This is a genomic window from Streptomyces sp. NPDC001393 (assembly GCF_053597455.1).
The window spans coordinates 57672-173014 of sequence record NZ_JBSFIH010000010.1 but is presented as its reverse complement, the minus strand read 5'-3'; the positions used below and the strand labels follow the sequence as shown (position 1 = coordinate 173014).

Sequence of the window (115343 nt, the reverse complement as noted above, 5' to 3'; positions counted from 1 at the left end):
ACGCGGATGTGGTGCAGTCCGTGGATCGTCCCAAGCTCGTCACGGCTCTGTCGAAGGAGGCCGTGCGGGCGGGGCGCGAGGTGGGGTGTCTCGTCCAGGTCGCCCTGGACGCCGGGGTGAGCGGCCGGGGCGAGCGCGGAGGCGTGGCTCCGGGCGGAATCGAAGAGTTGGCCGACCTCATCGGCGAGGCTCCGGGGCTGCGGCTCGGGGGTCTGATGACCGTCGCCCCGCTCACCGGCCAGTACGCGGGACGCGAACAGGCCGCGTTTGAACGCCTCATGGATTTGTCGACTGACCTGCGCCGGGCCCATCCGGCTGCAACCATGGTGTCGGCAGGGATGAGTGCGGACCTCGAACAGGCCGTGGCCGCCGGGGCGACACATGTGCGCGTCGGCACTGCGGTACTCGGAGTCCGCCCCAGGCTCGGGTAACGTCGCCAAGAAGTCGGACCACAGCAGAAAATATGGTCAGTGCCTGTGAAGGCGGGCGCAACGACCTCGTGGATCGCGGGCACTTGGCAGTCGTCAGCCGATCCACCACAGAGCGGAGGACTCAGAGCATGGCCGGCGCGATGCGCAAGATGGCGGTCTACCTCGGCCTCGTGGAGGACGATGGGTACGACGGCCGCGGATTCGACCCCGACGACGACTTCGAGCCCGAGTTGGACCCGGAACCCGAACGGGATCACCGACGGCACGAATCTTCACACCAACCGCACAGTGCACATCAGTCCCAAAGGGACGAAGAGGTGCGAATCGTGCAACCGCCCGCGCCGCGCGAGCCGGTGGCCCGTTCGACTGCTCTCGCCGCGGAATCCGGACGTCCGGCGCGGATCGCGCCCGTGGCATCCATCACACAAGAACGTCAGTCCCTCGAGAAGAACGCACCGGTGATCATGCCCAAGGTTGTGTCCGAGCGAGAGCCTTACCGGATCACCACGCTTCACCCCCGGACCTACAACGAGGCCCGTACCATCGGGGAACACTTCCGTGAGGGCACCCCGGTGATCATGAATCTGACTGAGATGGATGACACAGACGCGAAGCGACTTGTCGACTTTGCGGCCGGTTTGGTGTTTGGTCTTCACGGCAGCATCGAGCGGGTGACGCAGAAGGTGTTCCTGTTGTCTCCTGCTAACGTCGATGTCACGGCGGAGGACAAGGCCCGCATCGCAGAGGGCGGGTTCTTCAACCAGAGCTGAGACGCACAACCGGATCGAAGTTCGGAAGAGCTCGCAAGAGCATGGAGCAGGGGAGAGGGAAGCGCAGGCCATGAGCGTGTTCATCACGGTGGTCCACACCGCGCTGCTGGCGTTTCTCGTCGTGCTCATCTTCCGGCTGGTCATGGACTACGTGTTCCAGTTCGCCCGCTCGTGGCAACCCGGCAAGGCGATGGTGGTCGTACTGGAGGCCACCTACACTGTCACCGATCCACCGCTGAAGCTTCTGCGGCGGTTCATCCCGCCGCTGCGTCTCGGGGGCGTGGCGCTCGACCTGTCCTTCTTCGTACTGATGATCATCGTCTACATCCTCCTGTCCATCACGGGGAGCTTCGGAGGATGAGGATGGACGATACGGTCTTGCCGACTGCCGATGACTACGTTGAGGTGAAGAGATGCCGTTGACCCCCGAGGACGTGCGGAACAAGCAGTTCACGACCGTCCGCCTCCGAGAAGGCTATGACGAGGACGAGGTCGATGCCTTCCTCGACGAGGTCGAAGCCGAACTGACCCGTCTGCTCCGCGAGAACGAGGACCTGCGCGCCAAGCTGGCCGCGGCGACCCGTGCGGCCGCGCAGAACCAGCAGAACATGCGCAAGGGCCCGCCGGAGCAGGACCAGCAGCCGCACCCGCAGCAGCAGGGCATGCGAGGTCCCGGTGCGCCGGTACCCGCCGGCATATCGGGCCCGCCGCAGCAGCAGATGGGCGGCCCCATGGGTGGCCCGCCCCAGCTGCCGAGCGGCGCCCCGCAGCTGCCCGCCGGCCCCGGCGGTCAGGGCGGCCCGCAGGGTCCCGGCCCGATGGGCCAGGGTCCGATGGGCCAGGGTCCGATGGGTCAGGGCCCGATGGGCGGCCAGCCGCCCATGCAGCAGATGGGCGGCCCGATGGGCGGCCCCATGGGTGGCCCGATGGGCGGCCCCGGTCAGGGCCCCGGTGGCGACAGCGCCGCCCGCGTCCTCTCGCTGGCCCAGCAGACCGCCGACCAGGCGATCGCCGAGGCCCGCTCCGAGGCCAACAAGATCGTCGGCGAGGCCCGCAGCCGCGCCGAGGGTCTGGAGCGTGACGCCCGTGCCAAGGCCGACGCCCTGGAGCGGGACGCGCAGGAGAAGCACCGCGTCGCGATGGGCTCCCTGGAGTCCGCCCGCGCCACGCTGGAGCGCAAGGTCGAGGACCTGCGCGGCTTCGAGCGCGAGTACCGCACGCGCCTGAAGTCGTACCTCGAGTCCCAGCTGCGCCAGCTGGAGACCCAGGCCGACGACTCCCTGGCCCCGCCGCGCACCCCGGCCACTGCGTCGCTGCCGCCGTCCCCGGCGCCCTCCATGGCTCCGGCCGGCGCGAGCGCCCCGTCCTACGGCGGCAACCAGACGATGGGCGGCAACCCCGGCCCGTCCGCCCCGTCCTACGGCGGCCAGCAGCAGATGACCCCGGCCATGACCCAGCCCATGGCTCCGGTCCGCCCGCAGGGCCCGTCCCCGATGGGCCAGGCACCCTCGCCGATGCGTGGGTTCCTGATCGACGAGGACGACAACTGAGCACCGGGCACTAGTACGACAACGGCGTCGGCAGCGCTCAACAGGGCGGGCCCCTTGGACTTCGGTCCTGGGGGCCCGCCCTTTTTACGCGGGTTGCATCACTCGGCTGTGCACGAAGGGCCCGGCCTCCTCAGTGGAGACCGGGCCCTTCGCGAACCGCTCGGCGCTTACGCCTTGCGCAGCCGGAACGTGAGAGACAGTCCCTCGTCGGTGAACGGCTCACCGAAGCTGTCGTCGGCCTCGCCCTGCTGGAAGTCCGTCGACAGAACCTCTTCGGCGATCAGCTCGGAGTGCTCGGTGAGCGCCGCGACGACTGCGGCATCCGTCGAGGTCCACCGCAGCGCGATCCGGTCGGCCACGTCCAACCCGCTGTTCTTGCGGGCCTCCTGGATCAGCCGGATCGCGTCACGGGCGAGGCCCGCCTGCCGCAGCTCCTCGGTGATCTCCAGGTCGAGCGCCACTGTGGCACCGGAGTCGGAGGCCACCGACCAGCCCTCGCGCGGGGTCTCGGTGATGATCACCTCGTCGGGAGCGAGGGTCACTGTCTCGCCGTCGACCTCCACCGACGCCGTGCCCTCACGCAGTGCGAGGGACAGCGCGGCCGCGTCGGCGGCGGCGATCGCCCGGGCCACGTCCTGCACCCGCTTGCCGAATCGCTTGCCCAGCGCCCGGAAGTTGGCCTTGGCAGTGGTGTCCACAAGGGAGCCGCCCACCTCGGACAGGGATGCCAGCGAGGTGACGTTCAGTTCCTCGGTGATCTGCGTGTGCAGTTCGGGGTCCAGGGACTCGAAGCCGGTCGCCGCGATCAGCGCGCGGGACAGCGGCTGACGCGTCTTGACGCCCGACTCCGCGCGCGTGGCCCGGCCCAGCTCCACCAGCCGGCGGACCAGGACCATCTGCTTCGACAGCTCCGGGTCGATGGAGGACAGGTCCGCCTCGGGCCAGGCGGCCAGGTGCACGGACTCCGGCGCGCCCGGGGTCACCGGCACGACCAGGTCCTGCCACACCCGCTCGGTGATGAACGGGGTGATCGGCGCCATCAGCTTGGTGACCGTCTCCAGCACCTCGTGCAGCGTGCGCAGCGCGGCCCTGTCGCCCTGCCAGAACCGGCGCCGCGAACGGCGGACGTACCAGTTGGACAGGTCGTCGACGAACGCGGACAGCAGCTTGCCGGCGCGCTGGGTGTCGTACGCCTCCAGGGACTGCGTCACCTGGTCGGTGAGCGCGTGCAGCTCGGAGAGCAGCCAGCGGTCCAGCAGCGGGCGCTCGGCCGGGGCAGGGTCGGCGGCGCCGGGCGCCCAGTTCGACGTACGGGCGTACAGCGCCTGGAAGGCGACCGTGTTCCAGTACGTGAGGAGGGTCTTGCGGACGACCTCCTGGATGGTGCCGTGGCCGACCCGGCGGGCCGCCCACGGGGAGCCGCCGGCCGCCATGAACCAGCGCACCGCGTCCGCGCCGTGCTGGTCCATGAGCGGGATCGGCTGCAGGATGTTGCCCAGGTGCTTGGACATCTTGCGGCCGTCCTCGGCCAGAATGTGGCCCAGGCAGACGACGTTCTCGTACGACGACTTGTCGAAGACCAGCGTGCCGACGGCCATCAGCGTGTAGAACCAGCCGCGGGTCTGGTCGATCGCCTCGGAGATGAACTGCGCCGGGTAGCGGCTCTCGAACAGCTCCTTGTTCTTGTACGGGTAGCCCCACTGCGCGAACGGCATCGAACCCGAGTCGTACCAGGCGTCGATGACCTCCGGCACGCGCGTGGCCGTCGCCGCGCAGCCCTCGTGCGGGCAGGCGAAGGTGACCTCGTCGATGTACGGGCGGTGCGGGTCCAGGTTCGACTGGTCGGTGCCGGTCAGCTCGGTCAGCTCCGCGCGGGAGCCGACGCAGGTGAGGTGGTCGTCCTCACAGCGCCAGATCGGCAGCGGGGTGCCCCAGTAGCGGTTGCGGGACAGCGCCCAGTCGATGTTGTTGTTCAGCCAGTCGCCGTACCGGCCGTGCTTGACCGTCTCCGGGAACCAGTTGGTCTTCTCGTTCTCCTGGATCAGGCGGTCCTTGATCGCCGTCGTGCGGATGTACCAGGAGGGCTGCGCGTAGTAGAGCAGCGCGGTGTGGCAGCGCCAGCAGTGCGGGTAGCTGTGCTCGTACGCGACGTGCCGGAAGAGCAGACCGCGCTGCTGGAGGTCCTCGGTGAGTTTTTCGTCCGCCTTCTTGAAGAAGACGCCGCCGACCAGCGGGACGTCCTCCTCGAAGGTGCCGTCCGGGCGGACCGGGTTCACGACGGGCAGGCCGTAGGAGCGGCACACCTTGAGGTCGTCCTCACCGAAGGCGGGGGACTGGTGGACCAGACCCGTACCGTCCTCGGTGGTCACGTAGTCGGCGTTCACCACGTAGTGGGCCGGAGCCGGGAACTCCACCAGCTCGAACGGACGTTGATAGGTCCAGCGCTCCATTTCGGCACCGGTGAAGGTCTGCCCCGTCGGCTCCCAGCCCTCGCCGAGTGCCTTGGCGAGCAGCGGCTCGGCGACGACGAGCTTCTCCTCGCCGTTGGTCGCGACGACGTAGGTGACCTCCGGGTGCGCGGCGACCGCCGTGTTGGACACCAGGGTCCAGGGGGTCGTCGTCCACACCAGGAGCGCGGCCTCGCCCGCCAGCGGACCGGAGGTGAGCGGGAAACGGACGTACACGGACGGGTCGACGACCGTCTCGTAGCCCTGCGCCAGCTCGTGGTCGGACAGACCGGTGCCGCAGCGCGGGCACCAGGGGGCGACACGGTGGTCCTGGACCAGCAGGCCCTTGGTGAAGATCTCCTTCAGCGACCACCAGACCGACTCCACGTACTCGGGGTCCATGGTCCGGTAGGCGTCGTCCAGGTCGACCCAGTAGCCCATGCGGGTCGTCAGCTCGGCGAAGGCGTCGGTGTGCCGGGTCACGGACTCGCGGCACTTGGCGTTGAACTCGGCGATGCCGTACGCCTCGATGTCCTGCTTGCCGGAGAAACCCAGCTCCTTCTCGACGGCCAGCTCCACGGGCAGGCCATGGCAGTCCCAGCCGGCCTTGCGGGCCACGTGGTAGCCGCGCATGGTGCGGAAGCGCGGGAAGACGTCCTTGAAGACGCGCGCCTCGATGTGGTGGGCGCCGGGCATGCCGTTGGCGGTGGGCGGGCCTTCGTAGAACACCCATTCCGGGCGGCCCTCGGACTGCTCCAGGCTCTTGGCGAAGACCTTCTGCTCGCGCCAGAAGTCGAGCACGGCGTGCTCAAGAGCGGGCAGGTCGACCTGTGCGGGCACCTGGCGGTACGTCGGCGCTGTCATCTGCGAGCATCCTCCAACGGACTTGCTGCCTTCCGTCGGAGGGACGAGAGCCTTCGATCCTGCCTACGCCGTGTGCGGCGCGCTCCCGCGGTACCACCCTCCTTGGCCCTCCGTCGCGCCGTACACGCCGGTGGGCCCCCTCATTGGGGTCGCGAAGCCGGTTCTACTCGCCGTCGCCCATCGGCTGCGGCTTTCTTCCGGCGGCTCCGGGGTGATCTTCACGTCGCGCTCGCCCCCGGGCTCACACCGTCCCCGGGTCGCTCTGGGCTGCGTACGCCGCTACTCGTCCCCATCCACGCTTTTCGCTCCGCCCAGTGTACGGCGCCGCGCGGACAGCGGCCGACCGCTTTTCCGTGCGGTGCGCCCGCCGGCCGCGTGACGGTCCTGGGTGACCCGAATGGCCAGGGGGCGGGCGCTCGGGTTCGGGCAGGCCGGGCCCGGCGGATTACCCGGCGGGGAGCTGGGCACAACGGATGCAGGCCCGCTGCGCGGGGGTGCGGGCGGGCGAATCGGGCGGTGTGCCCCGTTGCCGCGGGACTCAAGTCGATTTATCGTCCCAGCACGATTCGCGAGCAACATCACAATATGTGAAGGGGTCGCGGCCATGGTGGCGAAAAGGACCGCCGTACAGCAGCCGGCGACCGGTCGGCGCGGGGGTGCGGCCGCCTCCCGCGCGGCCGCTCCCGGCGCGGCTGTCTCCGGCGGTGAGGCCAGGGAAATGGCCGGGAAGAAGAGGGTGACCGGGGGAAAGGGCACCAGGGGGAAGCAGACGGAACCGGCCGCCGGGAAAACGGCCGCAAAGAAGGCCACGGCAGAGAAGGCCACGGCGAAGAAGGCCGCGGCCAGGAAGACTGCCGCCAGGGAGTCGGCCGCCCGGGCGGCTCCGGCGCGGGAGACGGTCAAGGGAACGGTTCCTGAGAAGGCGGCCGGGAGGAAGACGGCTGCGGCCGCCAAGAGGGCGGACGGAGTGGCGATGGCCGGCAGGAAGGCAGCTGTGCGCAAGACCGCCGCCGAGGACGCCCATGCCGAGGACGCCCGGGCCGAGAAGGCCGCGGCCAAGCAGGCTCCGGCCAGGAAGGCCGCCGTCAAGGAGGCGGTGGGCGACGCGGCCGCGGCCAAGGCGGCGGCGAAGAAGGCCGCGGCCAAGGCGGCGGCGAAGAAGGCCGTGGCGAAGAAGACGGCGGCGAAGAAGGCCGCGGCGAAGAAGACCGGCGGAGAGACGCCGGCGGCGAAGAAGACCGGCGGGAAGAAGCCGGCGGCGAAGGGAGCGGCGGCGGACACGGCCGTCAGGAAGGCGCCGGCCAGGAAGGCCGGCGGCGGGCAGGCGGCCGCGGAGGGCGTCTCCCCGGAGGCGGCCGACACGAGCAGGGCCAAGAAGGCGGGCGCGGCGCGGGCCGCGAAGCAGACGGGAGCCACGACAGTGGTTGCGAAGAAGACTCCTGGCACGGCCACGGCGGAGACCGCCGTTCCCAAGGCACGGGTCGCCGCGGCGGAGCCCGGTGAGCTGGCGGTGCGCCCCGGCGAGGACCCCTGGACTCCGGAAGAGGTCGCCGAGGCCCGTGCCGAGCTGCTGTCCGAGGTGGAGCGGCTGCGCGCCGAGATCAGCTCCTCCGAGGCGTCCCTCGCGGGCCTGATGAGGGACTCCGGGGACGGCGCGGGAGACGACCAGGCCGACACCGGCACCAAGAACATCACGCGCGAGCACGAGCTGGCGCTCGCCGCCAACGCGCGCGAGATGCTGATCCAGAACGAGCACGCCCTGGAGCGGCTGGACGCGGGTACCTACGGCCTGTGCGAGAACTGCGGCAACCCCATCGGCAAGGCCCGGATGCAGGCCTTCCCCAGGGCCACGCTGTGCGTCGAGTGCAAGCAGAAGCAGGAACGCCGCTCCTGATTGCGCGGGGCCGTGCCGTAGTCTCGTCCTCAGTCAGGCACCTAGGTTGAGGGACTCACGTGGCAGAGGCGGAGCGCATCATCGGTACGCCGGACACCCCGGACGACGGCGGCGAGCAGCAGGACCCGGCGCGGGCCAGGGGCCGTCGCGGGCGCCGGATCGCCCTGCTGTTCGCGGTGGCCGCGTTCGCGTACTCCCTCGACCTGATCAGCAAGCTGCTCGTGGTCGCCAAGCTGGAGGGCCACGAGCCGATCAGGATCGTCGGGGACTGGCTGGAGCTGAACGCCACCCGCAACCCGGGTGCGGCCTTCGGTTTCGGTGCGGCCTTCACGGTCATCTTCACCCTGATCGCCGCGGCCGTGATCGTGGTGATCATCCGCCTGGCCCGCAAGCTCTACAGCTACCCCTGGGCCATCGCGCTGGGCCTGCTGCTGGGCGGCGCCCTCGGCAACCTCACCGACCGGATCTTCCGGTCGCCCGGTGTCTTCGAGGGCAAGGTCGTGGACTTCATCGCGCCCAAGGGCTTCGCCGTGTTCAACCTGGCCGACTCGGCCATCGTGTGCGGCGGCATACTGATCGTCCTGCTGTCCTTCCGGGGCCTGGACCCGGACGGCACGGTCCACAAGGACTGAGGCCGGCGCCGCCCGCAGGCGGTTGTCCACAGGCTCGTGCGGGCCGGTGCCACCCGTCCGGCATACTCGACGGGTGAGCACGCTTCCCGAGATCCGTACCCTGCCCGTGCCCGACGGCCTGGAGGGCGAGCGCGTCGACGCCGCCATCTCCCGCATGTTCGGCTTCTCCCGCACCAAGGCGGCGGAGCTGGCCGCGGCCGGCAAGGTCCAGGTCGACGGCTCGGTGGTCGGCAAGTCCGAGCGGGTGCGCGGGGGTGCCTGGCTCGAGGTCGAGATGCCGCAGGCGCCCGCGCCGGTGCAGGTGGTCGCCGAGCCGGTCGAGGGCATGGAGATCGTGCACGACGACGAGGACGTGGTCGTGATCGTCAAGCCGGTCGGCGTGGCCGCGCATCCGTCGCCGGGCTGGAGCGGCCCCACCGTCATCGGCGGTCTCGCCGCCGCCGGGTACCGGATCTCCACCTCCGGCGCCGCCGAGCGCCAGGGCATCGTGCACCGCCTGGACGTCGGCACCTCGGGCCTGATGGTGGTCGCCAAGTCGGAGCGGGCGTACACCTCGCTCAAGCGCCAGTTCAAGGAGCGCACGGTCGACAAGCGCTACCACACCCTGGTCCAGGGCCACCCGGACCCGACGAGCGGCACGATCGACGCGCCGATCGGCCGCCACCCGAACCACGACTACAAGTGGGCGGTCACGGCCGAGGGCAAGCCCTCGGTGACGCACTACGACCTCATCGAGGCGTTCCGTGCCGCCTCCCTGCTGGACGTGAAGCTGGAGACCGGCCGCACCCACCAGATCCGCGTCCACATGTCCGCCCACCGCCACCCCTGCGTCGGCGACCTGACGTACGGCGCCGACCCCACCCTCGCCAAGCGGCTGCGCCTGACCCGCCAGTGGCTGCACGCCGTGCGCCTCGGCTTCGAGCACCCCGGGGACGGCCAGTGGACGGAGTTCGAGAGCGCCTACCCCGAGGACCTGCAGCAGGCTCTCGACCAGGTCCGCGAGGAGACGTACGCGTGAGCGCGCCGTACACCGTCCGGATCGCCGAGGACCCCGCCGACCTCGAGGCCTGCTTCGGGGTCCGCAAGGAGGTCTTCGTGGTGGAGCAGGGCGTCGACGAGACCATCGAGTACGACGCCTACGACGCGGTCGCCGTGCATGTGCTGGCGGTTCGCGAGGACGGAGTGCCGCTCGGCACCGGGCGGCTGCTGCACGGCGAGGCCGCGGCGGCGAAGACCGGCGGGGACGCCTCGGTGGGCTCCCTGGGGCGGCTCGCCGTGGCCCGTGCGGCCCGGGGTCTCGGCGTCGGCGTGGCCCTGGTGCGGGCCATCGAGGACGCGGCACGCGCGCGTGGCCTCACCGCGGTGGACCTGCACGCACAGACCCAGGCGCTGGGCTTCTACGAGCGGCTCGGTTATGCGGCGTACGGCCCGGAGTTCCCGGACGCGGGCATTCCGCACCGGGCGATGCGCCGCGCCCTGTAGGCGTTCGGGGCGCTGGCCGTGGGCCTTGCGGGCCTTGCGGCGTGCCCCGCGGGCCGTGTGAGGCGCCCCCGTGGCGACGGGCGTCGCCGCCGGCCGGATGGCAGTCTTGAGGCCTGCCGTGTGATCGTCGACTCCCGGAGCGCCGGCCGTGGATCAGTTGGCCCTGCTGTTCGTCCTGCTGCTCGGCGCCCTGGTGAGCGTCCCGGTGGCGGACCGGCTCAGGGTGCCGGCGCCGGTGCTGATGACCCTGTTCGGCGGTGCCCTCGCGGTGGCCGACTTCGTGCCCAACGTGGCCATCCCGCCCGAGCTGATCCTGCCCGGGCTCCTTCCGCCGCTGCTCTACGCCGCCGTACGGCGCACCTCCTGGCGGCAGTTCGCGGCCAACGTCCGACCGATCCTCCTGCTGGCCGTCGCGCTGGTGTTCGTCACGATGGTGTGCGTGGCGTTCGTCGCCACCGCCATCGTGCCGGGGCTGCCGATCGCCGCCGCCTTCGCGCTCGGCGCGCTGATCGCCCCGCCCGACCCCGTCGCCGCGACCAGTGTCGCCGGGCAGCTCGGGCTGCCGCGCCGCCTGGTGTCGATCCTGGAGGGCGAGGGGCTGTTCAACGACGTCACCGCGATCGTGCTCTACCACGTGGCGATCGCCGCGGTCGTGAGCGGCTCGTTCTCGGCGTGGAGGGCCGGGGTGGACCTCGTGCTGTCCGCCGTCGTCGCGCTGGCCGTGGGCCTGGTACTGGGCTGGGGCGCGAACAGGCTCATGGACCTGCTGGGCGATCCGACCCTCCAGATCGGCATGACCCTGCTGGTGCCGTACGCCTCCTACGTGCTCGCGGAGAAGCTGCACGGCTCCGGGGTGCTCGCGGTGCTCACCACCGCACTGTTCCTCGCCGAGTACGCCACGGACGCCGACGACGTGATGACCCGGCTGGCCGGGCACACCTTCTGGGACATCATCGACACCCTGGTCACCGGGGTGGCGTTCGGGCTCATCGGCCTCGAACTGCACAACGCCGTCCGCACGGCCGAGGGGCGCTGGGGCGAGCTGCTCGGCTGGGCCGCCGCCGTGGCCGGCGTGGTGGTCGTCGTACGGCTGGCGTGGCTGCTGCCCGCGACCTGGCTGACCAAGCGGCTGCACGCGCGGCGGGACTACGACGAGGAGATCCCGGTCAGCTGGCGGGAGACCGTCGTGATGTGGTGGTCGGGGATGCGCGGGGTGGCCTCGGTGGCGCTGGCGCTGGCCGTCCCGCTGAGGACCGATGCCGGCTCCCCGTTCCCCGACCGCGACGAGATCATCTTCATCGCCTTCGGGGTCATCATCGTCACGCTGGTCCTGCAGGGGCTCACGCTGCCGTCTCTCGTGCGGTGGCTCGGCGTGCGCGCCGACTCCGAGCGGGAGAAGGAGTTCGAGAAGGAGCTGGCGGTGCGGGCCGCAAAGGCGGCCAAGCGCAGGCTGCGGGAGATCGAACAGGTGGAGGAGCTGCCCGAGGAACTGTCCGAGCAGATGCTGCGGCGGGCCTTCGACATCGGCATCCGGATCAGTCCCGACATGGGGGAGGAGGAGCGGCGGGAGGCGCAGCACCAGCGGGCCAAGCGGCTGCGGCGGATCCGGAACATCCAGAACGAGATGCTGAGCGCGGCGCGGCACGCGGTCCTGGCGGCGCGGAGCGAGCCGGGCGCGGATCCGGAGATCGTGGACCGGGTGCTCCGGCATCTCGACGTGCGCAGTCTGCGGTGAGCCCTGTGGATGGAAAGTCATATGAATGTGCCGGACCTGTGGATAAATCCCGGCATCTGCGGTGGCGCGCTCCTACTCTCGGATCATGACTCGCAACATCGTGATCAGTGGTGGCGGAACGGGCATCGGGCTGGCGACGGCGCAGGCGTTCGCGGCGGACGGCGACCGGGTCCTGTTGCTGGGGCGGCGCGCGGAGGTGCTGGAGAAGGCCGGCGTGCCCGGCTCCCTCACCTGCGCGGCGGACCTGACCGAGCCGGCGGACGTACGGCGCGTGGCCGGGCTCGTCGCCCGGGAACTCGGCACGGTCGACGTGCTCGTGCACAGCGCCGGAGGCGCCGGTGGCCAGCATCCGCCGGCCGGCGGCGACGACCTCCTGGAACGGGTGGCCCACACCTGGTCCGACAACTTCAGACTCAACACGCTGACGGCCGTGCTCCTCACCGAGGCCCTGAAGGACCGGCTCGCCGAACCGGGCGGCCGGCTGCTGTTCCTCTCGTCCATCGCCGCCTACCGCGGTTCGGGCAGCGGGGCCTACGCGGCGTCCAAGGCCGCGCTCCACCCGTACGCCCACGATCTGGCCCGGGAGCTGGGGCCGCGTGGTGTCACGGTGAACGTGGTCGCGCCCGGTTACGTCGAGGACACCGAGTTCTTCGGCGCCGGCCCCACGCCGGAGCGGCGGGCGCAGCTCATCGCCGAGACCTCGACCGGCCGCGCCGGGACACCGGGAGACGTGGCCGCGACCCTGCACTGGCTGGCCTCGCCCGGCGCCGGGCACATCACCTCGCAGGTCATCCAGGTCAACGGCGGTGCGGAGCGGGGACACTGACGGGCTCCGAGGGACGCGGCACGGCATCGGCGGTGTTGACCCGGGGCAGCGCGTAGGGGTGCTCCGCCGCCAGCCAGGTGATCATCCGCTCGCGCACCGCGACGCGTACCGCCCAGATGTCGTCGGAGTCCTTCGCGGTCATCAGGGCGCGCACCTGGACGGTGTTCGGTGTGCTGTCCGTCATCACGAGGCTGTAGGCGCGGCCGTCCCATGAGGGGCACTCGCGCAGGATGTCGCGCAGCTTCTCGCGCATCGCCTCGACGGGCGCGCTGTGGTCCAGGTGCCAGAAGACGGTACCGGTCATCTGCGGGCTGCCCCGCGACCAGTTCTCGAAAGGTTTGGAGGTGAAGTACGACACCGGCATGGTGATCCGGCGCTCGTCCCAGGTCCGTACTGTCAGAAAGGTCAGGGTGATCTCCTCGACCGTGCCCCACTCGCCGGTCACGACGACCGTGTCGCCGATGCGCACCATGTCGCCGAAGGCGATCTGCAGCCCGGCGAACATGTTGGACAGGGTCGACTGGGCGGCGACACCGGCCACGATGCCGAGGATGCCCGCCGAGGCCAGCAGCGAGGCGCCGGCCGCGCGCATCGCCGGGAACGTCAGCAGCATGGAGGCGATCGCGACGACGATGACGATCGCGGACACGACCCGCATGATCAGCTCCACCTGGGTGCGCACCCTGCGCACCCGGGCGGGATCCCGGTGCGCGCGGGCGTAGCGGCTGTAGGTGGTCTCGACGACCGCCGAGGCGATCCGGATCACCAGCCAGGCGGCGGAGCCGATCAGCACCAGCGTCAGTGCCCGGCCGATGCCGGCCTGGTGCTGTTCCAGCAGTTTCGCCTGGTCGTAGGAGCCGCGGAGCAGCGCGGCGCACAGCACGAGCTGGTAGGGGATGCGGCCGCGGCGCAGCAGCCCCCACAGCGGGGAGTCGTGGTCGCGTTCGTCGGCCTTGCGCAGCAGCCGGTCGGTGGCCCAGCCGATCGCCAGGGTGAGCAGGACCGAGCCGCCGATCACGATCACAGGACGGACTAGGTTCTCCATGCCTGCGCTCCTAACCGGTGCCGCGCGGCCATGAACATGTGAGTTCGGCGTGTTCCCGGGTACGGCGGCTCCGGCGGTGTCGCACCGGCTGGCACCATGGCCTCATGAACATCATGCTTTTTCACTCGACCTACGGCCTCAGGCCCGCGGTGCGCGAGGCCGCGGACCGGCTGCGCGCGGCCGGCCACGAGGTGTGGACGCCGGACCTCTTCGAGGGGCGCACGTTCGACACCGTCGAGGAGGGCATGGAGTTCAATGAGTCGCTCGGCAAGGAGGAGTTGCTGAAGCGGGCCGTGCTGGCGGCGGCCCCGTACTCGGACCGCGGGCTGGTGTACGCCGGGTTCTCGCTCGGCGCCTCGATCGCCCAGACCCTCGCCCTCGGCGACGACAAGGCGCGCGGGTTGCTGCTTCTGCACGGCACGTCGGACATCGCGCCGACGGCGCACGTGGAGGAGCTGCCGGTGCAGCTGCATGTGGCCGAGCCGGACCCGTTCGAGACGGACGACTGGCTGACCGCCTGGTATCTGCAGATGGGCCGGGCCGGAGCCGATGTGGAGGTCTACCGCTACGCCGGCGCCGGGCACCTCTACACCGATCCCGGGCTGCCGGACTACGACGCCGAGGCCGCCGAGGCCACCTGGCGGGTGGCGCTCGGCTTCCTCGACGGCCTGCGGTCCGAGTAGCCGCCGGTCACCGGCGTCCTCGCCGCTCACACCGGGGCGTAGGTCCGCTCGACCTTCTGTGTGCCGCTGCGGGTGCGGTAGGAGCGCACCCATTTCGAGGTGGCGTTCGGGTCGGTGCGGTCGGACAGGACGTAGTAGTCCATCTGCGCGCGGTCGGCGGTGATGTCCAGCACGCCGTAGCCGTGCCGGTCGGTGTCCACCCAGTGGACGTGCCGGTTGGCCGCCTCGATGAGCGGTGCGGCGACCGCGGACACCGTGCCCTCGGGCACCTTGACGATGTCGTCGAGGTTGTCGGAGGTGACCGAGGTGATGACGAACTCGGTGGCCGCCGACGGCGACAGCGGGTAGGTGCCCGCGTCCACCGGCACGTCGTTGGCCCAGGACATGTGGATGTCACCGGTCAGGAAGACGGTGTTGCCGATGCCGTTCGAGCGCAGGTGGTCGAGGAGTTCGCGGCGGTCGTGGGTGTAGCCGTCCCACTGGTCGGTGTTGACGCCGATGCCGTCCTGCGGCAGGTCGAGCATCTTGGCGAGCGGCTTGAGGAGGTCCGCGGTGAGCGAGCCGACGACGAACGGAGCGATCATCACCGAGTTGCCGACCAGCCGCCACTTGGTGTCGGAGGCCTTCAACCCCGCCTTCAGCCAGTCGAGCTGGGCCCGGCCGGTGATCGTCCGGCCGGGGTCGTCGACCGAGCCGCTGCCGGCGGACGCCTGCTGGGAGCGGAAGGAGCGCAGGTCCAGCAGGGACAGATCGGCGAGCCTGCCGAAGCGCAGCCGCCGGTAGGTGGTGCCCTCGATCGCGGGACGGACCGGCATCCACTCGAAGTAGGCCTGCTTGGCGGCCGCCTTGCGGGCGGTCCAGGTGCCCTCGGCGCCCTCGGTGTGGTTGACCGCGCCGCCCGACCAGGCATTGTCGGCGAACTCGTGGTCGTCCCAGATCGCGATGACCGGCGCCTTCAGGTGCAGGGCCTGAAGGTCGGGGTCGGTCTTGTACTTGCCGTGCCGGATCCGGTAGTCGGCGAGCGTGATGATTTCGTTGGCCGGGGCGTGCTGCCGTACGACCGTGCCCCGGGCCGCGTACTCGCCGGACTTGTACTCGTAGATGTAGTCGCCGAGGTGCAGCCAGGCGTCGAGGTCGCCCCGGGCCGCGAGATGGCGGTAGGCGGCGAAGTAGCCGGCCTCCCAGTTGGCGCAGGTGACCACGCCGAAGCGCAGCCCGGACACGTTCGCGCCCGCAGCGGGCGCGGTGCGGGTGCGCGCGACCGGCGAGTCGGTGCCGCCGGCGGAGAAGCGGAACCAGTAGTCGGTCGCCGGTGCAAGGCCGCGGACGTCGGCCTTCACGGTGTGGTCGGAGGCCGCGGTGGCGGTGACGGTGCCCTTGGCGACGACGTTCGTGAACGCCTTGTCCCTGGCGACCACCCAGCTCACTTCGGTGTCCGGGCCGAGCCCGGAGCCGGGGGCGGCCTCGGGCGTCGGAGTCACCCGGGTCCACAGCAGGACGCCGTCGGGCAGCGGGTCTCCGGAGGCGACACCGTGCAGGAAGGCGGGGGCCTGGCCGGTGGCACGGGCCGGAAGGGCGGCGGCGAGCGGGCCGGCCAGTACAGCGCTCGCCGCCGCGGCCTTGACGACCGTACGGCGGCGAGGTGAGAACGAAGTGGGGCCTTCGGTGGCCGAAAGTGATCTGATTCGACTGGTCACGACCGATCAGGTTACTGGCCGGTACGAAGCGAAGAGCGGGCGAACTCCCAATGTTCGCCCGCTCTTCACTGGAAGATCGGATTCCGCCGGGACGTCAGCCCTTGAGCGCCGCGCTGAGGGCCGTGTTGAACTCGGCCACGGTCATGGGCGGGTTCTTGCCGTCGGAGCCCGTCAGCGTCTTGCCGTCCATCTTCAGCGTCGGGGTGCCCTGGATGCCGTCCTTGTCGAAGATCTTGGACTCCTCCAGCGCCCACCGGTCGTAGGTGCCGTTCTTGACGTCCTTCTGGAACTGCGAGTTGCCCTTCAGGGCGGGCACCGTGTCGGCGATCTGGATCAGATAGGCGTCGTCCTTGAACTTGTCGTCGTTCTCGTCGGGGTGCCACTTCGCCGAGTACATCGCGGCCTTGTACTCCAGGAACGCCTCGGGGCTGACGTTGAGCGCGGCGCCCAGGGCGCTGAGGCCGTTCTTGGAGCCCACACCGGGCAGGTTCTTGTCGAGGAAGGTCGCGCCGACGTAGTGGAGCTTGAACTTGCCGTCGTCTATGTCCTTCTTCACCGTCGATCCGACGGTCTGCTCGAACTGCGCGCAGACGGGGCAGCGCGGGTCCTCGTAGATGGTGAGGGTCTTCTGGGCGGTGCTCTTGCCGATGACGACGGTCGTGCCGTCGGCGCCGGTGGTGTTGGCCGGCTTCACGAGCGGCTTGGTCTTCGCGGCGTCCCACCCGGTGGGCTTGTTCGCCTGGACGAAGGCATAGCTGATGCCGCCGGCCGCGGCCAGCACGGCCACGACCGAGGCGGCCACGATGACCTGCCGCTTGGTCTTGTCGCGCTTGGCCTGCCGCTCGCGCTCCTGGCGCAGCCGCTCCCGGGCCGCCGTCTTCGCCGTCTGGCTGTTCCGCTTGCTCATATCGGTGATCTCCGTGTGGGACGCGCACATGCCGTACGCGGGATACGTGTGGGGGACTGGGTGTGCTCAGGCTCAGGCCCCGCCGCTCAGCCGGCGGCGAGGGCGGGGGAGCACGGCGGTCCACGCCGTCCCACGGAGTGCACGAGAAGCCGGTCGCGGGCGGCGGCCCGGCGGGGGGCCGGGCGCGGCAGCCGACGGGCCGGGGTCAGCCGGACGGCGACCGCGGCGACCGCGAGCAGCAGCGGCCGGAAGGTGGTGGCGGCCACCGCGCGCAGCAGCTGCACCAGCGCCCGCTCGCCCCGGCGCAGCCAGGCGGCGGCGACCAGGCCCACGCCGACGTGCGCGGCGAGCAGCAGCCAGGCGGCCGCCGGACTGGCGTGCGCGAACAGTGCCTCGGTACGGCCGTGGGCCCCGGCCATCCGGGCCAGCGGGGAGCCGACGGCACCGCCCCGGCACAGCACGTCGAAGCCGAACGCGTGCAGAGGGCCGGCCACCGGGCCGCCCGCACTGCCGTAACAGGTGTTCTGGCCGGTGGTGAAGACCGTGTCGGCGGACAGCTCCAGCGGGATCAGCAGGGCCGCGATCCGGCTGAAGCCGCGCTCGCGGCCCGCCAGCGCATACGCGGCGGCGAACACTCCGGTGGCGACCGCGAGCACGGTCGCCACCGGCAGGGGAGCCCGGGACAGCAGCACGTGCGACGCGGTGCTGAGCGTCACGACGAAGGCCGTGAACAGCGCCGCGCGCACGGCTCTGAGCTGGGTCCCGGATATGTCCATAGCGAGAGAAGAGTCTGACACGTGGCCGGTTAAGAGACCCCTAAAGGGTGCCTGTGAGTGCGCGAAGGTTACAGCCCCGGAATCCGGCCGTTGCGGAACAGGTCGACGAAGATCTGGTGGTCGGCACGCGCGCGTGCGCCGTAGCCGTGCGCGAAGTCCACCAGGAGGGGTGCGAAGCCCTCCTCGTCGGCGGCGAGGGCCGCGTCGATGGCCCGCTCGGTGGAGAACGGCACCAGGGACTCGCCGGAGGTGTCGTCCGCCGCCGCGTGCATCGTCGCCGTGGCCCGGCCGAGGTCGGCGACGACCTGCGCGATCTCCTCCGGGTCGTCGATGTCGCCCCAGTCCAGGTCGACGGCGTACGGCGAGACCTCGGCCACCAGCTGACCGGCGCCGTCCAGCTCGGTCCAGCCCAGCCAGGGGTCGGCGTGCGCCTGCAGGGCGCGCTGGGAGATCACCGTGCGGTGGCCCTCGTGCTGGAAGTACTCCGCGATGGCCGGATCCGTGATGTGCCGGGAGACGGCCGGGGTCTGGGCCTGCTTGATGTAGATCACGACGTCGTTCTCCAGGGCGTCGCTGTGGCCCTCCAGGAGGATGTTGTACGACGGCAGGCCGGCCGAGCCGATGCCGATGCCGCGGCGGCCGACGACGTCCTTCACGCGGTAGGAGTCCGGGCGGGCCAGGGAGGAGTCCGGCAGGGTCTCCAGGTAGCCGTCGAAGGCCGCGAGGACCTTGTAGCGGGTGGCCGCGTCCAGCTCGATGGAGCCGCCGCCCGGCGCGAAGCGGCGCTCGAAGTCCCGGATCTCCGTCATCGAGTCCAGCAGCTCGAAGCGGGTCAGCGACCGGGCGGCGCGCAGGGCGCCCAGCAGCGGGCCCTCGGCGGTGTCCAGGGTGAACGGCGGCACCTCGTCGCTCTTGGCGCCCGTGGCCAGGGCGTGGATGCGCTCGCGGTACGACCCCGCGTAGATCCGCACCAGCTCGGTGATCTGCTCGTCGCTGAGCGCCTTCGCGTACCCGATGAGCGCGATCGACGCCGAGAAGCGCTTCAGGTCCCAGGTGAACGGGCCGACGTAGGCCTCGTCGAAGTCGTTGACGTTGAAGACCAGGCGGCCGCCTGCGTCCATGTACGTGCCGAAGTTCTCCGCGTGCAGGTCGCCGTGGATCCACACGCGCGAGGTGCGGTCGTCCAGGAAGGGGCCACCGCGCTTCTCAGCGTCCAGGTCGTGGTAGAAGAGGCACGCCGTGCCCCGGTAGAACGCGAAGGCCGAGGCCGCCATCTTCCGGAACTTCACCCGGAACGCGGCCGGGTCGGCGGCCAGGAGCCGGCCGAAGGCGGTGTCGAAAACGGCGAGGATCTCCTCGCCGCGCTGCTCGTCGTTGAGCCGGTGGACCGACATCGCTGGGTGCCTCCTGGTGCATCTTCTGGTGCATCTTCTGGTGCATTGACGTGCATGACCTGTACGACGGCGTTTCTGCCGTCTCCAACGGGCGACGCCACGCGGGAGTGCCCGGTTCCCGCATGAAGGTACGCGGATGACGCCCGCGAGTGTCAGTCCCGGGGCATAGACTCGGGCGCTGACCCCAGAACTGTCCGCCCGCTCGCCGCCTACTGTTTCCGTTGGAGGCCATACCGTGTCAAAGCCGCCCTTCACGCACCTGCACGTCCACACCCAGTACTCGCTGCTGGACGGTGCCGCGCGGCTCAAGGACATGTTCGAGGCCTGCAACGAGATGGGCATGACGCACATCGCCATGTCCGACCATGGCAACCTCCACGGGGCGTACGACTTCTTCCACTCCGCGAAGAAGGCCGGAATCACCCCGATCATCGGGATCGAGGCGTATGTCGCCCCCGAGTCCCGGCGCAACAAGCGCAAGATCCTCTGGGGCCAGCCGCACCAGAAGCGGGACGACGTCTCCGGTTCCGGCGGTTACACCCACAAGACGATGTGGGCCGTGAACAAGACCGGCCTGCACAACCTCTTCCGCCTCTCCTCGGACGCCTACGCCGAGGGCTGGCTGCAGAAGTGGCCCCGGATGGACAAGGAGACCATCGCCCAGTGGTCCGAGGGCATCGTCGCCTCCACCGGCTGCCCCTCGGGCGAGGTGCAGACCCGGCTGCGCCTCGGCCACTTCGACGAGGCCCTCAAGGCCGCCGCGGACTACCAGGACATCTTCGGCAAGGACCGCTACTTCCTGGAGCTGATGGACCACGGCATCGAGATCGAGCGCCGGGTCCGTGACGGCCTGCTGGAGATCGGCAGGAAGCTCGGCATCCCCCCGCTGGTCACCAACGACTCGCACTACACCTACGCGCACGAGGCCGGCGCCCACGACGCCCTGCTGTGCATCCAGACCGGCAAGAACCTCTCCGACCCGGACCGCTTCAAGTTCGACGGCACCGGCTACTACCTGAAGTCCACGGACGAGATGTACGCCATCGACTCCTCGGACGCCTGGCAGCAGGGCTGCGCCAACACGCTCCTCGTCGCCGAGATGGTCGACACGGACGGCATGTTCGAGAAGCGCGACCTCATGCCCAAGTTCGACATCCCCGAGGGCTACACCGAGGTCACCTGGTTCAAGGAGGAGGTCCGCCGCGGCATGGAGCGCCGCTACCCGGGCGGCGTCCCCGAGGACCGCCAGAAGCAGGCCGACTACGAGATGGACGTCATCATCTCGATGGGCTTCCCGGGCTACTTCCTCGTCGTCGCCGACTTCATCATGTGGGCCAAGAACAACGGCATCGCCGTCGGCCCCGGCCGAGGCTCCGCGGCCGGTTCGATCGTCGCCTACGCCATGGGCATCACCGACCTCGACCCGATCCCGCACGGCCTGATCTTCGAGCGCTTCCTCAACCCCGAGCGCATCTCGATGCCCGATGTCGACATCGACTTCGACGAGCGCCGGCGCGTCGAGGTGATCCGGTACGTGACCGAGAAGTACGGCGCCGACAAGGTCGCCATGATCGGTACCTACGGCACCATCAAGGCCAAGAACGCGATCAAGGACTCCGCGCGCGTGCTGGGCTACCCGTACGCGATGGGCGACCGCATCACCAAGGCCATGCCCGCCGACGTCCTCGGCAAGGGCATCCCGCTGTCCGGCATCACCGACCCCAGCCACCCGCGCTACAGCGAGGCCGGCGAGGTCCGCGGGATGTACGAGAACGAGCCGGACGTGAAGAAGGTCATCGACACCGCGCGCGGTGTGGAGGGCCTGGTGCGGCAGATGGGCGTGCACGCCGCCGGCGTGATCATGTCCAGCGAGACCATCACCGAGCACGTCCCGGTCTGGGTCCGGCACACCGACGGCGTGACCATCACCCAGTGGGACTACCCGAGCTGTGAGTCGCTCGGCCTGCTGAAGATGGACTTCCTGGGCCTGCGCAACCTCACGATCATGGACGACGCGGTCAAGATGGTGAAGGCCAACAAGGGCCTCGACATCGACCTGCTGTCCCTGCCGCTCGACGACCCCACGACCTTCGAGCTGCTCCAGCGCGGCGACACCCTCGGCGTCTTCCAGTTCGACGGCGGCCCCATGCGGTCCCTGCTGCGGCTGATGAAGCCCGACAACTTCGAGGACATCTCCGCCGTGTCGGCCCTGTACCGGCCGGGCCCGATGGGCATGAACTCCCACACCAACTACGCGCTGCGCAAGAACGGCCAGCAGGAGATCACGCCGATCCACCCCGAGCTGGAGGCGCCGCTCAAGGAGGTCCTGGACGTCACCTACGGCCTGATCGTCTACCAGGAGCAGGTGCAGAAGGCCGCCCAGATCATCGCCGGCTACTCGCTCGGCGAGGCCGACATCCTCCGCCGCGTGATGGGCAAGAAGAAGCCCGAGGAACTGGCGAAGAACTTCACCATCTTCCAGGCCGGCGCCCGCAAGAACGGCTACAGCGACGAGGCCATCCAGGCGCTCTGGGACGTGCTGGTCCCCTTCGCCGGCTACGCCTTCAACAAGGCGCACTCCGCCGCGTACGGCCTGGTCTCCTACTGGACCGCGTACCTCAAGGCGAACCACCCCGCCGAGTACATGGCCGCGCTCCTGACCTCCGTCAAGGACGACAAGGACAAGTCGGCCGTCTACCTCAACGAGTGCCGCCGCATGGGTATCCGCGTCCTCCCGCCGAACGTCAACGAGTCCGAGGCCAACTTCGCCGCCCAGGGCGACGACGTGATCCTCTTCGGCCTCTCCGCCGTCCGCAACGTCGGCACCAACGTGGTCGAGTCGATCATCAAGTGCCGCAAGGCGAAGGGGAAGTACACCTCCTTCCCCGACTACCTCGACAAGGTCGAGGCCGTGGTCTGCAACAAGCGCACCACCGAATCGCTCATCAAGGCCGGCGCCTTCGACTCCATGGGCCACACCCGCAAGGGGCTCATGGCCCAGTACGAGCCGATGATCGACAACGTGGTCGCGGTCAAGCGCAAGGAGGCCGAGGGGCAGTTCGACCTCTTCGGCGGCATGGGCGAGGACACCAGCAGCGAACCCGGCTTCGGGCTCGACGTGGAGTTCTCCCCCGACGAGTGGGACAAGACCTATCTGCTCGCCCAGGAGCGGGAGATGCTCGGTCTGTACGTCTCCGACCACCCGCTCTTCGGCCTGGAACACGTCCTCGCCGACAAGGCCGACGCGGGCATCGCCCAGCTCACCGGGGGCGAGCACGCCGACGGCGCGGTCGTCACCATCGGCGGCATCATCTCCGGCCTGCAGCGCAAGATGACCAAGCAGGGCAACGCCTGGGCCATCGCCACCGTCGAGGATCTCGCCGGCTCCATCGAGTGCATGTTCTTCCCGGCGACCTACCAGCTCATCTCGACCCAACTCGTCGAGGACGCCGTGGTCTTCGTCAAGGGACGCCTCGACAAGCGCGAGGACGTGCCCCGGCTCGTCGCCATGGAACTGATGGTGCCGGACCTGTCCAACGCGGGCACCAACGCGCCGGTGATCCTCACCATCCCGGCCACCAGGGTCACCCCGCCCATGGTCAGCCGCCTCGGCGAGATCCTCAGCCACCACAAGGGCGACAGCGAGGTACGCATCAGGCTCCAGGGCCCGCGCAAGACCACCGTGCTCCGCCTGGACCGGCACCGGGTCAAGCCCGACCCCGCGCTCTTCGGCGACCTGAAGGTGCTGCTCGGCCCGTCCTGCCTGGCCGGTTGACGCCGCACCACGCCCCAGCACACGCGAAGGGGCGCACCCGTCAAGGGTGCGCCCCTCCTGCGTGCCTGGGCTTCAACTGCCCTTTAGTTGTGGCCGAAGCTCTTCCGCTTCTTGCCGGCAACATCCGCGGGGCTGCCCTGGATGTGCGACACCGGCGACTCGTGGGCCTCCGTCTGCCGCTGCGCGTGCTCGTGGCTCTGCTCGGCTTGCGACGCGCGGTTCTGCGGGCCTGCCTGCTTGCGGTTCTTGTTCTTGGCCATGGTGATCTGCCTCCTGTGGGGGATCTAGGGGCCAGGGCCGGGACCAGATTCACATACGCTGACATCAATCGCATGTCGGATAATTACCGTGTGTGACAGGGGAGGTGGGTGCGCGGGATCCGGAAACGCCACGCCGAAGATCGAGTTCGGGCCGTTAACCCCCGCGCCGTCGGGCAGACTCGAAGGAAGTCCGAAGCAAAACCTCCCGGGAAGAGGGTGAGTCGCGTGGACCGCTGCATCGTCCTGGTGGACGCCGGGTATCTGCTGGGCGCCGCCGCCAGCCTCCTCGCCGGTGAGCCCTCGCGGTCCCGCATCACCGTCGACCACACCGCGCTGATCCAGGCGCTGCGGGTACGCGCGGAGTCGGAGACCGAGCGCCCGCTGCTGCGCATCTACTGGTTCGACGGCGCCCCCGACCGCGTCCCCCAACCGGAGCATCGCCGGCTGCGCGTGATGCCCCGGGTCACCGTCCGGCTCGGCGCCCTCACCCGCAGCGACGGACGCTGGGCACAGAAGGGCGTGGACGCCGCCATGCACGCCGAGCTGACCGAGCTGGCCCGCAACCGCGCCTGCTCCGACGTCGTCCTCGTCACCGGCGACGGCGATCTGCTGCCCGGCATGATGGCCGCCAAGGAGCACGGCGTCGCCGTCCACCTGTGGGCCGTACAGGCCGCCGACGGCGACTACAACCAGTCCGAGGACCTGGTCGCCGAGGCCGACGAGCGGCGCGTGCTGGACCGGGCCTGGATCACCCAGGCCGTCCGCGCCAAGGAACTGACCGGCGTCTGCGCCCCGCCGCCCGTGCCCCGGCCCGAGATCGCCGCGATCCTCTCCGCCCCGCTGCCCGAGTCCGCGCTCGCGGCGGCCGAGCGGCCGGCCGACGAGGGCGCGCCCAGGCCGGCGGCGGTGACGGAGAACGGCAACCAGGAGCGGGCCACCGGCCACAAGGGCGTCCCCACCCCCAAGGACCTCGCCGCGCTGCGCGCCCCCGGCGCCCAGCCCGTCCAGCACCCGGCGACCGCGACCCTGCGCTGGTCCTCCGACAAGGGCTGGGTGGACCGGCCCGGTGCGGTCGCCGAACCGCCCGAGGTCGCCGCCATGCCGACGCTCGCCCAGCTCACCACGGCGGAGCAGCGGTGGGCCGACCGCGAGGAGGACATCACCACCGTCGGCGGCGACCCGTACGAGGTGGGACAGGTCTTCGCCCGCCGGTGGATGTCCCGGCTCGGCGACCAGGGCCATCTGCAGCGGCTCTCGCAGCTGTATCCCCGCATCCCGCACCGCATCGACGGAGAGCTGCTGCGGTACGCCGCGCGGTTCGGGCTGCTCGCCCACAAGGACGACCAGATCGACGAGCACGACCGCTACGCCATTCGGGCGGGGTTCTGGCGGGAGATCGACGTGCCGGCGGCCGCGGAGAGCGCGACGGGGGAGTGACGGTCGGCATTCCTTACCGGCCGAGGACGGAACTGCCCCCAAAGGCGAGTAAAGGGCCACGACCCCGTACTCTCGTCCCTTGTGAGTACGCGCGCGGCACAGGCACCTCGACAGGACGAGGTCGTACGCGTGCGCGGGCTCGGCAAGACCTATCCGGCCGTGAAAGGGCGGCGCGGTGCGCCCGGCACCCCCGAGGTGCGGGCCACCGACGGGGTCGAGCTGGACGTGCGGCGCGGCGAGGTCTTCGGGCTGCTCGGGCCGAACGGCGCCGGCAAGTCCACGCTCGTACGGCAGCTCACCGGGCTGCTGCGGCCGGACACCGGCAGCATCGAGATCCTCGGCCACGACATCGTCCGGCACCCCGAGCGCGCCGCGCGCCTCCTCGCCTACCTGGGGCAGGAGTCCTCCGCGCTGGACGAGCTGACCGTCTCCCTCGCCGCCGAGACCACCGGACGCCTGCGCGGCCTGGACCTGACGCGGGCCCGCGCCGAGCGGGACGCCGTACTGGAGGAGCTGGGGCTCACGCCGATCGCCGGGCGGGCGCTGAAGAAGCTGTCCGGCGGTCAGCGCCGGCTCGCCTGCTTCGCCGCCGCCCTCGTCGGTGAGCGCCCGCTGCTCGTGCTGGACGAGCCGACCACCGGCATGGACCCGGTGGCCCGCCGCGCGGTCTGGGCGGCCGTGGACCGGCGGCGCGCCGAGCGCGGTACGACCGTGCTGCTGGTCACCCACAACGTCATCGAGGCCGAGACCGTGCTGGACCGGGTGGCCGTCATCGACCAGGGCCGGGTGATCGCCTGTGACACCCCGGCCGGGCTGAAGGAACGGGTGGCCGGCGAGGTGCGGGTGGAGCTGGTGTGGCGGGACCGGGCGCCGCTCCAGGTGCCCGAGGTCGCCGCGCTGCGCGAGCGCGCCGTGGAGTCCGGCCGGCGCTGGACGCTGCGGCTCGCGCCCGAGGAGGCCCGTGCCGCCGTCGCCACCGTGACCGGCGGGGCCGCCTTCGCCGCCCTGGACGACTTCACGCTCGCCACGCCCAGCCTGGAGGACGTCTACCTGGCGCTCGGCGGCGCGGCCCGGCAGGGGCTGGTGAAGGCGTGAGCGGGGCGGCCGTACGGTGCGTATGGATCTGTGCGCCGGTTGACGCGACTGCCGCAGGGAAGAGGAGCAGCTCGTCGTGAGTGTCGTACCCGCCGAGGTTCTGGGGAGCGGCGCCCGGGTGGTGCCGGAGGTGGCGCCGGGCCCGGCCGAGCTCGGTCCGGCCGCGCGGCTGTGGCCGTCGCTCGCGGCCGTCTACCGGGCGCAGCTGTCCCGCGCCCGGGTGGCGCGGATCCCGCTGCTTTTCGTGGCCACCTTCCAGTCCGTGGGCATCGCCGTGATGATGCGGGGTGTCGTCGACAGCGGCGGTGAGGCCCGGTCCGTGGTGGCGGGGTCGTCGGTGCTGGTCGTCGCGTATGTGGCGCTGAATCTGCTGTCGCAGTACTTCGGGCAGCTGCGGGCGAGTGGCGGGCTCGACCACTACGCCACCCTGCCGGTGCCGCCCGCGGCCGTGGTGCTGGGCGCGGCGGCGGCGTACGCCTCCTTCACCGTGCCAGGGACGCTGGTGACCGCCGTCTTCGGCTGCGTCCTGTTCGGACTGCCGCTGGGCAATCTGTGGATCCTCGTGGCCGTGATCCCGCTCGCCGGGGCCGCGCTGTCCGGGCTCGGCGCCGCCTGCGGGCTGCTCGCGCCGCGGCCCGAGCTGGCCACGCTGCTGGGGCAGCTGGGCATGTCGGCGGCGCTGCTGCTGGGGGTGCTGCCGGCCGACCGGATGCCGGAGATCGTACGGCTGGCGCGGGATCTGCTGCCGTCGACGTACGGTGTGGAGGCGTACGCCAGGACCTTCGGGGCTCATCCGGACTGGGCCGTCGTCCTGGCCGACCTGGGGGTGTGCGCGGGTGTCGGAGTCGTCTCGCTGGCCGTGGCGGCCCGGGCGTACCGCAGGGCCGCCGTCCGGTGACGCGGCGCGCAGCACGACCTGGCACGATGTCAGGGTGACCGCACCGCTGACTCCGCCGACGCCGCCGCACAACCAGTCCTCGAACGATGTCTGGCAGGCTCCGCCGCCCGCCGGGACGTCCGGGGGCGTGTACGAACAGGACGGCCCCGGGATGAAGACCGAACTGCGGGACGCCGCCGTCATCACGGTGGGCGTGGCGTTGAGCGGGGTGCTGCTGGGGCTGCTGTGGTGGTGGCTGGCCCCGCATGTGCCGCTGGTCGGCGACGTGGTCGACAAGAGCTGGGTCGTCTACCGCGCGGACAGCGAGGGCGAGCAGGCGGTGGGGGTGGACGGCACGTTCACCCTGCTGGGGCTGGGCTTCGGGCTCGTCAGCGCGGTGGGTGTCTTTCTGCTGCGGCGGCGTGGGGGCGTGCCGGTCGTGGTGGCACTCGGGCTGGGCGCGCTGCTCGGGTCGGTGCTGGCCTGGCGGCTGGGGATATGGCTCGGGCCGCAGTCCGATGTGCTGGCGCATGCCAGGGCCGTGGGGAAGGGGGTCACCTTCTCGGCGCCGCTGACGCTGGGGGCGAAGGGTGCGCTGCTGGCCTGGCCGTTGGGCGCGCTGTTGGTTCACCTCGGGCTCACGGCGCTGTTCGGGCCGCGTGACCCCGAGGTGCCGTATCCGCAGCAGCCGTGACCAGGGGGGCTCCGCCCCGCTGGACCCTCCCGTTTCCCACCCGCTCCCCTGACTCGGTCGGTTGAGAGGGCACCCTTCCCGGCCGAGCTCGTTCCTCGGGCGCCCGGTGTCAGCCCCGCCCGATCGGCGCAAGCACCGCGTTCGTCAGCTTCGCCAGATCGCCCGGCGCCAGTTCCACCTCAAGACCCCTTCGCCCCGCCGACACACAGATCGTCTCGTGGACCTCGGCCGAGTCGTCCAGGACCGTCGGCAGCCTCTTGCGCTGGCCGAGGGGCGAGATACCGCCCCGCACATAGCCGGTCGTCCGCTCGGCGAGCGTCGGGTCGGCCATCGTGGCGCGTTTGCCGCCCACCGCCGCCGCCAGGGCCTTCAGGTCCAGGGAGCCGGACACCGGGACCACCGCGACGGTCAGGGCGCCGTCGACGTCGGCCACCAGGGTCTTGAAGACGCGGTCGGGGGAGACGCCCATCGCCTCGGCCGCCTCCTCGCCGTAGGAGGGGTGGGAGGGGTCGTGGTCGTAGGAGTGGACCGTGAAGTCCACGCCGGCCGAGGACAGGGCGACGGTCGCGGGGGTGCCGCCGGACTGCTGCTGTTTCTTCGACTTCTTCGCCATCGGTGAGTGCTGGGTCCCTCAGTTCAGACTGGTCGGCGTCCGCGTCAGCTCGAACGCGGGCAACGACGGCAGGCTACGGATGATGGCCGTCTCGGCGCGAAGGAGTTTCAGCTCGTCGCGCAGGCGGGACGCGGTGTCCGGGGCCTGGAGCAGCCGTTGCTTGGTGGGGGTGTCGTGCACCATCGCCGCCGCCACCAGGTAGGAGACCACGGAAGGATCGTCCGGGAGGTCCGCGCCCGTCGACAGTGAGCGCTCGCGGGCGCCCGCCAGGCGCTTCTGGTACTGGCGGAAGGAGCGCAGCACCCCCTCGGCGAGCGCGCCCGCCTCGTCGCCCGGCTCCTCCGGCAGTTCCTCCAGCTCCGCCGTCAGGAACGGGCCCGACGCGTCGACGGAGAGCAGCCGTACCCGGGTCGTGCCCGTCGCCAGCACCTCGAACGTGCCGTCGGCCCGCTCCCGGATGGTCGCCGCGTCCGCCACACAGCCCACCCCGTGGAAGGCCTTGAGCGGGTCCGGGCCGAAGCCCGCGGACGGTCCCCGGTCGGGCTGCGCCGTGGGGTCCGGCATGCCGGGGGCGCTCGGCGCCACCTCGTGGCCGTCGCGGATGGCCACGACGGCGAACCGGCGCGGCTCGTCCTCCGGTGTCTTGAGCAGCTCGCGCATCATCGCGCGATAGCGCTCCTCGAAGACGTTCAGCGGCAGCACGAGCCCCGGGAACAGCACCGTGTTCAGCGGGAAGAGCGGGAGTCGGACGGTGGTCACGACGCCTCAGCCTAGTGGTCACCGGCAGCGGCGTGTCCGCCGTGCTTGCCGAGGGGGGCCGGGGACACCGGGATCAGCCCGGCCGGGGCGGGCGCGTAGGCCGCCGTCAGCAGGTGTTCGCGCACCTGCAGGAAGTGGCCGAGCGGGTCCTCGGCGAACCGTTCCCAGGGGAAGGACGTGGCGTACGGGCCGATCCGGTACAGCTCGGCGCGGGCGTCCTCCCAGCGCTCCAGGCGCAGCAGGACGTACAGGAGCTTGTTGCGGATCTCGGCGGGCCACGGGTCCGCCGCGGGGAAGCGCGCGGAGAACGCGAGCGCGCGGTCGGCGGCGGCGTGCAGACGGGCGCGTGGCACCTCGGGGCCGCGGCCGTCGGTCAGGTAGCCGAAGCCGGCCCGGGCCGGCAGGGCCTGGACGGGCGAGTCGGCCGGGGCGTCCTGCGCGGCCCGCTCGGCGAAGTCGAAGCAGGCGTCGTGGGAACCGCGCCGGAAGCTGGCCAGGTACCGCAGGGCGGCCACATGGCAGCCGTAGTGGTGCGGGGCGCGGCGGACGGCCGCCTCCCACAGCTCCTCGAAGTACCGGTGGCCGGCCCGCGAGCCGCGCGCATGGTCCAGGGCGACCCGCCAGGGCACCGGGTCGCGGTCGTCCGCGCGGGCGGCGGCGGTGATCAGCGGGCTGACCTCGCGCAGCAGCTCGGTGCGGGCCGGCGACGGCCAGGCCCGGTCCACCGCCAGCTGCGCCCCGACCAGCAGCGTGTCCGCGTCCTGGGGGGCGTGCGCGCGCCAGGCCTCGAACCACTCGGGGCGCGAGCGGGCGAAGGCGGCCAGGCGCCGGACGTACCGGTCGTGGTTCTCCCACTCGGCCGCGGCGCGGGTGGTGGCGAGCAGACCGGCCGCGGCCCGGTACTCGCCCCGGCCGGCCCCGACCAGCACGGGCGAGAGGCGGGCGTCGGGTGCGTCGAGCACGACCTCGTCCCCGGTCGGCGGTCGGCCGGCCGGGCGTGCGGAGCGTTTGGTCATCCGGGCCGGGCGGATGAACGGCGGGAGCGCAACCATGGTGCCGACCATTGAAAGACCGCAGGTCGACGCCGCGCCAGAGGGTGTGGGGAAGTCGCAGAAAGTTGTACGGTCCGCGGTCAAGGACCGGTAAAGGGTGACTGTTCCGCCTTTGTCCGGCTCGGCTCGGCCTGTGTCGGGGTCGGCCCGGCCCGGCCCGGCCCCTGTCCGGGTCAGTTCCGCCGTAGCAGCCGGGTGGCGCCCGCGGCCACCGTTGTCGCCAGGATCCAGCCGAGCAGGATCATCACGGCTGCCAGCCACTCCCAGGCGCCGCGCAGCTGCCACTGGCCGACCTGACCCAGGTCGATCACCGGCAGCAGCAGGTCCAGGGTGAACAGGGCCGGGCTCCAGTACGGGTGGGCGTCATGGTTCATCGGCGGATGGGCCGCGTGGGCGAACGCCAGCGTGCCCGCCGCCCACAGCACCGCCATCCACACCGCGGCCCGGCCGGGACGGTAGCCGTAGGCCACGGTCCAGTCCTGTACGAACCCCCAGACCTTCCCGGCCGGCGGCAGCGTCTCGCGGCGCCGGCGCTGCTTGGCGAGCAGCACCTCCCGCGCGTCCTCGTCCTCCCCGGCGGCCCGCAGCACCGCCGCCAGCCGCTCGTACGGCTCCGGGGCGTACTCCGCGGTGGCCGCCGCCACCCAGTCCAGCCGGCCGGTCAGCGGGAACGGGCCGCGCGGGACGAGGTTCTCGTACACGAACCCGCCCATGTGCAGATTACCGGGGCCCGGCCAACTCGCCGCCCGGTCCACCAGGCTGACGATCCGCGCGCCGGACAGCACCACCTTGCCGCGCTGCGGCCCGTCCCCGAGGAAGCGCAGCTCCGACGCGTGCACCCGGCGCAGCGACAGCTCCTGGTCGTCGGTGAGGTCGAACCGGGCCCGCTCGAAGTCGACGGCGTCCCCGAACCGCCCGTCGTCCAGCCGTATCCCGCCCCGGCACGCGAAGCGCTGGATCCGCGTCCCGCGCGCCGGTGTCGTGCCGCTCAGCAGGGGGCTGCCCACGCCGGCCGGGGTCAGGTACAGGGTCCGCTCGACGGTCAGCTGGGGGGCGTTCAGGGCGTAGCGGGAGTAGGGGTTGTCCAGGTTCGCGCCGCGCAGGCTCAGCGACACGCCGACCTTGGCGCCGCGCAGCCGCAGCTCGCCGTGCGACTGGAGCATCTCCGCCTGGAGGTCCTGGCCGACGGTCATGCCGTCCGCCGAGATCGACCGCCCGCTGCGATCGCGGTACGCCACCGCCTCGTTGAGCATCAGATCGGTGCCGATGTGCGCGTCCGTCAGCCGGGCGCCGTATCGGAACCGGCAGCGGGGCAGATGCAGGTCGCCCTCGGTGTGCACCCGGGCCGCCTCCAGCCGGGGCACCGCGCAGTCCACCATCCGCAGGGTCGTGAACCGGGCCTCCGGCAGCAGGACCTCCTCGTCGAAGCGGCAGCCGCGCAGTTCGACGTACGGCCGTACCGTGCCGCCGGAGAGGTCCAGCGTGCCGGTGATGCGCACGCCGGTCAGCTTCAGCGAGGACACCCGGCCCGCGAGCGCCGGCGGGCCGTCCAGCAGCAGCCAGGCCACGATCCGCGCCCGCACCGCGCGCTCCGGACCCCACGGGTGCCCGCCGTGCGGATCGTCCACCACGGCGTCCCCGCAGCTCAGGTCGTACACACTGCCGTTGCGGAAGGCCTGCCACATGCCCGCCTCGGCCGCGGTCAGCTCGTCCGGCAGGTCCCCGGCGACGAAGCCGGCCCCCTCGGTCACCTTTCTCCTCTCCCGTCCAGCGGTCCCGTACCACCGTTGATGCCCGCTGAGTGACTGCCGGAACACTAGAGGTGAGGGCGATCTTCCGGGTTCCGCCACGTTCTGTATCAGCCATTGATACGCGCCCACGACTCGTGACACCGGTCTGAGAGAATTGGGACTGTGATTTCCCGAATCGATCTGCGCGGCGACGCCCTTCCCGAGGGCCTCGCCCTGCGCGACCTGCTGCCCCGAGCCGACTTCGACGTATCGGCCGCCCTGGAGAAGGTGCGTCCGATCTGCGAGGCCGTGCATCATCGTGGCGACGCGGCGCTGATCGACTTCGCCGAGAAGTTCGACGGAGTACGGCTGGAATCCGTCCGTGTCCCGGCCAAGGCGCTCACGGACGCGCTGGCCGCCCTCGACCCGGCCGTGCGCGCCGCGCTGGAGGAGTCCATCCGCCGCGCCCGCCTGGTCCACCGCGAGCAGCGCCGCAGCACCCACACCACCCAGGTGGTGCCCGGTGGCTCCGTCACCGAGAAGTGGGTGCCGGTCGAGCGCGTCGGGCTGTACGCGCCGGGCGGCCGGTCGGTCTACCCGTCGTCCGTGATCATGAACGCCGTACCGGCCCAGGAGGCCGGGGTCGGGTCGATCGCGCTCGCCTCCCCGCCCCAGGCCGAGTTCGGCGGCCTGCCGCACCCGACGATCCTCGCCGCCTGCGCGCTGCTCGGCGTGGACGAGGTCTACGCGGCCGGCGGCGCCACCGCCGTCGCGATGTTCGCCTACGGCACCGAGTCCTGCCCGCCGGCCAACATGGTCACCGGCCCCGGCAACATCTGGGTCGCCGCCGCCAAGCGCTTCTTCACCGGCCGGATCGGCATCGACGCCGAGGCCGGCCCGACCGAGATCGCCGTCCTCGCGGACGACACGGCCGACCCGGTGCACGTGGCCTCGGACCTGATCAGCCAGGCCGAGCACGACCCGCTCGCGGCGGCCGTGCTGGTCACCGACTCCGTCGAGCTGGCGGAGGCGGTGGAGAAGGAACTCGAGCCGCAGGTCGCGGCCACCCGGCACGTCGAGGACCGGATCGTGCCCGCCCTGGGGGGCAGGCAGTCCGCGATCGTGCTGGTCGACGGCATCGAGGAGGGCCTCCGGGTCGTCGACGCGTACGGCGCCGAGCACCTGGAGATCCAGACCGCGGACGCCGCCGCGGTGGCCGACCGGGTGAAGAACGCGGGCGCGATCTTCATCGGCCCCTGGGCCCCCGTCTCGCTCGGCGACTACGCGGCCGGGTCCAACCACGTCCTGCCCACCGGCGGCTGCGCCTGCCACTCCTCGGGCCTGTCCGTCCAGTCCTTCCTGCGCGGCATCCACATCGTGGACTACACCAGGGACGCGCTCGCCGAGGTCGCCCCTCACGTGGTGACGCTGGCGGAGGCGGAGGACCTGCCGGCGCACGGCGCCGCGATCAAGGCGAGGTTCGGCTGGAAGGTACCCGAGAGCAAGTGAGCGACGTGCGGATCGACGATCTTCCCGTACGGGACGAGCTGCGTGGCAAGTCCCCTTATGGCGCGCCCCAGTTGGACGTCCCCGTACGGCTGAACACCAACGAGAACCCCTACCCGCTGCCCGAGCCGCTGGTCGAGCGGATCGCGGAGCGGGTGCGGGAGGCCGCCCGCGACCTGAACCGCTATCCGGACCGGGACGCGGTCCAGCTGCGCACCGAGCTGGCCGCGTACCTGACGAAGACGGGCGGGTACCCGCTCGGCATCGAGAACGTGTGGGCCGCCAACGGCTCCAACGAGGTCATCCAGCAGCTGCTGCAGACCTTCGGCGGACCGGGCCGTACGGCGATCGGCTTCGAGCCGTCGTACTCGATGCACGCGCTCATCGCGCGCGGCACCGGCACCGGCTGGATCTCGGGTCCGCGGGGCGAGGACTTCACCATCGACGTCCCGGCGGCCGCCGAGGCGATCGCCGAGCACAAGCCGGACGTCGTCTTCATCACCACCCCCAACAACCCCACCGGCAACGCGGTCGCACCGGAGACGGTCCTCGCGCTGTACGAGGCGGCACAGGCGGCCAAGCCGTCGATGGTGATCCTGGACGAGGCCTACATCGAGTTCAGCCACGGCGCCTCGCTGCTGCCGCTGCTGGCGGGCCGCCCGCACCTGGTGATCTCCCGGACGATGTCCAAGGCGTTCGGCGCGGCGGGCCTGCGCCTCGGCTACCTCGCCGCCGACCCGGCGGTCGTGGACGCCGTCCAGCTCGTCCGGCTGCCCTACCACCTGTCGGCGATCACCCAGGCGACGGCCCTCGCCGCCCTGGAGCACACCGACACGCTGCTGAAGTACGTCGAGCAGCTGAAGGCGGAGCGGGACCGGCTGGTCGCCGAACTGCGCACGATCGGCTACGAGGTGACGGAGTCCGACGCGAACTTCGTGCAGTTCGGCAGGTTCGCCGACGCCCACACCGCCTGGCAGAAGATCCTCGACCGGGGCGTCCTGGTCCGGGACAACGGCGTACCGGGGTGGCTGCGGGTGTCCGCCGGCACGCCGGCGGAGAACGACGCGTTCCTCGACGCGGTACGGGAACTGAAGAAGGAGCTTTGAGGCATGAGCCGCGTTGGACGCGTGGAGCGCACCACCAAGGAGACCTCCGTCCTGGTCGAGATCGACCTCGACGGCACCGGGAGAACCGACATCGCCACCGGCGTCGGTTTCTACGACCACATGCTCGACCAGCTCGGCCGGCACGGTCTGTTCGACCTGACCGTGAAGACCGACGGCGACCTGCACATCGACTCCCACCACACCATCGAGGACACCGCCCTCGCCCTCGGCGCCGCCTTCAAGCAGGCGCTCGGTGACAAGGTGGGGATCTACCGGTTCGGCAACTGCACGGTTCCGCTGGACGAGTCCCTCGCCCAGGTGACCGTCGACCTGTCCGGCCGCCCGTACCTCGTGCACACCGAGCCCGAGAACATGGCGCCGATGATCGGTGAGTACGACACCACGATGACCCGGCACATCCTGGATTCCTTCGTCGCCCAGGCGCAGATCGCGCTGCACGTGCACGTGCCGTACGGGCGCAACGCGCACCACATCGTGGAGTGCCAGTTCAAGGCCCTCGCCCGGGCGCTGCGGTACGCCTCCGAGCGCGACCCGCGCGCGGCCGGCATCCTCCCCTCCACGAAGGGCGCGCTGTAAAGCCATGAACAGCCTCTCCACCCTGCTGATCGTCGTCGGCCTCTTCCTGGTCGGCGGCATCATCTCCTTCGTCAAGCAGAAGATGCCCACGAGCCTGATCGTGCTGCTCTCCCTCGGCGCGGGCCTGTGCCTCGTCGCGGGCGTCATGCGGCTGGGGGTGTGGAATTGACCGCAGTCGCGAAGAAGGTCGTCGTCTTCGACTACGGCTTCGGAAACGTCCGTTCCGCCGAGCGTGCCCTCGCGCGCGTGGGTGCCGATGTCGAGATCACCCGCGACTTCGACAAGGCCATGAACGCCGACGGACTGCTGGTGCCGGGCGTGGGCGCCTTCGCCGCCTGCATGCAGGGCCTGCGCGCCGCGCGCGGTGACTGGGTCGTGGACCGCCGGCTGTCGGGCGGCCGCCCGGTGATGGGCATCTGCGTCGGCATGCAGATCCTGTTCGCGCGCGGCATCGAGCACGGCGTGGAGGCCGAGGGCCTGGACGAGTGGCCCGGCACGGTCGCCCCGCTCCAGGCCGACGTCGTGCCCCACATGGGCTGGAACACCGTCGAAGCCCCCGCCGACTCGGAGCTGTTCGCCGGCCTGGACGCCGGCGCCCGCTTCTACTTCGTGCACTCCTACGCCGTCCACGACTGGGCCCTGGAGACCAACAACCCGGTGATCGCGGCCCCCAAGGTGACCTGGTCGACGCACGGCAGGCCGTTCGTGGCCGCCGTGGAGAACGGCGCCCTGTGGGCCACGCAGTTCCACCCCGAGAAGTCCGGCGACGCCGGCGCCCAGCTCCTCACCAACTGGATCGGAACCCTGTAGAGACATGGCCAAGCTCGAACTCCTCCCCGCCGTCGACGTCCGCGACGGCCAGGCCGTCCGCCTCGTGCACGGCGAGTCCGGGACCGAGACCTCCTACGGCTCCCCGCTTGAGGCCGCCCTCGCCTGGCAGCGGTCCGGCGCCGAGTGGCTGCACCTGGTCGACCTGGACGCGGCCTTCGGCACCGGCGACAACCGCGAGCTGATCGCCGAGGTCGCCAGGGCGATGGACATCAAGGTGGAGCTGTCCGGCGGCATCCGCGACGACGCCTCACTGGCCGCCGCCCTGGCCACCGGCTGCACCCGCGTGAACCTCGGCACGGCCGCCCTGGAGACCCCGGAGTGGGTCGCCAAGGTCATCGCCGAGCACGGCGACAAGATCGCCGTCGGCCTGGACGTGCGCGGCACGACGCTGCGCGGCCGCGGCTGGACCCGCGACGGCGGCGACCTCTACGAGACGCTGGAGCGCCTCGACAAGGAGGGCTGCGCCCGCTACGTCGTCACCGACATCGCCAAGGACGGCACGCTCCAGGGCCCGAACCTTGAGCTGCTGAAGAACGTCTGCGCGGCGACGGACCGCCCGGTCGTGGCCTCCGGCGGCGTGTCGTCCCTGGACGACCTGCGCGCCCTCGTCGGGCTGGTACCCCTCGGTGTCGAGGGTGCCATCGTCGGGAAGGCCCTGTACGCGAAGGCGTTCACCCTGGAAGAGGCCCTGGAGGCTGTGTCGTCATGAGCGATGCCGTGCGGCGCGTGCAGAGCGGAAGTCCCTGGGAAGAGAGCTTCGGTTTCGCACGTGCCGTCGCGGCGGGGGACCGGGTGCTGGTGGCGGGCACGACGTCCTTCAAGGGCACCGTGCTGTACGGCGAGGGTGACCCGTACGAGCAGGCCAAGGTGGCCTTCACCAGCGCCATCGAGGCGATCGGCGAGTTCGGACTCGGGATCGGCTCCGTCATCCGTACGCGGATGTACCTGACCCATGTGCGGGACGTCGACGCTGTCGGCCGGGCGCACAAGGAGATCTTCGACTCCGTGCGCCCGGTCTCGACCCTGCTGGTCGTGGAGGGCTTCGTCGACCCGCGCATCCTGGTGGAAGTGGAACTTGAAGCATTCAGAGGAGCCTGAGCAGTCATGACCCTGGCGGTCCGAGTCATCCCCTGCCTGGACGTGGACAACGGCCGGGTCGTCAAGGGCGTCAACTTCCAGAACCTGCGCGACGCGGGTGACCCCGTCGAGATGGCCAAGGTGTACGACGCCGAGGGCGCCGACGAGCTGACGTTCCTGGACATCACCGCGTCCTCGGGCAACCGGGAGACGACGTACGACGTGGTACGGCGCACCGCGGAGCAGGTGTTCATCCCGCTGACGGTCGGCGGCGGTGTCCGTACGGCCGAGGACGTGGACAAGCTGCTGCGGGCGGGCGCCGACAAGGTGGGCGTGAACACCGCCGCGATCGCCCGCCCCGAGCTGATCCGCGAGATCGCCGAGCGCTTCGGCCGCCAGGTCCTGGTCCTGTCGGTCGACGCCCGCCGCACCGAGTCGGGGACCTTCGAGGTCACGACCCACGGCGGCCGGCGCGGCACCGGCATCGACGCCGTCGAGTGGGCGCACCGGGCGGCCGAGCTGGGCGCGGGCGAGATCCTGCTCAACTCGATGGACGCGGACGGTACCAAGGACGGCTACGACCTGGAGATGATCGCGGCGGTCCGTAAGCACGTGACCGTCCCGGTGATCGCCTCCGGCGGCGCCGGCAAGCTGGCCGACTTCCCGCCGGCGATCGAGGCCGGCGCCGACGCCGTGCTGGCCGCCTCCGTCTTCCACTTCGGCGACCTGCGGATCGGCGAGGTGAAGGAGACACTGAGAGCGGCGGGCCACCCGGTGCGCTGACGCCGCGCCGAGCCTCAGCAGGACCCTGCTGGCCGGCCGGCGTGGCTGGGACGCCTCCGGTATGGGCTGGGTGCTCGCCGGGTTCGGCGTCGGCGGGGCGCCGCCTCGCTGCTGCTGACGGTCCGGGGGCGGTTGCCGCACGCCGGGCTGGTCACCGGGTGGGCATGTGCGGTGGGGGCCGTGGCCATCGGCGCCCTCGCATTCGTCCCCGCACTGGTCGCCGCCGTCGGCGTGGCCGTGCTCGTCGGCCTGCTCACCGGGCTGAGCGGGGTGATGTGCGGCGCCCTGCTCCAGACCCACACCGACCCGGCGTACCTGGGTCGCGTCACCGCCGTCGCCAGCCTGGTCAGCCTCGGTCTGACCCCGCTCAGCATGCCGCTCGCGGCGGCCGCGATCGGGGCCTTCGGGCTCGGTCCGGTCTACGCCGTCAGCGCCGGCGTATGCGGCCTCGGCGGGCTCGTCGCCCTCGCCGCACCGGCCCTGCGCCGCGCGGAGCTCCCGGGCTGAGCGCGCCTCACCTCTCCGGTCGAGTCGGCCGTGCCGGGCTGCCGCAGGGTGTCGCCGGGCGGGTGTCGTCGGGCACCGCAGCCCGCGCCGGCCCCTGCGGCTCATGCGTGAACCGGATACCCCGGTCGGCCTCCCGGGTGCCGGGTTTCCCGGTTCAGATGCCCAGCTGCCTGGACTCGTTCAGCTTGGTGATCGCGTCCGGCTCGCCCTCGACCTCCACCTTGGCCGCGTTCTGCCGGCCGAACGCGAACATCAGCAGCTCCGACGGCTCGCCGGTCACCGTCACCACCGGCGCGCCCCGGTGCGCCACCGCCGTCTGCCCGTCCGGGCGGCGCAGCACCAGACCCGTCGGCACGCCCCGGGCCACCAGCCGCGCCGTGCGCTCCAGCCGGGACCACAGGGCGTCCTGGAAGACGGGGTCCAGCTCGCGCGGGCTCCAGTCCGGCTGGGCGCGGCGCACGTCCTCGGTGTGGACGTAGAACTCGACGATGTTGGCCGCCTCGTCGACCTGCTTGAGCTGGAAGGGGGAGAAGCGCGGCGGGCCGGTACGGATGAGCTGGATCAGCTCCTCGTACGGCTTCGCGGTGTACTCGGCCATCACCTTCTCCAGGCGCGGCACCAGCTGCTTGATCAGCGTGCCGCCGGCCGCGTCCGGGCGGCGCTCGCGCACGACCACGTGCGCGGCCAGATCCCGGGTACGCCAGCCCTCGCAGAGGGTGTCGGCGTCCGGACCGACGGTTTCCAAGAGGTCGGCGAGCAGCAGCCGTTCACGCTTGGCGAAGGTCGACATGGAGCCAGCCTACGACCCCGCGCCGAGTCCGCCCACCCGTCACCCGACCACCGCCCCTCAACGAGGCGCTTCGCGCCGCCATGACCATCCAATGGACACGGCACCGGCATTGTCGTACCCGCGCGGCACAATGGCACCCATGACCAGTACGACCGGGATGCCCCGGCCCAGCAGCCTCGACCCGGAGATCGCCGCCCGCCTCAAGCGCAGCGCCGACGGTCTCCTTCCCGCCATCGCCCAGCAGTACGACACCGGCGAGGTGCTCATGCTCGGCTGGATGGACGACGAGGCGCTGCACCGCACGCTGACCACCGGCCGCTGCACCTACTGGTCGCGCAGCCGCCAGGAGTACTGGGTCAAGGGCGACACCTCCGGTCACTTCCAGTGGGTGAAGTCGGTCGCGCTGGACTGCGACGCCGACACCGTGCTGGTCAAGGTCGACCAGGTCGGCGCGGCCTGCCACACCGGCGCGCGCACCTGCTTCGACGAGGACGTGCTCCTCAAGGACGCCGATTCCGGCGCGACCACCTCCGATCAGTAGGGTCAGCCGCCATGGACCTCGAGACCTTCCGCAAGCTCGCCACCGACCGCCGCGTCATCCCGGTCACGCGCAAGCTCCTCGCCGACGGCGACACGCCCGTCGCGCTGTACCGCAAGCTGGCCGCCGAGCGCCCCGGCACCTTCCTGCTGGAGTCCGCGGAGAACGGCCGCTCCTGGTCCCGGTACTCCTTCGTCGGCGTCCGGTCCGCCGGCACGCTGACGGAACGCGACGGCCAGGCACACTGGCTCGGCACCCCGCCGGTCGGCGTCCCGGTCGACGGCGACCCCCTGAAGGCCCTCCGCGCCACGATCCAGGCCCTGCACACCCCGCACCACCAGGAGGGCCTGCCGCCCTTCACCGGAGGCATGGTCGGCTATCTGGGCTACGACATCGTCCGCCGCCTGGAGAAGATCGGCCCCGGCGAACGCGACGACCTCAGGCTGCCCGAGCTGACCATGCTCCTGACCAGCGACCTCGCCGTGATGGACCACTGGGAGGGCTCGGTCCTGCTGATCGCCAACGCGATCAACCACAACGACCTCGACACGGGCGTCGACGAGGCCTACGCGGACGCTGTGGCCCGGCTCGACGCCATGGAGGCCGACCTCACGCGCGCGGTGGCCCAGCCCCCGGCCGTGCTGCCGCCCTCCGAGCTGCCCGAGTACACCGCGCTGTGGGGTGGCCCCGACTTCCAGGTGGCCGTCGAGGACGTCAAGGAGCGCATCCGCGCCGGCGAGGCCTTCCAGGTCGTGCCCTCCCAGCGCTTCGAGACCCCGTGCAGCGCCAGTGCCCTGGACGTCTACCGGGTGCTGCGGGCCACGAACCCGTCCCCCTACATGTACCTGTTCCGCTTCGACGGCTTCGACGTCGTCGGCTCGTCCCCCGAGGCCCTGGTGAAGGTCGAGGACGGGCGGGCCATGGTGCACCCCATCGCCGGAACCCGGCCCCGCGGCACCACCCCGCAGGAGGACCAGGCCCTGGCCGAGGAGCTGATGGCCGACCCCAAGGAGCGCGCCGAACACCTGATGCTCGTGGACCTCGGCCGTAACGACCTGGGGCGGGTCTGCGAGCCCGGCTCGGTCGAGGTGGTCGACTTCATGTCGATCGAGCGCTACTCGCACGTGATGCACATCGTCTCGACCGTCACCGGCAAGGTGGCCGAGGGCCGCACCGCCTTCGACGTGCTCACCGCCTGCTTCCCGGCGGGCACCCTCTCCGGCGCGCCCAAGCCCCGCGCGATGCAGATCATCGACGAACTGGAGCCGTCCCGGCGCGGGCTGTACGGCGGCTGCGTCGGCTACCTGGACTTCGCGGGCGACTCCGACACCGCGATCGCCATCCGTACGGCCCTGCTCCGGGACGGCACGGCGTACGTGCAGGCCGGAGCCGGCATCGTCGCCGACTCCGACCCGGTGGCGGAGGACCAGGAGTGCCGCAACAAGGCGGCGGCGGTCCTCCGCGCGGTGCACACGGCCAACAGGCTCAACTCATAGGGGAGTTCAGCCGGTGAACGCGGCGGTGCCGTTCGGGGTGCCGAGCCCCGACGGCCCGTCGTACCCGGCGCTGCCGGTGCACAGGTACGAGCCGCCGCAGCTGCCGTTGGAGCCGCTGGTGACGTCGTTCAGCGCCGAGGTGTGCGCGTACGGGAACGACGCCGGGTAGGAGCCGGCGGACGGGGCGCCCGCCAGCGCGTAGGTCGCCGCGATCAGCGGCGAGGAGGCGCTGGTGCCGCCGAAGACCATCCAGCCGCTGCCCTGCCCGTAGGTGTCGTACACCGCGACCCCGGTGTTGGGGTCGGCGACCGCCGAGACGTCCGCGACCGTGCGGTTCGCGCAGCCGGAGTCCTTCTGCCAGCTGGGCTTGGCGTCGTAGGCGGAGCAGCCGGAGCCGGCCCCGCTCCACACCGTGTCGGTCCAGCCGCGGGAGTTGGAGGCCGTGTTCAGGGACGTACCGCCCACCGCCGTCACGTACTTGGAGGCCGCCGGGTACTCGACGCCGTAGCCGTTGTCACCGGAGGAGACGGTGATGGCGACGCCCGGGTGGTTGAAGTAGGTGGAGTCGTAGGTCGCGTCGCTGGAGGACTCGGAGCCGCCGTAGCTGTTGGAGACGAACTTCGCCCCCAGCCGCACGGCGGTGTTCACGCCCGTGCCCAGGTTGGTCATGCTGGCGGAACTCGCCTCCACCAGCAGGATCTTGCAGTTCGGGCAGGCCGCGCTGACCATGTCGAGGTCGAGGGAGATCTCCTCGGCCCAGCCGGAGTTGCCGCGCGGGTACTTGGTGCCGCCGCTCTGGTCCACCTTCTTGAAGCAGCCGCTCGCGGTGGTACAGGCGGACAGGCCGTACTGGGAGCGGTAGGCGGCGAGGTCGGACTCGGCGTTCGGGTCGTCGTAGGCGTCGACGATCGCCACCGTCTGGCCCGAACCGCCGGTCGCGGACGGCAGGTTGTACGCCGCCTGGAGCGAGGAGGGGCCGTAGCCGGAGGGAGTGGCGGCGGCCGTCAGACCGCTCTCGGCGTGCGCCGACATGGGGGTGCCCGAGGTGACCTGCAGGGCGTTGCAGGCCATCTGGTCCTTCTTCGTCGGCGTGGCGCACGCATGGGCGACGGTGACGCCGTGGGACGAGGTGGTGGCCTGGGCCGCCTGGCCGACCGGGGCGGCCAGGGCGAGGGCGGCCGTGGCGAGCGTGGCCACGGCGGTGAGGGAAACGGTTCTGCGCAACGTACGTCCTCCGCGAGGTGGGTGAACCGGGAAGGGCTGTGGGGGGTGCGCGAGTGCCACCACGGCATGTGGTGTCGTGCCGTGGTGGCGCAGAACGTACGGATGGCGGGGCCACGTCAACAAGATGGATGTTGAACTGGGAACGTTCCTTTGCAGTTCCTGAGACGTTCATGTGCGGTTCGTGAGCGGATCATGGCCGAAATTCGACCCGCTCATGGCTTGACGGACCCGGGTGTCGCTTCGCCCGGGGTTCACGCGATAGTGGAGTACGTGACTGCTGTTCCTCACCCCCGTTCCGACGCCGCCGCGTCCGCCCGGTCCAGTCGGCGGAGCCTCGCCGTGGCCCTCCTGTGCGGTGCGCTCGGCGCGGCCGTGGCGCTGCTCGCGACCCGGCAGCGCTGGGCCGAGGGCACCGCGACGGTGGCCGGCGGCGCCTTCCCGCTCACCGCCAAGGGCAGCGACGTCACGGGCGTCCCCGCGGCCCTCGCCATAGTGGGCCTCGCCGCGCTCGTCGCCGTCTTCGCCGTACGCCGGGCAGGCCGCCTGGTCGTCGCCGGACTGCTCGCGCTGTCCGGCGCCGGCATCGTGGCCGCCGCCCTCGTGGCCGCCTCCGACAGCTCCGCGCTGGACGAGAAGGCCGCCCAGGCGAGCGGCGACACCTCCGCCACCGTCGCCGCGCTCAGCCACACCGGCTGGCCCTATGTCGCGGCCGCCGGCGGTGTGCTGATCCTGCTGGCCGGCCTGCTGGCGCTGCGCTACGGCAGCCGGTGGCCCGCCATGTCCGGCCGCTACGAGCGCGGCGCCGACCGTCCGCGGCGCAAGGCCCGGCCGGTCGACCCGGAACGGCCGGAGGAGATGTGGAAGGCCCTGGACCGGGGCGAGGACCCGACAGGGGCCTGACCCCCACCACCGGATGTGGCGAACCAGACGCCACCCCCGCGTCCGGCACGCGCGCACGTACGGGACAATGGACGACGAGCGTCCGGCTCGGACAGTGACGGGCGGGCTCGGAGCCGTACGACACGTACGCCGCTCTCCTGGGACACGTACACAGCAACGAGGAGCACAGACATGGCGGGCAGCAGCCACGGCCACGGTCACACCCCGGCCGCCTGGACCGGTGTCATCATTTCCTTCATCGGTTTCTGCGTCGCGGGCGCCTTCATGGTGATGGGCCAGCCGGTCGGCTTCTGGGCCGGCATGGCGCTCATCCTGGCCGGTGCGGTGGTCGGCGGCATCATGCGCGCCATGGGCCTCGGCCAGAACCCCAAGCCCCTGAAGATGATCGGGGCGCCCCTCGCCACCCGTGAGCCGGCCGGCGCGGAGAGCTGAGCCCTCGGCCTTCCCGCGAGGGGCGGTCCGCCATCCGAGAGGATGCGGACCGCCCCTCGCGGTGTGTCCGGGTGCTGTGTCCGGACCCCGCGGCCGCGGGCGGCGCGCGCAGCGTCGGCCGGCGGGAGACAATGCTCGGGTGAACGCCGACAGCCGCCCGTTCCCGCGCCTCGCCCCGGCCGCCGCCCCCGGCACCACGCTGTGGCGGCGCCTGGCTGTCCCCGCCGGACTCCTCACGGCCGTGGCCGCCGCCTTCGCGTACGTCGGCGCCGTCGACCCGAACGAACCCGGTCACTACCCCGTCTGCCCGCTGTACCGGCTCACCGGCCTGTACTGCCCCGGCTGCGGCGGACTGCGCGGCGCGCACGCCTTCGTCCACGGCGACCTGCTCACCGCGCTGCGCGACAACGTGCTGGGCGTGGCCGCCTACCTGGGCTTCGCGGTGCTGTGGACCGTCTGGGTGGTCCACGCCGTGCGCGGCCGGCCGATGCGGCTGGATCCGCGGCCGGCGCACCTGTGGGGGATCGGCGCGTTGGTGCTGCTGTTCACGGCCGTCCGGAACCTGCCCTCGGGAGGCTGGCTGCATCCTTGATCACAGGTGGACGTCCAGCCAGTGGGACCGGCGTCCACCGGATGCGAGGGCTCCGCGCTCCTGCGGATACCATCGCAGTGACCACGGGTTTTCAAAACCTGGGTTCTCACAACCTGAAGGAACCACCGTCTGAAAGGGGGCCGCTCGCGTGAGTGTGCTCGACGAGATCATCGACGGAGTCCGTGCCGACCTCGCGGAGCGGCAGGCACGCGTCAGCCTCGACGAGCTCAAGGAGCGCGCGGCCAAGGCCCCCGCCGCCAAGGACGGGGTGGCCGCGCTCAAGGGCGACGGCGTCAAGGTGATCTGCGAGGTCAAGCGCTCCAGCCCCTCCAAGGGCGCGCTGGCGGCGATCGCCGACCCGGCTGGGCTCGCCGCGGACTACGAGGCGGGCGGCGCTGCCGTCATCTCCGTCCTCACCGAACAGCGCCGCTTCGGCGGCTCGCTGGCCGACCTGGAGGCCGTCCGCGCGCGCGTGGACATCCCGGTGCTCCGCAAGGACTTCATCGTCACGTCGTACCAGCTCTGGGAGGCCCGGGCGTACGGCGCCGATCTCGCGCTGCTGATCGTGGCCGCCCTGGACCAGCCGGCCCTGGAGTCGCTGATCGAGCGCGCGGTGTCGATCGGGCTCACCCCGCTGGTCGAGGTGCACGACGAGGACGAGGTCGAGCGGGCCGTGGACGCGGGCGCCAAGGTCATCGGCGTCAACGCGCGCAACCTCAAGACCCTCGAGGTCGACCGCGGCACCTTCGAGCGGGTCGCACCGGAGATCCCCGACCACATCGTCAAGGTCGCCGAATCCGGTGTCCGCGGCCCGCACGACCTGATCGCCTACGCCAACGCCGGCGCCGACGCGGTCCTGGTCGGCGAGTCCCTGGTCACGGGCCGCGACCCCAAGACCGCGGTCGCCGACCTGGTCGCCGCGGGCGAACATCCCGCGCTGCGGCACGGCCGGAGCTGATCACCCGGTAGGCTGACCCCGATGACTCCCACCATGACGACCGTCGACCGGTACGCCCGCCTGGCGCGAGGCTGCCGCCCGAGGGGCTGCCGCGCTCCGGCAAGGCGTGTCCACGGCCGTCGGGTGCGGTACGTCATCGGCGATGAGCCTGGGCAGGTAAACGGACGTCGATGGCAGCGCCCCGTCAGGGGCGCGGGGCTCTGTTTGATTTGCGGCTACCGCCGCGCGGGCGCGAGCAACCACTGACGGCCCGCGGCCAACAGACAAATCCCCGCCCCCACGGCGAATAGTGTCATTCACACGCACTCACCGTGAGGTTTCGGCATGCCCAGCACCTTCTTCTACCCCGACCCGGAGGGTCAAGTCCCCAGCGCAGAAGGCTACTTCGGCGCCTTCGGCGGCAAGTTCATCCCGGAGGCCCTCGTCGCCGCCGTGGACGAGGTCGCCGTCGAGTACGACAAGGCCAAGCACGACCCCGAGTTCGCCCGAGAGCTCGACGACCTGATGGTCAACTACACCGGCCGCCCCAGCTCCCTCACCGAGGTTCCCCGCTTCGCCGAACACGCCGGAGGCGCCCGCGTGTTCCTGAAGCGGGAAGACCTCAACCACACCGGCTCCCACAAGATCAACAACGTCCTCGGCCAGGCCCTGCTCACCAAGCGGATGGGCAAGACGCGCGTGATCGCGGAGACCGGTGCCGGACAGCACGGCGTCGCCACCGCCACCGCCTGCGCCCTGTTCGGCCTCGACTGCACCATCTACATGGGCGAGATCGACACCAAGCGCCAGGCCCTGAACGTGGCCCGCATGCGGATGCTCGGCGCCGAGGTCGTCGCCGTGAAGTCCGGCAGCCGCACCCTGAAGGACGCCATCAACGAGGCGTTCCGCGACTGGGTCGCGAACGTCGACCACACCCACTACCTGTTCGGTACGGTCGCCGGGCCGCACCCCTTCCCCGCCATGGTCCGCGACTTCCACCGCGTGATCGGCGTCGAGGCCCGCCGCCAGCTGCTTCAGCGCGCCGGGCGTCTCCCGGACGCCGCGATCGCCTGCGTCGGCGGCGGCTCCAACGCCATCGGCCTCTTCCACGCCTTCATCCCCGACGAGGGTGTCCGGCTCATCGGCTGCGAGCCGGCCGGCCACGGCATCGAGTCGGGGGAGCACGCGGCCACCCTCACCGCGGGCGAGCCCGGCATCCTGCACGGCTCCCGCTCCTACGTCCTGCAGGACGAGGAGGGCCAGATCACCGAGCCGTACTCGATCTCGGCCGGTCTGGACTACCCGGGCATCGGCCCCGAGCACTCCTACCTGAAGGACTCCGGCCGCGGCGAGTACCGCGCGATCACCGACGCCGCCGCCATGCAGGCCCTGCGCCTGCTGTCGCGTACGGAAGGCATCATCCCGGCCATCGAGAGCGCGCACGCCCTCGCCGGTGCCCTGGAGGTCGGCAAGGAGCTGGGCAGGGACGGCCTGATCGTCGTCAACCTGTCCGGCCGCGGCGACAAGGACATGGACACCGCCGCCCGCTACTTCGGCCTGTACGACGCCGACGCCGAGGTGGCCGCCGACGAAGCCGACACCGCCGAGATCGAGGGGGACGCCAAGTGAGCGGGAAGATCCAGCTGCTGTCGGACACCCTGGCCGCCGCCAAGGCCGAGGGCCGGTCCGCGCTCATCGCCTACCTCCCGGCCGGGTTCCCGACCGTGGACGGCGGCATCGAGGCGATCAAGGCCGTCTTCGACGGCGGGGCGGACGTGGTGGAGGTGGGCCTGCCGCACAGCGACCCCGTCCTCGACGGCCCGGTCATCCAGACCGCCGACGACATCGCCCTGCGCGGCGGGGTCAGGATCGCCGACGTGATGCGTACGGTCCGCGAGGCGTACGCGGCGACCGGCAAGCCCGTGCTCGTCATGACGTACTGGAACCCCATCGACCGCTACGGCGTCGAGCGGTTCACCGCCGAGCTGGCCGAGGCGGGCGGCGCCGGCTGCATCCTGCCGGACCTGCCCGTCCAGGAGTCGGCGCTGTGGCGGGAGCACGCCGAGAAGCACGGCCTCGCGACCGTCTTCGTCGTGGCGCCGAGCAGCAAGGACGAGCGGCTCGCCCAGATCACCGCGGCGGGCAGCGGCTTCGTCTACGCGGCCTCGCTGATGGGCGTCACCGGCACCCGCGAATCCGTCGGCGCGCAGGCCCAGAACCTGGTCGAGCGCACCCGTGCCACCGACACCGAGCTGCCCGTCTGCGTCGGCCTCGGCGTCTCCAACGGGGCTCAGGCCGCCGAGGTCGCCGGCTTCGCCGACGGCGTCATCGTCGGCTCGGCCTTCGTCAAGCGGATGCTCGACGCCCCGGACCACGCCTCCGGCGTCGAGGCGGTGCGCACGCTCGCCGAGGAACTGGCCAAGGGCGTGCGCGGGCAGGCGTAACCGCAGGTCACGTCCCCTGTCAGAAAATTCGCTCAGAACATTCGGTCACTCGAACGAGTGGACCTCCGGCCGGGGAGGCGCGCTGCGCCTCCCCGGTTCGTTCTGGGGGTGTGAGCGAGAAGAACCGTGACGGAAAGCGCACCGCCCGGGAGCGGCTGGCGGTCGAGCGCGAGAAGCAGAAGGCCGCTGAGAAGCGACGGCGCACGCTGATCGTGAGTGCGAGCATCGTCTGTGTCCTGGGCCTCGCGGCGGTGATCGGCATCGTCGCCGCCAACGCGGGCAAGAAGTCGAGCAGCTCGGGCCCGGTCGTGGCGCCCTCCGGCGCGCAGGGCAAGGACAGCCTGGCGGTCCCGGTCGGCAAGGACGGCGCCAAGTCGACGCTCACCATCTGGGAGGACTTCCGCTGCCCGGCCTGCCAGATGTTCGAGACGGCGTACCGGCCCACGCTGCATCAGCTGACCGACGCCGGCAAGCTCAGAATCGAGTACCACCTGGTCCGGCTGATCGACGGCAACCTCGGCGGCACCGGCTCCCTGCGCGCCGGCAACGCCGGCGCCTGCGCCCAGGACGCCGGAAAGTTCCGCGACTACCACGACGTGCTGTACGACAACCAGCCCAAGGAGACCGACGACGCCTTCGCCGGCAACGACAAGCTGATCCAGCTGGCGGGCAAGGTGAAGGGCCTCGACACCCCCGCCTTCCAGAAGTGCGTCAAGGACGGCACCCACGACAGCTGGGTGAACAAGTCCAACAAGGCCTTCCAGACCGGCGGCTTCAGCTCCACGCCCACGGTCCTGTTCGGCGGCAAGAACATCTACCAGGACCAGACCCTGACCCCGGCCAAGCTCAAGCAGATGGTGGAGGCCGCCGACCGCGGGTGAGGATCTTGCCTCCCACGTCGGCTTTTCTCACGCCCCCGTTATGGACCCGTAGCCGGGCTGCTTGCCGTCACCACGGCCCGGCAGGGTAGCGTCGGACTTGCCATGGAACTTGCCTACATTCCCAGCCCGTCGCGCGGGGTGCTGTATCTCGGCCCCATCCCGCTGCGCGGCTACGCCTTCTGCATCATCATCGGCGTCTTCGTCGCCGTCTGGCTCGGCAACAAGCGCTGGATCGCCCGCGGCGGGCGGGCCGGCACCGTCGCCGACATCGCGGTCTGGGCTGTGCCGTTCGGCCTGGTCGGCGGTCGGCTGTACCACGTGATCACGGACTACGAGCTGTACTTCAGCCCGGGCCGTGACTGGGTGGACGCCTTCAAGGTGTGGCAGGGCGGCCTGGGCATCTGGGGCGCGATCGCGCTCGGCGCGCTCGGCGCGTGGATCGGCGCACGGCGCCGGGGCATCCCGATGCCGGCCTACGCCGACGCCGTCGCGCCCGGCATCGCGTTCGCACAGGCCATCGGCCGCTGGGGCAACTGGTTCAACCAGGAGCTGTACGGCCGTGAGACGCATGTTCCCTGGGCCCTGCACATCACCTCCTCCGAGGGCGGCCGGGTGCCGGGCTACTACCACCCGACCTTCCTGTACGAGTCCCTGTGGTGCATCGGCGTGGCTCTCCTGGTCATCTGGGCCGACCGCCGCTTCACGCTGGGCCATGGCCGGGCGTTCGCCCTGTACGTCGCCGCGTACTGCGTGGGCCGCGGGTGGATCGAGTACATGCGCGTGGACGACGCGCACCACATCCTGGGCCTCCGCCTGAACGACTGGACCGCGCTGATCGTGTTCCTGCTGGCGGTGACGTACATCGTGGTCTCGTCCAGGAAACGGCCCGGCAGGGAAGCCGTGGTCGAACCCGGGGCCGTCGACGACGTGCCCGGTGACGAGCCGACCGCTGCCGACGAGCACGGGGACGGGGACAAGGCCGAGCAGGATGCCCTGGAGGCGAAGGCGAAGGCGGAGGCCGAGGCGAAGGACGAGGCCGAGTCGGCCACGAAGAAGAGCTGACCGCTGGGTGGCGTGCCACGGTTGCCGGTGCGCTCCCATGCGGCCAGGGCGGTGAGCACGGCGTAGGCGGTCGCCAGGCCCGCGACCGAGTCCGCGAGCCCCAAGGGCGGGAGTGTGGGCGGCGCGTCCGGTGCGCCGGTGATCGCGGCGAAGCCGCTCGTCGCCTCGGCGAGGGTGCCGAAGCCGGGCCGGTGCGCGTACGACCCGAACTGGCCGAAGGCCGTGACCCGGGCGAGGACCAGCCGGGGGTTGGCGGCCGCCAGCTGCGCCCAGCCCGGCTCCCACTTCTCCAAGGTCCCCGGGCGGAAGTTCTCGATCACCACGTCGGCGGTGGCGGCGAGCCGGAGCAGGACACCACAGGCCGACAGCATGCTTGGCCGGGCCGTGCCCGCGGGAGGTGTCGGGCCGCTCCGGATGCTCGACCTTGATCACCTCGGCGCCGAAGAGGGCCGCGAGGTCCAGCACCCGCAGGCCCGACAGCGGCGAGCGCGTCGTCGCGGTCATGCGGTGCACTGGGCGTCGATCTCCGGGCGGTACGGCATCGACGCCGACGCCCCGGCCCGCTGCACGGAGATCGCCGCGGCGGCCGCCGCCCAGGACAGGGCCTCCCGGACCGGTTTCTCCTCGGCGAGGGCCACCGCGAGCGCGCCGACGAAGGTGTCACCGGCGCCCGTGGAGTCGACGGCGGTCACCTTCGGCGCCGGGACCACCAGCGGGTCGGTGCCCCGGGCCAGACAGAGGCTGCCCGCGGCACCCAGGGTGACGACGACCTGCGGCACCAGTTCCAGCAGAGCGGCGGCGGCCTCGCGCGGGTCGGTGCGGCCGGTGAGGGTGACCGCCTCGTACTCGTTGGGCACCAACAGGTCGGTCGCGGCGAGGAGTTCGGGCGGCAGCGGCTGGGCGGGGGAGGGGGTGAGGACCGTACGGACCCCGTGCCGGCGCGCCGCGGCCGCGCCCAGGACGACCGCGCGCAGCGGGATCTCCAGCTGGAGCAGCAGGGTGTCGGCGGAGGCGATCAGGCCCTCGTCGCCGGGGGAGAGGTGGTCGACGGTGCCGTTCGCGCCGGGGATGACGACGATGGAGTTGGCGCCCTCGTCGTCCACCACGATGTGCGCGGTGCCGGACGGGCCCTCGACCGTGCGCAGGAAGTCGGTGTCCACGCCGGAGTGCTCGAGGGTGTCGCGCAGTCGCAGACCGAAGGCGTCATTGCCGACCGCGCCGATCATCGAGACGGTGGCGCCGGCGCGGGCCGCGGCGATCGCCTGATTGGCTCCCTTGCCGCCGGGGATCGTGTGGAACTCCCGTCCCGTCACGGTCTCGCCGCGCTGCGGGGCCTTCGCGACATAGGTGACGAGGTCCATGTTCGTGCTGCCGAGGACGACGATGTGGGTCATGGGCGGGTCGCCTCCAGGTGGGTGAGAAGGGCGAGGGTGTCGAAGCCAGTGCCGTCGAAGTCGCCGACGGTGGTGGCGAGCCGGTTCTTCAGCGGGGCGCGCCAGTGGTCGGGGATCGCGTCCGGGGTGCCCGCGAGCAGACCCGCGATGCTGCCGGCCGTGGCGCCGTTGGAATCGGTGTCCCAACCGCCCGACACGGCACGGCAGATGGAGCCGGTGAAGTCGCCGTCGGCGTGGGTGAGGGCGGCGGTGAGCAGGGCGGTGTTGGGGATCGCGTGCACCCAGTGGTGGGCGGGGGAGTAGCGGGCGTGGAGCGCGTCCACGATGTCGTCGAAGTCCTCGTGGGACTCGGCCAGCCGGACGGCGTGGTCGATCGCCCGCGCGAGCCGGGAGCGGGGCGGGAGCACCCGGCGGCCGGCGCGCAGGCAGGCGTGGACGTCCTGGCCCCCGGTGGCGGCGGTGGCGATGACGGCGGCCGTGAACATCGCCGCGTAGACGCCGTTGGCGGTGTGGGTCAGGACGGCGTCGCGGTGGGCCTGTCCGGCGGCGGCGGCCGGGTCGCCGGCATGGGTCCAGCCGTGCACGTCGGCGCGGATCCGGGCGCCGTTCCACTCGCGGAAGGGGTTGCGGTGGCGGGCGGTGTGCGGGGGTTCGATGCCGGTGAGGAGGTTGCGGTAGGCGACGCGTTCGGCGGTGAAGGTACGGCCGGGCGGGAGTTCGTCCAGCCAGAGCCGGGCCACGTCGGCGGTGCTGAAGGTCCTGCCGTGCCGGCGCAGGAGCAGCAGGTTCAGCAGGGGGTGGTTCAGGTCGTCGTCCTCGGGCATGCCGTCGATGTTCTCGGCGAGGGAGGTGGCGGCCGAGCGGCGGTTCCAGGGGTGTTGCGCGAGGAGGTTCTCAGGGACGCCGTGTGCCGTGAAGTAGGTGGTGAGGGGCCAGTTTCCGGCTGCGCGGGCGAGGGCGCGGATGCCGTCGAGGGGGATCTTCTCGACGGGCTTGCCGAGGAGACACCCGATGGCCCGGCCCAGCCAGGCGGCTTCGAGGGCCTGCGGGGTGGGCGCGGGCCGCGACGGCGGCGGCGTCGGCCAGTCCGGGCACAGGGACCTGATGCGGGCGAGGTCGGTCGGCTCGTCGTGGGACAAGCCGCTGGGGAGGTCGGCCAGTTCGTCCAGCAGGTCTTCGGCCAACAGGCGCAGGTACCGCGAGACGCCGTGGGCGGACGCGCCCGCCCGGGGTGGTGCGTCCGGGCCGCCCGCGGCCCGCCAGCGTGCCTCGATCGCCGACGGCTCCCGCCCGTCCAGGCGGGCCTGGCGCAGCTCGTGGCCGAGCAGGTCCTCCGGCTGGACCCAGGTCAGTCGGAGCATGCGGGGCCTCCCAGGGCCGTGAACGCCCGCTCGTGCACGCGCCGCCTGCGCACGTCCCGCCGGAAGACCTCCCGCGCGACCTCGGTGAGCGTGCGGGCCGGCGCCCACAGGTCCAGCCGGTCGGCCTCCGCCACCGACTTCGCCCAGTCCTCCGGGACGGGCGAGCCCAGGGCACCCGCGAGGGCGCCGGCCATCGTCGCGATCGAGTCGCCGTCGCGGCCGTAGTCGACCGCGCCGAGCACGGCGTTCCGGTGGTCGCCGCCGGAGACCACCAACATGCCCAGGGCGATGGGTAGTTCCTCGATCGCGTGCAGCCGGGAGGGGTGGCGGGCGGCCAGTGAGGGCGCGCGGTGGTCCGGACCGACGGTGTCGTACGGGGCCACCGCCGCGCGCAGGGGCCACAGCGCCGACTCGAAGTCCCGGTACCGTACGGCGGTTTCGCAGACCTTCTCGATCGCCTCGCGCGTGCCGTCCTTCGCCAGGGACAGGCACGCGGCGACGACCGAGTCCGGGCTCGCGCCCGGGGTCGCGGCGGCGGCGACGGCCGCGTTGACCAGCCCCACGGGGGCCATGTACATCGCCGCGCCGCAGTTGACGATGTTGCCGGCGCCCGCCTCCCGGGGGTCGGCGTGACCGCCCTTGTGGTACGGGGCGATGGGGCGGGCGGTGCGCCAGGAGACGCCGTGCCAGGGGCCGACGATGCCGTGGACGCGGCCGTCGTGGCGCTCGGCGATCTGGTCGGGGGAGTACCCCTCGACCGGGCCGCCGAGGGCGCCGGTGATCCTCTCCTCGAGACCGAGCGGGGATGGTCGGCCGCTTTCCTGTTCTTTGAGCCCTTTGGGCTCTTTGGGCGTCATGCCCCGAATCATCCTCCTGGGCGGACCGGCTGTGCGGCTTCCCGGAGTCCGGCGAGTTGCACCAGGTCGGTGCCGGTGAGGCGGGGCAGGGCGCAGCCGGACAGGGTGCGGCAGGCGTCCCGCCAGTTCGCGTCACTCTCTTGGCATCTGAGCTTGATTATGCACGGATGAGCAAATGAGGGTAAAGGCGCAGGTTAGCCCAGCCTTTCCTTGCTGGCGGGAGCGGCGGAAGAGGCGTAGGTTCAGTTTCGTCGAAAAGTAGAACTCGTCCAAAGTTAGCCTTGGCTAAGCTATCCGGGGGGTCCGCCATGGCCATCATCGAAACCCAGGCCGCGCTGCACGAGGCGCACCGTGACAACCACACCCACCGCGATGTCAACGGAGGGTGGCTGCGGCCCGCCGTCTTCGGTGCCATGGACGGGCTGGTCTCCAACCTCGCCCTGATGACGGGTGTGGCCGGTGGGTCCGTGAGCCAGCAGACCATTGTCATCACCGGGCTCGCGGGGCTGGCGGCGGGTGCCTTCTCCATGGCGGCCGGCGAGTACACCTCGGTCGCCTCCCAGCGGGAGCTGGTCGAGGCCGAGCTCGATGTCGAGCGCCGTGAGCTGCGCAAGCATCCGCAGGACGAGGAGGACGAGCTCGCGGCGCTGTATGTCGCCCGGGGGGTGGAGCCCGACCTGGCCCGGGAGGTCGCGCGGCAGCTGTCCAGGGATCCCGAGCAGGCCCTGGAGATCCACGCCCGCGAGGAACTGGGCATCGACCCCGGCGATCTGCCCTCGCCGCTGGTCGCCGCCGTCTCCTCCTTCGGCTCCTTCGCGCTCGGCGCCCTGCTGCCCGTGCTGCCGTTCCTGCTCGGTGCGACCGCCTTGTGGCCCACCGTGCTGCTCGCACTCGCCGGGCTCTTCGGCTGCGGCGCCGTGGTGGCCAAGGTGACCGCGCGGAGCTGGTGGTACAGCGGTCTTAGGCAGCTCGCGCTGGGCGGCGCGGCGGCCGGTGTGACGTACGCCCTGGGTGCCCTGTTCGGAACAGCCGTAGGATAGCCTCGTCGGCACTTATGCGTTGGGCCGCATAAGTAACCGCCAAAGCCTCGTTACTCGCTGGTTTCGACCGCGTGACCACCGGGCATGAGCCGTAAGCGCTGTGGGCAATGAAGCCTGCCGCACCCCCGCGGGGTGAGTGAAGCCGCTCCCCCCGCCCCCATCGGGCCGCCGGACGCCGATCCGATCGATCTCGTCCGTTCGGTCCCCTTCACACGTTCGCCGTCACCGCGCGGCACCCCGGGCCGTCACGCGCGGCCCGCCGCCTCCGCGCGGCACCCAGCCGTCATACGCGGCATCCAGCCGCCGGCGGCACCCCGCCGCCACCGTGCGGCACCTCCGCCACGGACCCCGTGGCGTCCGCATGTTGGAACGGTCTATCCGCTTCCCGGGAACCGCCCCATCATGTAACCTGCACGAAATTTTGAGATCACGCAGAGGGCCAACGTCGTCCCTCGGCACCTGCCACATGCCTGATGACGACGACGGGAGAGCCGATGCGTACGCCGCGCCAGCCGTCCCAGCACTCCGCGAATGGCCAGAACTGGTCCTTCATGGATGCTCGCCCTGCTGCGCAGGGTATGTACGACCCCCGCAACGAACACGACGCCTGTGGCGTCGGTTTCGTCGCCACCCTCACCGGCGAGGCGTCCCACACGCTTGTCGAGCAGGCACTCACCGTCCTGCGTAACCTGGAGCACCGCGGTGCCACCGGCTCCGAGCCCGACTCGGGGGACGGCGCCGGCATCCTCTCCCAGGTGCCCGACGCCTTCTTCCGCGAAGTGGCCGGATTCGACCTTCCCGCAGCGGGCTCCTACGCGGTGGGCATCGCCTTCCTGCCGGAGGAGGGGACCGCTGACGCCGTCTCGAAGATCGAGACGATCGCCGGCGAGGAGGACCTCACCGTCCTCGGCTGGCGTGAGGTCCCCGTCGCGCCCGAGCTGCTCGGCGCCACCGCCCGCTCCACCATGCCGGCCTTCCGGCAGATCTTCGTCACCGACCACGCCAGCGAGGGCATCGCGCTGGACCGCAAGGCCTTCGTGCTGCGCAAGCGCGCCGAGCGCGAGGCCGGTGTCTACTTCCCGTCGCTGTCCGCGCGCACCATCGTGTACAAGGGCATGCTGACCACCGGCCAGCTGGAGCCCTTCTTCCCGGACCTGTCCGACCGCCGCTTCGCCTCCGCGATCGCGCTCGTGCACTCCCGGTTCTCCACGAACACCTTCCCGTCGTGGCCGCTCGCCCACCCGTACCGCTTCGTCGCGCACAACGGTGAGATCAACACCGTCAAGGGCAACCGCAACTGGATGCGCGCCCGCGAGTCGCAGCTGGTCTCCGACCTGTTCGGCGACAAGGGCCTGGAGCGCGTCTTCCCGGTCTGCACGCCGGACGCCTCCGACTCCGCCTCCTTCGACGAGGTGCTGGAGCTGCTGCACCTGGGCGGCCGTTCGCTGCCGCACTCCGTGCTGATGATGATCCCGGAGGCGTGGGAGAACCACGACTCCATGGACCCGGCCCGGCGCGCCTTCTACGGCTTCCACTCCACGATGATGGAGCCCTGGGACGGCCCCGCCTGCGTCACCTTCACCGACGGCACCCAGGTCGGCGCCGTGCTCGACCGCAACGGCCTGCGCCCCGGCCGCTACTGGGTCACCGACGACGGCCTCGTCGTCCTCGGCTCCGAGGTCGGCGTCCTCGACATCGACCCGGCCAAGGTCGTCCGCAAGGGCCGCCTCCAGCCCGGCAAGATGTTCCTCGTCGACACCGCCGAGCACCGCATCATCGAGGACGACGAGATCAAGGCGACCCTCGCCGCCGAGAAGCCGTACGCCGAGTGGCTGGAGGCCGGCGAGATCGAGCTGAGCGACCTGCCCGAGCGCGAGCACATCGTCCACACCCACGCCTCGGTCACCCGCCGCCAGCAGACCTTCGGCTACACCGAGGAGGAGCTGCGCGTCATCCTCGCGCCGATGGCCCGCACCGGCGCCGAGCCGATCGGCTCCATGGGCACCGACTCCCCGATCGCGGCCCTGTCCGAGCGCCCGCGGCTCCTCTTCGACTACTTCACCCAGCTGTTCGCGCAGGTCACCAACCCGCCGCTGGACGCGATCCGCGAGGAGCTGGTCACCTCCCTGCGCTCGTCGCTGGGCCCGCAGGGCAACCTGCTCGACCCGACCGCCGCGTCCTGCCGGTCCGTCGTACTGCCCTTCCCGGTGATCGACAACGACGAGCTGGCCAAGCTCATCCACATCAACGCCGACGGCGACATGCCCGGCTTCAAGGCTGCGACCCTCTCCGGCCTGTACCGGGTCTCCGGCGGCGGTGACGCGCTCGCCGCGCGCATCGAGGAGATCTGCGCCGAGGCCGACGCCGCCATCGACAACGGCGCCCGCCTGATCGTCCTGTCCGACCGCCACTCCGACGCCGAGCACGCGCCGATCCCCTCGCTGCTGCTCACCGCGGCCGTCCACCACCACCTCATCCGCACCAAGCAGCGCACCCACGTGGGCCTGCTGGTCGAGGCCGGCGACGTCCGCGAGGTCCACCACGTCGCGCTGCTGATCGGCTATGGCGCCGCAGCGGTGAACCCTTACCTGGCGATGGAGTCGGTCGAGGACCTGCTGCGCGCCGGCACCTTCCTGAACGGCCTGGAGCCGGAGAAGGCCATCAAGAACCTGATCTACGCGCTCGGCAAGGGCGTGCTCAAGGTCATGTCGAAGATGGGCATCTCCACCGTCGCCTCCTACCGCGGCGCCCAGGTCTTCGAGGCCGTCGGCCTGGACGAGGCCTTCGTCGAGAAGTACTTCAACGGCACCACCACCAAGATCGGCGGCGTCGGCATCGACGTCATCGCGAAGGAGGTCGCCGCCCGCCACGCCAAGGCCTACCCGGCCTCCGGCATCGCCCCCGCGCACCGCGCGCTGGAGATCGGCGGCGAGTACCAGTGGCGCCGCGAGGGCGAGCCGCACCTGTTCGACCCGGAGACGGTCTTCCGCCTGCAGCACTCCACCCGCACGGGCCGCTACGACATCTTCAAGAAGTACACGTCCCGCGTGAACGAGCAGTCCGAGCGCCTGATGACGCTGCGCGGCCTGTTCGGCTTCAAGTCCGAGCGGCAGCCGATCTCCATCGACGAGGTCGAGCCCGCCAGCGAGATCGTCAAGCGGTTCTCGACCGGCGCGATGTCGTACGGCTCCATCTCCAAGGAGGCGCACGAGACCCTCGCCATCGCCATGAACCAGCTGGGCGGCAAGTCCAACACCGGTGAGGGCGGCGAGGACCCGGAGCGCCTGTACGACCCGGCGCGCCGCTCGGCGATCAAGCAGGTCGCCTCCGGCCGCTTCGGCGTGACCTCCGAGTACCTGGTCAACGCGGACGACATCCAGATCAAGATGGCCCAGGGTGCCAAGCCCGGCGAGGGCGGCCAGCTGCCCGGCCACAAGGTCTACCCGTGGGTCGCGAAGACGCGTCACTCGACGCCGGGCGTGGGCCTGATCTCCCCGCCTCCGCACCACGACATCTACTCCATCGAGGACCTGGCCCAGCTGATCCACGACCTCAAGAACGCCAACCCGGCGGCACGTATCCACGTGAAGCTGGTCTCCGAGGTCGGCGTCGGCACGGTCGCGGCCGGTGTGTCCAAGGCACACGCGGACGTCGTGCTCATCTCCGGCCACGACGGCGGCACGGGCGCCTCGCCGCTCACCTCGCTGAAGCACGCGGGCGGCCCCTGGGAGCTCGGCCTCGCCGAGACCCAGCAGACCCTGCTGCTCAACGGCCTGCGCGACCGGATCGTCGTGCAGACGGACGGCCAGCTGAAGACCGGCCGTGACGTGGTCATCGCCGCGCTGCTCGGCGCCGAGGAGTTCGGTTTCGCGACCGCTCCGCTCGTCGTCTCCGGCTGCGTGATGATGCGCGTCTGCCACCTGGACACCTGCCCGGTCGGCATCGCCACCCAGAACCCGGTCCTGCGCGACCGCTTCGCCGGCAAGGCCGAGTACGTGGTGAACTTCTTCCAGTTCATCGCCGAGGAGGTCCGCGAGCTGCTGGCCGAGCTGGGCTTCCGCTCCATCGAGGAGGCCGTCGGCCACGCCGAGGTGCTGGACGTCGAGCGCGCGGTCGACCACTGGAAGGCGCAGGGCCTGGACCTTCAGCCGCTGTTCCACGTGCCGGACCTGCCCGAGGGCGCGGTGCGCCACCAGCTGATCGAGCAGGACCACGGCCTGGAGAAGGCCCTGGACAACGAGCTGATCAAGCTGGCCGCCGACGCCCTGGCCGCATCGGACGCCACCGAGGCACAGCCGGTGCGCGCCCAGGTCGCCATCCGCAACATCAACCGCACGGTCGGCACCATGCTCGGCCACGAGGTGACGAAGAAGTTCGGCGGCGCGGGCCTGCCCGACGACACCATCGACATCACCTTCACCGGCTCCGCCGGCCAGTCCTTCGGCGCGTTCCTGCCGCGCGGTGTCACGCTGCGCCTGGAGGGCGACGCCAACGACTACGTCGGCAAGGGCCTCTCCGGCGGCCGAGTCGTCGTCCGCCCCGACCGCGCGGCCGACCACCTCGCCGAGTACTCGACCATCGCGGGCAACACCATCGCCTACGGCGCCACCGGCGGCGAGCTGTTCCTGCGCGGCCGTACCGGTGAGCGGTTCTGCGTGCGCAACTCCGGCGCGCTGGTCGTCTCCGAGGGCGTGGGCGACCACGGCTGCGAGTACATGACCGGCGGTCGCGCGGTGGTCCTCGGCCCGACCGGCCGCAACTTCGCGGCGGGCATGTCCGGCGGCATCGCCTACGTCATCGACCTCGACCGCGACAACGTCAACGCCGGCAACGCCGGCTCGGTCGAGACGCTGGACGACACCGACAAGCAGTGGCTGCACGACGTGGTGCGCCGCCACGCCGAGGAGACCGGCTCGACGGTCGCCGAGAAGCTGCTCGCCGACTGGGACCAGGCTGTGGAGCGGTTCAGCAAGATCATCCCCAGCACGTACAAGGCAGTGCTCGCCGCCAAGGACGCCGCCGAGCGAGCCGGTCTGACCGAGACGGAGATCACCGAGAAGATGATGGAGGCGGCGATCAATGGCTGACCCGAAGGGCTTCCTGAACCACGGCCGCGAGGTCGCCAAGACCCGTCCCGTCGGTGAGCGAGTCAAGGACTGGAACGAGGTCTACGTCCCCGGCTCCCTGCTGCCCATCATCAGCAAGCAGGCCAGCCGCTGCATGGACTGCGGCATCCCGTTCTGCCACAACGGCTGTCCGCTGGGGAACCTGATCCCCGAGTGGAACGACTACGCCTACCGCGAGGACTGGGCCGCCGCCCAGGAGCGCCTGCACGCGACCAACAACTTCCCGGAGTTCACCGGTCGCCTCTGCCCGGCCCCCTGCGAGTCGGCCTGTGTGCTCGGCATCAACCAGCCGCCGGTCACCATCAAGAACGTCGAGGTCTCGATCATCGACAAGGCGTGGGAGACCGGGGACGTCGCCCCGCAGATCCCGGAGCGCCTGTCCGGCAAGACGGTCGCGGTCATCGGCTCGGGCCCGGCGGGCCTCGCCGCCGCCCAGCAGCTGACCCGGGCCGGCCACACGGTCGCCGTCTACGAGCGCGCGGACCGCGTCGGAGGCCTCCTGCGGTACGGCATCCCCGAGTTCAAGATGGAGAAGCGGCACATCAACCGCCGTATCGAGCAGATGCGCGCGGAGGGCACCCGCTTCCGCACCGGCATCGAGATCGGCCGCGACCTGAAGGCGACGGACCTGAAGAAGCGGTACGACGCCGTGGTCCTGGCCGTCGGCGCGACGACCGCCCGTGACCTGCCGGTGCCGGGCCGCGAGCTCAAGGGCATCCACCAGGCGATGGAGTACCTGCCCCTGGCCAACAAGGTCCAGGAGGGCGACTACGTCACCTCGCCGATCTCGGCCGAGGGCAAGCACGTCGTCGTCATCGGCGGCGGTGACACCGGCGCGGACTGCGTGGGCACCGCCCACCGCCAGGGCGCGGCCTCCGTCACCCAGCTGGAGATCATGCCCCGCCCGAACGACGAGCGGCACCCGACCAACCAGCCCTGGCCGACCTTCCCGATCCTCTACAAGGTCACCTCGGCCCACGAGGAGGGCGGCGAGCGGATCTACGCCGCCTCCACCACCCACTTCGAGGGCGACGAGGACGGCAACGTGCAGTGGCTGCACCTGGCCGAGGTCGAGTTCGTCGACGGCAAGCTGACCTCCAAGCCGGGCACCGAGCGCAGGATCCCGGCCCAGCTGGTCACCCTCGCCATGGGCTTCACCGGCACCGACCGGGAGAACGGCCTGGTGGAGCAGTTCGGCCTGGACCTCGACGAGCGCGGTAACATCGCCCGCGACGCCGACTTCCAGACCAACGTGCCGGGCGTGTTCGTCGCCGGTGACGCCGGCCGCGGCCAGTCCCTCATCGTGTGGGCGATCGCGGAGGGCCGCTCGGCCGCCCGCGGTGTCGACCGGTTCCTGACCGGTGCCAGCGACCTGCCGGCCCCGATCCGCCCGACCGACCGCGCCCTGGCGGTCTGACGGCCACCCCGAAGAACGTCCCGTACAACGGCGTACGGAACACCGAACGACGCCTGCCCTGTCCCCGACCGGACCCGGGCAGGCGTCGTTGCATGTCCGGCACCCGGCCGGCCGCGATCGGGTTCCCGGACACAGGTCACCAGCGGTACGGCGCTGATCCGGCCGCCGAACGCCGTGCGCGCCTGCCGGACCGGCCGCGCGCCCACAGGACCAAGTGATCACATAAGCGGCCTGTCCGCGCACCTGGACGACGACGGCCGGGCGCCGGTGAACGACCGGCTCGTCGGCGAGTTCCCGCGGTGGCTGTCGACCGCACGCGCCGCCGGCATCGTGCGGACTCCCTAACAACCGTTTGAAACAATGGGCGCGTGCCGACCAAGAAGAAGCCCCAGGTGACCGCGGCCGCGGCCCGGCGCGGCGAACTCCTCAGCACCGCTGCCGAGGTCTTCGCCGAGCACGGCTACAACGCCACCACGGTCCGCCGGATCGCCGACCATGCCGGGATGCTCGCGGGCAGCCTGTACTACCACTTCGACTCCAAGGAGTCGATGCTGGAGGAGATCCTGCGGACCTTCCTCGATGAGCTGTGGAACGGCTACGACACCGTCCTCGCCTCCGGACTCGGTCCCCGCCGGACGCTGGAGGCGCTCGTCACCGAGTCCTTCCGGGAGATCGACCGGCACCGCGCCGCGGTCGCGATCTACCAGAAGGAGAGCAGGCAACTCGTCGCCCAGGAGCGGTTCGCGTTCCTTGCCGAGTCGCAGGCGCGGTTCGAGAAGGCATGGCTCGGCACGCTGGAGCGCGGGGTCGCCGAGGGCGTCTTCCGCGCCGACCTCGACGTCCGCCTCACCTACCGCTTCGTGCGCGACACCGTCTGGGTCGCCGCCTCCTGGTACCGGCCCGGCGGCGGGCACAGCCCCGAGGAGATCGCCCGCCAGTACCTGTCGATGGTGCTGGACGGGATCGCCGTACGGGCCTAGAGCCGCCGTACGGTCAGCCGGTCAGGCGGGCCGCCGCGGCGTGCTGGCGCTCGCTCATGACGGACAGGAAGCGGATGACGGTCCGCAGTTCGTCCGTGCTGAACTCCTCGCAGGCCTCGGCGACGTCCCGCGCCCAGTCCTCGAAGAACCCGGCGAGTTCGGCGATCTTCTCCTGGTTCAGCTCGACCAGCACCCGGCGCTTGTCCGTCGGGTGCTTGACCCGGTGGACGAAGCCCTTGGTCTCCAGCCGGTCGATCAGTCCGGTGACCGAGGCGGGGGCGAGTCCGGTCAGCCCGGCGAGGTCCTTCGCGGTGAGCGGACCGTGCCGCTGGAGGAGGTCGAGCGTCTTCTCCTCGGTCGCGTTCAGCCCCTGCTTCGCGGCGACGGCCGAGTGGAACATGACCGTGACGCCGCTGTGGACCCGCCCCACCTCCATGAGCCGCTGAAGCGTCTCGGACCGCGCCGCCTCGTCCGGCTTCTCTTCTGCCTTGGCCATGTCCCCAGGCTAGCAAAAATTTCGTTCGGCCGAACTAATGACTTGCGGAAGCGGGCGTGTCGGTGCAACTCTTTCGTTAGGTCGAACGAAATAAATCTGCATCGATCCAGGAGCCAAGGAGCCCTTCATGTCCGCAACGCTCACCGAACCCGCCCCGGCACTGGCGCAACCCCATCCACGCCGCTGGGCCGCCGCCGTCGTGATGATGATCGCGGCGCTCATGGACCTGCTGGACACCACGATCGTCAACGTGGCCGTGCCGTCGATCAGCCGTGATCTGCACGCCTCGCCGAGCGACCTGCAATGGACCGTCTCCGCCTACCTGCTGGGCTTCGCCGCCGCGCTGATCGTCTCCGGTCATCTCGGCGACCGCATCGGCCGTCGCCCGCTGTTCCTCGCCGGCACGGCGGGTTTCGGGCTGGCGAGCCTCGCCTGCGGGATCGCCCAGTCGCCGGCACAGCTGATCGCGGCCCGCGCGGTGCAGGGCGTCCTCGCCGCCGTGCTGGTGCCGCAGGTGATCGGCTCGTTCCGCACCCTCTTCCAGGGCAAGGAGCGCGGGGCCGCCTTCGGGATGTACGGCGCCGTCGCCGGGTTCGCATCCGCCGTCGGGCTGCTGCTCGGCGGGGTGCTCACGGACGCCGATCTGTTCGGCTGGGGCTGGCGCTCGGTGTTCCTGGTGAACGTGCCGGTGGCGGTGGCGACCTTCGTCGGCGGGCTGCTGCTGGTCCCGGCCACGCGGGAGCGGTCGGCCGGTCGGCCGGACGTCCTGGGCAGCCTGCTGCTGGCCGGCGGACTGGTCGCGATCGTGCTGCCACTGGTGCAGGGCCGGGAGAACGGCTGGCCGCTGTGGGGCTGGATCTGCCTCGGTGCGGGGGTCGTGACCGTGGCGGGGCTCGGGGTGTACGAGGCCCGGTGGCACCGGCCCGGGACGGTGCCCCTGCTGCCCGCCCGCGCCTTCCGGCTCCCCGCGTTCTCCGTGGGGGTCCTCGTCCAACTGCTGTTCTCCGTCGGCATGCAGGGCTTCTTCCTGGTCTTCGCGGTCTGGCTGCAGGCCGGCGAGCGGTACACGCCCATGCAGGCCGGGCTGGTCACGGTCGCCTTCTCGGTCGGCGGTTTCCTCACCGCGCCCGCCGCGGACGGGCTCGCCGTACGGTACGGGCGGCTGGTGCTGGGTGCCGGGGCGCTGCTGATGGCGGGCGGCTTCGGCTGGGTGTGGGCCGCGATCGACGGGGCGCCGGCCGTTCACGCCGGGGCGTGGCCGCTGGTGCCGGGGCTGGTCATCGCCGGGGCGGGGCTCGGGTTCCTCGTGGTGCCGCTGGTGAACGTGGTGCTGTCGGCGGTGCCGGGGGAGTTGGCCGGCGGGGCGTCCGGCATCTTCTCGACGGCTCAGCAGTTCGGGGGAGCGGTGGGTGCCGGCGTGGTCGGCACGGTGTTCTTCGGGCGGGTGTCCACGGGGATGAGCGGGGCGCTGACCGATGCGATGCCGTGGGTTGCCGGGGCGTTCGTGCTGTGCGGGGCGCTGTGCGCGGCGCTCCCCCGGCGAGCGGCGCCCGAGCAACTCGGCTGACAGCCCCCCACCTGTCGGCTCCGCCCCCAGACCTCAGGCCTCGCCCACACACCACCCGACTCGGTGGGTCGAGAAGCGGGCGGAAGTGCAGTGCCCTTCGACCTCGCTTTCCGGCTGACCGAGACGGGTGGGCGGGTGCGAAACGGGGGTCTGGGGGCGGAGCCCCCAGCGGGGTGGCGTGAACCTACGTGTCGCACTCCAGTACCGTCCGGCACAGCCCGCACCGCGCCCGGACCCGCCCCTTCACCGGTACCCGGATCCGCTGCTGGCAGGTGGGGCAGGAAAAGGAGACGCGGAGACGGCCGGCGGGGTCGGGGGAAAAAGAGTACGGGGCCGTCGGCTGGACGCCGGACGCGTGCCGCCGGTCGTGGGCGTACCGCCGCCGCCCCGCCCAGCCGGCGGCGGTCAGCGGCGGCTGCTGCTCGTCCCGGCGGGCGACGGCCATCCCCTTGACGTACGCGTCGTAGGCCTGCGGGCTGGTGAACCACACCGAGGGGTCCTCGTGGAAGAGCAGCGCCCGCTTGGCCAGGACGTAACCGAACTCCTCCGGGGTGAGATAGCCGAGCTTCTGCGAGGAGACCGCGTCCTCCCGGAAGGCGTCCAGCAGCAGCCATCCCGCGCCGAGATACGTCGTCACCGTGTCCGTGAGGATCTCGTTCTCCGGCGTCGTGGGGAAGGAGAGGTCCAGGCGGTGCAGGTACACGTGCGCCACCTCGTGCGCGAGCGCCGCGCCGATGTCCCGGCGATGGGTGCGGAAACGGTCGTTCAGCTCCACGAAGTACTCGGGACCCGCGGCCAGTTCGACGTTCGCCGCATGGGTCATCTCCCGGAAGCCGACGATCAGCCGCGCGTCCGGCAGCCGGAAGTGCCGCACGATCTCGCGGGCCACCCGCTGCGCCCCCAGATGCAGGTCGTCGGTGTCGCAGAAGGCCACGTCGGCCGGGGCCAGGCTGGCCGAGAACGTCTGGACGGTGTCGTAGGACAGCCGCTTGTACAGCGCGGTGATGGCCGCCCGCACCGTCTCCAGATGCGGGTAGCCGTGCTGGACCGGTCCGCCGTTCGCCACGTCCGCACCCCCAAAGACGCCGGAACTCCTCTCCACTGTAGGCGCGGCCGGCGCCCGGTCACACGGACAGGAGACGGGGCGCCGGCCCATCCGGGTCCGTCTCCTGCAGTTCCAGCACCCACATCTCGTTCTCGCCCTCCCGCAGCACCGGGCCGGGGACGTACAGGGACCGCTGGGGGCCCACCGACCAGTAGCGGCCCAGGTTGAAGCCGTTGATCCAGACGAACCCGCGCGTCCAGCCGGGCAGCTCCAGCCGCGCGTCCCCGGCCCCGCGGACCGCGACGGTGGCCCGGTACAGCCCCGGTGCGCCCGCCACGGGCAACGGGCGGAACGGCACCGCGTCCACGCCGCCGCCGAACGCGTCCAGATCCAGCCCACGCGCGCGTACCCCGTGCAGAAACTGCCGCTCGTGCAGGACGCCACCGGTGATCCCCTTCGCCTCGCCGAAGCGCGGCCCGTAGTTCACCCGCCCGAGGGACTCCACCCACAGCTCCACGCGCGCGGGACCCGCGACGGGCTCCTTCAGCCGCGGCTCCTGCTCGGTGAGCACCCCGGCCCGCTCGCCGTCGACGTACACCACCGCGAGGTCCCGCAGCCCGCGCAGCGTCAGCGGGTACGGCTGCCGTGGGCCGGGCACGTCCACCTCGTAGCGCACCAGGCCCCGGGTGACGTGCAGTTCCTCGAAGGTGGGCGGCAGCGGGGCGACCCTCTCCTCGCCGCCCAGCGCCTCCAGGGTGTCGCCCAAGGGGGCCCAGCCGTCGAGGGTCACCTCCGCCGCCCGGGCCAACAAGGGCGGTTGCGGCGGCAGTTCGGGCAGCGGACCGCACTGGTACGCGGCCAGCACCTCGCGGAAGCGCCAGAACTTCTCCGTGGGACGGCCGTACTCGTCCACGGGGGCGTCGTATTCGTAGGAGGTCACGTCCGGCTCCAGCAGGCCCTCGTGCAGCTCGCCGCCGCCCCGGTTGGCCCCCGCCCAGCCGCCGAAACTCGTACCGCCGTGCGCCATGTAGAGGTTCACCGAAGCCCCGCACTCCAGGATCTCCCGCAGCGCCCCGGCGGCCTCCTCCGGGTCCCGTACGGCGTGCTCACCGGCCCAGTGGTCGAACCAGCCGCACCAGAACTCCATGCACATCAGCGGGCCCTCGGGGCGATGGCGACGCAGCGTCTCGAAGGCCACGCGCGCGTGGGAGCCGAAATTCACCGTGGCGAGCACCCCGGGCAGCGAACCGCCGGTCAGCATGTGGTCCTCCGGGCCGTCCGAGGTGAACAGCGGCACCGTGACCCCCTCGGCGCGCAGCACACCGGCCAGGTGCTCCAGATAGCCGGTGTCGCTGCCGTAGCTGCCGTACTCGTTCTCCACCTGCACGAGGATCACCGGGCCGCCGCGGTCGATCTGCCGGGGCACGACCTCGTGCATCAGGTGGTGGAACCAGTGCTCCACATGGGACAGATAACGCTCGTCACGCGTGCGCACGCGCGTGCCCGGCTCACCCGTCACCCAGGCCGGCAGTCCGCCGTTCTCCCACTCGGCGCAGATGTAGGGGCCCGGCCGGACGATCGCCCACAGCCCGGCCTCGCGGACCGCGTCCAGGAACCGGCCGAGCGCCTGCACGTCCCGGTGGCCGCCGCCGGGTCGCGGCCGGTGCAGGTTCCACGGGACGTACGTCTCCACGCAGTTCAGGCCCATCGCCCGCAGCATCGCCAGCCGGTGCCGCCAGTGCCCCTCGTGCACCCGGAAGTAGTGCAGCGCCCCGGACAGCAGCCGTACCGGCCGCCCGTCCAGCAGGAAGTCGGACTCCCCCACCGTGAACTCGCTCATGCGCCCCAGCCTCACCCCTTCCGGCGACCGGCACCATGGACGAAGATCGTCGCTGCTTGGACAAACGTCTGGCCACAACGTTTGGACAAAAGTCCGCCGCCGCCGACGCCGGGAGGAGCGCCGATGTACCAGACCTGGATGCGGTTCTTCAGCCCCGGCCCCGCCCACCACCGCCTCGGCCTGGCCTGCCTCGGCGTCGGCCTGCAGCACGGCGCCCTGCCCACGGTCGGCCCGCGCACCCTCGACCACCACGTGGCCGTCGTGATCAGCGCGGGCCGCGGCTGGTACCGGGGCGCCGACGGCCGCCGTACGACCGTCACCGCGCCCGCGCTGCTCTGGCTCACCCCCGGGGTGCCCCACCACTACGCGCCCGATCCGGACACCGGCTGGGACGAGGGCTTCGTCGACTTCGCCGGACCCGCCACCACGACGTACACCGAACTCGGCTACATCGAGCCCGAGCGGCCCGTCGTGCCCCTCTCCGACGCCTCCGGGCCCCGCGCGGTGGTCGCCCGCATCGCCCGCGCCGCCCGCCGCGGCAACCCGCTGCTGGAGGTGGAGACCGGGGCCGCCGTGCACGAACTGCTCGTCGCCCTGCGCCGCGCCCGTGCCGACCTCGCCCCGGACGGCGAGCAGGTGCTCGCGGCCCTCGCACGGGACGCCTGCACGCCGATGAGCGTCGCCGACCACGCGCGCGTGCACGGCATGACGCCCGCCGAGCTGCGCAGTGCCGTGCGCCGGGCCGCCGGATGCAGCCCCAAGGACTACCTGCTCGGCATCCGCCTCGGCCGCGCCAAGGAACTCCTCGCCGCCACCGAGCTGCCGGTCGCCGCCGTCGCCCGCCGCGTCGGCTACGACGACCCCGCGTACTTCTCCCGGCTGTTCACCCGCCGGGTGGGCCTCGCCCCGGTCCGCTTCCGTGCCCAGCAGGGCCGCAGCGTGCCCGGCGGCTGGAGCGACCGGGTACCGGACCCGGACGATCCGCCGATGATCCACTCTCCGGACAGCCCGGATGACCGGCCCGCAGAACCCATAGGGTGATGTGCATGACCACCAGCAACACCGGAACCGGTGACGTGGACCCCGAGGTCCGCCAGGAACTGGAACGGCTGCGCGACAGCATCGACAACATCGACGCGGCCGTCGTCCACCTGCTCGCCGAGCGGTTCAAGGCCACCCAGCAGGTCGGCCGGCTCAAGGCCGTGCACCAGCTGCCGCCCGCCGACCCGGCCCGCGAGGCCCGCCAGATCGCGCGGCTGCGCCGCCTCGCCGAGAACGCCAAGCTGGACCCGGCCTTCGCCGAGAAGTTCCTGAACTTCATCATCGCCGAGGTGATCCGCCACCACGAGCGCATCGCCGAGGACACCGCCAACGGCCAGCAGACGGCCGACTGACCCCGGCTGGGCCCGGTCGGCGTCCGGTCGGCAGCGGTGAGGGATCCGACGGGCGCGGCCGGCAGCGGTGAGGGACCCGACGGGTACGGCCGGCAGGGGAGCGGCGCGGGCGGTCCAGGGCCGGACGGGAGCGGGCGGTCCAGGGCCGGACGGGGGCGGTCGAATGCGGTCGGGGGAGTGCGGAAGCGAGCCCGGCGCGGGCGCGGGCCGGACAGCGAGCCGGACATATGCCGTGAAGCCGCCCACCCCCTGTGCGCTGTCAGTGCGATCAGGCAGCATGGCCTGCATGTCCGCACTCACGCGCGATGAAGCGCAGCTCCGAGCACAGCTCCTCGACGTCCACCGCTACACGGTCGAACTGGACCTCACGACCGGGGACGAGACCTTCGACTCCCGCACCGTGATCCGCTTCACCGCGCGGTCCGCCGGGGACACGTTCGTGGAGCTGAAGCCCGCCGAGTTGCGCGCGGCCACGCTCGACGGGGAGCCCCTCGACCCCGAGTCCCTCGACGACGGCCGGCTGCCGCTGAAGAACCTCTCCGCCGGGGAGCACGAACTGCGCGTCGACGCGGCCATGCGCTACTCCCGCACCGGCGAGGGCATGCACCGCTTCACCGACCCGAGCGACGGCGAGACGTACGTCTACACGCAGATGTTCATGGACGACGTCCAGCGCGTCTTCGCCGCCTTCGACCAGCCCGACCTGAAGGCCGTCTTCGAGGTCTCCGTGAAGGCGCCCGAGGGCTGGACCGTGCTCGCCAACGGCGTCACCGAGCAGCGCGCGGGCGGCCTCTGGCAGGCCGCCCCCACCCCGCCGATCTCCACCTACCTCGTCGCCGTCGCCGCCGGCCCCTGGCACTCGGTCCGCACCGAACACCGCGGACTGCCCTTCGGCATCCACTGCCGCCGCTCCCTCGCGCCCCACCTGGAGGCCGACGCCGAGGAGATCCTCGACGTCACACGCGCCTGCTTCGACCGCTACCACGAGAAGTTCGAGGAGCCGTACCCCTTCGACTCCTACGACCAGGCGTTCGTCCCCGAGTTCAACGCGGGCGCCATGGAGAACCCGGGCCTGGTCACCTTCCGCGACGACTTCGTCTACCGCTCCGCCGTCACCGACACCGAGCGGCAGACCCGCGCCATGGTCATCGCGCACGAGATGGCCCACATGTGGTTCGGCGACCTCGTCACCCTCAAATGGTGGGACGACATCTGGCTGAACGAGTCCTTCGCCGAGTACATGGGCTACCAGACCACCGCCGAGGCCACCCGCTTCACCGGCCCCTGGACCGAGTTCGGCGTCACCCGCAAGGCCTGGGGCTACGACGCCGACCAGCGGCCCACCACCCACCCGGTCGCCCCCGAGAAAGTCGACGACACGGCCTCCGCGCTGCTCAACTTCGACGGCATCTCCTACGCCAAGGGCGCCTCCGCGCTGCGCCAACTCGCCGCCTGGCTCGGCGAGAAGGACTTCCTCGCCGGCATCAACACCCACTTCGCCCGCCACAGGTTCGGCAACGCCACCCTCGCCGACTTCATCGACTCCCTCGCCTCCGCCACCGAGCGCGACGTGCCCGCCTGGGCCGACAGCTGGCTGCGCACCACCGGCGTCGACACCCTGACCCCGGTGACCGCCGCCGACGGGAGCACCTGCACGCTGACCGTCGACCGCACCGGCAGCCGCCCGCACCGCCTCACCGCCGGCCTCTACGACCACGACCTGGCCGACGAAGGCCGGCTGGTGCTGCGCGAGCGCCTCGACCTCGACGTCCCGCAGAGCGCCCCGCAGCCCATCGGCAAGCGCCCCGCACTCCTCGTACTCAACGACGGCGACCTCACCTACGCCAAGGTCCGCTTCGACGCCGAGTCCTTCGACACACTCCGCGCCTGCCTGTCGGGCCTGCCCGACCCGCTCACCCGGGCAGTCGTCTGGAACGCCCTCAGGGACGCCGTACGCGACGGTGAACTCCCGCCCGCCGCCTACCTGGAGACGGCCCGCGCCCACCTGCCGCGCGAGACCGACCTCGCCCTGGTCCAGGGCGTCCTCGCCTTCGCCTCCGGCCAGATCGCCGACCAGTACCTGACGCCCCAGGACCGCCCCGCCGCCCTGTCGGCCCTCACCGCCCTCTGCCGCGACCTGCTGCGGCGCACCGAGGACGGCGACCACCCCGGCCTGCGCCTGGTCGCCGTACGGCATCTGATCTCCGTGGCCGCCCACCCCGACACCATCGCCGCCTGGCTCGCCGACGGCACCGTGCCCGGCGGCCCCGAACTCGACCCCGAGCTGCGCTGGCGCATCCTCGGCCGGCTCGCCGTGCTCGGTGCCACCGACGAGACCGCCATCGCCGCCGAGCTGGAGCGCGACCCGAGCGCCACCGGCCAGGAGGGCGCCGCCCGCTGCCGAGCCGCCCTGCCCGACCCGGAGGCCAAGCAGGTGGCCTGGGAGGCGATGTTCGCCGGCGACGAACTGTCCAACTACCTGTTCACAGCCACCGCCCAGGGCTTCTGGCAGCCCGAACAGGCCGATCTGGTACGGGAGTACGTGCCGCGCTTCTACACCGACGCCGCAGCCGTCAGCGCCCGGCGCGGCCCCGCCATAGCCGTCGCCGCCGGCCGCTGGGCCTTCCCGGCCCATGCCGTCGACACCGAGAACCTGCGGCTCGGCCAGGCCTGTCTGCAGGGCACCGACCCCACCCCGGCCCTGCGCCGCACCCTCGCCGACCGCCTCGACGACCTGGCCCGCGCCCTGCGGGTGCGCGGCGAGCAGGCACACCAGGCAGCGAAGGCACAGGTGGCGGAGGCGGAGTAGGTCCGGCGGCCTAGGGCGCGGCTGGTCCCTGCCGACGATGCGCCGGTCCGGACCGCCTTCCTAGGCTCGGGCTGTCAGGAACGACCAGCCCGATCCCTCGGAGGCAGTTTCCGTGATCGTAGTGACCGGCGCGACCGGCAATGTCGGCCGTGCCCTCGTCGACCGTCTCCTCGCCGCGGACCGTCCCGTGCGGGCGCTCACCCGCGACCCGCAGCGGGCCGCCCTGCCCGCCGGCGCCGAGGTGGTCCGGTTCCAGCCGGACGACCCCGCCGCCCTGTTCGGCGGAGCGACGGCCCTCTTCCTGTACGCACAGGCCGGCACGGCCGACCTCCTGGCGGCCGCCCGCGCCCACGGGGTGCGGCATGTCGTGCTGCTCTCCAGCGGCATCATCCAGGAAGGCGCCGACGAGACCCACCCCATCCACGTCATGCACGCCACCGCGGAACAGCAGATCCGCGACAGCGGGCTCCACTGGACCTTCCTGCGCCCGAACGCCTTCGCCACCAACGCCCTGCAGTGGGTGCCGCAGATCCGCGCCGGCGACACCATCCGGGGCGTGTTCGCCGACGGGCTCTCCGCACCCATCCACGAGGACGACATCGCGGCCGTCGCCGAGCGGGTCCTGCTCGACGGCGGACACGAAAGCGCCGTGCACCGGCTGACCGGACCCGAGGCGATCAGCAACGCCGGACAGCTCGCGGCGATCGGCGCGGCCCTCGGCAGGAAGCTCACGTTCGTGGAGACCGACCCGCACGAGGCGGGCCCGGAGCTGTTCCCGCACGTCCCCGCGCCCATGCTGGAGCGACTGCTGCGCACCTTCGAGGAAACCGTCGGCGTGCAGCCGGAAATCACCGACACGGTGCAGAAACTCACCGGCACCCCGGCCCGTACGTTCGCCCGGTGGGCGCAGGACCACGCGCAGGACTTCGGCGCACAGGCCTGAGCGCTCCGCTACCGCCGTACCCACTTTCGGGTTCTGCTCGTTGGGCTTTCGGGACACACGGGGCTCTTCCCGTACAAGCTGGAAGCCCAACGACCCGTAACAGCCGCAAGGCCAGGGTCGGTCCACGAGCGGAGGGACGGCCGATGAACGGTGACGAGCCTCCGCGCACGCCGCCCCTCGCCTCGGGCCCGCACGGCCCCGCCGCCCTGCGCCCCCTGCTCGCCACCGTCCTCGACGCGCTCGCCGCCGGTGCGCGAGCGCGTGGCGGGCCCCTGCCCCGCGGGGGCCCCAAGGCCGTCGCCGCGCGCATCGCCGGCGTGCTCGGGCACGTGCTGGCCGACCAGGGCGACCCCGACGCCCTGCGCACCCTCGTGCACGCCCTGGCCGAGGGCGCCGCCGACCCCGCCGACCCGCTGTGCGCCGCCCATCTGCACTGCCCGCCACTCGCCGTGGCCACCGCCGCCGACCTCGCCGTCAGCGCCCTCAACCCCTCCCTGGACTCCTGGGACCAGGCCCCTGCCGCCTCCGCCCTGGAGACCGCCGTCACCCGCGCCCTGGCCCGCGCCACCGGACTCGCCGACGCCCTCGTCACCACCGGCGGCACCGAGTCCAACCAGCTCGCCCTGCTGCTCGCCCGCGAGGCACACGGCGGCAGCGTCCAGCTGATCTACGGCGCGAACGCCCACCACTCGCTGCCGCGCGCCGCCTGGCTGCTCGGCCTGCCCGACCCGGTCGTCGTCCCGGCCGCGAGCGGCACCCTCGACCTCGCCGCCCTGGACGAGGCCCTCACCACACTCCCCGGGCCACTGCTCGTCGCCGCCACCGCCGGCACCACCGACGCCGGCCTCATCGACCCGCTGCCCGAGATCGCCGGCCTGTGCGCCACACACGGCGCCCGCCTGCACATCGACGCCGCCTACGCCGCAGGCCTGCTCTTCAGCGACCGGCACCGGAAGAAACTCGCCGGACTCGACGCCGCCCACACCGTCACCCTCGACCTGCACAAGCTCGGCTGGCAGCCCATCGCCGCCGGCCTCCTCGCCGTCGCCCGCCCCGGCGAACTCGCCGCGCTCCACCAACACGCCGACTACCTCAACGCCGACGACGACACCGACGCCGGACTCCCCGACCTGCTCGACCGCTCCCTGCGCACCACCCGCCGCCCCGACATCCTCAAGACCGCCGTCACCCTGAAGACCCTCGGCCGCACCGGACTCGGCGCCCTGGTCGACCAAGTCTGCGCCCACGCACGCCAGTTCGCCACGCTGATCGAACAGCACCCCGGCTTCGAACTGTACGACCGGCCCGTCATCAGCACCGTCCTGTTCCGGCCCGCAGGCGCCCCCGACGCCACCGTGGCCGCCGTACGCCGCAGGTTGCTGCACGAGGGCCGGGCCGTCCTCGGGCGGGCCCGGCTCGACGGCCGCCTCTGGCTCAAGGCCACCCTGCTCAACCCCCACACCCGGCCGGACGACCTGGCCCAGCTCCTGAAACTCGCAGAAGAAAGCACCCGCGCATGACCAACCCCCCACGCCACGAGCCCACCTCCCCCCGCGACCTGGTCGGCATCGGCATCGGCCCGTGCAACCTCTCCCTGGCCGCGCTCGCCCATCCCCTCGCCGAACTCGACGCCGTCTTCTACGAGCAGCGTCCCGGCTTCGACTGGCACCCCGGCCTGCTCATCGAGGGCGCCACCATCCAAGTACCCTTCCTCGCCGACCTGGTGACCCTCGCCGACCCCACCAGCCAGTGGAGCTTCCTGAACTACCTCAGAACCCGCGAACGGCTCTTCCCCTTCTACTTCGCCGAGCGCTTCCACATCCAGCGCGCCGAGTACGACGCCTACTGCCGCTGGGTCGCCCAGAACCTGCCCGGACTGCACTTCCGCCACCAGGTCGACGCGGTCCGCTGGAACCCCGAACAAGACGTGTTCGAGGTCGACTTCACCCAGCTCGACGCCGAAGGCGAGGCCGAAGCACTGGGCCGCACCTACACCCGCAACGTCGTCCTGGGCGTCGGCAGCGCGCCGTACGTGCCAGACCCGCTCAAGCCCCTGGTGGACGCCCCCGGGGTGCCGGTCGTCCACGCCGCCGACTACCTGGACCACCGCACCGAGATCCTCGCCGCCGAGCACGTCACCGTCGTCGGCTCCGGACAGTCCGGCGCCGAAGTCTTCCTCGACCTGCTCAGGCACCGCCCCGCCGGACAGGAGAAGCTCCACTGGATCGGCCGCAGCGAGGCGTTCGCGCCGATGGAGTACTCCAAGCTGGGCCTGGAGCACTTCACCCCCGACTACACCCGCTACTTCCACGCCCTCGCCGAACCCGTCCGCGACCGCCTGGTCGCCGTCCAGTGGCAACTGCACAAGGGCATCGACGCCGGCACCCTCGCCGCCATCCACGACGAGCTCTACCGGCGCACCCTCCACGGCGGCTGGCCCGACGCCGTGCTCACCCCAGGCGTACGCGTCCGCACCGCCGGCCGGATCGCCACCACCAAGGTCGAGCTGCACCTGGAACACCTCCAGCAGGACAGCCGCTCCCGGCTGACGACCGACGCGGTCGTCCTCGCCACCGGCTACCGCGACCGCCCTCTCGGCCGCCTCCTCGCCGGACTCGACCCCTATCTGCGCCGCGACAGCGGCGAACGCCTGCGCGTGGACGAGGAGTTCCGGCTCGTCCTCGACCCCTCCGTGACCGGCTCGGTCTACGTCCAGAACGCCGAGCTGCACACCCACGGCGTGGGCGCACCCGACCTCGGCCTCGCCGCCTGGCGCAGCGCCACCATCCTCAACTCCCTCACCGGAAAGGACCCCTACCCGCCCGCCACCCGAACCGCCTTCACCACCTTCGGTCTCCAGGAGGACCGGGCCCGGGTGCCACAGGGCCGCCAGGCGCAGCACCTCATCCCCCTGGTCGACCGGTGACCCCCGGAAACGACAGCAATTCGCTCATCGGAGCGAGCGGTCGCACAATTCAACACTTGTCAATGACCATTTACTCAAAGGTTGTTGAGTGGTCATGTGCGACCGATTATCTACCCACGGGTAAGGCCTAGGCTCGACCCATGCGCCGAGCAAAGATCGTCTGTACTCTGGGGCCCGCCACCGACTCGTACGACCAGATCAAAGCACTGGTCGACGCCGGAATGGACGTGGCCCGGTTCAATCTCAGCCACGGCACCCACACCGAACACGAAGAACGCTACCGGCGAGTCCGCAAGGCCGCCGACGAAACCGGCCGCAGCGTCGGAATTCTCGCCGACCTTCAAGGCCCGAAGATCCGGCTCGACCGTTTCGGCGAAGGACCCGTACTCCTTGAACGCGGCGACACCTTCACCATCACCGTCGAGGACGGCGTCGAGGGCGACCGCCACCGGTGCGGCACCACCTATGCCGGCCTCGCCGCCGACGTCACCCCCGGTGAACGCATCCTCGTGGACGACGGCAAGGTGTGCCTGGAAGTCACCGCCGTCGACGGCCCGCGCGTGCACACCCTCGTGGTCGAAGGCGGCATGGTCTCCGACCACAAGGGCCTGAACCTCCCCGGCGTCGCCGTCTCCGTCCCCGCCCTCTCCCGGAAGGACGAGGAAGACCTGCGCTGGGCGCTGCGCACCGGCTTCGACGTCATCGCGCTCTCCTTCGTCCGCAGCGGCGACGACGCCAAAGGCGTCCACCGGATCATGGCCGAGGAAGGCCGCCGCCTCCCGGTGATCGCCAAGATCGAGAAACCGCAGGCCGTGACGAACCTCGACGGCATCGTGGCCGCCTTCGACGGGCTCATGGTCGCGCGCGGCGACCTGGGCGTGGAGATGCCCCTGGAACAGGTGCCGATCGTGCAGAAGCGCGCGGTCAAGCTCGCCAAGCGCAACGCCAAGCCGGTCATCGTCGCCACCCAGATGCTCGACTCCATGGTCGACAACTCCCGGCCCACCCGCGCCGAGGCCTCCGACGTGGCCAACGCCGTCCTCGACGGCACGGACGCGGTCATGCTCTCCGGCGAGACCAGCGTCGGCAAGTACCCCGTCGAGACCGTACGCACCATGGCGAAGATCGTGGCGGCGGCCGAGGAGGACATGCTGGCCAAGGGCCTACCCCCGCTGACCGAGAGCAACAAACCCCGCACCCAGGGCGGCGCGGTCGCCCGCGCGGCGGCGGAGATGGGCGACTTCCTCGGCGCGAAGTTCCTCGTCGCCTTCACCCAGTCGGGAGACACCGCCCGCCGCCTCTCCCGCTACCGCTCCCCGATCCCCCTCCTGGCCTTCACCCCCGAGCCGGCCACCCGCTCCCAGCTCAGCCTCACCTGGGGCGCCGAGACCTTCCTCGGCCCGCACGTCGACTCCACCGACGCCATGGTCGAGCAGGTGGACGAGCTGCTGCTGCAGTACGGCCGCTGCGAGAAGGGCGACATCGTGGTCATCACGGCCGGCTCCCCGCCCGGGGTCTCCGGCTCGACCAACATGGTCCGGGTCCACCACATCGGGGAGGATGACAGCCCGAAGTAGGTGGGGGGAGGGTCAGTACTTCGGGCCGACGTGGGAGTCCATGAGGGCGACGGAGGCCTTCTTGGCGACGGAGATGTTGTACGGGTTGCCCTTGCGGGTGCAGCGCGTCCACTGAACGCCCAGCCTGTCGAGGGTGTCGGTGTAGAGGTTCCGGATGTCCTCCGACTTGTTCGTGAAGAAGTAGCGCGGGTATTCGTACCGCTTGCGCTCACCGCCGACGAGCCGGGTCGTCCAGTTGGTGATCCGGCAGCCGTCGGAGTGAATGAGGCCACGGATGAAGTCCCAGGGGTGGGCGTCGACGATGGCTTGCTGCCAGGGTTCGAGGACGATCGGGCGCTCGTGCTTCTTACCCGGGCCGTGTTGAGGGAAGAGCTGTGGCCAGTGACGGGAGTAGCTGGTCACCATTGAGCAGCCCTGCTTCTGCATTGTGTAGACGCCGATGCCGGGGCGCACCCTCGTGATGGCATCGCGGCACTGTTGCATCAGGCCTGGCCATGCGTCTGCGCATGCGATCCTGAGGTAGTACCCGGTACCGCGTGGGTGTGCGCTGATGCAGCCGTCGCCGAGATAGAGGCCCAGCAAGTAGGCGTACGCACAGTCGTCAGCCGGTGGTCCGGGGTCCGGCGGTGCCATGCGTGGCAGGGGTTCCAGGCGGTGCCGCCAGGAGCGAATCGCGGCTCGGGATATGCCCGTCTCCTTGCTGACGGAGTTGAGGCTGCGGCCCTGAGCCACCAGTGCAAGGGCTCGCTTGCGTGTGCTGACGTCGTACATGTGCACACCATGCGAGAGTGATCGCGATGACACGCAGCAAAAAGCGGAGAATCACGCGAACGTGATCCTCCGCTTGCCTGAGCGACCTTGGAATCCAAGGAAAAGTGCCCCGGGTGGGACTCGAACCCACACTGAATACCTTTTGAGGGTATCGTCTCTACCGATTGGACTACCGGAGCCCCTGCGAATCGAAGATTTCCCCCGACCCGCTGCCCGTCCACCATACCGCAGCTAGGTAGGCTCTTGTCAGCAGTACCCCTGCCCAGGACCAAGGAGCCTCAGTGACCGCCCCCGAGTCGCCCCAGCCCGTAGACGCGCCCGACGACGACAAGTCGCACGTGCCTCCGCTGACGACCCGTGTCGTCATCGCCGAGGACGAGGCCCTGATCCGGCTCGACCTCAAAGAGATGCTGGAGGAGGAGGGGTACACCGTCGTCGGCGAGGCCGGGGACGGCGAGCAGGCCGTCGAGCTGGCCCGCGAGCACCGGCCGGACCTGGTCATCCTGGATGTGAAGATGCCCAAGCTGGACGGCATCTCCGCGGCCGAGAAGATCGCCGAGGAGTCCATCGCGCCGGTGCTGATGCTCACCGCCTTCTCGCAGCGCGACCTCGTCGAGCGCGCTCGGGACGCGGGGGCCATGGCGTACCTGGTCAAGCCGTTCAGCAAGAGTGACGTGGTCCCGGCCATCGAGATGGCCGTCTCCCGCTTCACGGAGCTGAAGCAGCTGGAGCAGGAGGTCGCGGACCTCACCCAGCGCCTGGAGACCCGCAAGCTGGTGGACCGCGCGAAGTCGATCCTGCAGACGGAGTACGGCCTGACCGAGCCGGCGGCGTTCCGCTGGATCCAGAAGACGTCCATGGACCGCCGCATGTCGATGCAGCAGGTCGCTGAGGCGGTCATCGCGGACAACGAGGAGAAGAAGGCGGCCAAGAAGGCCTGACCTGTACGGGTACGACGCGGGCCCGCGCCCCGGAGAAGGGGGCGCGGGTCGGCGTCGTCGTACGGGTCAGTCCTCGCCGAGGTAGGCCTTGCGGACCGACTCGTCGTGCAGCAGGTCCTGGCCCGTGCCGGACAGGACGATGGTGCCGACCTCCATGACGTGACCCTGGTCGGCGAGTGAGAGCGCGGCCTGGGCGTTCTGTTCGACCAGCAGGATCGTGGTGCCCTGGGACTTCAGCTCGGTGATCGTGGCCATGATCTTCTGCATCATGATCGGGGACAGGCCCATGGACGGCTCGTCCAGCATCAGCAGTTTCGGCCGGGACATCAGCGCCCTGCCCATTGCCAGCATCTGCTGCTCGCCGCCGGAGAGGGTGCCGGCGGCCTGCTTGCGCCGCTCGCCCAGGATGGGGAAGAGGTTGTAGGCGCGCTGGATGTCCTTCTCGATGCCCTCCTTGTCCTTGCGGAGGAAGGCGCCGAGTTGCAGGTTCTCGGCGATGGTCAGGCGCGGGAAGATGTGCCGGCCCTCGGGGGAGTGGGCGAGTCCGAGGGCGACGATCTTGTGCGCGGGGACGCCGGTGAGTGGTTTGCCGTCGAAGACGATCTTTCCCGAGGTGGGCTTGAGCAGGCCTGACAGGGTGCGCAGGGTGGTCGTCTTGCCGGCGCCGTTGGTGCCGATGAGGGTGACGACCTGGCCGGCCTCGACGCTGAACGAGATGCCCTTGACGGCCTCGATCTTGCCGTAGGCGACCCTGAGGTCCTCGACCTCCAGCAGTGCGGTCACTGGGCCTCTCCCTTGGTGGTGCTGGTGCTCTCCGCGCTTTCGGCCGGTTCGGTGCCGGTCTCGGACTCCGCGGCGGCTTCCGCGGCCTCGACCTCCGCGGCTTCCGCCTCGCCCGGGTCGCCCTCGAAGGGCTCACCGAGGTAGGCGGCGACGACGCGTTCGTCGGCCTGTACGACGTCGGAGGTGCCCTCGACGAGCTTCTCGCCCTGTACGAGCACGGCGACCCGGTCGCACAGGTTGAAGATGAAGCGCATGTCGTGCTCGATGACGAGGACGGCGATTCCCTTGTCGCGGATGGCGAAGACGAGTTCCTCGGTGGACCGGGTCTCCTGCGGGTTCATGCCGGCCGTGGGCTCGTCGAGCAGCAGCAGGCCGGGCTCGCTCGCCAGTGCCCGGGCGATCTCCAGCTTGCGCTGCTCGCCGTAGGGCAGGTTGCGGGCGAGGTGGTCGCGTTTGGCGGCGAGGCCGACGAACTGGAGGAGTTCCATGGCCTTTGCCTCGGACTCCTTTTCGGCCTTGCGGAAGCCGGGGCCGCGCAGCAGGGCGGACCACAGGCCCTCCTTGGTCCGGGTGTGGCGGCCCACGAGGACGTTTTCCAGCACGGTCATGTTGGCGAACAGCCGGATGTTCTGGAAGGTGCGGGCGATGCCTGCCTGCGTGACCAGGTGTGGCTTGGGCGGCAGTACCTTGCCCTGGTAGGCGACCGTTCCCTCGGTGGGGACGTACAGGCCGGTGAGGCAGTTGAAGAAGGTCGTCTTGCCGGCGCCGTTGGGGCCGATGAGGCCGACGATCTCGCCGCTGTTGACCGTGAAGTCGACGGAGCGGACGGCGGTCAGGCCGCCGAAGCGCATGGTGACGTCGCGGGCTTCGAGTACAGGTGTCGTCATGGTTCTTACGCCCCTGCCTTGCTGACGGCCGCCTCGTCGGTCAGCGTCTTCTGTTCCGGTACGTCGAGTTGGCCGGTCTCGTGGAACTCCAGTTGGCGGCGGCGGTTGGCGATGATGCCTTCGGGCCGGAAGCGCATCAGCAGGATCAGTGCGAGGCCGAAGGCGAACAGCTCGTAGTTCTGCAGGAACTGGAGCTTTTCCGGGACCAGGTAGAGCACGCTTGCGCCGAGCAGCGGGCCGCTGACGGTGCCCATGCCGCCGAGGACGACGGCGGCGAGGAGGAAGGCGGAGTTGGGCGGGGCGGCGCCGGCGAACTGGTACGGCTGTGGGTTGACGCTGTAGTTGACGTGGGCCATCACGGTGCCGGCGAGGCCCGCGAGGGAGGCGCCGAGTGCGAAGGCGATGAGTTTGACCCGGAAGCCGTTGATGCCCATGGCGGTGGCGGCGGTCTCGTCCTCGCGGATGGCGATCCAGGAGCGGCCGATGCGGGAGTCGGCGGCGCGGGTGAAGACGAGGACGACGATCGCCGTGATGAGGAGCATCAGGAAGAGGTAGTTGGCGAAGCGGCCGAGGGTGAACCCGCCGATGTCGTGGGCGTCTCCGAGGTTGAATCCGAAGATCTTGATGTCGGGGATCTGGGTGATGCCGTTGGGGCCGCGGGTGACGTTGGGTCCGGAGTCGCCGTCCAGGCTGTTGACGGTGATGCGGAAGATCTCTCCGAAGCCGAGGGTGACGATGGCCAGGTAGTCGCCGCGCAGTCGCAGGGTGGGGCCGCCGATGAGGACGCCGAAGACCAGTGAGGCGGCCATGCCGGTGAGGGCGGCGGCCCAGAAGGGGAAGTGGACGTTGTAGGGGGAGTATTCGGAGCCGGAGACCAGGGCGGCGGCGTAGGCGCCGACGCCGAGGAACGCGACGTAACCGAGGTCGAGCAGTCCGGTGAGGCCGACGACGATGTTCAGGCCGAGGGCGACGGTGGCGAAGATGAGGATGTTGACGCCGATGTTGGCGTTGTGGTCGTCGCTCTGGGTGAAGGGGAAGATCACGGCGGCGAGGAAGGCGAGGGTGGTGGCGAAGTCCTTGTGGCGGGCGGACATCGTGGCGTACCGGTCGAGGAGGCCGGCGTGGACGAGGCCCCAGGCGGCGAAGACGAGGACGAGGAGGAAGCCGATGAAGGTTTCGCTGTCGTCGTCGTTGATGCCGATGCCGTAGGTGAAGACCACGAGGGCGAGGGCGGTGCCGATGGTGATGACGGCGCGTTCGGCGAGTGGCGTGAGGGTGCCGGGCCGGGGCTGGTCGGGTTTGGTGAGGTAGCCGCGCAGGCCGGTGCCGGGGGCTGGGTGGGGCAGTGCGAGGGCGCCGATGACGGGCAGTGCGGAGGCGGCCATCGCGACGAAGGCGCCGGGGTCGAGGTTGACCAGGCCGCCGAGGTCGACGGCGATGGCGATGCCGGTGAACCAGCAGACGGCGAACGCCGAGAGGGCGATGAGGAGGACGGGGCTGGTGGCCTTGCCGGGGTTGAGCCGGTCCAGCCCTGGTACGTTCCACAGGGTGAGGCCGTACAGCAGGGTGAGGGCGCCGGCCACGAGGGCGATGACCTGCAGGCCGGCCGGGTAGCCGTAGATGGTCAGGTCGCCGGGGAAGGTCGGGGTCCAGGTCCAGCTGAGGAAGGTGCTGGCGATGGTGCCGATCGCGCCGGCAGTGATGAGCAGGCGGGCCGCGGCCGGGGGGAGCGGGATGGGCCCGCGTCCGGCCGGTTCCGGCGTTGTGGCGGTGGTCTCGGTGGTGGTGTCGGTCATGCTGCTCACGCCCTGTCCGCGACGCGTTCGCCGAGCAGGCCCTGTGGCCTGAAGAGGAGTACGAGAATCAGGAGGACGAAGGCCCATACCGGGGCCCAGCTGCCGCCGCCGAGTTGGTGCATGCCGGGGACGTCGGCGATGTAGGCGGTGGCCATGGCCTCGGCGAGGCCGAGGACGAGGCCGCCGAGCATGGCGCCGTAGATGTTGCCGATGCCGCCGAGGACGGCCGCGGTGAATGCTTTGAGGCCGGCGAGGAAGCCCATGTCGTAGGAGACGGAGCCGTACTTGAGGCCGTAGGAGACACCGGCGACGGCCGCGAAGAAGCCGCCGATCGCGAAGGCGATGACGATGATGCGGTTGGTGTCGATGCCCATGAGCTGGGCGGTGTCCGGGTCCTGGGCGGTGGCCTGCATGGCGCGGCCGGTGCGGGAGAGCCGGACGAAGAAGGCGAGGACGGCCATGCACACGGGGGCGGCGATGATCAGGAAGATGTCACCGCTCTGTACGGTAACGGAGCCGAGGTGCAGGGGGCCGAACGGCAACTGCGGGAAGACGCGGGCGGATTTGGCGTCGCCGCCGACGTGGTACCAGTTGAAGACTGCTTGCTGCAGCGCGAGCGACAGGCCGATCGCGGTGATGAGCGGGGCGAGGCGGGGCGCGCCGCGCAGGGGGCGGTAGGCGAAGCGTTCGGCGCCGACGGCGATGAGCACGGCGACCAGTGCACCGCCGATCAGCATCGCCGGCAGGGCTATCCACATGGATATGCCGTCCGGCAGGGCGAGGTAGACCGTGAGGGCGCCGAAGCCTCCGGTCATGAAGATCTCGCCGTGGGCGAAGTTGATGAGCTGGACGATGCCGTACACCATCGTGTAGCCGATGGCGATCAGCCCGTACATCGAGCCGAGGAACAGCCCGTTGGCCAGCTGCTGCGGCAGGGTGTTCACCGCATGGCCTCCATGTGGTGGGGAGAGTCAAGGGGGCGGTAGAAGGCGGGCCGCGCGGTGACGGTGGTCTGCGCCGCGCGGCCCTGGTGAGGCGATGTGCTCCGGTGGCTTACTTGGGGCTGGCCGTTCCGCTCTTGACGGACTTCCACTCGCCGTTCTTGACCTGGTAGACGGTCAGCTGCTTGTTCGTGGTGTCGCCGTACTCGTCGAAGGAGATCTTGCCGGAGATGCCGTCGAAGGAGGTCTTCTGGACGGCGTCGACGATCTGGGAGCGGGCGTCGGACGGAATCTTGCCGTCCTTCACGACCTGGCCGACGGCCTTGATGATGGCGGTGGCGGCGTCGTAGGCGTAGGAGCCGTAAGTGCCGTAGTCGCCGGGGTACTTCTTGGCCTTGTAGGTGGCGACGAAGTCCTTGGCGGCGGGCAGGGTGTCGACGGGGACGCCGATGGAGGTGGCCAGGTCGCCCTCGGCGGCCTTGCCGGCGGTCTTGATGTAGGTCGGGGTGAACATGCCGTCACCGCCGAACAGCGGGATCTTGGCGCCGGCGTCCTTGAGCTGCTTGGTCAGCACCTCGGACTCGTCGTACTGGCCGCCGTAGTAGAGCAGGTCGGCACCCGAATTCTTGATCTTGGTGACCAGGGTGGAGAAGTCACGGTCGCCGGTGTTGACGTGGTCGGTGCCGATGACCTTGCCGCCCTGCTTGGTGAACTGCTCCGAAAAGATCTTGGAGAGGCCCGCGCCGTAGGTCTGCTTGTCGTCGACGACGAATGCCTTCTTCGCGTGGACGCCGTTGTAGGCGTAGTCCGCCGCGTAGGCGCCCTGCAGGGCGTCGGTGGTGGCGGTGCGGAAGTATGTCTTGAACGGGCGGGACTTGCTGGTCTGCCAGTTCTTGCCCTGGGTGAGCTCGGGGTTGGTGTTGGACGGGGAGATCTCCACCAGGTTGGCGGTGGCGAAGACCTGCTGCATCTGCGTGGCCACACCGGAGTTGAGCGGGCCGACGACGCCGAGGACGCTCTTGTCGGAGACGAGCTGGGTGGCGTTCTGCTGGCCGGTGGCGGGAATCGCCTTGTCGTCCAGGGGCTTGATCTGGAAGGTGACGCCCGGGACCGTCTTGTTCTTGTTGGCGTCGTCGACGGCGATCTGCGCGCCGTACTGAATACCCAGGCCCGTCGCGGAGTTCTGGCCGGTCAGCGGAGCGTCGACGCCGATCGTGACGGTTACGTTGCCACTGCCGCCGCCCTTGCTGTCGTTGTTTCGGGAGCCGCAAGCGGTGAGAGTCAGAGCTCCGGTGGTCAGCACGGAGGTAAGAATCACCAGAGAACGCTGTCGCACTATTGATCCTTTCCGCAGGCACGTTCCGTCCCTTGCGGGGGACGGTGGGTGCCGGCCGGTACCGAACTCCCTATGGAGCGGTGACTGGCGGTGACTCTAAGCGGGTGTGACGAACGTGGAGGAGTGCTTGACCAAGGCTGTGACGCTCTTGTTATGACACGAGGTAATGCAGAGCGGTACAGCGTGGGGGGAAAGCAGGAATTCGGCCCGATTCACCCCGTCCGCATTCTGAGAACCTGCAGGCCTTGCCGTCATAAGTTCAGGCGTCTCAGGGGTTTTGGTGATTACGCGACACTGTTGTCGCGGGCGACTCGCGGGGGCGCCGAGTGGTGTTGCGCATGGGGGCGCGGAAGTCGGCGTATGAATGTGCATTGCAAACACATTACGCAGCGTTACGCGCGGGAAAAGGCAGGCGCGGCTGGAATGTGAGGCGCCGGAACTTCTTCCGTTTCCGCGCCGGGGTGCGGCCGCCGCGTGACGGGCGGCCGGAGGGTGGTACGTGGTGCGCCACGGCGCCGCGGGTGGGGCGCGTACGTGGTGCCGGGGCGGCCGGCCGCCAGGCCCGCCGGGTGGGCTCCGGCGGTCCTGGCGGTTCGTCAATTCAACGGCTCAATCGGCCTGTTGTCAGTCCGCAGTCGAGGTCCGCGCCCGGCCGGCCTCGCCGGGCGCTGTCGTCAGGCGCCGGTGCCCCGGCCGCGCGTGGCGTCGTCCTTGCCCATGTCCCGCAGCAGGCAGGTCAGCCGGGCGCTGCACACCCGGCGGCCCTCCTCGTCGCTGATCACGATCTCGTAGGTCGCCGTCGAACGGCCCCGGTGCACCGGAGTGGCCACACCGGTCACCAGGCCCGAGCGGACCCCGCGGTGGTGCGTGCAGTTCAGGTCCACGCCTACGGCGATCTTCGAGCTGCCGCCGTGCAGCATGGAGCCGACCGAGCCGAGCGTCTCGGCCAGCACCGCGGAGGCGCCGCCGTGCAGCAGGCCGTACGGCTGGGTGTTGCCCTCCACCGGCATCGTCCCGACGACCTTCTCCGCCGAGGCCTCCAGGATCTGCACGCCCATCCGGGTACCGAGATGCCCGGCCGAGAACAGGGCGGGCAGGTCGACACCGAGCGCCGCGTACTCGTCGATGACCTCCTGCGGGAATTTCACCTGCTGCTGCTCGCCCATGGGCCCGGCTCCTTCGTCGTACCGCTGTCTGCGGCGGCTGTCTCCTGGCTGAGCAAACGCTCAGTCGGTCGCCGATTGTTCCAGACGGCCCTCCGCGCCGGGGGTGTGACCTTCGAGACGTACGACCACGGACTTGCTGGCCGGGGTGTTGCTGGTGTCGGCGGTCGCGTCGAGCGGGACCAGCACGTTCGTCTCCGGGTAGTACGCCGCCGCGCATCCCCGGGTCGTCGGGTAGTGCACCACCCGGAAACCGGGCGCCCGCCGCTCCACACCGTCCTTCCACTCGCTCACCAGGTCGACGTACGACCCCTCGGCGAACCCGAGCGCCCGCGCGTCCTCGGGATGCACGAGCACCACCCGGCGGCCGCCCGTGATGCCCCGGTAGCGGTCGTCCAGGCCGTAGATCGTGGTGTTGTACTGGTCGTGCGAGCGCAGGGTCTGCAACAGCAGCCGGCCCTCGGGCAGTTCGGGGTACTCCACCGGCGCCGCCGTGAAGTTCGCCCTGCCCGTGGCGGTCGGGAAGCGGCGCTCGTCGCGCGGCGCGTGCGGCAGAGTGAAGCCGCCCGGCCGGGCCACGCGCGCGTTGAAGTCCGCGAAACCGGGGACCACGCGCGCGATGCGGTCACGGATCGTGGCGTAGTCCTTCTCGAACTCCTCCCACGGCACGACGCTGCCCTCGCCGAGCACACGGCGCGCGAGGCCGCAGATGATCGCGGGCTCGGACTTCAGCTGCGGGCTCGCCGGCGCCAGCCGCCCACGCGAGGCGTGCACCATGCCCATCGAGTCCTCGACGGTCACGAACTGCTCGCCGCTCGCCTGCAGATCCCGCTCGGTGCGGCCCAGCGTGGGCAGGATCAGCGCCCGTGCGCCCGTGACCACGTGCGAGCGGTTGAGCTTGGTCGACACGTGCACCGTCAGCCGCGCGCGCCGCATCGCGGCCTCGGTGACCTCGGTGTCGGGGGAGGCGGAGACGAAGTTGCCGCCCATGGCGAAGAACACCTTCGCCTCGCCGTCGCGCAGCGCGCGGATGGCCCGTACGACGTCGAAGCCGTGCTCGCGCGGTGGCGCGAACCCGAACTCCTTCTCCAGCGCGTCCAGGAAGGCCGGCGCCGGCCGCTCGAAGATGCCCATCGTGCGGTCGCCCTGCACGTTCGAGTGCCCGCGCACCGGGCACACACCCGCGCCCGGCCGGCCGATGTTGCCGCGCAGCAGCAGGAAGTTGACGACCTCACGGATGGTCGGGACGGCGTGCTTGTGCTGGGTGAGGCCCATGGCCCAGCAGACGATGGTGCGCTTCGAGGCGAGCGCCATGCCGAGGGCCTGCTCGATCTCCGCGCGCGTGAGGCCCGTCGCCTTCAGGGTCTCGTCCCAGTCGGCGGCGCGGGCGGCCGCGGCGAACTCCTCGAAGCCGTGGGTGTGTTCGCGGACGAACTCCTCGTCGACCGCGCCGTCCGTCTCCAGGATCAGCTTGTTGAGGAGCCGGAACAGGGCCTGGTCCCCGCCGATGCGGATCTGCAGGAACAGATCGGTGAGCGCGGCGCCCCTGAGCATGCCCTTGGGAGTCTGCGGGTTCTTGAAGCGCTCCAGGCCCGCCTCGGGCAGCGGATTGACGCTGATGATCCGTGCGCCGTTCGCCTTGGCCTTCTCCAGCGCGGAGAGCATGCGCGGATGGTTCGTCCCCGGGTTCTGCCCCGCGACGATGATCAGGTCGGCCTTGTGGAGGTCCTCCAGCAGGACGCTGCCCTTGCCGATGCCGATCGTCTCGCTGAGCGCCGAACCGGACGACTCGTGGCACATGTTGGAGCAGTCCGGCAGGTTGTTCGTGCCCAGCTCGCGCGCGAAGAGCTGGTACAGGAACGCGGCCTCGTTGCTGGTGCGGCCCGAGGTGTAGAAGACGGCCTCGTCGGCGGAGGAGAGGGCGGTGATCTCCTCGGCGACGATGTCGAAGGCGCGCTCCCAACTCACCGGCTCGTAGTGCGTGCCGCCCTCGGGCAGATACATGGGATGTGTGAGCCGCCCCTGCTGTCCCAGCCAGTACCCGCTCCTCGCTGCCAGGTCGGCGACGGAGTGCGCGGCGAAGAACTCCGGGGTGACCCGGCGCAGGGTGGCCTCCTCGGCCACCGCCTTCGCGCCGTTCTCGCAGAACTCCGCCTTGTGCCGGTGGTCCGGCTCCGGCCAGGCGCAGCCCGGGCAGTCGAACCCGTCCTTCTGGTTCACCCGCAGCAGGGTCAGCGCCGTGCGCCGCACACCCATCTGCTGCTGGGCGATGCGCAGCGTGTGCCCGATGGCGGGCAGCCCCGCGGCCGCGTGCTGGGGCTCCGCGACCTGCGGCGCGTCCTGGACCGGATCACCCTTGGGCGGCTTCGTCGCCATCGCACGCTCCCCTTCGACTGCGTGTGACAAGTACGGTGCCGATCCTCCCACGGGGGACTGACAGCCGTGCCCGGCGGGCGCATGAGAACACCGGCACGCTGAGTGACCGGGGGAAACCCTGCGCAGCCCCACTCCCCGGTCCCGGACCGGACTGTCAGTGCGGCGTGGCAGGATCGGGGACGTGGCAGAGACAGCATCGAAGCAGACCGACAAGACCCCCGGCGGCACCCGTCCCCGGCTGATGCTCATGGACGGGCACTCGCTGGCCTACCGCGCGTTCTTCGCGCTGCCCGCGGAGAACTTCACGACCGCGACCGGCCAGCCGACGAACGCGATCTACGGCTTCGCGTCGATGCTGGCCAACACCCTGCGTGACGAGGCGCCCACGCACTTCGCCGTGGCCTTCGACGTCTCACGCAGGACCTGGCGCTCCGAGCGGTTCACCGAGTACAAGGCGAACCGCTCCAAGAGCCCGGACGAGTTCAAGGGCCAGGTCGAGCTGATCGGCGAGCTCCTCGACGCGATGCACGCCCCGCGCTTCGCCGTCGAAGGCTTCGAGGCGGACGACGTCATCGCCACCCTCGCCACCCAGGCCGAGGCCGAGGGCTTCGAGGTGCTGATCGTCACCGGCGACCGCGACTCCTTCCAGCTGGTGACCGACAACATCACCGTGCTCTACCCGACCAAGGGCGTCTCGGAGCTGACCCGGTTCACCCCGGAGAAGGTTTTCGAGAAGTACGGCTTGACGCCCGCCCAGTACCCGGACTTCGCGGCCCTGCGCGGCGACCCGTCCGACAACCTCCCTGGCATCCCCGGCGTCGGCGAGAAGACCGCGGCGAAGTGGATCAACCAGTTCGGCTCGTTCGCGGAGCTGGTCGAGCGCGTCGGCGAGGTCAAGGGCAAGGCCGGGCAGAACCTCCGCGACCACCTGGAGTCGGTCAAGCTCAACCGGGTCCTCACCGAGCTGGAGCGCCAGGTCGAGCTGCCCAAGGCGGTGACCGACCTGGAGCGGGCCGCGTACGACCGCAAGGCCGTCGCGATGGTCCTGGACACCCTGGAGATCCGCAACCCGTCCCTGCGCGAGCGTCTCTTCGCCGTCGACCCCGGCGCCGAGGAGGCCGAGGCCACGCCGATCGCCACCGACGGAGTGGAGCTGGACGGCAAGATCCTGCGCACCGGCGAGCTGGCCCCCTGGCTCGCCGAGCACGGCGCCGAGACCCTGGGCGTCGCCACCGTCGACACCTGGGCCCTGGGTGCCGGCTCGGTCGCCGAGGTCGCCCTGGCCGCGGCCGGGGGAGCGGCAGCCTGGTTCGACCCGGCCGAGCTGGACGAAGCCGACGAGAACGCGTTCGCGGCCTGGCTGGCCGACGTCGGCCGCGCCAAGGTGTTCCACAACGCCAAGGGCGCCATGCGCGTCTTCGCCGAGCACGGCTGGTCCGTCGAGGGCGTGACCATGGACACCGCGCTCGCCGCCTACCTGGTCAAGCCGGGCCGCCGCTCCTTCGACCTGGACGCGCTGTCGATGGAGTACCTGCACCGCGAGCTGGCGCCCGCCGCCGCGGCCGACGGCCAGCTGGCCTTCGGCACCGACGAGGACGCCGAGGCCGACGCCCTGATGATCAAGGCCCGCGCGGTCCTCGACCTCGGCGAGGCCTTCGGAACCCGCCTGGAGGAGGTCGGCGCGGCGGACCTGCTCCGCGACATGGAGCTGCCCACCTCCGCCCTGCTCGCCCGCATGGAGCGCCACGGCATCGCGGCCGACCGCGCGCACCTGGAGGCGATGGAGCAGACGTTCGCGGGCGCCGTGCAGCAGGCCGTGAAGGAGGCCCACGCGGCCGCCGGCCACGAGTTCAACCTGGGCTCGCCCAAGCAGCTCCAGGAGGTCCTCTTCGGCGAGCTGGCCCTGCCGAAGACGAAGAAGACCAAGACCGGCTACACCACGGACGCCGACGCCCTGGCCTGGCTCGCCACCCAGACCGACAACGAACTGCCGGTGATCATGCTCCGCCACCGTGAGCAGGCGAAGCTGCGGGTCACGGTCGAGGGCCTGATCAAGACGATCGCGGGCGACGGCCGGATCCACACCACGTTCAACCAGACGGTGGCCGCGACCGGCCGCCTGTCCTCCACCGACCCGAACCTCCAGAACATCCCGGTGCGCACGGACGAGGGCAGGGCGATCCGCCGCGGCTTCGTGGTCGGCGAGGGCTTCGAGTCCCTGATGACCGCCGACTACAGCCAGATCGAGCTGCGCGTGATGGCCCACCTCTCCGAGGACGAGGGCCTGATCCAGGCGTTCACCTCCGGGGAGGACCTGCACACCACGGCCGCCTCCCAGGTGTTCGGCGTCGAGCCCGGCGCGGTGGACGCGGAGATGCGCCGCAAGATCAAGGCGATGTCGTACGGCCTGGCCTACGGCCTCTCCGCCTTCGGCCTGTCCCAGCAGCTGAACATCGAGGCGGCCGAGGCACGCGCGCTCATGGACGCGTACTTCGAGCGCTTCGGCGGCGTCCGGGACTACCTCCGCCGGGCGGTCGACGAGGCACGGGCCACGGGCTACACGGCCACCCTCTTCGGCCGCCGCCGCTACCTCCCCGACCTCAACAGCGACAACCGCCAGCGCCGCGAGGCCGCCGAGCGCATGGCCCTCAACGCGCCCATCCAGGGCACGGCCGCCGACATCGTCAAGATCGCCATGCTCAAGGTGGACAGCGCCCTGCGGGCGGCGGACCTGAAGTCCCGCATGCTCCTGCAGGTCCACGACGAAATCGTCCTGGAGATCGCCCCCGGCGAGCGCGCGGCCGCCGAGCAGATCGTCCGCCGCGAAATGTCCGACGCCGTCCACCTCCGGGCCCCCCTGGACGTCTCGGTCGGCGTCGGCCCCGACTGGGAGTCGGCAGCACACTAGCCGGCGGCGCTCGGCGGAGGGGCCGCTGCAACCGCCCTCAGCTGCAACGCCCCTCCGCGGCGCCGGCTCCGCGCAACGGCCTGTCCGCCCTCAGCGGCGCCGCCGACCAGCCCGGCACCTTGAAAACGCCGTCCCCCTCATCCCGCCGCAACGGCGCCCAGCCCCACGGCGCAACCCGGCGGCGCCGAACCCACCGCACGCCCCCAACCCACCGCACCCGACCGGATCCGAAGCCACCGCCCCCAAACCCACCGCATCCCGACCCCCCGCATCCCCGCCGCCCACCCTCCCCACCAGCACAATGACCCGGCGCCCACACGGAGCACGTCGGTCGAGCCCCGGAGGGCACCGTCACTCACGTGGCCCCCGCCAAAACGCCCCCGACCCCCCACAGCCGCAAAACTGCGGGCATGGGTATACGCATGCTTCACCGCCGGACGCCCGAGGCAGACACCCGGGCCTGGGCGGACGCCGCCTCGGCGCAGGCCATGCCCGCCTCGCCGGTCCCGGCCCTCGCGGCCGACGCAAGCACCGCCCGCATCCCCGCCGACCTGAGCGCGACCGTCCGCAGGGCCGCCACCAACCTCCGGCACAGACTCGCCGGCCTGACCGCCCCCATGGACCGCGCCCCCGACTGGCGCCAGTGGGCCGACCTCGCCCGCGGCTACCTCGCCCTCGCGCTCAGCGCGTTCCCGAGACCCCGCCCGCGGCGCACCCTCACGGTCTTCGTCGCGTCCCTCACCGACCGACCGGCCGCCCCCGACCCGCATCGACCACGCCACCGGGATCACCGGGACCATCAGGACCATCGGGATCACCGGGATCACGGAGAGTCCCCGAACCGTCCGGAACCGGGCCCCGACGCCACACCCTGACCCCGACGGCGTACAGCACCAGCCCCAGGACGAGCCCGGCGCCCACCCCGAAGCACGGGGCGGGTACCAGATCCCACGGCCGCTCCGGCGCCCCCGTGAGCGCCCACCAGCGCGCCGCCCGCTGCACCGCCCTGGCCGCCGCACAGCCGCCGATCACCGCACCGGCCCACCACCGGCCCCGCACCGACAGCACGGGCACCCCCACCGCCGCCCCGCCCGGCGCACACCGCAGCGCACGCACGGCGAACAGCGTGATCACGACCGCGCCCCCCACGGACGAGTCGTACTGCAGCAAGGAGAACAGCGGCACCCCCGCCACCCGGTCCCGCCCGATGGCCGGAACCAGTCGCGTCCCCACCGCCCCACCGTGACGACGTGGACTCGCGCGCGTGGCGCACCGCAGCCCAGCAGCGCGGGCAACGGTTCGCGGACGAGCAGCCACAGTCCCACCAGCGTCCAGGAGATGAGCACGTCGACGGTGAGGACTCCCGCGAACGCGTGCGTGACCGCACCGAATTCCATGCCACCCGCGCCGGGGCCGTTCGGGACAACAAAAGTCGGCCAACCGGTGAAAACGGACCTGAACGGGTCCCGACCCAAAGCAAGTTGTCATAGGGTCGCCTGCGGCGTGCCCTGCCGGCCGTCCGATCGCACGCGCGTCGCACAGAGGGAAGGGCGCCACAGAGGCAACCGGAACACCGGGTCGACCGTCACACCAGTGCGAGGCAGGCAGACGGAGACGGACGCACGAAGTCCACAGGAGGGGTTCACTCGATGGCGGCGCATTTCGGAAGGCGGCTGCGCAAGGGGGCGGCGACCACGGCCGTGGCCGCGGCGGCGGTCGCGGCACTGTCCGCTTCCCAGGCTCCGGGACTGCCCGGCGAGGACCACGGCAGGCAGACGGCGGCCGGCGCCTCCGCCCCCGTACCCGGCGCGACCTCCGATGGCAACGCCACCGGCAACTCGCCGTACTACACGGACCTGCCGCCCCTGAACAGCCCCAACCCCAGCCCCTCGCCGAGCGCCACCGGCACCCCCGTCGCCCAGGGCGACGCCGAGGCCGGCATCCCGGCGACCGTCCTCGACGCCTACAAGAAGGCCGAGGCCGAACTGCGTTCGGCCAAGCCCGGCTGCAACCTGCCCTGGCAGTTGCTCGCCGCGATCGGCCAGGTCGAGTCGGGCCAGGCAGAGGGCGGCCGGGTCGACGCGAACGGCACCACGATCGGCCGGATCCTGGGCCCGGCCCTCGACGGCAACGGCTTCGCGCTCATCAAGGACACCGACCACGGCGTCTACGACGGCAACTCCGAGTACGACCAGGCCGTCGGCCCCATGCAGTTCATCCCGTCGACCTGGGCCTGGGCCGGCCGCGACGGCAACGGCGACGGCAAGAAGGACCCGAACAACGTCTACGACGCCGCCCTCGCCGCCGGCCACTACCTGTGCCGCAACGGCTGGGACCTCTCGCGCGAGGACGACCTGCACAGCGCGATCCTCAGCTACAACGACTCGCAGGACTACCTGAACACCGTCCTGTCGTGGCTGGAGTACTACCGCAAGGGCACCCACTCCGTACCCGACGGCACCGGCAGTGTGCCCACCCACCGCAGCGACGACGGCACCCCGCGCGCCAAGTCCCAGAACCACTCGAAGCCGTCGAGGACCAAACCCGGCCCGAAGCCGGATCCCAAGCCCAGCACGCCCGGCGGCGGCAGCGGCAGCCCCAGCCCGACCCCGCCGAAGCCGCCCGCCCCGCCGACGCCCTCGCCGACCCCCACCGACACCGTGGACCACCTGGCGGACGCGGGCACGGCCAAGCTCACCGCGATGGCCGGGCACGCCTTCACCGGACAGATCGGCACCCGCGCCGAGACCAAGGCCGGCAAGGCCGTCGCCAAGGTCAGGATCCGGTTCACCATCACCGGGGACACCGACGCCACCTTCGCCGGCGGCGAGACCGTGGCCACGGTCGCCACCGACGCCAAGGGCGTCGCCCTCGCACCGGCGCTCCAGGCGGGCGAGAAGACCGGCGACTTCAAGGTCATGGCCACCGTCGTGGGCCGCACGGTCACGGGCCTCGCCTACCCGGCCACCGTCACCGAGCGCGCCGCCGACACCCTGGCGCGCACCAGCGACACCCCGCTGACCTGCACCCCGGGCGGCGAGTTCGCCGACCAGGTCCAGGTGAAGGCGACGTACAAGGGCGCCGTCGCGGACAAGGTCGCGGCCACCGCCACCCTGGTCAAGTCCGACACCGACGCCACCGAGAACGACAAGGGCCCGTACTTCAAGGACGCCGACGGCAAGCCCGTACGCACCCTCACCGGCCTCCAGACGGACGCCAAGGGCCTGCTGACCCTCCCGAAGCTGTACGCGGACGACACCACCGGTACCTTCCTGCTCCGCATCACCACCACCGGCGGCGCGACGCTCACCGTCGAGCTCAAGGTCGCCGCCGACTCCTCGGCGAGCCCCTCCCCGTCCCCGAGCCCGTCCGCCTCCTGACACCACCCGAACCGGCAGGGCGCCCTCCCCACCGGTGGGGAGGGCGCCCTGGTTCGTGCGTGCACCGATGTTCTCATCTCACCCGCCCGTTGCTACGGTGCCGAACCTGACGACCCATCAGGAGCCGTCAGGGCACAACCGTCCGCCGGGAGGCCCGTATGCGCGCCCTGATCGCCGCCGCGACCGGTCTCGCCCTCGCGTTCGCCCTGGTCCTGGCGATGACCGCCATGGGTGCGCCGACGGGCCGGACATCCCCCAAGCCGCTGCTGACGACGGTGCCCGCGCACCCCTAGCCGCGCCCGTCCGGGAGGGAGGCCTTCCATGCGCCGCAAGGCAAGCCTGGTCCTGCTCGCCTGCGCCGTCTTCTGCGCGGCGCTCGCCCCGCTGCTGCGCTGGTACGCCTTCCCGCGCCTGGCGCGGATCCCCGCGAACCAGTACCAGGACATGGTCCTGGAGGCCAGGGGCGCCACCCTCCTCGACTACGGCACCATGCGCGCCAGGAAGGTCTCCAAGGTCACCATCGTGCAGACCCTCAAGGGCAACGTGGAGGCGGCGAAGAGGATCGAGAGGACGGCGGGCCGGCCGGTCGTGGTCTGGGACAGCCTGTCCTACGTCCAGGGCCCCGACGGCAGGATGGTCTCCAAGGTCCCCGAGCGCTACATCTTCGACGCCCACAACCAGGAACCCGTGCACGCCACCGGTGAGATGGTCGACGGCGATCCCGTCACACGCCAGGGCATCGAGTTCAAGTGGCCCTTCCTGACGCAGAAACGCGACTACGAGTACTTCGACGCGCAGACCCGCACCACCAGCCCCATCCACTACAAGGGCACGCAGACCTTCCGCGGCCTGAAGGTCTACTACTTCGAACAGACCATCCCCTGGACCAAGGTCCCCATGCCGAAGACCATGCCCGTCCAGGGCATCACCCCGGAATCGGTCGCCAAGACCGGAACCACCCGCTGGTACAGCACGGTCCGCAGGTTCTGGGTCGAACCCGTCACCGGCGCACCCGTCTACGGCGAGGAACTCCACCAGGAGGAACTGCGCGGGGGCACCCTGCTCGGCGGCCGGGACAGGGTCACCGCGTTCGCCGGGGACGTGAAGATGCGCGAGGACTACATCGAGCACACGGTCGCCCTGGTCAAGCACAACCGCACCCTGGTCCTGATGCTCACCTCGTACGTCCCCTGGGGTTCCCTGACCGCGGGAGTGCTGCTCCTGGCCCTCTCCCTCTGCCTGGAGGCCCGCGCCCGCCGCCCCCAGGACCCGGCACCCGCACAGCCCGCCGAACCCGAACCGGTCAGCGCCTGAGCCGCGCGTTGGTGTGCCGGGTGGGTTCGGCGTTCGCCGGATCCTCGGGCCACGGATGCTTGGGATACCGCCCGCGCAGCTCGGCCCGTACGCCCTGGTAGCCGTCCTTCCAGAAGGAGGCGAGGTCGGCCGTGACGGCGGCGGGCCGACCGGCGGGGGAGAGCAGGTGCACGAGCAGCGGCACCCCCGCGACGGCCGGCGTCTCGCGCAGACCGAACATCTCCTGCAGCTTCACCGCGAGCACCGGGCGTTCCGGGTCCCGATAGTCGATCCGGATTCTGGACCCACTCGGCACGGCGATCCGCTCGGGCGCGAGTTCGTCGAGCCGTCCGGCCTCCCCGCTCGCCCACGGCAGCAACCGCATCAGCGCCTGCCCGGCGTCGATCCGGCCGAGATCGGCCCGCCGCCGGGCGCGGCTCAGCTCCGGCTCCAGCCAGTCGTCCACGCGCGCGTGCAGCGCGTCGCCGGACACGTCCGGCCACGGCTCGCCGAGGCGGGCACGGAGGAACGCCAGTCGCTGCCGCAGCGCCTCCGCCTCCGGCGACCAGCGCAACAACCCGAGCCCCTCCTGCCGGAGCCCGTCGAGCAGGGCCGCGCGTACGAGCGCCAGCTCGGCGTCCTTCAGCGGCCGCACGCCCAGCTCGATGGCGCCCAGCCGCTCGACATGCCGGGCCACGACGTCCCCGTCGGCCCAGTGCACCTCGTCCCGCTCGCCGGACAGGGGCTCGGCGGCGGCGAGCGCCACGCCCTCCTCCACGGCGGCTCCGAGCAGCACGCGCGCGTGCCCCTTACCGGTGGGCCGATCGGCAACGGCGACGACGATCCAGGGCGCTCCCCGCAACGCCGACCCTTCCCCGAGCTCGGCCCGAGTCCCGGAGGCCATGAGATACGACCCACCGTCCAGCTTGGCGACCCGCTCGGGAAATGCGAGCGCGGCGACAAGCCCGGCAAGCGCGTCCGCCCCGGCCCCACCCGCCCCGGCCGGAGAGCCTGTTGCGGCCTCGGCGTGACGGTCACGTCCCTCGGCCGGGGCGGCCGGTCGGGGCTGGTCGGTGCCTTCTGGCCGACGGTCGTGGGCGGTCGGGTTGGAGGACTCCCCCGAGACGGCCCGCAGTCGCCGCACCTCCGCGGCCCACCGCGCACCGTAGGCGTCACCCCCACGCCGGACCCGCCGCACGGCGGCAGCAAGATCATCCCCGTAATCCCGCGGCACCTCTTCGGAGAGCAGAGCGACAACCTCCGCACCCTCACCGGCTGTGTCCAGCAACGCCCGCCCCAGCCGGGGGTGCACCCCCAGCCGAGCCAGACGCACACCCACCGACGTCGCCCGACCGGCGGAGTCCACCGCCCCCACCGCCGTCAACGCCGAGCGCGCGGCGAGCATCGCCCCACCCGGCGGAGGATCGAGCAACGCCAGCCCGGAGGCGTCCGGATCGCCCCAGCAGGCCGCCTGCAGGGCGAACGCGGTCAGATCGGCCACCTTGATCTCCGGCGCAGGAAACGCCGGCAGCCGCCCGTCCTCGGCGGCGGACCAGCACCGGTACACCGCCCCCGGCGCCTCCCGCCCGGCCCGCCCCGCCCGCTGCCTCCCGGCCGCCCTTGACGCCCGTACCGTCGTCAGCCCGCTCAGTCCCCGCGCGTGATCCACCCGTGGCTCCCGCGCCAGCCCCGAGTCCACCACCACGCGCACCCCGGGCACCGTCAGCGAGGACTCCGCCACCGAGGTCGCCAGCACCACCCGGCGCCGGGCCCCCGGCGCCAGCACCGCGTCCTGCACGGAGGCCGACGCCCGCCCGTGCACCTGGAGCACGTCCACCGCCCCCAGATCCCCGAGCTGCCCCGCCACGCGGGCGATCTCGCCCACACCGGGCAGGAAGCACAGCACGTCCCCGTCCCGCTCGGCCAGCGCCCGCCGCACCACCGACGCCACATGAGCCAGCAGCGCCGGATCGACCCGCATCCCGTGCGGCGGCCGTACCGGACGCGCCGGAGGCGCCCACACGACCTCCACCGGATGCGCGACGCCCTCCGCCTCGACCACGGGCGCCCCGCCCAGAAGCCGTGCCCAGCCCTCGGCGTCCGTCGTCGCCGACGCGGCTACCAGCCGCAGCTGAGGCCGCAGCGCCTGCCGTACGTCCCACAGGAACGCCGCCGTCGTGTCGGCATCCAGGTGCCGCTCGTGGCACTCGTCGAGGACGACGACGTCGACGCCCGGCAACTCCTGGTCCCGTTGCAGCCGCTGCAGCAGCACGCCGGTCGTCACGACCTCCACGCGCGTGTGCCGTCCCACGGCCCGTTCGCCGCGCACCGTGAAGCCGGCGCTCTCACCGGGCCTCTCGCCCAGCAGCCACGCCATGCGCCGGGCCGCAGCGCGCGCCGCGATCCGGCGCGGCTCGGCCACCACGACCCGCCGCTCGGGCCCGCCCCCGACCAGCCCCGCCAGCACGAGCGGCACCAGAGTCGTCTTGCCGGTGCCGGGCGGCGCCACGAGCACGGCGGTGCCGCCGTCCTCCAGGGCCTCGGTCAGCGCGGGCAGGGCGGAGCGCACGGGGAGCGCGTCCAGGGCGTCGTAACGGATCACGCCCCTAGTGTCGTACGACGGCGAAAACGGCCTCTACGCGCGCGTGCCCGCGATCAACGCCCCCTGCGACTCCCCACGCGCGCGTGCCCCCGATGACCGGCCGGGCTCAGTCCCGCTCGCACACGAAGATCGCCGTCCCCGGGATCAGGCTGCCCCGCAGCGGGGACCAGCCGCCCCACTCCGAGGTGTTCCAGGCCGGCCACTCCGGCTCCACCAGGTCCACCAGGCGGAAACCGGACGCCGCGATGTCCCGGACCCGGTCGCCGACGGTCCTGTGGTGCTCGACGTAGACCGCGCGGCCTTCCTCGTCCTGCTCCACGTAGGGCGTGCGGTCGAAGTAGGAGGACGCCACCGACAGCCCTTCGGGGCCCGGCTCGTCCGGGAACGCCCAGCGGATCGGATGCGTCACCGAGAAGACGAACCGGCCGCCCGGCCGCAGCACCCGGCGCACCTCACGCAGCACCAGCCGCGGATCGGCGACGAAGGGCAGCGCCCCGTACGCCGAGCAGGCCAGGTCGAAGGAGCCGTCCGCGAAGGGCAGCGCGCCGGCGTCCGCGCAGACCAGCGGAAACGATCCACCGATGCGCAGGGCGTGCTGGAGCTGGCGGTGCGAGAGGTCCAGCGCCACCGGGCGGGCTCCCTGGGCGGCCAGCCAGCGGGCGCACTGGGCCGCGCCCGCGCCGATCTCCAGGACATCCTTGCCCTTCAGCTCCTCCGGCGGGCCGAGCAGCTCGGCCTCCACCTCGTCCAGGCCCTCCGGGCCCCACACGAAGCGGTCGTCGCCGAGGAACGTGCCGTGCTCGACCTGGTACTCGTCCGCGTTGCGGTCCCACCAGCCCCGGTTGGCCCGTGCGCTCTCCGCGACATCGGCGTCACGGCGTGTCGCCTCCGGTTCGAATGTCTCGGATCCTTCGGGCTCGTGCGCTTCCGGCTCTTGGATGATCGGCTCCCTCGTCGTACTCTTCCGTCCAACCCGCAAGGGGTCCGCCACGGAGGCGGTCCCTTCAGGCCTGCCTGGCCTCAAGGGACGTTTCTTCTGCCGGTTATGCGGCGATCCGCCCCGGGTGTGCGCCTTCGCGCATTGACCATGTCCGGCTGCCCCCGTATGCTACAAGTTGCGCTGCGGGCCTGCGCTCCTCAGACGTAGCAGGCTGCGCTCGCATCTGTTGTATGTCCCCTCGGTTGTCGAGGCGCCATCACCAGTATCTGGTGGGGCGCTTCCTTGGCTGTCCGGCTTCTGCAGAGCGAAACGGGCTCCCGGCGTAAGCAGTACCTACGACTTCAATGTCCGTACCGGAGCCCTTTCCCACATGACGAGCAGCACCGAGACCACCGCCACCACCCCGCAGGTAGCGGTCAACGACATCGGTAACGAGGAAGCCTTCCTCGCAGCGATCGACGAGACGATCAAGTACTTCAACGACGGCGACATCGTCGACGGCGTCATCGTGAAGGTCGACCGGGACGAGGTCCTGCTCGACATCGGTTACAAGACCGAAGGTGTCATCCCGAGCCGCGAGCTCTCGATCAAGCACGACGTCGACCCGAACGAGGTCGTGGCCGTCGGCGACGAGATCGAGGCCCTGGTCCTCCAGAAGGAGGACAAGGAAGGCCGCCTGATCCTCTCGAAGAAGCGCGCCCAGTACGAGCGTGCCTGGGGCACCATCGAGAAGATCAAGGAAGAGGACGGCATCGTCACCGGTACCGTCATCGAGGTCGTCAAGGGTGGTCTCATCCTCGACATCGGCCTCCGTGGCTTCCTCCCGGCCTCCCTGGTCGAGATGCGCCGCGTCCGCGACCTCCAGCCGTACGTCGGCAAGGAGCTCGAGGCCAAGATCATCGAGCTGGACAAGAACCGCAACAACGTGGTCCTGTCCCGCCGTGCCTGGCTCGAGCAGACCCAGTCCGAGGTCCGCCAGACGTTCCTCACGACCCTGCAGAAGGGTCAGGTCCGCTCCGGTGTCGTCTCCTCGATCGTCAACTTCGGTGCCTTCGTGGACCTGGGTGGCGTCGACGGTCTGGTCCACGTCTCCGAGCTGTCCTGGAAGCACATCGACCACCCGTCCGAGGTCGTCGAGGTCGGCCAGGAGGTCACCGTCGAGGTTCTCGACGTCGACATGGACCGCGAGCGCGTCTCCCTGTCGCTGAAGGCGACCCAGGAAGACCCGTGGCAGCAGTTCGCCCGCACCCACCAGATCGGCCAGGTCGTGCCCGGCAAGGTCACGAAGCTGGTGCCGTTCGGTGCGTTCGTCCGCGTGGACGAGGGCATCGAGGGTCTGGTCCACATCTCCGAGCTGGCCGAGCGCCACGTGGAGATCCCGGAGCAGGTCGTCCAGGTCAACGACGAGATCTTCGTCAAGGTCATCGACATCGACCTCGAGCGCCGTCGCATCAGCCTCTCGCTGAAGCAGGCCAACGAGTCCTTCGGTGCCCACCCGGAGGAGGTCGAGTTCGACCCGACCCTCTACGGCATGGCCGCGTCCTACGACGACCAGGGCAACTACATCTACCCCGAGGGCTTCGACCCGGAGACCAACGACTGGCTGCCGGGCTACGAGAAGCAGCGCGAGGAGTGGGAGCGCCAGTACGCCGAGGCGCAGGCCCGCTTCGAGCAGCACCAGCAGCAGGTCATCAAGTCCCGCGAGGCCGACGCGGCTGCTGCCGCCGAGGGCGGCGGCGAGGCTGCGGCCCCGGCTGCGACCGGCGGTTCGTACTCCTCCGAGGGCGCGGACACCTCCGGTGCGCTGGCCTCGGACGAGGCGCTGGCCGCGCTGCGCGAGAAGCTGGCCGGCGGTCAGAGCTGATCGCTGCCGCTGAGGCTTAGCCGATAGCTGGTTCTGAGGGGCCGTACCTTTCGGGGTACGGCCCCTCAGGCGTGTTCGGGGGCCGTGCCGCCAGTCGTTCGGCCGCGGGCGGTCTGCGGTTGCGCGCGCAGTTCCCCGCGCCCCCAGGGAGTTGCGGTCGCCCACGCCTTCGTTCGTACCGCCCCCGAGAGCCTGATCAACGGCGTGTCGCGGGAATGCCCGTCGTCCAGGGCGTGTTGACGACGACGAACACGAGGAGGAGCGGTCACAGTGCTTGATCCGCAGGGTTTGTACGCATGGGAGCCGAAGGGCCTCGCCGTTGTCGACATGGCGCTCGCCCAGGAGTCGGCCGGCCTTGTCATGCTCTACCACTTCGACGGATACATCGACGCGGGTGAGACCGGGGACCAGATCGTCGACGGGCTGCTCGACTCACTGCCCCACCAGCTCGTCGCCCGGTTCGACCACGACCGGCTCGTGGACTACCGGGCCCGCCGGCCCCTGCTGACCTTCAAGCGGGACCGCTGGACCGACTACGAGGTGCCGGCCATCGAGGTCCGCCTCCTCCAGGACACCACGGGCGCCCCCTTCCTGCTGTTGTCCGGGCCCGAGCCGGACGTGGAATGGGAGCGGTTCGCGGCGGCCGTGCGCCAGATCGTGGCGCGGCTCGGCGTCCGCCTCTCCGTCAACTTCCACGGCATCCCCATGGGCGTCCCGCACACCCGCCCGGTGGGTCTCACGCCGCACGGCAACCGCACCGACCTCGTCCCGGGCCACCGCAGCCCCTTCGAGGAGGCCCAGGTGCCCGGCAGCGCCGAGGCGCTCCTGGAGTACCGCCTGATGGAGGCCGGGCACGACGTCCTGGGCGTCGCCGCGCACGTCCCGCACTACATCGCCCGCTCGCCGTACCCGGACGCCGCCCTGACCGTCCTGGAGGCCGTCACGGCAGCCACCGGGCTGGTCCTGCCGGGCGTCGCGCACTCGCTTCGTACGGACGCGTACCGCACCCAGACGGAGATCGACCGGCAGATCCAGGAGGGCGACGAGGAACTCACCGCGCTCGTCCAGGGCCTGGAGCACCAGTACGACGCCGCCGCGGGCGCCGAGACCCGGGGCAACATGCTGGCCGAGCCCGTGGACATCCCCTCCGCCGACGAGATCGGCCGCGAGTTCGAGCGGTTCCTGGCGGAGCGCGAGGGAGACAGCTGACCACCGCCGGTCCAGCTGTCAGTGGCAGGGCCTAAGCTGACGCTCATGCTGAAGGTGGGCCTGACCGGCGGGATCGGCGCCGGCAAGAGCGAGGTGTCGCGGCTGCTCGTGGAGCACGGGGCCGTGCTGATCGACGCGGACCGCATCGCGCGCGAGGTCGTGGCGCCGGGCACCCCCGGCCTCGCCGCCGTGGTCGAGGCCTTCGGCGAGGACGTCCTCACCGCTGACGGCAGCCTGGACCGGCCCAAGCTCGGCTCGATCGTCTTCGCCGACCCCGAGAAGCTCGCCGTCCTCAACTCGATCGTGCACCCGCTGGTGGGTGCCCGCTCCCGCGAGCTGGAGGAGGCCGCGGCCGCCGACGCCGTGGTGATCCACGACGTGCCCCTCCTCACCGAGAACGCCCTGGCGCCGCTGTACGACCTCGTGGTCGTCGTGGACGCGAGCCCCGAGACCCAGCTCGACCGGCTGGTCCGGCTGCGCGGGATGACCGAGGAGGACGCGCGCGCGCGTATGGCCGCGCAGGCGACCCGCGAGCAGCGCAGACGGATCGCGGACATCGTGATCGACAACGACGTACCGCTGGACGCCCTGCACAAGCGTGTCGCCGAGGTGTGGGAGGAGCTCGTGCGGCGGGCGCGTGCGGGCATCGCGCAGTAGCAGCAGTAGCACAGGAATAGCGGCCCCCTCCTCGCGCGTTGAACGGGCGGAGTGAGGGAAGGACTCTGCCGTGCCCGAGATCAGCGGTTCCACCGGACGTACTCCGGAAACGCATGTCATCGACTTCCGTGCAGCCGAGCAGCTGCTCAACTCACGGGACCCGCGGGGTGCGGTGAAGCTGCTCGACCCGGTCATCGCCGCGCACCCGGAGAACACCGCGGCCCGGCTGCTGCGCGCGCGTGCGTTCTTCGCCGCGGCGCAACTGCGGCCCGCCGAGCTGGAGTTCACGATCGTGCTGGAGCGCGAGCCGGACAACGCGTTCGCGCACTTCGCACTGGCCCGCACCTATGAACGCCAGGGCCGCCCCGACCAGGCCAAACGCCACTTCCGCCTCGCGGCCGCGCTGGACCCGAACCCGGACTACGTGAGGGCAGCACGCTTCGACGACTGAGCGGCCCGCGGCGGGACCGCCTCATGGATGGCCGGCCGACGGTGACCGATCCCGTGCGCCGGTCACGGATGCCGGTGCCGCGACGGACCCGGGTACGGCGGTCCGCCCTCCGGCGGCCGGTACGGCGGCACGTCACGGCCCGGCTGATAGTGCGGACCCTGCCGGATGTGTCTGAGCACCATGATCATGTCCGCGGTCACCACCAGCCACAGCACCCCACAGGCCGCCGCCCAACCCGGGCGCCCGACGAGCGCGAACGCCGTCGTGCCGAAGACCGCCCAGACCAGTCCCCACACGCACAGCCAGAACCGCGCCCGCAGCGCACTGCGCGCGGTCACCGGTTCACTGCCCGTACGCATCGGACCACCACTCCTGAGGGCAACGTACTCTTCGGGGACGGCGTTCACCAACGACGTTCACCAACGGCGTTCACCAACGGCGTTCATCAACGGCGCTCGCCCGTCGTTCGTCCTGTCGCTCGTCGAAGGGGGATCCCTTGCTTCCGGACGCCGACGACCTGCCGGAACTGCTGCTCGACCTGGCCGTGCCGCACGAGGACATCAACGATCTGGTGGCCGCAGGACGCCGGGTGACCGGTGACCCGGGAGCACGGACGCTCCTGGAGGAGTGCGTCGAGGAGCTGTTTCGTGATCCGGAGGAGACCGGCCGCACCCCCGAGCTCGCCGCACTCCTCGACGCGGTCCCGGCCGGGCTGACGGGAGTCTTCGCCGTGTACGTCTTCGTCGCCGCGGCCCCGCACACCCTCGCCCGGCACCGGGAACGCGGCATTCCGCCCGAGGTCTCCCGGCGCACCCTGGCCGACCTGGGCCGTCAGATGGCCGCGCACCGCAGACGGCACGGCACGACCGGCGTCCTCTCACGGCGCTGGCTCGTCAGGCACTTCCGCGGCGAGCTGTACCAGCTGGGCCGGCTGCAGTTCGAGCGGGCGCGGCTCGGGCAGCGCACGGCTCCCGTGCTCGCGGCGGCCGGGCTGGCCGCGGTCCCCGGAACGGCCTGCCTGAACCTGCACATACCCGACTTCCAGGGTCCGCTGACCCCGTCCGCCTGCGACCGCTCCCTGGCCCGGGCCCGCGAGTTCTTCGCCGTGCACTTTCCCGAGGAGCGGCCGGTGGCCGCACTGTGTCACTCCTGGCTGCTCGACCCGCAGTTGAAGCGGTACCTGCCGGCCGACTCCAACATCGTCCGCTTCCAGGACCGGTTCCGCACCGTCCGCGAGGACACCGAGCCGGCCGACACCGAACCCGTCCAGTTCGTCTTCGGCGACCCCGACCTGTCGGTTGCGGAGCTGCCCGCCCGCACGTCCGTGGAGCGGGCCGTGCGGGACCATCTGCGGGCGGGCGGCCACTGGTACATCGGGCGCGGCTGGTTTCCGTTCCCGGCCGAACGGCCTGGATGACACGAACGAGTGAACCTCGACAGAGGGGGAACGGGCGTACGGGGACCGGCCGTTGTTCGGGCATGACGGTCGACATGCGTGAGGGATACGAGGGCACGGGACCCGGCGCGATCACCCCGGACGGCTGCGCGGTCGAGCTGTACGAGCGGCTGCCGGTCGGCGACGAGCCGGACATCATCGCCGCGGCGGTACCGGCCGGGGCGCACATCCTGGAGCTGGGCAGCGGAGTGGGCCGGATGACCCATCCCCTGCTCGAGCGCGGCTTCACGGTCACGGCGGTGGACGAGTCAGCCGACATGCTGAGCCGGATCCGCGGGGCGCGCACGATATGCGGCCCCATCGAGCAACTGGACCTGGCTGGTGAGGAGTTCGACGTGGTGATGCTCGCGTCGTTCCTCGTGCACGTCGGCGACGAGGAGGTGCGCAGGGGCCTGCTGCGCACCTGCGCCCGGCATGTGGCCAAGGACGGCTGTGTGCTCATCCAGCGGGAGGGCGAGGACTACCACACGAACGTGCCCAGGGAGCGGGTCGACCCGAGCGGCTTCACCGTACGGGTCGTCTCCGCGGAGCCGGTCGGCAACGGAGCGAACTCGGTCCATGTCGAGTACGACTTCCCGGACGCGCACTGGACCCAGACGTTCCTGGCCCGGCCGCTGAGCAAGGAGCAGTTCGAGTCGGCACTTCAGGAAGCGGGGCTGGAGGTGGACGCGTATCTGACACCGGACCGGACATGGGTGCGGGCGGTGCCGAAGGCATAGCGGACACTCGGTCGCACAGGGCGGCCGGGGAGCGATGAGTTTCCGGACGGTGCCGGGTCTACCTCGGTGAAAGCAATCGGCACCGCTTCCCCAGGAGATCCTCATGTCCGAGACAACTGCTCCCGTGGCCCGCACCGCTTCCGGCGCCTCCGCCGACTTCCCCAGTGGCCGCAGGCGCTCAGCCCGGATCGCGCTGCGGACCGTGCAGGTGCTGCTCGCACTGTTCTACGGCATCGCGAGCGCGCTGCCCAAGCTCATCGCGCACCCCTCGGCCGTCGAGGCCTTCGACAAGATCGGCTGGGGCAGTGGGGCCATGTACACCATCGGCGCGCTCGAACTCGCCGGAGCCGTCGCGCTGTTGATCCCGCTGCTGCAGTCCCTGGCGGCGATCGCGCTCAGCGCGCTGATGGTGGGCGCGTTCATCGTGCAGCTCACGGTCTTCCAGGGCCAGAACGCGGCGACCCCGCTGATCCTGATGGTGCCGCTCGCCCTGATCGCCTGGGTGCGGCGCGGGCACAATCGGGAGCTGCTGAGGCTGGTGCGGCGGCGGTGACGCTTCCGCGCGACGTGCACGGCGTGCACGTGCGCGGCGCCGAAGCCGTCGGCCGGGCGCGGGGGCCTGGCCGACGGTATCGGTGTGTGCCGGGACGCGAGGGCGCCCGTTGTGTGCTCGGCCGGTGCCTTTGGATCACCGTCCCAGGGGGTGTCCACCGGTACCGCCGGACCCGGCTCCACCGCGCTTGCCGGACCCGTGCCGGCCTCCGGACCCGTGCCGGCCTCCAGACCCGCTCCGGTCCCCGGGACGACCCCGTTCCCCGGATCCACCGGGCTCACCGAGTCCGGCGAAGCCGCTGGGGCCTGCGGCGCCGCCGAAGCCGCTCGGCAGGTCCGGTCCTGCCAGGCCGCGAAGGCGTTCCATTTCGCGGCGGTCGCGCTTGGTGGGGCGTCCGGCGCCGCGGTCGCGTAGGCCGACGGGGGCGACGGCCTCGCGAGGGGGAGGCGGAGGGGAGTTGTCGATGTAGCACTGGGCGGCCACGGGGGCGCCGACCCGCTTGCGGATCAGGCGCTTGACGATCACGATCCGTTCCCGGCCCTCGTGTCGCAGGCGCACCTCGTCGCCGACGCGCACGGAGTAGGCGGGCTTCACCCGCTCGCCGTTCACGTGGACGTGGCCGCCCCGGCAGGCGGTGGCGCCCAGGGAACGTGTCTTGATCAGACGCACGGCCCAGATCCAGCTGTCGATCCGGACCGTCTCACCCTTGGCAGGCCCCGCTGCCTCGGCGGCGGCCACCGCGGCGGCGATCTTCGGATCGACGGGCTGCACGGCGGAGCCACCGGAGCCGTGGTCGTCCGGGGCGTCCGGCGAGTCCGGCGAGTCCGGGGCGGGGCCGGGCGAGTCCGGTCCGCCGGTGCCACGGTTCACGTTCTCGTCAGCATCCTCCGAAGCCATGCAACCGACCATAACTCCCCGCCCCGGGTGAACCGGACGTGATTTTCCCGGGGCGGTGGCGTGCCGGGGGCCCGGGGTGCCAGGTGCAGATCACGCGAGCCGGCGGAGGGGCATACCGTGGCCGTATGGACGACAGCAGCGCTCTCGCCCGGCTCGACCGGCGGGTCGCGGAGTGCCGGGCCTGTCCTCGGCTGGTCGCATGGCGCGAGGAGGTGGCCCGTACAAAACGCGCCGCGTTCGTCGACTGGACGTACTGGGGGCGGCCGGTACCCGGCTTCGGCCCCGCCGACGCACGGCTGGTGATCATCGGGCTGGCGCCGGCCGCGCACGGCGGCAACCGCACCGGCCGGATGTTCACCGGCGACCGCTCCGGAGACGTGCTCTATCAGGCGCTGTACGACGAGGGGCTCGCCTCGCAGCCCACGTCCGTCAGCGCCGACGACGGGCTGGAGCTGTACGGCGTCCGTGTGACCGCGCCCGTGCACTGCGCCCCGCCCGCCAACAGACCGACCCCTGGCGAGCGGGACACCTGCCGCCCCTGGCTGGTCCAGGAGCTGAGGCTGCTGCGCCCGACGCTGAGGGCCGCGGTCGTACTCGGCGCCTTCGGCTGGCAGGCCGCGCTGCCCGCGTTCAGCGAGGCGGGCTGGACCGTGCCCCGGCCGCGCCCGGCCTTCGCCCACGGCACCCGGGTCGCGCTCGACGGCCTCGACCTCTTCGGCTGCTTCCACGTCAGCCAGCGCAACACCTTCACCGGCCGGCTCACCGCGGAGATGCTCCGGGAGGTGCTGCGCACGGCGGCGAAGGCGGCCGGACTGCGGTAACCGGCCGCCGGCCGCCGGCAGGCCGCAGTGGTCTCTCTCAGCCGGCGTCGGCGGGATCGGTTCCGAACAGGTGCCGTACCGTCGACCGGTAGTTGGCGCGGACGTGGTCGAGCGCGTGGGCGCGGGCCCGGTCGGGGTCTCCGGAGGCGATCGCCTCGTACAACTCGCGGTGTTCGGTGAGGAGTTGCGGCCACTCCTCGTTGCGCCGGGTGAGCCAGCGCAGGCGGCCGTCGACCGGCTCCATGACCGAGATCAGCAGGCTGTTGCCGGCCAGGGCGCGGATGCGGTCGTGGAAGCGCGTGTTGATGTCCGTGATCGCCTCGGCGTCGCCCTCCTTCGTCGCCCGCGCCGCCTGGTCGAGCAGGTCCCGCAGCTCCGCCAGGGCCTCGGGGGTCACCCGGGACGCCGCCAGTCCCGCCGCGTGCACCTCCAACGCCTCGCGCAGCTCGAAGAGTTCCCTGACGTCGGTCGGGTCCAGCCGGCGTACCACCGTGCGGCGGGCCGACTCGAAGAGGACGAAGCCCTCGGCGACCAGCGCGCGGATCGCCTCCCGCACCGGCACCCGGGAGACGCCGAACCGCTCGGCGAGCTCCCGTTCGACGAGCCGGTCACCGGGTCCGAGGCGTCCGGCGATGATGTCCTCCCGCAGGCTCGCCAGGACCCGCTCGCGCACCGCGCCCAGGGGTTCGATCTTCGTCATGGACCCATCTTCGCCGACGCGAGGCGACTTTTACGGGGCCGTAACGGCAACGACATCGGTCCGAGCGCTTGACGACGGCACCATGTCCGCAGTTTGGTATACCAAATGCGGCTCACTGTCGGCTTCCCGGCCTGCAGTCCGTCCGAGTTCCTGCGGTATGGCCCCTTCGTCCCCCTGTCCAGGAGGCCCCGTGTCCCTCGCCGACCGCGCCGAAGCCACCGGCGCCCCCGCGTTCGCCCCCGACCCCCGTCTCGTCAACGAGGACCTCGCCCCCGCCCAGCAGCGGAACTGGAAGGTCTTCGACCTCTTCGCCATGTGGATGTCCGACGTCCACAACCTCGGCAACTACACCTTCGCCGCCGGCCTGCTGGTCCTCGGCATGAACGTCTGGCAGGTCTTCACCTCCCTGCTCGTCGGTTTCGTGCTCATCTACGCCGGCATGAACGGGATGGGCAGGATCGGCCAGCGCCACGGCGTGCCCTTCCCCGTGGTCAGCCGCATCAGCTTCGGCGTCTGGGGTGCCAACATCCCCGCGCTGATCAGGGCCGTGATCGCCATCATGTGGTACGGTATCCAGACGTATCTGGCCTCCGTCGCCGTGAACGTGATGCTGCTGGCGGCCTGGCCGGGCCTGAAGTCCCTCACCCACCACTCCTTCCTCGGCCTGGACGCGCTCGGCTGGATCTCCTTCGTCTCGCTCTGGCTGCTCCAGGCGCTGATCATCCGCCAGGGCATGGAGGCGGTGCGGAAGTTCCAGGACTTCTGCGGCCCGGCGATCTGGCTGGTGATGATCGCGCTGGCGCTCTGGGTCCTCGCCAAGGCCCACTGGAGCATCTCGCTCACCTCCACCCCGCACCCGGTGTCCACCGGCGAGCAGTGGCGGCAGTGGTTCGGCGCGATCGGTCTGATCCTCGCCACCTACGGCACGCTGATGCTCAACTTCTGCGACTTCTCCCGCTTCGCGCCCGACCACAGGACCGTCCGACGCGGAAACTTCTGGGGCCTGCCCATCAACTCCACCGCCTTCGTCGTGGTGTCGGTGATCGTCACGGCCGGCTCGCTGAAGGCGTTCGGACAGGCCATCACCGACCCGGCGGAACTGGTGGCCAAGGTCGGCAACACCTGGGTGCTGGTGATCGCCGCGTTCACGTTCGCGGTCGCCACCATGGGCGTCAACATCGTCGCCAACTTCGTCTCACCGGCGTACGACCTCGCCAACGTCTGGCCGCAGAAGATCACCTTCAAGGTCGGCGGCATGGTCAGCACGGTGGCCGCGCTGGTCGTCACCCCCTGGAACCTCTTCTCCAACCCGACCGTCGTCAACTACTTCCTCGGCGGCCTCGGCGCCTTCCTGGGCCCGCTGTTCGGTGTGATCATGGTCGACTACTACTGGGTCAAGCGCGGCAAGGTCGACGTCGACGCGCTGTTCGACGCCCGGCCGGGCACCCCGTACCACTACCGCAGGGGCGTCAACCCGAGGGCACTGTGGGCGTTTCTGCCCTCCGCCGCCGTGGCCGCCGTGGTCGCGCTGGTGAAGAGCTTCAGCGATGTGGCGCCGTACTCCTGGTTCATCGGCACGGCACTCGCCGCCGCCCTGTACGCGCTGCTGGGCCGCGGGGAGCGCGCGACGACGGCGAAGGAGGCCTGACGGAGTTGCGGATCGTCGTCACCAACTGCAACACCACGCAGGAGATGACCGAGGAGATCGTCCGCGGCGCCCGCGCCGCCGCGGGTCCGGCCACCACGGTGACCGGCCTGACCCCCGCCTGGGGCCCGGCGTCCGCCGAGGGCTGGCTGGACAGCTACCTCTCCGCCGCCGCCGTCCTCGACACCCTGCGGACGTACGACGGCCCTGCCTACGACGCCGTCGTCCTGGCCGGCTTCGGCGAGCACGGCCGGGAAGGCGTACGGGAGTTGGTGGACGTCCCGGTCGTGGACATCACCGAGGCCGCCGCCCACCTCGCCTGCCTCCTCGGCCGCCGCTACGGCGTCGTCACCACCCTCGACCGCTCCCGCGGCCAGATCGAGGACAGCCTGGAGACGGCCGGTGTGGCCCGCAACTGCGCCGCCGTCGTCGGCACCGGCCTCGGAGTCCTCGACCTCGCCGACGACCCCGGCCGCACCGAGGCCGCGTTCCTGACGGCGGCCGAGCGGGCCCGGGACGCGGGCGCCGAGGTCCTGGTCCTGGGCTGCGCCGGGATGACGGGACTGCAGCAGGCGGTGGGGGAGAAGCTCGGGGTGCCCGTCGTCGACGGCGTGGCCGCGGCGGTCAAGCTCGCCGAGTCCCTGGTCGCCCTGGGCCTGACCACCAGCCGAGCGGGCGGCTACGCCAGGCCGCTGCCCAAGGGCAGGAGGTGGGGGCGGCAGGCGCGGTGATCCGGAAGGGGAGGCTCGCAGCCGCCATGGTGGACCGGATCCGCCGGGCTCAGGGCCGCCAGACGTACCGTACGTCGGGCTCCCGCTCCTCGTTCCCGCTGCCGTCGGTGGACTCGGCCGCAGCGAAACCGTGGCGCTCGTAGAAGCGGTGGGCGGGCTTGTTGACCTGGAAGGTCCACAGGGCCAGCCCGCCCGGCCTTCGCTCCTTGGCCAGCGCGACGAACCGGTCGCCGATGCCGCGCCCCCGCCACTCGGGGGCCAGATACAACTGGGACAGCAACTCCCCGTCCAACACCATCAGCCCGACGATCCCGGCGCCGTCGGCCTCCGCCACCCAGGTCTCCCGCAAGGGCACGACGACATCCCGGATGTACTCCCGCACCTCGTCGTCGGTGTGCGGCCGGACGACGGTGGGCAGGGCGGCATCGAACGACCGCAGATACACATCCGCGGCGGCACGGGCGTCCGCCGCCACGGCCCGGCGCAGCACGACCTCCTCCGTCATCGATGCCCCTCCCGCTCCGGCACCACGGCCGTGGCCGTGATCTCCACCAGCTGCCCGGTGTAGCCGAGACAGGCGACCCCGAGCAGCGTGGACGAGTGCGGACCCGCGCTCAGCCCGGAGGCCTCCACCACCTCCCACACCGCGGACAGCACCGAGGGCTCACTGCTCACCACGTACACATCCGTCGCGAGCACATGTGCCAAGTCGCTTCCGACGGCGTGCAGTTGCTCGCCGAGGTTGGCGATCACCTGCTCGGCCTGCCGCAACGGGTCACCGGGACCGACGAGTTCCCCCGTCTCGTCGAGCGGCACGGCCCCCGCGAGAAAGGCGAGCCTGGTGCCCGCTTCCACCACCGAGGCGTGCGCATAGGCGGGCGGCGGCAAGAGGCCGGAGGCGTTCACTCGTCGGATCATCGCGGCTCCCGGGTGGCGGCTGGGACAACCTCCCGATGATCGGACCCCTCGGCCCTGTCCGCATCCGGTTTTCTCAGGGCGCCGGGACACCGACGGCGGAGGCATCGGCGTACGGACTCTCCACCCGCCAACCGTCCTCCCGTGCGACCCTTTCGAACACCCCGATCTGGTGGGCCAGCCCCTCCGGCTCCCCGATGTCGCACGACCAGCCGGCCCTGGCCCACTGCTCCGCCCCGCGCACCAACGGACGTCCGCGGACGGCGAGATGCAGAGCGAGCGTGGAGCGTGCGTACACGCCCATCACCTCACCTCTGCCGGCGATGCGCCGGTAGCCATCGGTCTCCCGGAGAAGCAGCCGCCGCCCGTCGTCACCGGCGATGAGCAGCGGTTCGCCCTCGACCGACAGCGTCAGCGCGCCGCCCTCCTCCCGGACGTCGTACGCGGGCAGGAACGAGAGCCGGGCGAATCCCAGGGCATGCTTCCAAGAGGTCACCCACAGCCCGCGGTTGAGGTAGTAGCGGACGGTGCTCTGCCAGGTCCAGTACGTGTCGAGACGGAATCCGTGCAGCCCCGCGGCGCGGCAGGCTTCGTACACCGTGTTCAGCGCGGCCCCGGCGAGACCGCTGCGCCGTGCCGCCGGATGGATGTAGAGCGAGGAGACGCGGAGCGCGCCCGCGCCCATCGGCCAGGTGTCGACGGCGATCGTGCCGACGACTCCCCGCCCGGCCGTGCCCGACGAGCAGATCCAGTACCTCCTCGAAAAGTCGTCGTCGTGTCGGTGCTCCCGCCCGGCCGAGCCCAGTGCGCGCCGCAACCGCTTCTCGCCCGAGACCGTGAACGCGTCCGGGTCGCAGCCTGGGCCGAGGGCGCCCTCGGCGAGCGAGGCCAGGTCCCAGAGGCCGAACCGCCGCCCCTCACCGAAGGCGACGGGGCGCAGCAGAGGGGAGGCCGTCAGACGTTCGTGCGCCCGAAGGGCTTGATCATCCTTCATGTGCCGGGAGCGTAGGGACAGCCGCGCAGGCAGTCGCTACGCTGAGGGATCTTCGTGGCGACCTGTCATGCGCCCGGTGGACCCGACCGCCGTTCACCCATATGTCGTTCGCACTCCCGTGCGAGATCCGGGTACGCGTCGGCGATGGCGGCGTAGACCCGGCGGCGCAGCAGTTCCTCGGCCGCGGCACGTCCCGTGCTCCCGTGCAGCCCGTCCAGGAGCTGGTCGTACCGGGTCAGCCGATGGCGCAGGTAGTCGACCTTCCAGCGGTCGAGCGCGGGGGGATCGGCCGACTGCACCGCCGCCGGATCGGGGGCATGCCTTCCGCGTTCGTACGCCCGCTCGGCGTCGCGCCGGTTGCGGTGGTCCACCGCCAGCTCCGCGAGCCGGCGCGCCGTCAGGCGCGGCACGTCGATGGGCTCCGCCGCGATCCGCGCCAGCACCTCCCGGCGCCGCCGGAGCGCGGCCGCCCGCGCCGCGGCGGACCGGCGGGCCGCGGCCGCCGAAACGGCCCGGAACTCCTCGCTCAGCTCGGCTTTCTCGATCCGGTCGAGGCGATACAACCGGGTCCGCGGGGCCGCGTCGAAGTGCGGATTGCTCCGCAGCAGATCGGGCTCGCCGAGCAGTTGGCGGACCATGCCCGGCGTCCAGCCTCGCGACCGCAGCCCTGCCATGGACAGATGGGTGCGCGCCTGCGAACCGTCCACCTGGTCGTCCGGGTGCCGCTGGCGCCCCCGCTGCTCCCGGTGCCCCAGGGGTTCCCCTCCCCGCTCCTGCCCGCTCGCGTCCCTCTCCCTGTCCTTGCCGTCGTCCCTGTCCCTGTCGTCCTGGATCATCACATCCGCCTCCCCCGTCGTCACACTGCGTTACGGTTCCTTGATAACGCGTGCCACTGACAATGGCCCCTGACCAGCTGATCCGTGCGGCAGCGGGTCTCAGGAGACAGTCGTGAACCGGAGGGCCTCGTGGGTATTTCGGGCGCGGACTTCGGGATGGCTGCGGCAGGCTGAGCCCATGCCCACGCCCAACTCCATGCCCAGCCCCAACTGCATGCCGGGCCCCAGCCCCGACCCCGTGCCCCAGCACCCCGACTCCGTCTTCCTCGCCCGTATCGCCGACCGCCTCGCCGCCCTCCCCACCGTCCGGGCGGTCGCCCTCGGCGGCTCCCGCGCCCAGGGCACCCACCGCGACGACAGCGACTGGGACCTGGCCGTCTACTACCGCGGCCCCTTCGACCCCGACGACCTGCGGGCCGTCGGCTGGCAGGGCGAGGTCTCCGAGGTCGGCGGCTGGGGCGGCGGTGTCTTCAACGGCGGCGCCTGGCTGACCATCGACGGACGCCGGGTGGATGTGCACTACCGGGACCTGGACGTGGTCGAGCACGAGTTGGCGGAGGCGGAGGCGGGACGGTTCCGGGTGGAGCCGCTGCTCTTCCATCTCGCCGGCATCCCCACCTACCTGATCGTGGCCGAACTGGCCCTCAACCAGGTGCTCCGGGGCACCCTGCCCCGCCCTGCGGGCTATCCGGCCAGGCTGCGCGCCACCGCCGCCGAGCGCTGGCACGGCAGCGCCCGCGCCACCCTCGCCTACGCGAAGGCGAACCACGCCGCCCACGGCCGCCTCACGGAGACCGTCGGCTCCCTCGCCACGGCCGCCGCCCAGGCCGCGCACGCGGTGCTCGCGGCTCGCGGTGAGTGGGTCACCAACGAGAAGCGGCTGCTGGAGCGGGCCGGGCTGCGGGGCATCGACTCGTTGGTGGCTGGGCTTCGGGCTGCACCGGAGGCCCTCGTCGCCGCCGTGACCGAGGCCGAGGAACTCGTCGACGGCGCATTGCGTTCATAGGAGGAGCCGGCGCATTGCGTTCATAAAGAAACCGGACGCCCGGGCACCTTTCACACGCCCGAAACGTGATCACCCCGTTCGCGCCGGGAACGCCCCCTACCGTGGAAGGACAGCCCACCCGGCCACCGTCGTCCGAAGGCATCACATTCCGCCCGCGTACGACAGGAGCCCCGTGTCCCGGCCCGCCGCACCCCTCTGGCTCGCCCATGCCCTGCGCGCCCAGCGCGGTCCCGTTCCCTGGAGCGCGGTGACCCGGGGCGCGCTCGCCGCCGGGCCGCTGCTGCTCGCCGGAGTCGGCACGGGACACACCGCCCCCGGTGTCCTCGCCGCCATCGCCGCGATGCTCGCCGGTATCAACGACCGGCCCGGCAGCCGACGCGCCTCCGTCAAGCGGCTCGGGGTGCCCGCGCTGGCCGGGGCGCTCGGGCTGCTCGCGGGGACGTACGCGGGGCAGGGGCTGGCCGCCGTACCGCTGACCCTGGCGCTCACCCTGCTCGGGCTGCTCGCCGGTGGCATCAGCGCGGTCGGGCCCGTCGCCTCAGCCGCCGGTACGCAGCTGCTCGTCGGCGCCGCGCTCGGCGCCGGGATGCCCGCGGCTCAGAGCGGCTGGCAGCGGGCCCTCGCCTTCCTCGCCGGGGCCGGCTGGCTGATTCTGCTGCGGCTCGCCCTGCCCACGCCCGGCTCGCTCGCCGGGCACTCCCGGTTCGACTTCCGGTTCGACGGGGAGCGGGCGGCGGTCGCCGAGGTGTACGACGCGATCGCCGCGCTGCTCGACGCCGTCGGTGGTGAGCGGGCCACCGCCCGGCGGGCCGCGCTCACCGCCGCCCTCGACCACGCCCAGGACGCCCTTGCCGGACCCCGGCTGCGCCGGCATGCCGGCTCCGCCGCCGAGCGTCGGCTGCACGCGCAGTACGTGGCCGCCCTCCCGCTCGCCGAGGCCGCCACCGCCCTGTTCTGGGCGGGGGAGCCCGTCTCAGCGCGGGCCGCGGAAGGACCCCGGCGGCTCGCCGCGGCAGTCCGCGGCAACACCGGCACCGGCCCGCTGCCCGCCCCCCACCGGTCCGCCCCCGCCCTGCGCGCCCTCGACGACGCCCTGCTGCGCGCCGCCGAGACCTTCGACCGCACCGAGGCCGCGGGGCAGCGGCCGCCCGCCAGGCGCCGGGACGTGCGGCACGCCGTCCGGGCCGCGCTCGGCACGGGCGGACGCGAGTACGGGCTGCGGGTCGCCCTCTGCTTCGGAGCCAGCGCCGCCATCGCCCAGGCCCTGCACCACACCCGCTGGTACGGCCAGCACCAGCACTGGTACTGGCTACCCGCCACCGCCGTCTTCCTCGTCAAGCCCGACCTCGGGCCGCTCGCCTCCCGCGTACTGTGCCGGGCCGCCGGGACCGTGCTGGGCGCCCTGGTGTTCGCCGGGCTCGCCGCGCTGCTGCCCCGGCCCGCCGGGCTGATCGCGCTGGTCGCGGTCTGCGGAGCGCTCGTGCCGGTCGCCACCCGGCACTTCGCCGCGCTGACGGCCGTCGTCACCGTCCTCGTCCTCGCCCTGGTCATGGCCGGCGGCGAGCCGCAGGCCTCCGTCAGCCGGATCGGCGAGACCCTGCTGGCCTGCGCGCTCGTGCTGGTCGTCGGGCATCTGCCGATGCCGGGGGAGCGCGGCGGCGGGGTACGCGCGCGGCTCGCCACGGCCGGGAGCGCCGCGCAGGCCTATCTCGTGCACGTCCTCAGCGAGTCCGGCGACCGCGCCGAGCGGTGGGCGCTGCGCCGGGAGGCCTACCGCACCCTCGCCGAGGCCCGTACCGCCATCGCGCTCGCCGCCGCCGAACTGCCCGCCCTCGCCCGGCACACCACGGGCACGGAGACCGTCGCGGACGT

Annotated in this window: 100 protein-coding genes, 1 tRNA gene and 4 pseudogenes (2 of these 105 cut by a window edge); 65 read left to right on the top strand and 40 right to left on the bottom strand. The window is 71.5% G+C overall.

Features of this window, described 5'->3' with window-relative positions; translation table 11 throughout:
• The 4 genes from ACWC2T_RS14760 to ACWC2T_RS14745 all read left to right on the top strand — a co-directional run.
• Positions 1–431, top strand: the 3' portion of a protein-coding gene (locus ACWC2T_RS14760; RefSeq protein ID WP_450670743.1) for a YggS family pyridoxal phosphate-dependent enzyme. Its footprint begins 289 nt before the window's first position; 431 of the gene's 720 nt are visible here — the last part of the coding sequence; its start codon lies off the left edge, out of view; the stop codon is at positions 429–431.
• A gap of 128 nt (positions 432–559) precedes the next feature.
• A complete protein-coding gene (locus tag ACWC2T_RS14755) occupies positions 560–1201 on the top strand; it encodes a cell division protein SepF (RefSeq protein ID WP_450670742.1) in 642 nt (213 codons plus the stop codon).
• Positions 1202–1271: 70 nt separating this feature from the next.
• Complete coding sequence (locus ACWC2T_RS14750; protein ID WP_450670741.1) at positions 1272–1562, top strand: YggT family protein; 291 nt, start codon at positions 1272–1274, stop codon at positions 1560–1562.
• Between the two features lie 52 nt (positions 1563–1614).
• A complete protein-coding gene (locus tag ACWC2T_RS14745) occupies positions 1615–2751 on the top strand; it encodes a DivIVA domain-containing protein (RefSeq protein WP_450670740.1) in 1137 nt (378 codons plus the stop codon).
• Positions 2752–2918: 167 nt separating this feature from the next.
• Here the strand turns inward: ACWC2T_RS14745 and ileS are convergent, their stop codons facing one another.
• Positions 2919–6062, bottom strand: coding sequence for an isoleucine--tRNA ligase (gene ileS, locus ACWC2T_RS14740; RefSeq protein WP_450670739.1), 3144 nt, complete (start codon positions 6060–6062; stop codon positions 2919–2921).
• A 604-nt stretch (positions 6063–6666) separates the two neighbouring features.
• On the opposite strand from ileS, the gene ACWC2T_RS14735 reads away from it, so the two are divergent.
• From ACWC2T_RS14735 to ACWC2T_RS14710, 6 genes are all read left to right on the top strand, one after another.
• The gene (locus ACWC2T_RS14735) at positions 6667–7956 is read left to right on the top strand and encodes a TraR/DksA family transcriptional regulator (RefSeq protein WP_450670738.1); all 1290 of its coding nucleotides are present in this window, start codon (positions 6667–6669) and stop codon (positions 7954–7956) included.
• A 59-nt stretch (positions 7957–8015) separates the two neighbouring features.
• Positions 8016–8588 (top strand): signal peptidase II, encoded by a 573-nt coding sequence (gene lspA / locus ACWC2T_RS14730; RefSeq protein ID WP_450670737.1) that lies wholly within the window; start codon positions 8016–8018, stop codon positions 8586–8588.
• 73 nt (positions 8589–8661) lie between these two features.
• Positions 8662–9606 carry an RluA family pseudouridine synthase gene (locus tag ACWC2T_RS14725; protein WP_450670736.1) on the top strand — a complete coding sequence of 315 codons (945 nt, stop codon included), beginning with the start codon at positions 8662–8664 and terminating at the stop codon, positions 9604–9606.
• Complete coding sequence (locus tag ACWC2T_RS14720; RefSeq protein ID WP_450670735.1) at positions 9603–10070, top strand: GNAT family N-acetyltransferase; 468 nt, start codon at positions 9603–9605, stop codon at positions 10068–10070. Before ACWC2T_RS14725 ends, ACWC2T_RS14720 begins: the two co-directional genes overlap by 4 nt.
• A 148-nt stretch (positions 10071–10218) precedes the next feature.
• A complete protein-coding gene (locus ACWC2T_RS14715; RefSeq protein ID WP_450670734.1) occupies positions 10219–11805 on the top strand; it encodes a Na+/H+ antiporter in 1587 nt (528 codons plus the stop codon).
• 85 nt (positions 11806–11890) lie between these two features.
• A complete protein-coding gene (locus ACWC2T_RS14710) occupies positions 11891–12631 on the top strand; it encodes an SDR family NAD(P)-dependent oxidoreductase (protein ID WP_450670733.1) in 741 nt (246 codons plus the stop codon).
• On the opposite strand, the gene ACWC2T_RS14705 is transcribed toward ACWC2T_RS14710, so the two are convergent.
• The gene (locus tag ACWC2T_RS14705) at positions 12603–13676 is read right to left on the bottom strand and encodes a mechanosensitive ion channel family protein (RefSeq protein WP_450670732.1); all 1074 of its coding nucleotides are present in this window, start codon (positions 13674–13676) and stop codon (positions 12603–12605) included. The two genes, ACWC2T_RS14710 and ACWC2T_RS14705, sit on opposite strands and share 29 nt — an antisense overlap.
• 104 nt (positions 13677–13780) lie before the next feature.
• On the opposite strand from ACWC2T_RS14705, the gene ACWC2T_RS14700 reads away from it, so the two are divergent.
• A complete protein-coding gene (locus ACWC2T_RS14700; protein ID WP_450670731.1) occupies positions 13781–14359 on the top strand; it encodes a dienelactone hydrolase family protein in 579 nt (192 codons plus the stop codon).
• A 26-nt stretch (positions 14360–14385) separates the two neighbouring features.
• Here the strand turns inward: ACWC2T_RS14700 and ACWC2T_RS14695 are convergent, their stop codons facing one another.
• The 4 genes from ACWC2T_RS14695 to ACWC2T_RS14680 all read right to left on the bottom strand — a co-directional run bounded on the left by ACWC2T_RS14695 (position 14386) and on the right by ACWC2T_RS14680 (position 19133).
• The gene (locus ACWC2T_RS14695) at positions 14386–16056 is read right to left on the bottom strand and encodes an alkaline phosphatase D family protein (protein WP_450670730.1); all 1671 of its coding nucleotides are present in this window, start codon (positions 16054–16056) and stop codon (positions 14386–14388) included.
• A 94-nt stretch (positions 16057–16150) separates the two neighbouring features.
• Complete coding sequence (locus ACWC2T_RS14690) at positions 16151–16963, bottom strand: thioredoxin domain-containing protein (protein WP_450670729.1); 813 nt, start codon at positions 16961–16963, stop codon at positions 16151–16153.
• 86 nt (positions 16964–17049) lie between these two features.
• Positions 17050–17739 carry a hypothetical protein gene (locus ACWC2T_RS14685; RefSeq protein WP_450670728.1) on the bottom strand — a complete coding sequence of 230 codons (690 nt, stop codon included), beginning with the start codon at positions 17737–17739 and terminating at the stop codon, positions 17050–17052.
• 68 nt (positions 17740–17807) lie between these two features.
• The gene (locus ACWC2T_RS14680; RefSeq protein ID WP_450670727.1) at positions 17808–19133 is read right to left on the bottom strand and encodes a DUF2252 domain-containing protein; all 1326 of its coding nucleotides are present in this window, start codon (positions 19131–19133) and stop codon (positions 17808–17810) included.
• 235 nt (positions 19134–19368) lie between these two features.
• On the opposite strand from ACWC2T_RS14680, the gene dnaE reads away from it, so the two are divergent.
• Positions 19369–22908, top strand: a complete 3540-nt coding sequence (gene dnaE, locus ACWC2T_RS14675) for a DNA polymerase III subunit alpha (protein ID WP_450670726.1) — start codon at positions 19369–19371, stop codon at positions 22906–22908.
• Between the two features lie 83 nt (positions 22909–22991).
• Here dnaE and ACWC2T_RS14670 read toward each other — a convergent pair whose 3' ends face one another.
• Positions 22992–23168, bottom strand: coding sequence for a hypothetical protein (locus tag ACWC2T_RS14670; protein WP_351209271.1), 177 nt, complete (start codon positions 23166–23168; stop codon positions 22992–22994).
• A 225-nt stretch (positions 23169–23393) separates the two neighbouring features.
• Between ACWC2T_RS14670 and ACWC2T_RS14665 the strand changes: the two genes are divergently transcribed.
• The 4 genes from ACWC2T_RS14665 (at position 23394) to ACWC2T_RS14650 (ending at position 27271) form a co-directional block, all read left to right on the top strand.
• Complete coding sequence (locus tag ACWC2T_RS14665; protein ID WP_450670725.1) at positions 23394–24605, top strand: NYN domain-containing protein; 1212 nt, start codon at positions 23394–23396, stop codon at positions 24603–24605.
• A gap of 81 nt (positions 24606–24686) precedes the next feature.
• Positions 24687–25700, top strand: coding sequence for an ABC transporter ATP-binding protein (locus ACWC2T_RS14660; protein WP_450670724.1), 1014 nt, complete (start codon positions 24687–24689; stop codon positions 25698–25700).
• A 76-nt stretch (positions 25701–25776) separates the two neighbouring features.
• Positions 25777–26598: an ABC transporter permease gene (locus tag ACWC2T_RS14655; protein ID WP_450670723.1), complete on the top strand. Its 822-nt coding sequence runs from the start codon at positions 25777–25779 to the stop codon at positions 26596–26598.
• A gap of 34 nt (positions 26599–26632) precedes the next feature.
• Positions 26633–27271, top strand: a complete 639-nt coding sequence (locus tag ACWC2T_RS14650) for an AAA family ATPase (protein ID WP_450670722.1) — start codon at positions 26633–26635, stop codon at positions 27269–27271.
• A gap of 109 nt (positions 27272–27380) precedes the next feature.
• Here the strand turns inward: ACWC2T_RS14650 and ybaK are convergent, their stop codons facing one another.
• The 4 genes from ybaK to ACWC2T_RS14630 all read right to left on the bottom strand — a co-directional run bounded on the left by ybaK (position 27381) and on the right by ACWC2T_RS14630 (position 31446).
• Positions 27381–27884: a Cys-tRNA(Pro) deacylase gene (gene ybaK / locus ACWC2T_RS14645; RefSeq protein WP_450670721.1), complete on the bottom strand. Its 504-nt coding sequence runs from the start codon at positions 27882–27884 to the stop codon at positions 27381–27383.
• An 18-nt stretch (positions 27885–27902) separates the two neighbouring features.
• Complete coding sequence (locus tag ACWC2T_RS14640; RefSeq protein ID WP_450670720.1) at positions 27903–28643, bottom strand: LON peptidase substrate-binding domain-containing protein; 741 nt, start codon at positions 28641–28643, stop codon at positions 27903–27905.
• An 11-nt stretch (positions 28644–28654) separates the two neighbouring features.
• Entirely contained in the window at positions 28655–29707 is a 1053-nt protein-coding gene (locus tag ACWC2T_RS14635; RefSeq protein WP_450670719.1) for a hypothetical protein, read from the bottom strand.
• Between the two features lie 161 nt (positions 29708–29868).
• Positions 29869–31446 (bottom strand): oxidoreductase, encoded by a 1578-nt coding sequence (locus ACWC2T_RS14630; RefSeq protein WP_450670718.1) that lies wholly within the window; start codon positions 31444–31446, stop codon positions 29869–29871.
• Between the two features lie 162 nt (positions 31447–31608).
• Between ACWC2T_RS14630 and hisD the strand changes: the two genes are divergently transcribed.
• The 9 genes and pseudogenes from hisD to ACWC2T_RS14585 all read left to right on the top strand — a co-directional run.
• Positions 31609–32934, top strand: coding sequence for a histidinol dehydrogenase (hisD, locus tag ACWC2T_RS14625; protein ID WP_450670717.1), 1326 nt, complete (start codon positions 31609–31611; stop codon positions 32932–32934).
• Entirely contained in the window at positions 32931–34037 is a 1107-nt protein-coding gene (locus tag ACWC2T_RS14620; protein ID WP_450670716.1) for a histidinol-phosphate transaminase, read from the top strand. Before hisD ends, ACWC2T_RS14620 begins: the two co-directional genes overlap by 4 nt.
• A gap of 3 nt (positions 34038–34040) precedes the next feature.
• Entirely contained in the window at positions 34041–34634 is a 594-nt protein-coding gene (hisB, locus tag ACWC2T_RS14615) for an imidazoleglycerol-phosphate dehydratase HisB (RefSeq protein ID WP_450670715.1), read from the top strand.
• 4 nt (positions 34635–34638) lie between these two features.
• Positions 34639–34803 carry a hypothetical protein gene (locus ACWC2T_RS14610; protein ID WP_351209282.1) on the top strand — a complete coding sequence of 55 codons (165 nt, stop codon included), beginning with the start codon at positions 34639–34641 and terminating at the stop codon, positions 34801–34803.
• On the top strand, positions 34800–35444 hold the full coding sequence (gene hisH / locus ACWC2T_RS14605) for an imidazole glycerol phosphate synthase subunit HisH (protein ID WP_450670714.1): 645 nt from the start codon (positions 34800–34802) through the stop codon (positions 35442–35444). Before ACWC2T_RS14610 ends, hisH begins: the two co-directional genes overlap by 4 nt.
• Before the next feature lie 4 nt (positions 35445–35448).
• Positions 35449–36174 (top strand): bifunctional 1-(5-phosphoribosyl)-5-((5-phosphoribosylamino)methylideneamino)imidazole-4-carboxamide isomerase/phosphoribosylanthranilate isomerase PriA, encoded by a 726-nt coding sequence (gene priA / locus ACWC2T_RS14600; RefSeq protein ID WP_450670713.1) that lies wholly within the window; start codon positions 35449–35451, stop codon positions 36172–36174.
• Positions 36171–36563, top strand: a complete 393-nt coding sequence (locus tag ACWC2T_RS14595) for a RidA family protein (protein ID WP_450670712.1) — start codon at positions 36171–36173, stop codon at positions 36561–36563. The genes priA and ACWC2T_RS14595 overlap by 4 nt, the downstream gene beginning before the upstream one ends.
• A gap of 6 nt (positions 36564–36569) precedes the next feature.
• Positions 36570–37325, top strand: coding sequence for an imidazole glycerol phosphate synthase subunit HisF (gene hisF, locus ACWC2T_RS14590; RefSeq protein ID WP_351209286.1), 756 nt, complete (start codon positions 36570–36572; stop codon positions 37323–37325).
• A 22-nt stretch (positions 37326–37347) separates the two neighbouring features.
• Positions 37348–37832: pseudogene (locus ACWC2T_RS14585) on the top strand (MFS transporter); the annotation flags it as partial.
• Between the two features lie 154 nt (positions 37833–37986).
• Here ACWC2T_RS14585 and ACWC2T_RS14580 read toward each other — a convergent pair.
• A complete protein-coding gene (locus ACWC2T_RS14580) occupies positions 37987–38622 on the bottom strand; it encodes a TIGR03085 family metal-binding protein (RefSeq protein WP_450670711.1) in 636 nt (211 codons plus the stop codon).
• A gap of 139 nt (positions 38623–38761) precedes the next feature.
• Here ACWC2T_RS14580 and hisI point away from each other — a divergent pair, with 139 nt between their 5' ends.
• Positions 38762–39163: a phosphoribosyl-AMP cyclohydrolase gene (gene hisI, locus ACWC2T_RS14575; RefSeq protein ID WP_450670710.1), complete on the top strand. Its 402-nt coding sequence runs from the start codon at positions 38762–38764 to the stop codon at positions 39161–39163.
• Positions 39164–39174: 11 nt separating this feature from the next.
• Complete coding sequence (locus ACWC2T_RS14570; protein ID WP_450670709.1) at positions 39175–40656, top strand: anthranilate synthase component I; 1482 nt, start codon at positions 39175–39177, stop codon at positions 40654–40656.
• A gap of 6 nt (positions 40657–40662) precedes the next feature.
• Here the strand turns inward: ACWC2T_RS14570 and ACWC2T_RS14565 are convergent, their stop codons facing one another.
• Entirely contained in the window at positions 40663–41880 is a 1218-nt protein-coding gene (locus tag ACWC2T_RS14565; protein ID WP_450670708.1) for a S53 family peptidase, read from the bottom strand.
• Between the two features lie 261 nt (positions 41881–42141).
• Here ACWC2T_RS14565 and ACWC2T_RS14560 point away from each other — a divergent pair, with 261 nt between their 5' ends.
• From ACWC2T_RS14560 to lgt, 9 genes are all read left to right on the top strand, one after another.
• Entirely contained in the window at positions 42142–42780 is a 639-nt protein-coding gene (locus ACWC2T_RS14560; protein WP_450670707.1) for a TIGR02234 family membrane protein, read from the top strand.
• Between the two features lie 171 nt (positions 42781–42951).
• Positions 42952–43212, top strand: coding sequence for an HGxxPAAW family protein (locus tag ACWC2T_RS14555; protein WP_450670706.1), 261 nt, complete (start codon positions 42952–42954; stop codon positions 43210–43212).
• 139 nt (positions 43213–43351) lie between these two features.
• On the top strand, positions 43352–43804 hold the full coding sequence (locus tag ACWC2T_RS14550) for a DUF2752 domain-containing protein (RefSeq protein ID WP_450670705.1): 453 nt from the start codon (positions 43352–43354) through the stop codon (positions 43802–43804).
• A 148-nt stretch (positions 43805–43952) separates the two neighbouring features.
• On the top strand, positions 43953–44762 hold the full coding sequence (trpC, locus tag ACWC2T_RS14545; protein ID WP_055708900.1) for an indole-3-glycerol phosphate synthase TrpC: 810 nt from the start codon (positions 43953–43955) through the stop codon (positions 44760–44762).
• 21 nt (positions 44763–44783) lie between these two features.
• On the top strand, positions 44784–45008 hold the full coding sequence (gene trpM, locus ACWC2T_RS14540) for a tryptophan biosynthesis modulator TrpM (protein ID WP_450670704.1): 225 nt from the start codon (positions 44784–44786) through the stop codon (positions 45006–45008).
• A 78-nt stretch (positions 45009–45086) separates the two neighbouring features.
• The gene (gene trpB / locus ACWC2T_RS14535) at positions 45087–46370 is read left to right on the top strand and encodes a tryptophan synthase subunit beta (RefSeq protein WP_450670703.1); all 1284 of its coding nucleotides are present in this window, start codon (positions 45087–45089) and stop codon (positions 46368–46370) included.
• A complete protein-coding gene (gene trpA, locus ACWC2T_RS14530; RefSeq protein WP_450670702.1) occupies positions 46367–47185 on the top strand; it encodes a tryptophan synthase subunit alpha in 819 nt (272 codons plus the stop codon). The genes trpB and trpA overlap by 4 nt, the downstream gene beginning before the upstream one ends.
• A 110-nt stretch (positions 47186–47295) precedes the next feature.
• The gene (locus ACWC2T_RS14525) at positions 47296–48066 is read left to right on the top strand and encodes a DsbA family protein (RefSeq protein ID WP_450670701.1); all 771 of its coding nucleotides are present in this window, start codon (positions 47296–47298) and stop codon (positions 48064–48066) included.
• 102 nt (positions 48067–48168) lie between these two features.
• Positions 48169–49128, top strand: coding sequence for a prolipoprotein diacylglyceryl transferase (lgt, locus tag ACWC2T_RS14520; RefSeq protein ID WP_450670700.1), 960 nt, complete (start codon positions 48169–48171; stop codon positions 49126–49128).
• Positions 49129–49151: 23 nt separating this feature from the next.
• On the opposite strand, the pseudogene ACWC2T_RS14515 reads toward lgt, so the two are convergent.
• The 5 genes and pseudogenes from ACWC2T_RS14515 to ACWC2T_RS14495 form a co-directional block, all read right to left on the bottom strand.
• Positions 49152–49632, bottom strand: a pseudogene (locus tag ACWC2T_RS14515) (CoA transferase); the annotation flags it as partial.
• Positions 49629–50522 carry a ribokinase gene (rbsK, locus tag ACWC2T_RS14510; protein WP_450670699.1) on the bottom strand — a complete coding sequence of 298 codons (894 nt, stop codon included), beginning with the start codon at positions 50520–50522 and terminating at the stop codon, positions 49629–49631. The pseudogene ACWC2T_RS14515 and the gene rbsK, both read right to left, overlap by 4 nt.
• Positions 50519–51883, bottom strand: coding sequence for an ADP-ribosylglycohydrolase family protein (locus ACWC2T_RS14505; protein WP_450670698.1), 1365 nt, complete (start codon positions 51881–51883; stop codon positions 50519–50521). Before ACWC2T_RS14505 ends, rbsK begins: the two co-directional genes overlap by 4 nt.
• Positions 51871–52740, bottom strand: a complete 870-nt coding sequence (locus tag ACWC2T_RS14500) for an ADP-ribosylglycohydrolase family protein (protein WP_450670697.1) — start codon at positions 52738–52740, stop codon at positions 51871–51873. Before ACWC2T_RS14500 ends, ACWC2T_RS14505 begins: the two co-directional genes overlap by 13 nt.
• An 8-nt stretch (positions 52741–52748) precedes the next feature.
• A pseudogene (locus ACWC2T_RS14495) lies at positions 52749–52871 on the bottom strand (ADP-ribosylglycohydrolase family protein); the annotation flags it as partial.
• 177 nt (positions 52872–53048) lie between these two features.
• Here ACWC2T_RS14495 and ACWC2T_RS14490 point away from each other — a divergent pair.
• The 4 genes from ACWC2T_RS14490 to ACWC2T_RS14475 all read left to right on the top strand — a co-directional run bounded on the left by ACWC2T_RS14490 (position 53049) and on the right by ACWC2T_RS14475 (position 61303).
• A complete protein-coding gene (locus ACWC2T_RS14490) occupies positions 53049–53780 on the top strand; it encodes a VIT1/CCC1 transporter family protein (RefSeq protein WP_450670696.1) in 732 nt (243 codons plus the stop codon).
• Between the two features lie 494 nt (positions 53781–54274).
• A complete protein-coding gene (gene gltB / locus ACWC2T_RS14485; protein WP_450670695.1) occupies positions 54275–58867 on the top strand; it encodes a glutamate synthase large subunit in 4593 nt (1530 codons plus the stop codon).
• Complete coding sequence (locus ACWC2T_RS14480) at positions 58860–60323, top strand: glutamate synthase subunit beta (RefSeq protein WP_450670694.1); 1464 nt, start codon at positions 58860–58862, stop codon at positions 60321–60323. Before gltB ends, ACWC2T_RS14480 begins: the two co-directional genes overlap by 8 nt.
• A 368-nt stretch (positions 60324–60691) precedes the next feature.
• Positions 60692–61303, top strand: coding sequence for a TetR/AcrR family transcriptional regulator (locus ACWC2T_RS14475; RefSeq protein WP_450670693.1), 612 nt, complete (start codon positions 60692–60694; stop codon positions 61301–61303).
• A gap of 13 nt (positions 61304–61316) precedes the next feature.
• On the opposite strand, the gene ACWC2T_RS14470 is transcribed toward ACWC2T_RS14475, so the two are convergent.
• Positions 61317–61799 (bottom strand): MarR family winged helix-turn-helix transcriptional regulator, encoded by a 483-nt coding sequence (locus tag ACWC2T_RS14470; RefSeq protein ID WP_450670692.1) that lies wholly within the window; start codon positions 61797–61799, stop codon positions 61317–61319.
• 127 nt (positions 61800–61926) lie between these two features.
• Between ACWC2T_RS14470 and ACWC2T_RS14465 the strand changes: the two genes are divergently transcribed.
• Positions 61927–63366 (top strand): MFS transporter, encoded by a 1440-nt coding sequence (locus tag ACWC2T_RS14465; protein WP_450670691.1) that lies wholly within the window; start codon positions 61927–61929, stop codon positions 63364–63366.
• A gap of 184 nt (positions 63367–63550) precedes the next feature.
• On the opposite strand, the gene ACWC2T_RS14460 is transcribed toward ACWC2T_RS14465, so the two are convergent.
• Together ACWC2T_RS14460 and ACWC2T_RS14455 are read right to left on the bottom strand one after the other, a co-directional pair.
• Positions 63551–64432 carry a hypothetical protein gene (locus ACWC2T_RS14460; protein WP_450670690.1) on the bottom strand — a complete coding sequence of 294 codons (882 nt, stop codon included), beginning with the start codon at positions 64430–64432 and terminating at the stop codon, positions 63551–63553.
• Between the two features lie 58 nt (positions 64433–64490).
• A complete protein-coding gene (locus ACWC2T_RS14455) occupies positions 64491–66251 on the bottom strand; it encodes a glycoside hydrolase family 35 protein (protein ID WP_450670689.1) in 1761 nt (586 codons plus the stop codon).
• 123 nt (positions 66252–66374) lie between these two features.
• Here ACWC2T_RS14455 and ACWC2T_RS14450 point away from each other — a divergent pair, with 123 nt between their 5' ends.
• The 7 genes from ACWC2T_RS14450 to pyk all read left to right on the top strand — a co-directional run bounded on the left by ACWC2T_RS14450 (position 66375) and on the right by pyk (position 75900).
• A complete protein-coding gene (locus ACWC2T_RS14450; RefSeq protein WP_450670688.1) occupies positions 66375–67292 on the top strand; it encodes a helix-turn-helix domain-containing protein in 918 nt (305 codons plus the stop codon).
• A 5-nt stretch (positions 67293–67297) separates the two neighbouring features.
• Complete coding sequence (locus ACWC2T_RS14445) at positions 67298–67645, top strand: chorismate mutase (protein ID WP_450670687.1); 348 nt, start codon at positions 67298–67300, stop codon at positions 67643–67645.
• Positions 67646–67931: 286 nt separating this feature from the next.
• Entirely contained in the window at positions 67932–70454 is a 2523-nt protein-coding gene (gene pepN, locus ACWC2T_RS14440; RefSeq protein WP_450670686.1) for an aminopeptidase N, read from the top strand.
• A 112-nt stretch (positions 70455–70566) separates the two neighbouring features.
• Complete coding sequence (locus tag ACWC2T_RS14435) at positions 70567–71397, top strand: NAD(P)H-binding protein (RefSeq protein WP_450670685.1); 831 nt, start codon at positions 70567–70569, stop codon at positions 71395–71397.
• Positions 71398–71540: 143 nt separating this feature from the next.
• Positions 71541–72917 carry a pyridoxal phosphate-dependent decarboxylase family protein gene (locus ACWC2T_RS14430; RefSeq protein ID WP_450670684.1) on the top strand — a complete coding sequence of 459 codons (1377 nt, stop codon included), beginning with the start codon at positions 71541–71543 and terminating at the stop codon, positions 72915–72917.
• Positions 72914–74323 carry a lysine N(6)-hydroxylase/L-ornithine N(5)-oxygenase family protein gene (locus ACWC2T_RS14425; RefSeq protein ID WP_450670683.1) on the top strand — a complete coding sequence of 470 codons (1410 nt, stop codon included), beginning with the start codon at positions 72914–72916 and terminating at the stop codon, positions 74321–74323. The genes ACWC2T_RS14430 and ACWC2T_RS14425 overlap by 4 nt, the downstream gene beginning before the upstream one ends.
• A gap of 140 nt (positions 74324–74463) precedes the next feature.
• Positions 74464–75900 carry a pyruvate kinase gene (gene pyk / locus ACWC2T_RS14420; RefSeq protein ID WP_450670682.1) on the top strand — a complete coding sequence of 479 codons (1437 nt, stop codon included), beginning with the start codon at positions 74464–74466 and terminating at the stop codon, positions 75898–75900.
• Positions 75901–75912: 12 nt separating this feature from the next.
• Here pyk and ACWC2T_RS14415 read toward each other — a convergent pair whose 3' ends face one another.
• Both ACWC2T_RS14415 and ACWC2T_RS14410 read right to left on the bottom strand, forming a co-directional pair.
• On the bottom strand, positions 75913–76671 hold the full coding sequence (locus ACWC2T_RS14415) for a helix-turn-helix domain-containing protein (protein WP_450670681.1): 759 nt from the start codon (positions 76669–76671) through the stop codon (positions 75913–75915).
• Positions 76672–76776: 105 nt separating this feature from the next.
• Positions 76777–76850, bottom strand: a tRNA-Leu gene (locus tag ACWC2T_RS14410).
• Between the two features lie 102 nt (positions 76851–76952).
• Between ACWC2T_RS14410 and ACWC2T_RS14405 the strand changes: the two genes are divergently transcribed.
• The gene (locus ACWC2T_RS14405; RefSeq protein ID WP_450670680.1) at positions 76953–77612 is read left to right on the top strand and encodes an ANTAR domain-containing response regulator; all 660 of its coding nucleotides are present in this window, start codon (positions 76953–76955) and stop codon (positions 77610–77612) included.
• Between the two features lie 66 nt (positions 77613–77678).
• On the opposite strand, the gene ACWC2T_RS14400 is transcribed toward ACWC2T_RS14405, so the two are convergent.
• From ACWC2T_RS14400 to ACWC2T_RS14370, 7 genes are all read right to left on the bottom strand, one after another.
• Positions 77679–78395 (bottom strand): ABC transporter ATP-binding protein, encoded by a 717-nt coding sequence (locus ACWC2T_RS14400; RefSeq protein WP_450670679.1) that lies wholly within the window; start codon positions 78393–78395, stop codon positions 77679–77681.
• A complete protein-coding gene (locus tag ACWC2T_RS14395; RefSeq protein ID WP_450670678.1) occupies positions 78392–79282 on the bottom strand; it encodes an ABC transporter ATP-binding protein in 891 nt (296 codons plus the stop codon). Before ACWC2T_RS14395 ends, ACWC2T_RS14400 begins: the two co-directional genes overlap by 4 nt.
• A 5-nt stretch (positions 79283–79287) precedes the next feature.
• Entirely contained in the window at positions 79288–81078 is a 1791-nt protein-coding gene (locus ACWC2T_RS14390; RefSeq protein WP_450670761.1) for a branched-chain amino acid ABC transporter permease, read from the bottom strand.
• A 5-nt stretch (positions 81079–81083) separates the two neighbouring features.
• Positions 81084–82022, bottom strand: coding sequence for a branched-chain amino acid ABC transporter permease (locus ACWC2T_RS14385; RefSeq protein ID WP_450670677.1), 939 nt, complete (start codon positions 82020–82022; stop codon positions 81084–81086).
• 109 nt (positions 82023–82131) lie between these two features.
• On the bottom strand, positions 82132–83355 hold the full coding sequence (locus ACWC2T_RS14380) for a branched-chain amino acid ABC transporter substrate-binding protein (protein WP_450670676.1): 1224 nt from the start codon (positions 83353–83355) through the stop codon (positions 82132–82134).
• A 674-nt stretch (positions 83356–84029) separates the two neighbouring features.
• Positions 84030–84521: a hotdog fold thioesterase gene (locus ACWC2T_RS14375; RefSeq protein WP_450670675.1), complete on the bottom strand. Its 492-nt coding sequence runs from the start codon at positions 84519–84521 to the stop codon at positions 84030–84032.
• A 60-nt stretch (positions 84522–84581) separates the two neighbouring features.
• Positions 84582–86894: an FdhF/YdeP family oxidoreductase gene (locus tag ACWC2T_RS14370; RefSeq protein WP_450670674.1), complete on the bottom strand. Its 2313-nt coding sequence runs from the start codon at positions 86892–86894 to the stop codon at positions 84582–84584.
• A 181-nt stretch (positions 86895–87075) separates the two neighbouring features.
• On the opposite strand from ACWC2T_RS14370, the gene polA reads away from it, so the two are divergent.
• Positions 87076–89802: a DNA polymerase I gene (gene polA, locus ACWC2T_RS14365; RefSeq protein WP_450670673.1), complete on the top strand. Its 2727-nt coding sequence runs from the start codon at positions 87076–87078 to the stop codon at positions 89800–89802.
• A gap of 738 nt (positions 89803–90540) precedes the next feature.
• Here polA and ACWC2T_RS14360 read toward each other — a convergent pair.
• Positions 90541–91199, bottom strand: a pseudogene (locus ACWC2T_RS14360) (DUF4184 family protein).
• A 252-nt stretch (positions 91200–91451) separates the two neighbouring features.
• Between ACWC2T_RS14360 and ACWC2T_RS14355 the strand changes: the two are divergent.
• The 3 genes from ACWC2T_RS14355 to ACWC2T_RS14345 all read left to right on the top strand — a co-directional run bounded on the left by ACWC2T_RS14355 (position 91452) and on the right by ACWC2T_RS14345 (position 94496).
• Positions 91452–93182, top strand: coding sequence for a lytic murein transglycosylase (locus ACWC2T_RS14355; RefSeq protein ID WP_450670672.1), 1731 nt, complete (start codon positions 91452–91454; stop codon positions 93180–93182).
• 158 nt (positions 93183–93340) lie between these two features.
• The gene (locus ACWC2T_RS14350; protein WP_450670671.1) at positions 93341–93475 is read left to right on the top strand and encodes an SPW_0924 family protein; all 135 of its coding nucleotides are present in this window, start codon (positions 93341–93343) and stop codon (positions 93473–93475) included.
• 28 nt (positions 93476–93503) lie between these two features.
• A complete protein-coding gene (locus ACWC2T_RS14345; RefSeq protein WP_450670670.1) occupies positions 93504–94496 on the top strand; it encodes a DUF3068 domain-containing protein in 993 nt (330 codons plus the stop codon).
• Here ACWC2T_RS14345 and hrpB read toward each other — a convergent pair.
• Positions 94486–97077, bottom strand: coding sequence for an ATP-dependent helicase HrpB (hrpB, locus tag ACWC2T_RS14340; protein WP_450670669.1), 2592 nt, complete (start codon positions 97075–97077; stop codon positions 94486–94488). The genes ACWC2T_RS14345 and hrpB overlap by 11 nt on opposite strands.
• A 106-nt stretch (positions 97078–97183) precedes the next feature.
• Positions 97184–98068 carry a class I SAM-dependent methyltransferase gene (locus ACWC2T_RS14335; protein ID WP_450670668.1) on the bottom strand — a complete coding sequence of 295 codons (885 nt, stop codon included), beginning with the start codon at positions 98066–98068 and terminating at the stop codon, positions 97184–97186.
• A 319-nt stretch (positions 98069–98387) separates the two neighbouring features.
• Between ACWC2T_RS14335 and rpsA the strand changes: the two genes are divergently transcribed.
• The 4 genes from rpsA to ACWC2T_RS14315 all read left to right on the top strand — a co-directional run bounded on the left by rpsA (position 98388) and on the right by ACWC2T_RS14315 (position 102198).
• Complete coding sequence (gene rpsA, locus ACWC2T_RS14330; RefSeq protein ID WP_055707059.1) at positions 98388–99881, top strand: 30S ribosomal protein S1; 1494 nt, start codon at positions 98388–98390, stop codon at positions 99879–99881.
• Between the two features lie 270 nt (positions 99882–100151).
• Positions 100152–101090: a PAC2 family protein gene (locus tag ACWC2T_RS14325; RefSeq protein WP_450670667.1), complete on the top strand. Its 939-nt coding sequence runs from the start codon at positions 100152–100154 to the stop codon at positions 101088–101090.
• 45 nt (positions 101091–101135) lie between these two features.
• A complete protein-coding gene (gene coaE, locus ACWC2T_RS14320; protein ID WP_450670666.1) occupies positions 101136–101747 on the top strand; it encodes a dephospho-CoA kinase in 612 nt (203 codons plus the stop codon).
• A gap of 70 nt (positions 101748–101817) precedes the next feature.
• The gene (locus ACWC2T_RS14315; RefSeq protein WP_450670665.1) at positions 101818–102198 is read left to right on the top strand and encodes a tetratricopeptide repeat protein; all 381 of its coding nucleotides are present in this window, start codon (positions 101818–101820) and stop codon (positions 102196–102198) included.
• A 62-nt stretch (positions 102199–102260) separates the two neighbouring features.
• Here ACWC2T_RS14315 and ACWC2T_RS14310 read toward each other — a convergent pair whose 3' ends face one another.
• Positions 102261–102557 carry a DUF6343 family protein gene (locus tag ACWC2T_RS14310; RefSeq protein ID WP_450670664.1) on the bottom strand — a complete coding sequence of 99 codons (297 nt, stop codon included), beginning with the start codon at positions 102555–102557 and terminating at the stop codon, positions 102261–102263.
• Between the two features lie 137 nt (positions 102558–102694).
• Here ACWC2T_RS14310 and ACWC2T_RS14305 point away from each other — a divergent pair, with 137 nt between their 5' ends.
• The 3 genes from ACWC2T_RS14305 (at position 102695) to ACWC2T_RS14295 (ending at position 104926) form a co-directional block, all read left to right on the top strand.
• Positions 102695–103615, top strand: a complete 921-nt coding sequence (locus ACWC2T_RS14305) for an acyltransferase domain-containing protein (protein WP_450670663.1) — start codon at positions 102695–102697, stop codon at positions 103613–103615.
• A gap of 62 nt (positions 103616–103677) precedes the next feature.
• Positions 103678–104373, top strand: coding sequence for a class I SAM-dependent methyltransferase (locus ACWC2T_RS14300; protein WP_450670662.1), 696 nt, complete (start codon positions 103678–103680; stop codon positions 104371–104373).
• 103 nt (positions 104374–104476) lie between these two features.
• Positions 104477–104926, top strand: a complete 450-nt coding sequence (locus ACWC2T_RS14295; RefSeq protein WP_450670661.1) for a DoxX family protein — start codon at positions 104477–104479, stop codon at positions 104924–104926.
• A gap of 135 nt (positions 104927–105061) precedes the next feature.
• Here ACWC2T_RS14295 and ACWC2T_RS14290 read toward each other — a convergent pair whose 3' ends face one another.
• Entirely contained in the window at positions 105062–105823 is a 762-nt protein-coding gene (locus ACWC2T_RS14290) for an RNA-binding S4 domain-containing protein (protein ID WP_450670660.1), read from the bottom strand.
• Positions 105824–105948: 125 nt separating this feature from the next.
• Between ACWC2T_RS14290 and ACWC2T_RS14285 the strand changes: the two genes are divergently transcribed.
• Positions 105949–106644 carry a uracil-DNA glycosylase gene (locus ACWC2T_RS14285; RefSeq protein ID WP_450670659.1) on the top strand — a complete coding sequence of 232 codons (696 nt, stop codon included), beginning with the start codon at positions 105949–105951 and terminating at the stop codon, positions 106642–106644.
• A gap of 37 nt (positions 106645–106681) precedes the next feature.
• Here the strand turns inward: ACWC2T_RS14285 and ACWC2T_RS14280 are convergent, their stop codons facing one another.
• Positions 106682–107344 carry a GntR family transcriptional regulator gene (locus tag ACWC2T_RS14280; protein WP_450670658.1) on the bottom strand — a complete coding sequence of 221 codons (663 nt, stop codon included), beginning with the start codon at positions 107342–107344 and terminating at the stop codon, positions 106682–106684.
• Positions 107345–107534: 190 nt separating this feature from the next.
• On the opposite strand from ACWC2T_RS14280, the gene ACWC2T_RS14275 reads away from it, so the two are divergent.
• A complete protein-coding gene (locus tag ACWC2T_RS14275; RefSeq protein WP_450670657.1) occupies positions 107535–108992 on the top strand; it encodes an NCS1 family nucleobase:cation symporter-1 in 1458 nt (485 codons plus the stop codon).
• 5 nt (positions 108993–108997) lie between these two features.
• On the top strand, positions 108998–109720 hold the full coding sequence (locus tag ACWC2T_RS14270; RefSeq protein WP_450670656.1) for an aspartate/glutamate racemase family protein: 723 nt from the start codon (positions 108998–109000) through the stop codon (positions 109718–109720).
• Between the two features lie 49 nt (positions 109721–109769).
• Here ACWC2T_RS14270 and ACWC2T_RS14265 read toward each other — a convergent pair whose 3' ends face one another.
• The 4 genes from ACWC2T_RS14265 to ACWC2T_RS14250 all read right to left on the bottom strand — a co-directional run bounded on the left by ACWC2T_RS14265 (position 109770) and on the right by ACWC2T_RS14250 (position 112489).
• On the bottom strand, positions 109770–110225 hold the full coding sequence (locus ACWC2T_RS14265; protein ID WP_450670655.1) for an N-acetyltransferase family protein: 456 nt from the start codon (positions 110223–110225) through the stop codon (positions 109770–109772).
• On the bottom strand, positions 110222–110638 hold the full coding sequence (locus tag ACWC2T_RS14260; protein WP_450670654.1) for a RidA family protein: 417 nt from the start codon (positions 110636–110638) through the stop codon (positions 110222–110224). The genes ACWC2T_RS14265 and ACWC2T_RS14260 overlap by 4 nt, the downstream gene beginning before the upstream one ends.
• Before the next feature lie 73 nt (positions 110639–110711).
• Complete coding sequence (locus tag ACWC2T_RS14255; protein WP_450670653.1) at positions 110712–111629, bottom strand: GNAT family N-acetyltransferase; 918 nt, start codon at positions 111627–111629, stop codon at positions 110712–110714.
• A gap of 65 nt (positions 111630–111694) precedes the next feature.
• Complete coding sequence (locus ACWC2T_RS14250; protein ID WP_450670652.1) at positions 111695–112489, bottom strand: hypothetical protein; 795 nt, start codon at positions 112487–112489, stop codon at positions 111695–111697.
• Positions 112490–112679: 190 nt separating this feature from the next.
• On the opposite strand from ACWC2T_RS14250, the gene ACWC2T_RS14245 reads away from it, so the two are divergent.
• Together ACWC2T_RS14245 and ACWC2T_RS14240 are read left to right on the top strand one after the other, a co-directional pair.
• Positions 112680–113471 carry a nucleotidyltransferase domain-containing protein gene (locus tag ACWC2T_RS14245; protein ID WP_450670760.1) on the top strand — a complete coding sequence of 264 codons (792 nt, stop codon included), beginning with the start codon at positions 112680–112682 and terminating at the stop codon, positions 113469–113471.
• A gap of 172 nt (positions 113472–113643) precedes the next feature.
• Positions 113644–115343: the 5' portion of an FUSC family protein gene (locus ACWC2T_RS14240; protein WP_450670651.1), read on the top strand. Its footprint extends 151 nt past the window's final position; 1700 of the gene's 1851 nt are visible here — the first part of the coding sequence; the start codon lies at positions 113644–113646; its stop codon lies beyond the right edge, outside the window.

Coding starts and splice junctions, on each gene's coding strand:
- ACWC2T_RS14450 (WP_450670688.1), top strand. CDS start 66,375: ATGTACCAGACCTGGATGCGGTTCTTCAGCCCCGGCCCCGCCCACCAC.
- ybaK (WP_450670721.1), bottom strand. CDS start 27,884: ATGGCGAAGAAGTCGAAGAAACAGCAGCAGTCCGGCGGCACCCCCGCG.
- ACWC2T_RS14610 (WP_351209282.1), top strand. CDS start 34,639: ATGAACAGCCTCTCCACCCTGCTGATCGTCGTCGGCCTCTTCCTGGTC.
- hisB (WP_450670715.1), top strand. CDS start 34,041: ATGAGCCGCGTTGGACGCGTGGAGCGCACCACCAAGGAGACCTCCGTC.
- lgt (WP_450670700.1), top strand. CDS start 48,169: ATGGAACTTGCCTACATTCCCAGCCCGTCGCGCGGGGTGCTGTATCTC.
- ACWC2T_RS14690 (WP_450670729.1), bottom strand. CDS start 16,963: ATGAGCAAGCGGAACAGCCAGACGGCGAAGACGGCGGCCCGGGAGCGG.
- hisF (WP_351209286.1), top strand. CDS start 36,570: ATGACCCTGGCGGTCCGAGTCATCCCCTGCCTGGACGTGGACAACGGC.
- ACWC2T_RS14705 (WP_450670732.1), bottom strand. CDS start 13,676: ATGGAGAACCTAGTCCGTCCTGTGATCGTGATCGGCGGCTCGGTCCTG.
- ACWC2T_RS14735 (WP_450670738.1), top strand. CDS start 6,667: ATGGTGGCGAAAAGGACCGCCGTACAGCAGCCGGCGACCGGTCGGCGC.
- ACWC2T_RS14280 (WP_450670658.1), bottom strand. CDS start 107,344: ATGACGAAGATCGAACCCCTGGGCGCGGTGCGCGAGCGGGTCCTGGCG.
- ACWC2T_RS14285 (WP_450670659.1), top strand. CDS start 105,949: ATGGACGACAGCAGCGCTCTCGCCCGGCTCGACCGGCGGGTCGCGGAG.
- ACWC2T_RS14425 (WP_450670683.1), top strand. CDS start 72,914: ATGACCAACCCCCCACGCCACGAGCCCACCTCCCCCCGCGACCTGGTC.
- ACWC2T_RS14570 (WP_450670709.1), top strand. CDS start 39,175: ATGGACCTCGAGACCTTCCGCAAGCTCGCCACCGACCGCCGCGTCATC.
- ACWC2T_RS14265 (WP_450670655.1), bottom strand. CDS start 110,225: ATGACGGAGGAGGTCGTGCTGCGCCGGGCCGTGGCGGCGGACGCCCGT.
- ACWC2T_RS14375 (WP_450670675.1), bottom strand. CDS start 84,521: ATGGGCGAGCAGCAGCAGGTGAAATTCCCGCAGGAGGTCATCGACGAG.
- ACWC2T_RS14255 (WP_450670653.1), bottom strand. CDS start 111,629: ATGAAGGATGATCAAGCCCTTCGGGCGCACGAACGTCTGACGGCCTCC.
- pepN (WP_450670686.1), top strand. CDS start 67,932: ATGTCCGCACTCACGCGCGATGAAGCGCAGCTCCGAGCACAGCTCCTC.
- ACWC2T_RS14350 (WP_450670671.1), top strand. CDS start 93,341: ATGCGCGCCCTGATCGCCGCCGCGACCGGTCTCGCCCTCGCGTTCGCC.
- ACWC2T_RS14680 (WP_450670727.1), bottom strand. CDS start 19,133: ATGTCGGTCCACCGGCTCAACGACGAGCAGCGCGGCGAGGAGATCCTC.
- ACWC2T_RS14300 (WP_450670662.1), top strand. CDS start 103,678: ATGACGGTCGACATGCGTGAGGGATACGAGGGCACGGGACCCGGCGCG.
- ACWC2T_RS14505 (WP_450670698.1), bottom strand. CDS start 51,883: ATGCTCCGACTGACCTGGGTCCAGCCGGAGGACCTGCTCGGCCACGAG.
- priA (WP_450670713.1), top strand. CDS start 35,449: ATGGCCAAGCTCGAACTCCTCCCCGCCGTCGACGTCCGCGACGGCCAG.
- ACWC2T_RS14490 (WP_450670696.1), top strand. CDS start 53,049: ATGGCCATCATCGAAACCCAGGCCGCGCTGCACGAGGCGCACCGTGAC.
- ACWC2T_RS14390 (WP_450670761.1), bottom strand. CDS start 81,078: ATGACCGACACCACCACCGAGACCACCGCCACAACGCCGGAACCGGCC.
- ACWC2T_RS14755 (WP_450670742.1), top strand. CDS start 560: ATGGCCGGCGCGATGCGCAAGATGGCGGTCTACCTCGGCCTCGTGGAG.
- trpM (WP_450670704.1), top strand. CDS start 44,784: ATGACTCCCACCATGACGACCGTCGACCGGTACGCCCGCCTGGCGCGA.
- trpB (WP_450670703.1), top strand. CDS start 45,087: ATGCCCAGCACCTTCTTCTACCCCGACCCGGAGGGTCAAGTCCCCAGC.
- ACWC2T_RS14370 (WP_450670674.1), bottom strand. CDS start 86,894: ATGGCGACGAAGCCGCCCAAGGGTGATCCGGTCCAGGACGCGCCGCAG.
- hisI (WP_450670710.1), top strand. CDS start 38,762: ATGACCAGTACGACCGGGATGCCCCGGCCCAGCAGCCTCGACCCGGAG.
- ACWC2T_RS14355 (WP_450670672.1), top strand. CDS start 91,452: ATGGCGGCGCATTTCGGAAGGCGGCTGCGCAAGGGGGCGGCGACCACG.
- ACWC2T_RS14455 (WP_450670689.1), bottom strand. CDS start 66,251: ATGAGCGAGTTCACGGTGGGGGAGTCCGACTTCCTGCTGGACGGGCGG.
- ACWC2T_RS14670 (WP_351209271.1), bottom strand. CDS start 23,168: ATGGCCAAGAACAAGAACCGCAAGCAGGCAGGCCCGCAGAACCGCGCG.
- rpsA (WP_055707059.1), top strand. CDS start 98,388: ATGACGAGCAGCACCGAGACCACCGCCACCACCCCGCAGGTAGCGGTC.
- ACWC2T_RS14395 (WP_450670678.1), bottom strand. CDS start 79,282: ATGACGACACCTGTACTCGAAGCCCGCGACGTCACCATGCGCTTCGGC.
- ACWC2T_RS14470 (WP_450670692.1), bottom strand. CDS start 61,799: ATGGCCAAGGCAGAAGAGAAGCCGGACGAGGCGGCGCGGTCCGAGACG.
- ACWC2T_RS14310 (WP_450670664.1), bottom strand. CDS start 102,557: ATGCGTACGGGCAGTGAACCGGTGACCGCGCGCAGTGCGCTGCGGGCG.
- ACWC2T_RS14555 (WP_450670706.1), top strand. CDS start 42,952: ATGGCGGGCAGCAGCCACGGCCACGGTCACACCCCGGCCGCCTGGACC.
- ACWC2T_RS14580 (WP_450670711.1), bottom strand. CDS start 38,622: ATGTCGACCTTCGCCAAGCGTGAACGGCTGCTGCTCGCCGACCTCTTG.
- gltB (WP_450670695.1), top strand. CDS start 54,275: ATGCGTACGCCGCGCCAGCCGTCCCAGCACTCCGCGAATGGCCAGAAC.
- ACWC2T_RS14635 (WP_450670719.1), bottom strand. CDS start 29,707: ATGGTCGGCACCATGGTTGCGCTCCCGCCGTTCATCCGCCCGGCCCGG.
- ACWC2T_RS14290 (WP_450670660.1), bottom strand. CDS start 105,823: ATGGCTTCGGAGGATGCTGACGAGAACGTGAACCGTGGCACCGGCGGA.
- ACWC2T_RS14260 (WP_450670654.1), bottom strand. CDS start 110,638: ATGATCCGACGAGTGAACGCCTCCGGCCTCTTGCCGCCGCCCGCCTAT.
- ileS (WP_450670739.1), bottom strand. CDS start 6,062: ATGACAGCGCCGACGTACCGCCAGGTGCCCGCACAGGTCGACCTGCCC.
- ACWC2T_RS14445 (WP_450670687.1), top strand. CDS start 67,298: ATGACCACCAGCAACACCGGAACCGGTGACGTGGACCCCGAGGTCCGC.
- ACWC2T_RS14465 (WP_450670691.1), top strand. CDS start 61,927: ATGTCCGCAACGCTCACCGAACCCGCCCCGGCACTGGCGCAACCCCAT.
- ACWC2T_RS14480 (WP_450670694.1), top strand. CDS start 58,860: ATGGCTGACCCGAAGGGCTTCCTGAACCACGGCCGCGAGGTCGCCAAG.
- ACWC2T_RS14685 (WP_450670728.1), bottom strand. CDS start 17,739: ATGGACATATCCGGGACCCAGCTCAGAGCCGTGCGCGCGGCGCTGTTC.
- ACWC2T_RS14700 (WP_450670731.1), top strand. CDS start 13,781: ATGAACATCATGCTTTTTCACTCGACCTACGGCCTCAGGCCCGCGGTG.
- ACWC2T_RS14710 (WP_450670733.1), top strand. CDS start 11,891: ATGACTCGCAACATCGTGATCAGTGGTGGCGGAACGGGCATCGGGCTG.
- ACWC2T_RS14415 (WP_450670681.1), bottom strand. CDS start 76,671: ATGTACGACGTCAGCACACGCAAGCGAGCCCTTGCACTGGTGGCTCAG.
- ACWC2T_RS14500 (WP_450670697.1), bottom strand. CDS start 52,740: ATGACGCCCAAAGAGCCCAAAGGGCTCAAAGAACAGGAAAGCGGCCGA.
- ACWC2T_RS14595 (WP_450670712.1), top strand. CDS start 36,171: ATGAGCGATGCCGTGCGGCGCGTGCAGAGCGGAAGTCCCTGGGAAGAG.
- ACWC2T_RS14245 (WP_450670760.1), top strand. CDS start 112,680: ATGCCGGGCCCCAGCCCCGACCCCGTGCCCCAGCACCCCGACTCCGTC.
- ACWC2T_RS14430 (WP_450670684.1), top strand. CDS start 71,541: ATGAACGGTGACGAGCCTCCGCGCACGCCGCCCCTCGCCTCGGGCCCG.
- ACWC2T_RS14295 (WP_450670661.1), top strand. CDS start 104,477: ATGTCCGAGACAACTGCTCCCGTGGCCCGCACCGCTTCCGGCGCCTCC.
- coaE (WP_450670666.1), top strand. CDS start 101,136: ATGCTGAAGGTGGGCCTGACCGGCGGGATCGGCGCCGGCAAGAGCGAG.
- ACWC2T_RS14745 (WP_450670740.1), top strand. CDS start 1,615: ATGCCGTTGACCCCCGAGGACGTGCGGAACAAGCAGTTCACGACCGTC.
- ACWC2T_RS14750 (WP_450670741.1), top strand. CDS start 1,272: ATGAGCGTGTTCATCACGGTGGTCCACACCGCGCTGCTGGCGTTTCTC.
- ACWC2T_RS14345 (WP_450670670.1), top strand. CDS start 93,504: ATGCGCCGCAAGGCAAGCCTGGTCCTGCTCGCCTGCGCCGTCTTCTGC.
- pyk (WP_450670682.1), top strand. CDS start 74,464: ATGCGCCGAGCAAAGATCGTCTGTACTCTGGGGCCCGCCACCGACTCG.
- rbsK (WP_450670699.1), bottom strand. CDS start 50,522: ATGACCCACATCGTCGTCCTCGGCAGCACGAACATGGACCTCGTCACC.